Here is a 115,343-nt window from a genome sequence, read left to right on the forward strand (position 1 = left end):
GGAACCCTTGCGGCCTGAATGACCCAACTGGGCACCGATCTTGGCGGTGGAACGGCTGTGGACGAAGTCCACGATTTCCTTCCAGCTGTCACGCTGTTCGTCCGTGTACAAGCCGCTGCAGCCGGGGGTGATCCGGCCTGCTGCGGAGACGCAGACCATTTCGGTCATGACCAGGCCGGCACCGCCCAGAGCTTTGGAGCCGAGGTGGACCTTGTGGAAGTCGCCCGGGATGCCGTCCGTGGCTGAGTACATGTCCATGGGGGAGACCACAATGCGGTTCTTCAGCTCCAGCCCGCCCACACGGAACGGCTGGAACATAGCCGGAGCCACCTCTGTGAGTCCCTGGGATTCTGCGAAGTCGCGGTCCACGGCGTCAGCGAACTCCGGGTCACGCAGGCGCAGGTTTTCCTGCGTGATGCGGCGGCTGCGGGTCAGAAGGTTGAAGGCGAACTGGGTGGGGTCCTGGTCCTTGTACTGCCCGATGCGCTCGAACCATTCAAGGGATGCCTGCGCGGCACGCTGGGTGGATGCGACCACAGGCCGCCTTTCGGCTTCGTATGCCGCCAGTGCGGATTCAACATCCGGGTGCTCATGCAGGCAAGCGGCCAGCGCCAACGAGTCCTCCATGGCCAGCTTGGTGCCGGACCCGATGGAGAAGTGGGCAGTGTGGGCCGCGTCGCCCAGCAGCACCACGTTGTTGTGGCGCCAGTTCTCGTTGCGGACCGTGGTGAAGTTGATCCACTTGGAGTTATTGGTCAGGACCTCGTAGCCGTTGAGTTCCTCGGCAAAGATCTCGCGGATCTTGGCGATGGCCTTCTCATCCGAGACACCGGGAGGGAAGACCTCGTTGGCGGTCTCGTCGAAGCCCGCGGCGTGCCACACGTCCTGGTGCATTTCCACAATGAACGTGGAGCCCTCATCCGAGTAGGGGTAACCGTGGATCTGCATGACGCCCCACTCGGTTTTCTTCACGAAGAACTTGAAGGCCTCGAATACCTGGTCCGTACCAAGCCACATGAACTTGTTGGTCCGCATGTCCAGGTTTGGCTTGAACGAGTCAGCGTACTTGGCGCGAATCTGCGAGTTGATGCCGTCCGCGGCAAGAACAAGGTCATAGTTGGCTTCGAGTTCCTCAACAGCAGGAGCCAAGGTGCTGAAGCGCACGTCCACGTTCAGTTCGATGCAGCGGCGCTGCAGCAGTTCCAGCAATTCCTTGCGGCTCATGGCAGCGAAGCCCTGTCCGCCCACTGTGATCATCTGGTCACGGAAGTGGATGTCGATATCGGACCAGCGGGCGAAACGGCGGCTCATGTACTCGGCCACCACGGGATCGGCGTTGCCGATGCCGCCCAGGGTCTCATCGGAAAAGACGACGCCGAAGCCAAAGGTGTCGCTGGCAGCGTTGCGTTCCCAGAGAGTGATGTTGTGGGACGGATCCAGCTGCTTCATCAGTGCTGCGAAGTAGAGACCGCCGGGGCCGCCTCCGACAATTGCGATTTTCATGGTGTTGCTCCTTCTCAGGCCTGGCTCTGGCCAGCGGGGGTAAGTTGTTCGGTCTGGCTCGCGTTCGTGGTGGCATCCTCAGCGAGGACCTTGTCGCGGAGCTTGAAGTGCTGGAGCTTACCGCTGGGATTGCGCGGAAGTTCGGTGACGAAGCGGACGTCCCGTGGGTACTTGTACGGGGCGATGGTTTGCTTTACGAAGTCCTGGATTTCCTTGCGCTTCGCGGCGTCGCCGGTGACGCCTTCACGCAGGACAATGAACGCGCAGACGATGCTGCCGCGCTCCTCGTCCGGAACTCCGATCACGGCGTTTTCCACGACGTCAGGGTGCTGGTCAATGGCCGTTTCAACCTCTGGAGCGCCGATGTTGTAACCGGAGGAGACGATCATGTTGTCCGAGCGGGCCTGGTAGGTGAAGTAGCCGTCAGCGTCCATGGAGAACGTGTCTCCCGTGACGTTCCACCCGCGGACCACGTAATTCGCTTGGCGGGCGTCGTCCAGGTAGCGGCAGCCGGTAGGGCCAATCACGGCGAGGCGGCCGATGGTGTCCGGGCCGAGTTCGTTGCCGTCGTCGTCCAGGATGGTGGCCCGGTATCCCGGCACAGCGCGGCCCGTGGTTCCCGGACGGATGTCGTCGCCGGCAGCGGATATGAACACGTGCAGCATTTCCGTGGCACCGATCCCGTTGACCAACCGCAGCCCGGTGGCCTGGTGCACGGCCTCCCACGTTTCTTTTGAAAGGTGCTCTCCGGCGGAAACGGCCATGCGCAGGCCACGGAGGAGGTCACCGCGCTGCTCCTTCAGGATGGCGCGGTACGCAGTGGGGGCGGTGAACAAGATGGTGGCCCCGGCTTGCGAGGCGTGCTCCGCCAGTTCCACAGGTCCTGCCTTTTCGGTCAAGAGCGACGACGCCCCAAACCGGAGGGGGAAGACCACCAAACCGCCCAGCCCAAAGGTGAAGGCCAAGGGTGGCGAACCGGCGAAGACGTCCTCCGCGGTGGGCTGCAGGATGTAGCGGGCAAAGGTATCTGCGTTGGCCAGGATGTCCCGGTGGAAGTGCATGGTCACCTTGGGCACCCCGGTGGTGCCCGACGTCGGACCCAGCAAGGCAACGTCGTCGGAGGCTGTGTCCACTGCTGTGAACTTGCCGCTCTTGTGCTCGCAGCGGGAGGCGAGGTCGCCGTCGTCGTCGAATCCGTTACCGGCGCCGTACGTCAGGACGGTGAGGTCGTCCCCGGCAGCAATGGCGAGCTCGTCCACAAACCGGTGGTCCGAAATGGCGACCGTCGGCTTTGTAAGTTGGATGAGCGTGGCCACCTCGGTGGAGCGCAGCATGGGCATGGTGGTGACCACTACGCCGCCGGCCTTCAGAACGCCCAGCCAGGCAGCGACGATCCACGGATTGTTGGGGCCGCGCAGGAGCACGCGGTTTCCGGGAACAACACCGAGGTCCTCGGTGAGGACCTGGGCCACCTGGTTGGATCGCTTCTGGAGCTGACCGTAGGTCCAGACCGTGCCGTCGGGGGTCCACAGGGCCGGGCGGTCCGCGCCGTACTGGTCGACAGCGTCGTCGATCAGCACAGCGGCAGCGTTGAGCCGTTCCGGGTAGTGGAGTTCGGGGAGGGTGAATTCAAGCGCAGGCCAGGTATCGGCGGGCGGCAGGTGGTCGCGGGTGAACGTGTCCACGTGGGCCGATGGCAACATGCTCATGGCCGTTCCTTTCAGTGGTGCGTCGTTGAAGCTGATGGTTGGGGAGGTAGAAAACTCTTTAGGCGCCGGCGCGGATCATGCCCTCCTGGGCCACGGTGGCGAGGAGCCTTCCTTGCAGGTCGAAGAAGCGGCCCATGGCAAGGCCCCGGTTGCTCTGGCCGGAGATGGCTTCCTGGGCATATAAGACCCATTCGTCCGCACGCCCGTCCCGGTGGAACCACATGGAGTGGTCAAGGCTGGCGGTGGCGAGCCCGGGGCTGGACCAGTTCAGTCCGTTGACCCGGAGCAGCGGCTCCAAAATCGTGTAATCGCAGACGTAGGCGAGGGCCGCGCGGTGGAGGTCGGCGTCGTCGGGCAGGGCGTCAAAGGCTTTGACCCAGATGGCTTGCTGAGGCACCGCACCGCCTTCAAGCTCGATGTATACCGGGCCGGGAATATGCCGCATATCGAAGCTACGACCCGTGGACCAATAGTCTGCGGCCGCTCCCTCGGTCCCGTCCAGCGCTTCCGCTGCCGTCCGCAGCGATTCAGGCTCGACGGCGGCAGGCGCCTCAGGCTGGAAGTCCGGCCCGTCCTCGGGAACCTGGAAGGAACCCATCGCGGCATACACGGGCTTGCCGTTCTGGAAGCCGCGAACGGTGCGGGTGGAGTACCCGCGGCCGTCCCTCAGGCGCTCCACTTCGTACCGGACACTGGAACCGATATCCACCGGACGCATGAAGTAGCTGTGCATCGAATGCAGAGTCCTGTCAGCATCAACGGACCGCATCATTGCGGCCGCTGCCTGTGCCACCATGTCTCCACCGTAGGCTTTTGGCCACGGCACGTACTGGGTGGTTGCTTCATACGCTTCATCGAATACTTCGGCCGTTGCCGGCGTGAGCTCGATGGCCTTCAGGAAGGTCTCCGACGTTAGGGTTCCAGTGATCATGGCTTAGGCCCGGCGGTAGTCGGCGAGGGTTTCGTCGGCAACGTCTTCGAGGTTGACCACGAGGTTCTCCGGCGTACGCGCGGTGAGCCAGACCAGTTCTTCCGTGACGGACATGTTGGCTTCTACGTGGGGCATGAAGGGCGGCACGAACACCCAGTCGCCGGCCTTCATGTCGATGAACTCCGAGTAGTCCTCGCCGAAGTAGATGCGGCCGTGGCCCCGGAGTACGTAACCGCCGGTTTCGGCCTCACCGTGGTGGTGCGGCAGTGAGCGGTATCCGGGGGTGTTGGATACCTGGCCGAACCAGATCTTGGTTGCCGGAGTGTGCTGGATGCTCACACCGGAGACGCGGATGCAGTCACCGGACTGGGCGGTATTGGTGTCTTCGGCGCCGGCGCGGGTGACAACGGGGACAACCTTGCCGTCAGCCTGGGCATAGATGGAGTTGTCGCCTTCGAGGCGGTATTCGGTGGTGGTCTGGCTCATGGGTTTGTCTCCTTTGGTGTGGTGTGACGTTTCTTAGGCGGGGACTGCGACAGGCGCGTGGATCCGGAACGTGTTTTCCAGCCGGCCGATCCCGTCGATCTCGGTGGCGAGGACGTCTCCGTCCTTGAGGAAGCGGGGCGGGGTCATCCCCATACCCACTCCCCCGGGCGTGCCCGTGAGGACAAGGTCGCCAGGACGCAGGATGGTGAACTGCGAAATGTAGGACAAGAGCTGCGCCGGGCCGAACACCAAGGTGCTGGTGTTTCCGTGCTGGACGAGCTCTCCGTTGACGTACCCACGGACGTTGAAGCCCTCGACGTCATGGGGGCCGGATTCATCCGCAGTGACCATGACCGGCCCTACCGGAGTGGTGCCGTCCCAGGCTTTACCTTGGAACCACTGCAGCGTCCGGCTCTGCCAGTCGCGCATGGAGACATCGTTGGCCACGGTGTACCCGGCGATGGACTCACGGGCCCGGTCTTCATCGGCGCGGAACAGTTCAGAACCCACGACGACGGCGAGCTCGGCTTCCCAGTCGACGCGGCCGCTGCCGTGGACTTCCACAGCGTCGTTTGCGCCCACCAGGGTGTCCGCGTACTTGGCGAACAGCGTGGGGTACTCCGGAAGGTCGCGGCCCATTTCCTGGATGTGGTCCCCGTAGTTCAGGCCGCAGCAGATGACCTTGCCGGCCCGGGGAAGGAGTGGGGCGAGGTCCGCGTCAGCTGCTGCTATCACGGTCTGGTCCGTGGATGCTGCGGCCTCTTCCACCACAGCACGCCACTCCGGTTGGGCCAGGAGCGCCCCAACGTCTGTGGCGGGCAGCGCGAGGTAAGAGTCGGCTCCCGTGGCGAGTGCCGCCGTCGTACCTCCGTTGGCCGTGCGCAAGGTGGCGAGTTTCATTGCAGGTTCCCTTCGAGTTTTACGATGTGTCGACTTTTTTACGATCGTCACATATGCTCAACGTAGCACGGCGGAAATGATCTGCACAGAGGCTTTCCAAAAGTTTTTGCAGTTGCCACAACGAGGAGGAACAGCATGAGCCACCAGACGATCAACCCGGAATCGCTGCCCAAGCCATCAGGCTTCGCGCACGGCATTCTTGCCGGCAACACAGTTTTCCTGGGTGGACAGACGGCCCTGGACAAGAACATGAACATTGTTCCCGGCGGCATCGTGGAGCAGTTCACTCAGGCCTTCTCCAACGTGATCACCACGCTGCGTGAAGCCGGTGGAGAACCCGAGGATTTGGTCAACGTGACCATTTACCTCACGGACGTGGACGACTACATGGCCAACGGTCGCGAAATCGGACGCATCTGGCGCGAGATGGCGGGATCGCAGTATCCGGCAATGGCTGGCATCGGTGTCACACGGCTGTGGCAGAAGGAGGCCCTGATCGAAATCCAGGGCATCGCGGTCATTCCCGAGCGCTGAGCCTCTGGCCGTACCGGGCGCCTGTGGTGAACCATGTCCCTATGGGAACTGTCACCGAATACTTGGAGAACGTCAGCGAGGCCAACCGCGGGATCCTTGAGCGGATTGTGGGGATCGCCCGCGAGCTCGCACCGGAGGCCGAGGAAGGCGTCAGCTACGGGATGCCCGCGCTGCTGGTTGATGGCAAGGGCTTCCTGAGCGTGCAGGAAACCAAAAAGCACCTGGCACTGTATCCGTTCAGTGGGCAGATCCTGCCTGAGATGTCGGAAGAGCTGGGCGGCTACTCATGGTCGCCGGGGACGCTGCGGTTTTCGGCGGACAACCCCGTCCCGGACTCGCTGGTGCGGCGGATCCTGGAGACGCGGCTGGCTTCGATCCGGAAGTAGGTTGTGACGGCCTAGTGCTTCGCCGAGACGTCCTGCGAGATGGCGTTGGCCGTGGCCACCACTTCCTGCCGCACTGCATCGAGGTACTTCTCCGGATCCGGCTGGGCTGCTACCGCCTGGGCCTGAAGGGACACGTTGATCGCAGCCACATTATCGCCATTGTTGTGGTTCCACACCGGCGCGGCGATGGACATCAGCCCGATCTCCAGCTCCTGGTCCAGCAGGCACCAGCCTTGCGTACGGACGCGTTCGACGGCGGCCCTCAGGTCGGGGACGCTGGCGACGGTTCGCGGCGTGAGCGGGGTGAGTTCCGCCGTCGTGAGGTAAGCCTCCAGCTTGGCCTGCGGCAGGCCGGCGAGCAGCACCCGGCCCATGGAGGTGGCGTAAGCGGGGAAGCGGGTGCCGACCGTGATGCCGACATTCATAATCCTGCGGGTGGCGACACGGGCCACGTAGAAGATGTCCGGTCCGTCCAGGACCGCGGCGGACGTGGACTCCCCCAGTTTCAGGCTCAGTTGCTCCAAGTGCGGCTGGGCCAACTGCGGCAGGGACAGCGCCGACAGGTAGGAGTAGCCAAGCTGCAGCACCTTGGCCGTGAGGGCGAAGGTCTTGCCGTCGGTGCGGACGTAGCCGAGCTCCACCAGGGTGTGCAGGAACCTCCGGGCCGTGGCGCGCGTCAGGTCAGTACGGGCGGCGACTTCGCTGAGGGTCATCACCGGGTTGTTCGCATCGAACGCCCGGATCACTGCGAGACCCCGGGCCAACGACTGGACGTACTGGTCGCTGGCCTGCGGGGTAACTGCGGAGTCGGTCATGGTTACCAATCCTAGGGTGCGTTGCGGGCCTCGCAACGAGAGGGCCGAACTTGCGGGGCCTACTCTGCAGGGTTAGCACCCCGGAAACCCTGCACAGCGGGCCTCGCAACGAGGAGCCCGAATTTGCGGGGCCTGCTCTGCCTTTGTTAGGCCGACTTTTTCAACGGCAGCGGTACGAGCTCCTGAATTTCCTCGAACGTGCAGCCGAACGTCTCCCGGACGGTGACGCCGTCGGGGCCGGTGAGGAAGACGGCTTTGTCTGTGTACACGCGGGTCACGCAGCCGACGCCGGTCAGCGGGTAGGTGCACTGCTCCACGAGCTTGGATACGCCCTCGCGGGTCAACAAGGTCATCATCACGAAGACGTCCTTGGCGCCGGTGGCAAGGTCCATTGCGCCACCGACGGCGGGGATGGCGTCCGGGGCGCCGGTGTGCCAGTTGGCGAGGTCACCGGTGGCGGAGACCTGGAACGCGCCGAGGACACAGATGTCCAGGTGCCCGCCGCGCATGATCGCGAACGAGTCTGCGTGGTGGAAGTACGAGGCACCGGGCAGCTCGGTGACGGGGATCTTCCCGGCATTGATTAAGTCACCATCGACGTCACCGCCCTCAGCGGCCGGGCCCATGCCGAGCATCCCGTTCTCCGTGTGGAGCGTGATGTTTTGTTCCTCGGTGAGGTAGTTGGACACGAGCGTCGGCTGGCCGATGCCCAGGTTCACGAAGGAACCCGGGGCGATGTCGCGGGCCACCAGCTGGGCGAGCTCGTCGCGGCCCAGCGGCTTCTCGGACGTCTGGATGCTTGTCTGGGGGCTCATGCTCAGGCCACCTTTTCTTTTGTTCCGGCAGAATCGACGCGGACCACACTGTTGACGTAAATCCCCGGGGTCACCACGTTCTCCGGATCCAGGGAACCGGTGGGCACGATCTCCGAGACCTGCACAATCGTGTGCTTGGCCGCGGCAGCCATGATGGGCCCGAAGTTCCGGGCGGTCTTGCGGTACACGAGATTGCCCTTGCCGTCGGCCTTGAGTGCCTTGATGAGGGCGACGTCGGCGTGGATCGGTGTCTCGAACACCTGCCACTTCCCGTCCAGCAAACGGGTTTCCTTGCCCTCCGCCAGGGTGGTCCCGTACCCGGTGGGCGTGAAGAACCCGCCGATTCCGGCACCGGCTGCGCGGATGCGTTCGGCCAGGTTGCCCTGTGGGACCAGTTCCAGCTCGATCTCGCCGGCGTGGAACTTGGCGTCGAAGTGCCAGGAATCGGACTGCCGAGGGAAGGAACAGATCATCTTGCGGACCCGGCCTTCCTTGATCAGCAGCGCCAAGCCTTGGTCGCCCTGGCCGGCGTTGTTGTTGACCACGGTCAGGTCCTTGGCACCGCAATCCATCAGGGCGTCGATGAGTTCGAACGGCTGCCCGGCGTTGCCGAAGCCACCGATCATCACTGTGGATCCGTCCTTGATGCCGGCGACTGCCTCGCCAACAGTGTCAATAAAATTCAACATGACCAGCCCTTTCTATGCCGAAGCGCCGGCAGTGACGTTTTCGAGCACCACGGCCAGTCCTTGGCCCACGCCGATGCAGATCGCTGCAACGCCCCAGCGCTGCCCGGAAGCCTGCAAGGAACGGGCCAGCGTGCCAAGGATGCGGGTACCGGAGGCACCCAGCGGGTGGCCCATCGCGATCGCACCGCCGTGGCGGTTCACGATCCCGGGGTCGATCCCCCATGCGTCAACGCACGCCAGCGACTGCGCGGCGAACGCTTCATTAAGTTCGACGGCGCCAACCTGGTCCCAGCCGATGCCCGCCTTAGCGAGGGCCTTGTTCGCCGCTTCAACCGGGGCGAATCCGAAAAACTGGGGATCATTGCCATGCGCGCCGCGGCCGGCAATGCGGGCGAGGGGCTCCAGGCCCAGCATCCCAGCAGCCGCTTCCGAACCGATCCATGCCGCCGAAGCACCATCAGACAACGGCGAGGCATTCCCGGCGGTGACCGTACCGCCGTCGGGCCCCGACGACTCAGGCCGGAACACCGTCTTCAACCCGGCCAGCTTCTCCGCCGATGATCCGGCGCGGATTCCCTCATCACGGACCAGATCAGTGCCCGGAACCTGCGACACCAAAGAATCGTAGAAGCCTTCGTTCCACGCAGCGTCGGCCAGATTGTGCGAATCAGCCGCAAAAGCATCCTGCCGCTCCCGGGTGATCCCGTACTTCTCGCGCAGCCGCTCTGTGGCCTCACCCAGGGAGATGGTCCAGTCCTTGTTCATCGCAGGGTTCACCAAACGCCAACCCAGCGTGGTGGAAGCGAGGGTCATATCCCCGGCCGGGTAGGGCTTGGAGGTCTTTGGCAACACCCACGGCGCACGGCTCATGGATTCGGCACCGCCTACCAGCATGAGGTCGGCGTCGCCGGCGTTGATCTGCCGCGAAGCGATGATCGCCGCGTCCAGGGACGAGCCGCACAGCCGGTTGACCGTGGTGCCCGGGATGGAAACGGGCAAGCCAGCCAACAGGGTAGCCATGCGGGCGACGTTGCGGTTTTCCTCGCCGGCACCGTTGGCGTTGCCGAACACCACCTCGTCGATCCGCTCAACATCCAGCCCCGGCGCCCGGCGAACAGACTCACGGACCACGTGGGCGGCAAGGTCATCGGGACGGACAGCGGCAAGGCCGGAGCCGAACTTGCCAAAGGGCGTGCGCACGGCGTCGTACACAAAAGCCTGGTTCATGGGTTTCTCTTTCGTTCTTCCCACCTGGGTGGGGGACTTAGTTGGGTTCGTTGGCGTCCAGGTCAGCGAATACTTTCTGGGCCGTCTTGAAGGCCGAATTGGCCGACGGAACACTGCAATAAATGGCGGTCTGCAGCAGGATTTCCTTGATCTCGTCCCTGCTGAGGCCGTTGTTGAGGGCCGCCCGGACGTGCATGGCGAGCTCCTCCCAGTGACCGTGGGCCACCAGTGCTGTGAGGGTGACCGCGGATCGCATTTGCCGGCTGAGGCCGGGTCGCGTCCAGATGCCACCCCAGGCGATCCTGGTGATCATGTCCTGGTAGTCCTCGGTAAAGGAATCCTTGGTGGCGTTGGCCCGGTCCACGTGCGCATCGCCCAGCACCTCGCGGCGGACCACCATGCCGGCGTCGTAAATGTCCTGGGCGGTAGCGCCGGGCTGTACGGCGCCGTTGTGGTCGGAAGTAGTCACAGTCCGTTCTCCTTCATGAAGGTGCGCATCAATTCCGCCACGGCGGCGGGCGCCTCGGCGGGGGCGAGGTGGGCGACGCCGTCGAGCGCTACAGCCCGGGCGGTACCGCCGCCTGCGGTAATACCGGCGGCAACAGCTTCGGCGAACGACGGCGGAGCAACAGAATCTTCGACGCCGGCGATCGCCAGCGTGGGGACGGTGATGCTGCCGAGCTGCTCGCGGACGTCGAACGACGCCAGGGCTTCGCAGCAGAACGAGTAGCCGAAGCGGTCGGCGTCGCGCAGGGCGTGCAGGAGCCGGCTGCTGATGTCCGGCTGGCGGTCCATGAATCCGGGCGCAAACCAACGCTCCGCGGAGCCTTGGATCATCACGGGCGTGCCCAGTTTGCGGACGGTCTCCGCGCGTTCCAGCCAGCCTTCCGGGGTGCCGAGCTTGGCACCGGTGCACTGGACAGACAGGCTGCGGAGGCGGTCGCCGTGCTTGATCCCGAGCTGCAGGCCGGTGGCCCCGCCCAGGGAGACACCGGCGTAGTGGAACTTTCCGCCCGGCGAAACAGAGTCGACAAGATCGACGACGGCGTCGGCCAGTTCCGCAACTTCGAAACCTTCGGTGGTGGTCGGCGAGATGCCGTGGCCGGGGAGGTCCCAGCCGATGACGTCGTACTCGTCGCCCAGGAGGGCAGCGGTTTCCGTCCACAGCACAGTGGAGGTGCCCAGCGACGGGCCCACCACCAGGAGCGGCTTCGCTCCCAGTTCGCGCTGCGGGGAGAGCAGCACGGCCTTGACAGTTGGCTTAGCCACGAGTGGCTCCCTTCGATGAGGCTTCGATCCCTTTAGTGGGCGCTGCAAAGTGCGGGTACGCGGCGAGGATACGGCGGCTGATCTCACGCGCTTCGCCGACGTAGCTCGCCGGATCCAGCAGCGCCTCAAGTCCGGCGTCCGAGAGCTGGTCCGCCGGAACGGTTTCGCGCAGCAGTTTGGTGTAAATGCGGGTCTGTTCGGCGGCGGGCGCCTTCAAGGTTTCGTCGACGACGGCCTGCAGCTTCTGCTTTCCTTCCTCACCCAGGAGCGGTGCGACGGCGGCCACCACCCCTTCGCTGAGGAGCAGCGGTCCCGAGATGTCGAGGTTCCGGCGCATTGCGTCGGGGAAGACCCGGAGGCCTTCTGCGAGTTCGCGGAGGTGTCCCGCAGCGGCCATGGCCAGGGCGAGCAACTGGCGCAGGGCCGGCCATTCACTATGCCAGGCGCCGTCCGGCCGCTCGTCGTTGAAAGTTGCAGCCGCGATATGGAGTTGCGATGCCAGCCCGGGAGCCTGCAACGCCGCACTGCGGATCAGCACCGACAAGACAGGGTTCTGCTTCTGCGGCATGGCCGAGGAAACTCCGCGTCCGGCCGCCAACGGTTCGCCAAGTTCGCCGACTTCCGGGCGGCTCAGGAACAGCAGGTCGGCAGCAATCTTGCCGAAGGAATCGATCAGTGCAGCGAGCCCGTCGCCGAGGGCAGTGATCGCGAGGCGGTTGGTGTGCCACGGGGCGGGGGCGGGTGCGAGGCCCAGTGCGGCGGCCAGTGCATCGGCCAGTGTGAACGGCGTCGCGGCCGATCCGGCAGTCAGCTTGGTACCCGAGGCCAGCGTTCCACCAGCCCCACCAAACTGCACCGGCAACTCCAGGGATTCCAACCGCTCAGCAGCAGCGGCCACGCCCTGGAACCACTGGGCGGCCTTGAGCCCGAAGGTGTACGGAAGCGCATGCTGCGTCAGGCTCCTGCCCACGCACAGCGTGTCCGCATATTGCTCCGCCAAGGTAGCCAGCGCCGTCGTCGTGCCCTTGGCCTCTGCCAGCAACGCCGTAACGGTGCGGCTGGCGAGCAGCATGAGCGCGGAGTCGAGGACGTCCTGGCTGGTCAGCGAGGTGTGGACAGCGGAATTCGCGCCAACGCCGGCGGTATCCAACTCCCGGACCCGGGCCCGCAGATCACCGAGCAGGGGGATGACCGGGTTTCCGCCACCCTGGGCGCGTTCCGCTACCGAAAGAACGTCGTAAGAACCGGCATCGGCGGCTTCGGCCACCACGGCGGCGGATCCTGCGGGAGCCAGTCCCGCCTCCTCAAGGACGGCAGCCCAGGAGGCTTCGACGTCGAGGATTGCCGTGATCACGGCACGGTCGCCCGTCAGCGCCGCCACAGTGGGCGAGGCCGAGACGGGGCTGAGGAGGCCGAAGTCGCCGTTGGTCATGCCTGGTCCGTCGCCAGATCCAGCGAGCCGTCCTGCTGGAAATCCAGGAAGACGGTCTCGTCGCCACCCTGCAGGCGGATGTCCCAGGTGAGGCCACCGTCAGGATCGCGGCGGGCGATGAGCGTCTTGCGGCGCTCCGGGTCCAGGGAGCTCAGCAAAGGATCGTTGGCCAGGGCTTCCTCGTTCTCCGGCAGGTAGACGCGGGTGAAGAGGCGGTTCATTAGGCCACGGGCAAACACGGCCACGGAGATGAACGGTGCTGCGCCGGGTGCCGTAGGGCCGGGGTTGACGGTGGTGAACGTGTAGACGCCGGAGTTGCCCACGGAGCCACGGCCCCACCCGGTGAAGGTGTAGCCGTCGCGGACCAAGGAACCGGTGCGCTGGACGATGTTGCCGTCGGAATCCGGCTGCCAGATTTCCAGGATGGCGTCCGGAATGGCATCACCGGCGCCGTCGTACACGGTGCCTTGGAGGCGGATGCTGCCGGGGCTGCCGGGAGCCAGGAGTTCGTTGTCCTTGTTAAAGGGGAGGGCGTAGCCGTAGAAGGGTCCTACGGTCTGGCCCGGTGTGGGTGCCAGCTTGCTCATGCGCTTACTCCTCGTCCCCGGCGTCGCCGTATGCTTCGTTTTCGGTCCAGGTGCGCTTGGAACCGGTCAGGATGATGTCCCACTTGTAGCCGAGGGCCCACTCGGGGCTGGTGAGCTCGTGGTCGTACTGGGCCACCAGGCGGTCGCGGGCATCCTGGTCCACGATGGACTGGTAGATGGGATCCAGCGGGAAGAGCTGGTCGCCCGGGAAGTACATCTGGGTGACGATCCGCTGGGTGAACTCCGAGCCGAACATGGAGAAGTGGATGTGCGCCGGGCGCCAGGCGTTCAGGTGGTTCTTCCACGGGTAGGCGCCGGGCTTGATGGTGGTGAAGCTGTACGAGCCGTCGTCACCGGTGATGCACCGGCCGACGCCGGTGAAGTTCGGGTCCAGCGGTGCGGGGTGCTGGTCGCGCTTGTGGATGTAGCGGCCTGATGCGTTGGCCTGCCAGATCTCCACCAGCTGGCCCGCCACCGGACGGCCATCACCATCGAGTACGCGGCCGGATACGATGATGCGCTCACCCTGCGGTTCGCCGTTGTGCTGGATGGTCAGGTCGGATTCCAGGGCGTGCACGTCCTGGTGTCCGAATGCCGGCGAGTAAAGCTCAATGGTCTCCGGGTCCGCGTGGTGCAGGCTCTTGGTGGGATGGCGCAGGATGCTGCTGCGGTACGGCGCGTAGTCCAGCCGCGGCATGGTCTCCGGTCCCTTGCCGTTCTTCAACGCCTCGGCGTAGCGGTCCCCGATGCCCTTGATCTCAGCACTGAGATCCGCTTGGGTTTCCACCTTCTTGGCTGGATGGGCGGCATTTGCGGCGTGTGGCTCAGCGGGCGGCACGAGTTCCTCGGATTCGAGCGCCTGTGCTGTCTGTTCTTGCGGCACGGCCGGCTCCTTTCGGTTGGTGGGTTCTCTTGGGTTTGCGGGGTGGCGGCGGGTTTACACCCGGTGGAGCGAGTCGTATTGGACGGCGTGGCGCACCGGGGCGTTGGGCGCCCCGTAGCCGTCGTAATTGCCGCGGCGCTCCACCATTTCGAAGAACACACTGCCCACGGTGGCGGTGTAGAAGTGGAGGAATTCGCCGTTGGCGTCCCGGTCATACAGGAGGTTGAGCTCCTTGAGGGTGGCCAGGAAACCGGGTTCAAGATCGAACCGGGCGTCCAGGTCCTCGTAATAGTTGGCCGGAATTTGCAGGAACTCAAGGCCTCTTCCTTGGGCGGAGCGGGCAGCCGCCACGAGGTCGTCCACGGCGAAGGCGATGTGTTCCTGGTACGTTTTACGGGCTGTTTGGGCCTGCTGCGCGGGCGCCAGGTTCAGGACCAGCCTGATCGCACCGTTGCTGGTCTCCATGACCTGCGAGCGCACCAGGCCATTGGGGCTGGGAACCTCAGCGAACGGCTGTGGTTCCAAAGCCAACGCGCTGGTGTAGAAGAGCACAGCCTCGTCAAAGTGTTGCCACGGCTGGGCCAGGTTGACGTGGTCAATCACTGCGTTCTGTGCGCTGGAGGCGTGCTCCTGGCCTTCGCCGAACTCGTGCGTCCACGCCGCGGTCCCATCCGGGCTGCCCTGGCAGAGGAAGATCTCGGTGGAGTCCGGTGCGGAGATGCCTTGGAAGACCTCCTCGTCCGCCTGGACCTTGCGGGCCACCACGGGAGCCTTGAGCTGCTGGGCGCGAGCGGAGGCAATCACTGGAGAGTCGACGTCGAATCCCAAAGCGGCAATGGCAGGTTCAGCGTTTTGTGCCGCCTGTTCGTTGATGATCACGCGCGCCTGTCCCATGGTCCATAGTTGGACGTCCTTGGTGCGGTGGCGGCCTTCGAACCCGAAGCCGAGCTGGCCCAGGAGCTTCTCCAGCTGCGCGGTGTCGTCAGCCTTGACCTCGGCGAAGTTGAAGCCGGCGGGTTCGTTCACCTTGGGCAGCGTGGCAAGTTCCATGGGATAACGACGGCGGGACGCGCTTTCGTTGCCGGCGGCTTCGGTTCCCGCGGGGCTGCTTGCCAGCCACTGGGCGCTCTGCTCCTCCAGCCAGATCAACGAACGCATGGCGTCAACGGCGGTGCGATCCGTGTCGGACTGCCGGAAGACGTCATTAAAGACTTCCAAGGAGACCGGCCCCGTGTAGCCGGCCCGGACGACGTGGCCCATGAACTTTGCGAGCTCGAACTGCCCTTCGCCCGGGAACACGCGGTAGTGGCGGCTCCAGGAGAGGACGTCCATGGAGAGCTTGGGGGCATCGGCAACCTGGACGAAGAAGATCTTCTCCGCGTTGATGTCCTCGATGGGCGCGGTGTCCCAGTCACGGGAGAGGATGTGGAAGGAGTCCAGGCAGGTGCCCAGGTTGGGGTGGTTCACCATCTCCACCAGGCGGTAGGCGTGCTCGTAGTCGTTGACATACTTGCCCCAGGCCAGCGCTTCGTAAGCAACGTTGACGCCGTGGGCCCCCGCAAGTTCGGCGAGTTCGGCCAGCTGCCCGGCCCTCAGCGCGTCATCGTCGATGGTTGCCGTGGCGACGTTGGAGCAGACCAGGATGGTGTCCATGCCCAGGCGTTCCATCAGGTTGAACTTGGCCTCGGCGCGCTTAAGGTTGGCCTTCAGCAAGTCCGGAGTGACGCCGTCGAAATCCCTGAACGGCTGGTACAAATCCAAGCCCAACCCGAGATCCGCCGCCATTTTCCGGACTTCTTCCGGACTGTGCGGCGAGGTCACAAGGTCCTGCTCGAAGATCTCGATTCCGTCGAAGCCAGCAATGGCGCAGGCCTGCATCTTCTCTTTCAAAGTGCCGGACAGGCAGACGGTGGCGATTCCGGTGCGCATCAGCGGCCTGCCTTCGCGAGTGCCGGGGCTGCTGCATCCTCGGCGGCGATCAGCTCCAGGAAGTGTGCGCGCATGCGGTCGCGGTCGGCTTCCCGTCCGGTGATGAGTTTGAAGGCGTCGGCCGCCTGGCCCACCGCCATCCGGCCGCCGTCGAGGACGTCGCAGCCCTTGGCGCGCGCTTCGCGGACCAGCTGGGTTTCGATGGGGCGGTAGACGATGTCCGCCACCCAGTGGCGCGGTTCCAGGAGATCGATGTCCAGCGGCAGGCCGGGGTGGGCGGCCATTCCGACCGGCGTGCAGTGCACCAGGCCGTCGGCGAGGGGCATGATCCGCGGGAGTTCGTCGGTGCTCCGCGGCGTAACGGTGGCATCGGGGAAAAGCCCCCCGAGTTCAGCGGCGCGCTCAGCGGCCCGGGCCGGGTCCATGTCCACGAGGTCCAGCGTGCCAACGCCGGCTGTGAGGAGCGCGTAGGCCACGGCCGAGCCGGCGCCGCCTGCGCCCAGCTGGACCACGCGGTCCAGCGTCGCCCCGGGGAGCCCGTCGGCGAGCGCCGAGCCGAAGCCGGAGAAGTCGGTGTTGTGGCCAATAAGCCGACCGTCCTGAATCAAGACTGTATTGACGGCACCCAGGCGACGGGCGTCGTCGGAAATTTCATCAAGGTGCTCTAACACCAGCTGCTTGCACGGGTGCGTGATGTTGAGGCCGTTGAAGCCCATGCGCTGGGCGGCGGTCAGGAGATCCCCGACGGCGGTGGCTGGCAACTCGAGTTCCAGCAGGTCGATGGGGCGGTACAGCAAGCGAAGGCCCTGCACATCGGCTTCGCGTTCGTGCATTGGCGGCGTGAGCGAGGGCATGACGCCTTCGCCTATGAGGCCCACCAGAACGGACTCGGCTCGGTTGCTCATCCTAAAGCTCCTTTGACTTCAGCACCGCGGGATTCGGCGCCTTTTGGGGGCGCCGCCTGACCGGGTGTTCTTAGATTACTACAAGTGTTCATATTCCGCACGCATGTTCTTATCGCGAACATCTGCGAAGGGCACTCCCAACCAGGTAACAGATAACGCTCCACTGGGGGCTCATAGCGACAGTTGCTGTCACCTGGTCGGGATTAGCGCTGGGGCAGGCGGGCCGCGAGTTCAGCCGCAGCCTCCTGCAGGGTGGGCACGTGGGCGATCAGCTCCTCCATGGTCATGCGAAACACCGGCACGGCGACGGCCACCGAGGCGAAGGCGTGACCCTGCGAATTGAGGACGGGAACAGCAACGGCGCGCATGCCGATCTCATTCTCTTCGTCCATCACTGCGTAGCCCTGCCGGCGGACTTGCTCGATCTCCTCACGAAACGTGTCGCGATCGGTGATGGAATGCTGGGTGAGCGGATCCAGGGGGAGCTCCTCCAAGAGCCGCTTGCGCTCAATCTCATCCTCGAACGCCACGATCGCCTTGCCCACCGATGTTGTATGGAGCGCCCCGAGATGGCCGGGGTCGCTGGTGACGCGGAAGGTCTTGGGGCCGTCCACCTTGTTGACCGTCAGATGGTGGTTGCCATCGCGAACGGAGAGGATGGTGGCCTCATGCGTGCGATCGGTAACCCGCTGCAGGACGGGCAGCGCAGTTGCGGCGAACCCATGGTGGTTCGATACCCGCTGACCGAGCTGGAAGACGCGCAAGCCCAAGTGATACCGGCGCCCGTCGGGCTCGTAATCCACAAAGCCATCGCGCGTCAGCGAGCCCAGCAGGCGGTATGTGGTGCTGAACGGCAGCCCGGCACTCCTCGCAAGATCCGCCGCACTGGCGCCGCGCGGCTCATCGCCCAGTAGTACCAGCAAGCTCAGTGCCTTGCCGACCATGTCTGTCTTTGTGTCCTCTTTCACACTCATAGCTCGATGCTCTCACATAGTGAGAGCTATTTCTAGATGGTGGTGACTTCTCTTGACAAGTGACCCCACTCACAGCCACTATTGCTGTATTGCACAAGTAACTCTCACCATGTGGTTACTTGTCTGGGATTGACCGGCCGCACCTCGCTTGGGTCTCCCCACGAAAGCCAGATCCGCGACATCGTCGTCACAGAAGGAACCACCCATGAGCCAAACAATGCCGTCAGCGACGCCAGGCACTGAAACCGCCGCCGGAACCCCCAAGAAAGCCGCGCTTGCCAGCTTCCTGGGCAGCGCCGTCGAGTACTACGACTTCTTCATCTTCGGCTCGGCCGCGGCCCTGATCTTCCCCCACGTGTTCTTCCCGTCCGCCGATGCCAACGCGGCCATCATGTCCTTCGCGACGTTCGGCTTCGCTTATGTTGCCCGCCCCGTGGGCGCGGTGATCCTGGGCCACTTCGGTGACAGGATCGGCCGGCAGAAGGTGCTCATGTTCACCTTGGTCCTGATGGGTGCAGCTACCTTTGTGATCGGCTGTCTCCCCGACTTCAAGACCATCGGCTGGTGGGCGCCCGTCCTGCTGGTTCTGGCCCGTCTTTGCCAGGGCCTCTCGGCTGCCGGCGAGCAGGCTGGCGCCTCGTCCATGACGCTGGAGCACGCTCCGGACAACCGCCGCTCGTTCTTCACCTCGTGGACCCTCACCGGCACCCAAGGCGGCCAGATCCTGGCAGCGCTGGTCTTCATTCCTGTGGTGGCCCTGCCGGACGACATCAAGTACGGCATTGGCTGGCGTATTCCGTTCTGGTTGAGCGCTGTCGTGGTTCTGGTGGCGTTCTTTATCCGCCGCACGCTGCACGAGCCCCCGGCATTCGCAGAAGCCAAGAAGAACAACGAAATCTCCAAGCTCCCTGTTGCCGACCTGCTCCGCCTGCACTGGCGCGATGTCCTGCGCGTCGTCTGCTGCGCCTTCATCGCCGCAGTGAGCACCGTGTTCGGAACGCTCGCCATCAAGTACGCCCAGGACGTCGCCGGGGTCAACAGCACCATCACCCTGTGGCTCGTAGTTGTAGCCAACATCGTGGCCCTCGGAACACAGCCCCTGTTCGGCATGCTTTCGGACAGGATCGGCCGCAAGCCCGTCTTCATCTACGGCGCCCTTGCCAGCGCCGTCATGACCCCGGTCTTCCTGCTCACCCTGGAATCGGGCAATGTGCCGCTGATGTTCCTGGTGTCCGTGGTGTTCTTCTCCTTCGGGTACGCCGCTGCCAACGCAGTATGGCCGTCCTTCTACGGTGAAATGTTCAGCACCAAGGTCCGCTTCTCCGGCCTGGCTATCGGCACCCAGCTCGGCTTCCTCATGGCAGGGTTCGCCCCGGCAATCGTGACTGCACTGGGCGGAACCAAGCCCGGCGGGTGGGTGCAGATCTCCATCTTCACCGCCGTGATCTGCGTGATCGCAGCCGTCTCAGCCATGACGGCCCGCGAATCAGCCAAGACCCCAACTGCGGAGCTCGGCCTGCCCAAGCAAGCCCAGCACGCCTAAGCCCGACGCTTCTTCCCAGTGAGCTGGGACCAAGGCAGCGAAAACCCGGACTGTCACGAGACATTCCGGGTTTTTGCTTGCCCTAAACCTGAGGGCTTATGGCAACGGGGAAGGAGCCGCCAGACCTCGCCGATGCTACCGCGGGTCCACCGCCACCGGCTTGAACTTTCCCGTGCCCGTCCCGGAGTAAAGCAGCAGCGTTCCGTCGCCGGCTACACCAACCAGGGTCGGATCGCCTGTGCCCGTGAAAGCGTTGCCGAGGGCAGCGAAGGAGGTGAACATGTTCCATCCAGAGCCCAGGTACTGCCGTGCGAGGAACCCTCCGCTGCCGTTGCCCGGGTAAAGCCACAGCGCCCCGTCCGTCCCCCGGGCAAGGACATCTTCCCGACCGTCACCGTTGAAGTCGCTGCCCTGCATCACCGCATTGAAGATATTCCACCCGGTACCGACCTGCTTCCATGGCTGGAATCCCCCGGCCCCATTTCCGGGGTAAAGCCATAAGGTTCCATCCGCGGCGCGCGCCAGGATGTCAGCCTTTCCATCACCGGAGAAGTCGCCCGGCGCCAGCATCTGCGTGAAGCCCTGCCAGCCAGTGCCGATCTGTTTGCGGGCAAGGAACTGGCCCTTCCCGTCGGTCGGGTACAGCCACAGCGTCCCATCGGAGGCCCTGGCCACAAGATCCGGGTGCTTGTCACCATCAAAATCGCCCACACTCAAAACTGACGTGAAGACGTTCCAGCCCGTCCCCACCTGCACGCGCGGCAAGAAACCACCCGAACCGTTGCCAGGGTAGAGCCACAGGATGCCATTGGTGCCGCGGGCCAAAATGTCAGCGACAGCATCGCCGTCGAAATCCCCCGCCTCCCACACCTGGCTGAACTGGTTCCAACCGGTTCCAATCGCCAAGCGGTCCGCGAAGCCGGTCCCGTCACCGGGATAAAGGGTCATGCGTGAACCGACGCCGAGGACGTCGGCTTTGCCGTCTCCGGTAAATTCCTGCCCGCCGACGATGTCGCCCGCCAGGTTCCATCCAGTCCCGACGGCGGTACGCGGCAGGAGGCTGCCCTTGCCGTCGCCGGGGTAGACGTAGAGGGTGCCGTCCGACGAACGGGCCAGGAGTCCTGCTATACCGCCCCCGAACGTTCCCGCCGCCGAAAGACTGGTGAACGCATCCCAGCCCTGGCCGATCTGCCGCTGGGCCAGGAAGCCTCCGGAGCCGTTTCCGGGATAGAGCCACAGCCGGCCATCGGTTCCGCTTGCCACCAGGTCTGCCCGGCCATCGCCGTTGAAGTCACCAGGAGCCACCAACTGGGTGAAGCCCTGCCAGCCAATACCTACCTGCAGGCGTGGCAGGAACCCGCCCTTGCCGTTGCCCGGGTAGAGCCACAGAGCGCCGTCGCTGCTGCGCGCCAGAATGTCAGCGAAGCCGTCACCGTTGAAATCGGAGGTGCCCAGTACAGCGTTGAAAATATCCCAGCCACTGCCAATTCGCACGGGCTCTTCAAGACGGTTTCCGGGCAGCCCTGCATAGAGCAGAAGCGAACCGTCCGCTTCGCGGGAAAGGACGTCGGCAAGCTTGTCGCCGTCGAAATCGCCGGCGGAAAAGCTCATCCGCGTCTTCAGTTTGGTGTCAGCGTTGATGGTCACCGTGGCCGACGTGGCGCTGACCGAGTTGATGGTCACCCTGGTGCCCGTATAGGTGGTGAAAGTGCTGCCTGCCTGCCAGGCATGGTTCTGGCTGTACCAACCATTAAAAGGGGTGGTGTCCGGCATAAGAATCAGTGACGAGGCGATGGTGGCACCGCCGCGCTGGACGATTTTGACGCCCTTGTTGCCGCCAGAGAGGTAGCTGTCGTAAGCACCCACAGGCTGCCGGAGTTCCAGGTAGTAGACCTCCCGGCTGACAGGATCCGTGAACTTGATGGCGCGCTGGGCCTCTGTGCCGCCCCAGGGCTTCAGGGTGTAACTCTTGACTCCCGTGGCCACGCCGGTATCGCGGATTTCGTCGCCTCGACCGAGGCCTCCGTAGTCCCAAAACGTGGAGCTGATGACCGGCGAGTTCCACTGCGCAGCGCCCATGATGTCTGTGGTGTCGCCGTATTCGCGGATGTAGCAGGACGGGTCCGTGAACTGGCCATTGCTGTTGACGCCGACGTCGGATGCCCCGCTGCGGCACTGCAGGGCATCAGCGTGCATCATGCCAATGACGTGCCCGAACTCATGGCTCATCACGTTATTGGAGAAGTTGCTGATCTGCGGCATCAAGACGCGGCCACTGTAACTGCCGCTGCTGTAGCCGGCGCCGAGAGCGTTCCCGGACAGGGTGGTGGTGGGAATGTAGATCACAAGCGCCGTGTACGGGCTCGCGGACCAGTTCAGCTCGCTGGTGATGGTGGAGATGATGGAGCTGTAGCTGTCGGTCGACTTCGCCCTGGACTGGTGCCCGGCAACCTTGCTGTTCACCGTCATGGACAGTTTGTTGGCCGACATCGCCTGCCAGTACTTGCTGGCGGCCTCCACCGTCTTTTCGGCGTCGGCCATGGAGACAGTGTTGGCGTTGTCCGCCAGCTTTGCCGTCACCAGCCGGACACGGATGTCCCCGGCGGGGCCAATCGCTGCCGCACCGTCACGGAGGAGGGAGTCGACGTCGGACTGTCCCTTGGGTGCATCGTCAGCCGGCGGCGTCTCGAACGTGTGATCAGAATGCGGGGTGCCCTCGACGAACTGGACGTTCGGATTATCCGGACCCGGCACTGGAACGGCCGTGGCGGGGGCCTGAACAAAAAACAGGCCGGTGGCAAACACCACCAAGCCTGTGGACAACGCGATGGATCGCCGCAAAACACCCATTAAATCTCCCGGGGACGGAGCCTGTGGTTCCTGTGAGTCTCAAGAACCGAGATCAGGCTACAGCCGCACCCGCGATGCGCCGGGAAGGCGGGGCTGCGTCACCGGAAATGCAACCAACCCGGAATGCTAACCGGACCCTAACCACCCCGAAATACCGTGGCAACATTGCCACGCCACACTGGAAGGGCCGGCAAGTGCAGGCACCAGCTCCAGCCCAGGAGGCCACCATGTTGAAGGAAGTCACAACACACACAACACGAGTACGCGCGATCAGCCAGCTCCACCGTGGAGACGAGATCGAAGCCCGACTGTCCGTGGGACCCGCCTATGATGACGTGGTCATCCGCCGCGGACAGGTCCAGGAAACCGCGCCGGGTATCGGCGTTGTCTGGATCATGGATCACGCCTCCGGCATGAGGAAAGCCATCAATACCGACGAATGCAGTGTTTGGCGCGTCGCCTAAACCGGCCTGACCCCAAACCCCGCTCAGCCACCGGCCACGGACTGGACTATCAGGACCTCCTGGCCGGCTGCAACCTCCGTATCAAGACCCTTCAGACGCCGGACCTCATCACCGTTCACGTAAATATTCACGAAACGACGCAGCGCCCCGGTTTCATCACGCAAGCGCCTGGCCAGCACCGGGTAATCTCCGGTCACCGAATCAAGCAACTGTCCAACGGTCACAGCCCCGTCGGCGGACGCAGTCAGATAGGACTGTCCGCCGACGAGTGGCTGCAGGACACCAGGCAACAGGACCGTAAAGTCAGCCACAACGGGCCTAACCAGGTACCGGAGCGCTGGCTTGCCCTGCACGTGCGGCGCCCCTGGGGTTTCCCACCACGACGGCGGCCCTCACGCACAGGACGTCCGGCAAGTGCGAAGCCACTTCAGTAAAGGTCCCGCCCTCGTCGGCGCTGGCATATACGGCACCTCCACGCGTGCCGAAATACACGCCGACGGGCTCGGCGGTGTCCACGGACGCGGCGTCGCGCAGTACGGCGTTGTATTCGTGGTCCGGCAGGCCGGTATGAAGTTCTGTCCAGGTGTTGCCGGCGTCGTTGGTGCGGTGGACACTGAGCCTGCTGTCCGGCGGGATGCGTTCTCCATCGGCCTTCAGCGGAATCACCCACGCTGTTCCTTCACGCCGCGGGTGCGTCAGCATGACAAAGCCGAAGTCCGCAGGCAGCCCGTCCGCGATGGAATCCCAGTTCTCCCCGTTGTCATCCGTGCGGTACACGCCGTGATGGTTCTGCGCGTACAAACGGCCTTCGACGGCCGCGTCCGCTGCAATCTTGTGGACGCACTGACCGAACTCCGGGTTGGGATCGGGCATGAAGTAGGCCGAGATTCCTTTGTTTCGGGGCTCCCAGGAGGTCCCGCCGTCGAGCGATCTGTAAACGCCGCCCGTGCTCATGGCGATGTGGACCTTCTCGCCGGAAGGATCAACCACAATCGAGTGCGCCGCCGCGCCGCCATAGCCGGCACCCCACTCGCTGCGGTGCGGGTGGTCCCACAGTCCGCGGTTCAACTCGAAGTGTTCGCCCCCGTCGGTGGACTTCCATACTGAAATCGGCTCGCACCCGGCCCAGACAACGCCAGGGCGGGAGTCGGCGTCGGGGTAGATCTGCCAAACGCGTTCCAAGGCGGCATCAGTGCCGTCCGGGAATTTGATGGCACCTTGCTCGGGCTCTGTCCAGGTGTCACCAAGGTCATCAGAGTGGGCCACGGTGGGTCCCCAATGCTCTGATCTCACGCCCACCATAATCCGGGTTTTGCCGTCCCGCGTATCTATCCCGATGCTGGGAATCTCGCTCATCAGGAAGTGCGGGCCGGAAAGGGACCATTCTTTCCGGTCGGGGCTGGTTGCCAGCCACAGGCCTTTCTTGGTCCCGATCGCAATGACATAACTCTCTGCGGTATCTGCGGTTGCCATGCGTCCCATCGAACCACCAGGGCGGGTGGGTGGCAACGGTTTTTGGGCCTATGTGGATAGTCCCCTTTGCAGGGCAAGAACAACCCCTACGGTAACAGTGTGGTCAAACTCCAGATCGTGACGCAAAAATCGAGAAAACTTTTAGGGAGTTAAAGCGACCAACCTCCACCGGCACTGGGGAAAACGTGCTTGACTGTGGTTTTGCGGTCATGAGACCGAAACAACTTGATGGGGGATCAGATGTTTTGCGAGGTCAAAGAGCCATGAGGCCATCACGAGGGAACTCCGCGGTTGTAGCCCGGTAGCGGGGCCGCGTCGTGATAGCAGTTTCGCTGCAAGAGGGAACGATTGTTCTGGACCCCTTTTCCGTCAGGATGGTCCTCGGCTTGGTCATTCTGACCCTGATCGTCATTTCCTGTGTCTCGTCCCAGCGGAGACGCTCGCCCTACGCCGAGTGGTGGCGCGTAGCCCTATGCCTCTTTTTGGTGGGCAATGCCGCTTTCCTGCTGAACGGCACTGACTTCCAGCTGTGGGCCAACCCCGTGGGCAAGGTCCTGGTTGTTGCCGGAAGCTTCTGCATCTGGGCGGGAGCGCGCACACTGCGCGACCACCGAGTGCATCCCTGGTTCCTGGCGGCTGCGTCCATTCCCAGCGGTATCGCATCTGCACTGGATGACCCGGGGAACAGCGTATGGTCCGGCGGTTTGGTGTACCTGGGCCTGACAACGTTGGGTATCACGTTGGCGGGGCTGGAACTGTGGTTCGCCAAACCAGTCCGGTCCAGGATTACCAGGTTTCTGTCGATCATTGCCGGGCTGACAGCCTTGTATTACCTGTTCCGGACCGTCAGCTTTGTCCTGGACGGGCCCACCAGCCAGGTCTTCCGAACATTCTTTGGGTATGCGCCGGCCGCTCTGATGCATTTGATCCTGCTGGTGGCAGTGTCCTCCACCATGAACACACTCAGCAACAAGCAGTTGATCAAACGCCTCCGTGAACGTGCCGATCGTGACCACCTGACGGGCCTGCTTAACAGGGGTGCTTTCCTGGAGCTGGCCGCCCGGTCTCTTGCGGAGTCGTCCCCACGAGGTGCAGCGCTGATCCTTGCGGATTTGGACAACTTCAAAGCCGTCAACGATGAGCATGGTCACGCAGCCGGCGACTCCGCGCTCCGGGCTTTTGCTGCGGCCTGCACTTCTTCGGTCAGGTCGTCAGACCTCGTGGCGCGGTATGGCGGGGAAGAATTCGTCCTGCTGCTGCCGGGAGCGACACAACAGCGGGCTGAAGCCATCGCATCCGACATCAGTGGTCGGCTGGCGGCCATGAAGGGTCCGGATGGCCTGCCATTCCCGACAGTGAGCTACGGCGTGACGTCCACCGGCGCGGACGTCCAGGACCTGGCCTTCCTGATCAATGTGGCAGATGCCGCCCTCTACAGTGCCAAGGCCCAGGGACGGAACAGGGTTGTAGGTGCGGACCCCGCGGACGCGGAAGCCGCGGCTGAAGCCAGCCACCCGCCGTCGTAATTCAGGACTCCGCCTATCTGGCCATCGGTAAGCGCACCAACGCCAACGGCTCCGCGGCGGCGGCGCCAAACCTGGAGAAGGCCACGAGTCAAGGGTGGGTCGTTCACTGCCCGCGGGCGCTTGGTATCGCGTTGCGTGACGTTATGCCTAGGCTGTGGGAGGCAAGTGGGATTGGTCCCACCCGTGGAGCACGAAGAACAACAGTTACGGAGAGCGACGATGACTGAAGCAAACATCAATGCACGTGCACAACAGCTGAAAGCCCTGCACGAAGCCCCTGAAATCCTGAGTGTGGTCAATGTGTGGGACGCCATCAGTGCCCGCACGATTGCAGGACTTCCTGAAACGAAGGCCATCGCCACTGCGGGGCATTCCATTGCGGCAGCCTTCGGATATGCCGACGGAACCATGCCCCTGGACGTGGCGCTGGACGGTGTGAAGCGAATTGTCGACGCCGTGCATCACCCGGTCACCGCAGACCTGGACGATGGCTACGACAATCCTGCCGAAACCATCCGCCGGGCGATTGGAATTGGCGTGGTGGGCGCAAACGTTGAAGACCGCTTGCGGCCCTTCGACGAGGCCGTTGCCCGCGTACAGGCCATCATCTCGGCTGCTGCCGGGGAAGGCATCCCGTTCCAGCTGAATGCGCGCACCGACGCGATTGCCCGGGGTGGAGACCGGCCGATTGAGGAGAGCATCCAGGACGCCATCGCCCGGGGACGCGCCTTCCTGGACGCCGGAGCTTCGCTGGTCTTCGTGCCAGGTGCCATGACCCGTGAGGTCATCGAGCCCTTGGTGGAAGGCCTCGGGCACGGGAAGCTCTCCGTGATCGGCGCGCCGGGAGCGCTGCCGGCCGCAGAGCTTCAGGAACTTGGCGTGGCACGCGTGTCCTACGGTCCGTTCACCCAGCGGGTGGCCCTGCGTGCGCTTCAGGATCTGGCCTCGGATCTGTACGGCTCCGGTGTCATCCCTGCCGACACTCCGGCGCTGAACTAGCGCCGCCTGCGTGTGCCTGCCTGTACCTGTCCCGTCCTCGAAGGCGGGACAGGTCAGGAGGCCGATCGGGTGTCGAACGCCGCCGCAGATTCCCTCAGCAGCCGGGCCACCGTGTCCACAGGAAGACTCGCTGCCCGTCGCCGATCGAAGCGTCGCAGGGCGATATGGCGGGTGCCCAGCCCAGGAACGTCCAGGATGTCTACATGGTCGTGGACAACGCCGGTCAGCGCCAGGGTGGGCACAATGGCCACCCCCTCGCCGGCAGCGACGAGCGCCAGCGCGGTGAGGGTGTCGTGGTACTGATGGACAGTCTCAATCCGTGCTCCCGTCGAGTGGCGGAGGCGTCCGAGCACTGCAGTATTGGCTGCTGACGGCTCCACCCCCAGCCATGGCAAGTGCAAGCGGCTTAGGTCGATGTTGTCCGTGCCAAGCAGGCTTCCTGCGGGCACCACGAGCTTCCACGGCTCATCCAGCAGGGGCTCCTGGACCATTCCGGCCGCCATCGGATGCTGCTCTGCCGCCGTCGAATCCTGTTCGATGACCACAGCATCCAACTGTCGCTGGCGGAGCAGCCGCATCACCGCCGGGAAGCTGTCCTCAACGATCTGTATCTGCAGCTGAGGGTATTGGCTGCGCCACTCGGGAAGTCGCGGGATCACCACTGTGCGCATGAAACTGGTGAATCCGCCCACCCGCACGACTCCTGCGATGTTGACCTCGCTTTGCATCCGGGCGCGGGCGACGTTGAGTGCCCGTTCTATCTCTTCCCCTGCCTCTGCCATGGCCAAGCCGGCGGGTGTGAGCATTGATCCTTTGGGGGTGCGCAGGAGTAGCGCCTGACCTGCCTCAGTCTCGAGTTTGCTGAGCTGCTGCGACACCGCAGACGGCGTAATCCGCAGTTCGTCAGCCGCCGCCAGAACGCCTCCAGTGCGGGCGACAGCAAGGAGAACCAGCAGCCGGCGTGGGTCCACATCCATGTTAAGCACTCCTAAACACGGTCTTCAGAATATTGCAATTGATCTAAAGGTCATCGTCACTCAATATTGACTCAAAAGCACGATTCAGCAACGCAACACGTCTAGCGAATCAAGCCTCCACTCCGGACCACACGCCGCCCGCCGGCGTCACCGGGGTGCCTAAAATCTTGAAAGGACTCCCATGGAACTGCTGTTCGAAATCACCGGCTGGGCCGGCGCAGTGGCAATGCTCGGCGGCTACATGGCAGTGTCCATGGGCTGGTTGCAGGCGGGCACCACCTTCCAGACCGTGAACCTCTTTGGTTCGTGCGCCTTCATCGTCAACGGCACCCTTCATGGGGCCTGGCCCTCCGTGGTGACCAACGTGGCGTGGTTCCTGATCTCCGCTGTGGCGCTTCTCCGGATGCGGGCCAAGGAGGGCCCCGCGCAGCGTCCTGTGCAGCCCATGCAGGCTGAGCACGTGACGCCCCATGCTCACGAGATCCACTCTCTTGCCCCCGACACTGCCGCCCAGGTGATCGTCGCCGCCGCCCGCCCAGTCGCCACCTGCGCCTAGCCCGACCGCACGCCGCGCCTGGCCCCGCCGCCACGAGCAGTCCTTCCGCTGTGAACGGTCCGGGCATCACAAAAGGTAACGTCCCGCCGTCGACAGCGGGACCGGAGCCTATTCTGGGCAAGTAGCCGCCGCCCTACCGTGAAGGAAGCCCATGCCCACCCCCGAACATCCCCTGCGCAAGCTTGGTTTCCTCACTATTGGCCTGTTCGATCCCACGGATCCCGCTGCCGGGCACCAGTCCACGTTGGAGATCATCGAGCTCGGGGAGAGGCTTGGCTTCGACAGTGCGTGGCTCCGGCACCGCCACCTGCAGTTCGGGATCTCCTCGCCGGTAGCGGTCATGGCTGCGGCAAGCCAGCGCACCTCCAGGATTGAGCTGGGCACCGCGGTGACTCCGTTGGGCTGGGAAAACCCTTTGCGCCTTGCGGAAGACCTGGCCACCGTGGACCTCCTCTCCGGCGGTCGGATCAATCCGGGGCTGAGCGTCGGCGAACCCATGAATTACGACACCGTAAAACATGAGCTCTACCCGGACACTGCCGGCGTGGAGGACTTCAGCTACGCCCGCGTGAGCCGGCTTGCCCGCCTGATCGCCGGGGAGAAAGTGCGGGACTTCTCCGGTAAGCAGGGCGTGGTGGAAGAATTCTCCAACCGCGTGGAACCACACTCCGCCGGGCTGCGTTCGCGGCTTTGGTATGGGGCGGCGAGTATGAAATCGGCGGTGTGGGCAGGGGAAAACGGCTTCAATCTTCTCTCCAGCAGTGTGATCTTCCCGGACAAGGACCAAGAACCGGACTTCGCCGGGGTCCAGCAGTCAGAGATCCGCGCCTACCGTGAAGCCGCAGCCCAGTCGGGGAACACCGCCCGGGCCTCGCAAGGCCTGGTAGTGATTCCCACAGACTCGGCCTCAGCTGCCCAGCGGAAGAAGTACCAACGCTACGTCGACGAACGTACGCCACGCACCCGCGCGCCCCAAGGGCCGAAGGGCATGATGTTCGCACAGGACATCATCGGCACCAGCGACGACATCGCCGAGCAGCTCTACGCCCACCGAGGATTCCAGGAAGTGGACGAAGTGGCCTTCGCGCTGCCCTTCAGCTTTGACCATGAGGACTACGTACAAATCCTCACCGACATTGCAGTCAAACTGGGGCCGGCATTGGGCTGGAAGCCCGCCGGCTAAGCCGCCGTCAGTCAGGCCAGCCAGTCAGTCCCGTCAGTCCACGAACTCGGATTGTGTCTCGATGAAGTCCCAATCCGCATCTGTCAGCACGCCGCTGACCTTGTCCGGATGGGGCCCGCCGGCCTCAGCAATATGCTGCAGCACGGGTAGCGGAAGTTCGTCGGCGCGCAGGTTCTCACGCAGCCATTCCTTGCTGTCGAGGTGCAGATCAAGCCACCACATGAAAATTTCCATCGCGGACCGCCTTCCGTCAGATGAGCCATGGGTTCTGATGCGCCGTGGGCCCGGATTAACCGTAGGCCGGGTCAGGAGCGTCTACAAGGGTCCGGCTCTTGTGGCGGGCCGGGCTTAGGGCCAATCTATTCCTAAGGGTGCTCCCGGCCCACTCGATGGTCGGCCGGACTGCCCGTCACACAAGGGATCCGCGATGGACTGTGACATCGAGCTGGAGATTGATGCCGGCTCTGCACGCGGCGAATACACGGTGCGCGTGGTCCGTGCACCGGCGGGAGGCCATGCCTCGGGCATGTTCACCCTGGACGTGGAGGGCATCCTTGGACGGCTCCCCCAGCTTGAAGCCACCGTCCTGGCGTCCGCCGTGGCCGCCCGCAGGACCATGCCCGTGGCTGAGATGGCCGTCCGTGAAGTGGGCCAGCAGTTGTTCCAGGCCTTGTTCACCCGCGAGGTTTACGGCACCTACCGGGCGAGCCTCGGTGCGGCGCAGCATGCAGGCCAGCAGCTCAGGGTGGTCCTGAGGTTGTCCGCCCCTGAACTGGCAACCATGCCGTGGGAGACCCTGTTTGATCCCGAAACCGAAACCTACCTCTGCCAGACTGAGCCCCTCCTCCGCCATGTCCCCGCGCCTGACTACAACCTGAATCCCCTGGATGTGGCTCCTCCCCTGCGCATTCTGGGGATCGTCGCCTCGCCGCGGGACCTGCCCAGCTTGGACGTCACCGCCGAGAAGGACCATCTGAGCCGGGCCCTGGCCGGGCCGGTGTCCGAAGGCCGGGTGGAGCTGGTCTGGGCGAAAAGCGGAACCTGGGATGACGTGCAATCCATGCTGCTGGCCGGGCCTTGGCATGTGGTCCACTTTGTAGGCCACGGCGACTACGACTCCCGCACCGACGAAGGCAGGATCGCGCTGGTGGGACCTGACGGAAGGGCAGCCATGGTCCGGGCCGTCCGCCTCATGGCCCTGCTCAGCGTCGCTGCTCCCCGCCCACGGCTGGTGGTGCTGAACTCGTGTTCCTCCGGGGAAATGGGGCAGTCGGACCTCTTCTCCGGCACCGCGTCCGCTCTGGTCCGGAGTGGGATCGGCGCCGTGGCTGCCATGCAGTTCGCCATCAGCGACTCCGCCGCCATCGCCTTCGCCCACGGCTTCTACGCAGCAATCGCCAACGGTCGCACCGTGGACGAGGCAGCGCGGGTGGGCAGAATCTCTGTCATGGCCAGCCCGGACGGAACGCTCGAATGGGTCACCCCGGCCCTCTACGTCCGCGGCGGCACCACCCAGCTGTTCACACTCACAGGAACACCGCGCGCGCCGGCTTCGGTTGAAAGTTCGACGGCGGCAAGGGCCTCGGGCGGTCAGGCTTCGGAACCAGCCCACGCATCTGCGCCGGCCTCACCGCCCGGAACCGGTCAGGGCCAATCCACGCCGGCCGAGGCGGCGCCGGTGCCGGCCACAGAACCGCAGGCCAACGCCGGGCAGGCCATGAAACGGGCGCAGTTGCGGGCCCTGTATGTCCAGGCGTCCGCTGAGTTGCGGGCCCGGCGCTTGGAACAGGCAGTGGAACTGTTCGAAGACCTCCTCACGCTGGAGCCTGGATACCGGGACGCGACGGCGCTCAGAGACAGCGCCCGGCACCGGCTGGAGCTGGACCGCACCTACCGTGAAGCGCTCAAAGCAGAGGAAGCCGAAGACTGGCTGGCCGCGGCTGATGGCTTCGCCGCGGTGCAGGAGGACCCCGGGTTCCCTGACGCCGCCGCCCGACGCCAGGACTGCGAGCGCCGGCAACGGATATCGGACCTGCAAGGAGAGCTTCGATACCATTCCTCCCTGGGATCCTGGGAAGCAGTGCTGGACGTGTCGGCAGAGTTGGCCACCGTGGACCCCAATGCCGCAGATCCCGATGGGCTCGCAACCGCGGCCCGGACAGAGATCCAAAAGGCCAAGCCGAAAGAGCCACCTCCCGCTGAAGCGGCTGAGGTGCCTCCGACGCCTGGCGATCAGAGGCCCCACGGTTCGTACACGGCGGCGGATCTACCGGAGCGGCCAGCACGGACGAAAGACCCGACCCGCGCCAACCCCGGCCCATACACCGCCCCCGGCCCCGGCTCCCAACCGCGTTCAGTACTGAACCCAGCCCCTTCCGTCACCAAAGCCGAGGCACCCGCTGGGGTCCCGCCGTCGACCGCTGGCCTCCGGGGGCCAGCACCCGGCGTCCCAGCACCCGTCTCCGTTGGCGGGTTGGCTCCACCCCTGCGGACGCCCCTGCTGTGGGGCGGCGTCGCACTGATCGTGGCGGGCGGACTCGGGGCGTGCTTCGCGGTCTACTTCCTGTGGTTGGACGACAACTATTGGTACGAGAGCGGCGGCGACGGCTCCCTCCGCATCGTTTACGGCCTGGTGGCACCTCTTGGGTACCTGCTGTTGGCGGTCGCGGGCCTACCTGCCCGCACCACCATGGCCCGGGTGGTCATGACGGGGGTTGTTGTTTCGGGGGCTCTTTTTGGGCTCTCCGGGCTCACCGAAACGGTGGATCCAACTGCGGTGGTCGCCGGTTTTGTGCATGCGGGCTTCGGTTTGTGGGCGGGGATCCTTGCCCTGCGCTCCCGCACTTCCGAGCCGTACGGGTGGCTGCTGCTGTGGCCCACGGTGACGGTTCCGCTGGTCTGGGTCCAGGACAAGGGTGTCTTCCTTGAGTCCTGGTACCGGACTCACGCCTACTTTGTGCTGATTCAGCTGCTGGTTGTGTGCGCAGCCGGGATCGGTTTCGTGGTGGCGGCCCGCCGACTGCGGGCGTCGGAGAAGGGACAGGAACATGAGCAGGTTGGTTGAATTCACCACCGACGACGGCGGCACGGTTGTTGTGGAGGTCGCGAACGCAGCGGGGAGCCTGGTAACCCGGGGCGGTGATCACGCGGGGGACCATTCGGGGGTGTTCGCGCGGGCGCAGCAAACGTTCGAGCGGGCCCTTGCGCATGTGCGTCCAGCGGTGCAGGGGGTGATCGATGAGCTCCTGAGCCTGGAGAACCGGCCGGATGAGGTGAGCGTGGAGTTCGGCATTGACCTTCATGCCGAGGCGGGCGCTTTCATCGCGTCGGCAAGCACGGCGTCCAATTTCAAGGTGCGCCTCACGTGGAACAAGCCGGCGGAAACCTGACGCCGGCCCCTTCAACAGCCTGTTTTTTGGATCGCCCCGGCGCAACAATAAGGGTATGGCTGCGGAAAATTTCAGCGGACCGATTCCCTTGGTGGTGGGGGTTCTCCCGGACCAGCATGTTGAAGTACTCCAAACTGCCCGGACCTTGGCAGAGCGGCTCGGCGTCCCGCTGGTGTGCGCATATGTGGACGAGGCAAGTTACCTCGTCGAGTGGGACCCGGCCCGGGAGACACACCGGATGTCCCTCCACCCGGAGAAGGAAGATGCCGACGTCGAGGCCGTGCGCGGCGACCTCGGCAGGGTGATCGGGGAGGCGATGGACGGCGGCACGGCAGATTGGACCTTGCGCCTGCTGGCAGGTGACCCGGCGCGGGCCTTGGGCAGGCTCGCCGCGGACATCAACGCGTCCATGATCATTGTGGGAACGCCCGAGCCCGGTTTGGGGCACAGGATTTCCGAGGCACTCAACGGCTCAGTGGCCGCGTGGCTGAGCCATCACCAACGCCGGCCGGTGCTGATTGTCCCCCAGAAAAAACGGCCGGAAGCTGCCCATAGAAACTAAAGCGAAAGTACTTATTCGAGGTGGTGGCGAAGGGGTTGCGCGCAACGTAGAGTGATTACTGCAGGTCAGCGAAAGCGCCTGCTCAAAGACCGCTCCGGAGTGCGTATCCCCCAATAACGCACTCCGGAGCTCTTTTGTTTAACCCTGGAACGCTCTCCCACCCCCGCGCCCTTCGGCCCCACGACGGCGGCGCCCAGGTGAGTGCCGCCGTCGGACCTTAGGGGCAGCTTTCACTGTGTGGCTGGCTTCATGCCCCGTACCTTCACCACTCACTTTGAATCTCCGGGCAGTGCAACACGCCGCATTCACCGGCGTCTCCAGCCGTCAGCGGATTCAAAGTCGGTGGTTGCGGGACGGCCTACTTGTGAAAGCGGAGCTTCCACGGCGTAAGCGCCGACTCCAACTGCTCGCGGAGATTCATCTTCTAGGCACCTTCCACGCGTTCTTCAAAGTGGATGGGAATTTCGGCGATTGCCAATCCTCGCCTTGCCGCCCGGTAGTTCATCTCAACCTGGAATGAGTAGCCGTCACTTCGAACCGCCTGGACATCAATCTCGTTCAGTGCAGAGGCGGTCCAAGCCTTGAAACCCGCCGTTGCATCTTTGACTTTCAAGCCCAGGACCACACTCACATAGAAATTCGCCCAAGCGGAGAGGGCCCTGCGATGCCAAGGCCATTCAGCAGCCGTGGAACCCCCGGAGACATATCGTGAGCCGATAACCAGCGCCGCGCCGGAGGTTTGAATCCGATCAAGCATGGTGGGAATTGCCAGCACGGGATGGGACAGATCTGCGTCCATCTGGATGACGATCCCGGAGCCATCGGCCAGAGCGCGGGTCATTCCTGCCACGTACGCTCTGCCCAACCCATCTTTTTCTTTCCGATGGAGGACTGACACTGTTCCGCTGGATTCCGCTGCCAGTCGATCAGCCACAGCCCCGGTTCCATCGGGAGAGTTGTCATCGACAACCAGAACGTTGAGATTGGCAGCCAGTCTATTCAGTGGATCTTCATGACCTCCGCACGCCCTGCCTGCCCCGTGCCTTCGCCACCCACTTTGAATCTGAAACCACCCCGACACGCCACAAACGACGGCGTGTCGGACAGAGCCCACGCTCAAAGAAGGTCAGGAGGACACGCCCCGCCCCACCACGGATGCCGGAACGGCCGGGATGCGCTGCCGTTTGGCGTAGACCCTTGCCCGTTGGCTGGACAACGCCAGCAGGACCAGGATGTCCGAGGCAAGTCCGGAGAGACCCGCTTCGAGAGTGAGATTCGCGGTCCCGGTGGAGTAGTCGACGGCCTGCACCAGGATCGAGATGGAGCTCAGGGCCATTGCGATTACCCGGGCGCCGTTGCTGCCAAGGAAAATCCGCCATGCCAGGAACACCTCACCGAGCCCGAAGAGCAGGACGATGACCGCCATGGTGACAATCGCCGTCGTCGTGGTTTCCGGGTCCAGGGCGACGTCTTCGAGTCCGATGTCGCTACCGGAGCCCAGCAGTGTCATCGCCAAGGTAAAAGCGGCAATCGCCCGGATACCAACCAGGACAGCGCCGGTCACGATAGGTGCCGGGCGCCGGTCACGGCTGTCGGTCCGGCTGGGCGGCTGGTCGGCGGGGACCTGGACACGGCTGGCGTCGATGATGGGAAGGTCGCCGTCGGTGGAGATGGAGTCACCGCCGCCGTTGCGGGTGTGATATCCGGTGGAGAAGTCCTCGATCACCTGCACCGTGACGGCAGGCTCGGCGACGCAAACGGTGGAAACGATGTGGTCCCGCTCCACGTCCGTGTTCTGCTCGATTTTGTGCGTGATCTGCAGGGTGAAGAGCGAGAAGCCGACGCTGCGATCGTACGTGCCTGCCGCGAGCCAATCCACTTTGTGCCCACCGGGGAGGAGCCACCCCTCAGGGCAACGCCAGAAGCGGACGTGGTGGCGTTTTCCGGGGGTGTTGTTGACCTCTTGTTGGTAAGCGAAATCCTGTTGCCGGTCGAAGAGATACAAGGGGCTGACCGGCGCTTCGGTGTAGCTCTGCCGGAAAATGGTGGAGCTTATGATGCGGCGGCTGCTGGCGAAAGTGACGTCGTCGGCCATGGTCCATCCTGCGGACCTCATGATCGCATGGACCTGGGGCTCGGCTCCCAGTAACGCAACATTGACGGGATCGCCCAGAAGACAACGGAGAACCACAGCTGGCCCCACCCCAAGTGGAAGCTTTCCCCCACCAGCAGGAAGGCCAGCCACACCGCGGCAACTCCACCCAGGACGAAGAACCCGTGATCGAGCCGGCTGTCCGTGACGGCGTTGTTCGGCACTTTATCCATGAAACTCCCCCTGTGGCCCCTTAAGCTTCGGGCCTCGGGTGGGCAGTTGTCCAGGTTTATGTCAGCAGTTTCGGGACGTCGAGTTGTCCGTTGCCGATGAGCCACTGCACAGATTCCAGCACTGCCTGCTCGGGTTCGTAGCGCGGCGTATACCCGATCAGCGAGGTTGCCTTGTGGATACTCACGCAGTGATTGCGGGAGAGGTGGGCCCAGCTGATATCGGCAGATTCCTTGGTGGTGGTCCGCCGGAACTCCTCCCAGCCCACGGTTTCCATGCGGGGCACCTGCCCAAACCAGGAAGCAGCGACGCTCACGTAACCGCGCACCGTCAGTGCGCTCGGAGCAACAATATTGAAGTCCTCCCCGGCCGCAGCGTCCCGATTCAGGATGGCTTTCTCGAAGGCCTGCGCGACGTCGTCGGCATGCACATGATGCATCAGTTCATTACCGATTCCGGGAATCCGGAGTGGCTGCCCTGAGGCAATCGTCTGCCACACTCCAGGATCGAGGTTGCCCAAAGGCCCGATCGGCTGCCATCCAGGACCCACGATGTGCCCAGGATGAACCGATGTTGTGGCCAACCCTCCGGAAGCAGTCTCCTCCTTGAGCATGCGCACGATGTCACGCTTCTGGATCCCGTACTCATCCACCGGCTCTTCGGCGAAGTCCGCTCCTTCGGCAAGGGGCAACTTCAGGCTGACGCCGTATCGCCAGATGGAGCCACAGTGCAGCAGATGGCCTGTTTCGCCGCGCAAGCGATCCACCAGCGCAGTGGCCGACCCAACGGTGAAGCACATGAGGTCAACCACGACGTCGGCGCCCAGTTGAGCTATACGGTCACCAAAGATACCCTCGCGGTCCTCGAGCTCACGGTCCGCGGTGACCTGGCGGACCTGCTCCCACTCGGGGAAATCGGCATAGGGCAGGCGGCTTCCGCGGCTGATGTTGACGACCTCGTGTCCGGCGCGCACAAGCCTGGGGACAAGGAAGGACCCAATATGGCCGCTGCCACCGATCACTACGATTTTCATGGGTTCTCCGATCTCCACGAGTCACGGTACTGGCTTGTGGGAGTGATCGGTAGGTCCGCACGGGTTCCGGGGACCGCGGGCGGCTTCCACGTCTCCGGTCAAATCTCCTAAGCGTCGAAGTGGGTCCGGACCTTCGGGTCCTTGGTCAGGGAGGAGACTACCGAGGAGGCAAGGTCCCGGAGTTTGACGTTGCGTGTGCTGGAAGCGACCTGCAGGATCTTCATTGCCGCTTCCTGGCTGCAACGGTTTTGGGCCATGATGGCGCCGGTTGCCAGGTCAATGGTGGTCCGGGATTCCAAGGTGGCGAGGAGATGCTTCTTTGTTTCGGCCAACTGGCTGAGACGAACCGCCACGCGAAGTGCCTTGGACGCGTGATACGTGTACGCCTGGACCACATCAATGTCCACCTCGGTGAATCCGCGGGCCTTGGTGGAGTACAGATTCAGGCCGGCTTCGGCCTCCCCCTCAAGGGCCAGGGGAACGGACAGGCTGGATCCCACCCCCACCTGGACCGCGGCCGACGAGAAGGAGGGCCAGCGGTCATCGTTTGCCAAGTCAGGCACATGCACGACGACCTGTTCCCTGATCGCCGAAAGGCAAGGCCCAGCACCTATCGTGTATTGCGTTTGGTCGAGGCGCATTGCCCGTTCTTCACTACTTGCTACTGTCACGGGCTTCTTCCGACGCATGAGTGTGATGCTGCAGAAGGCGAGCGCAGGGTCGGTCAAAGTGACCGCTGAGAAATCGGCAAGTTCATCCAGCATTTCCTTCACATCCTGTGTCTTCAGGACAAGATCTTGCATGCGGTCAACGACGTAACTCGCGGGCAGAAGGGTTTGTTGCGCCACGATTGGCCTCGTTCCTGGATATTGGGGCGGTGTAAGAGTTTTGCTCAAGGAGTCCACAGGCCGGGCAGCTACCCGGGGGCAGTCACTGCTGCGGCTCTCTCTGGTGCGGTAAGCGCCAGGTGCCGCTGCCATGGGTGGGGATTCGTCGTGGAACTGGTGTTGCCCGGAACGTGCCATGCGCGGCTCTTTCCGCTCAAGTGACCTTGGTTCCGCCGTAGGGCAACGGCGGCTGGGCCTCCAGACCTTGCACAGGGGATCTGGAGGGGGCCGGAAGGGCGCTCTCGCGAATCCGGAAGGAAACATCATGGCCGGTTCCCCTGGGCTCTGGGGCCTCATACTGAACCGTCTACATCATCTGACTACATTGTAGACAGTACACGTAGACTACTGAATAGACAATGCATATTCACTACAATGTAGACTGTTTCTGTAGTGGCTGATAGCCGCTGCTTCCCTCCTCAAGGAGGTCCCGTCTCAAAGCATCCAACAGGAGGAAACCATGGCTCCGGCAACGAAACCCCTGGCCGAGGCGGTACCGGGCAGGAAGCAGGCGCTCAGCCGGGAGTTGGTTTTATCCACCGCACTGGCCTTGGTGGACGCTGAAGGACTCGACGCTCTCACCATGCGACGGCTCGGGCAGGAACTCGGCAGGGACCCCATGGGCCTGTACCGCTACGCCAAGAGCCGGACAGAACTGCTGGACGGAGTCACCGAACTGGTCTTGAACGAACGGACCATCTTTCCGGACGACCCGGACTGGCAGGGCCAACTCCGCCGGATCGCCCACGACCTGCGCCTGATAGCACTCCGACACCCCAATGTCGTCCCCCTCCTGGTCACGCGCCCCCTATCCACCCCCATGGGACTTCGCCCGGTCGGCACCCTGCGCCCCCTCGAACAGATCCTGGACTTACTCATTGAGGCCGGGTTCGCCCCTTCGGACGCCCTGCACGTCTATCGCGCCTACTACGGTTTCCTCTACGGCCACATCCTGAACGAACTGCAGGAATTCATCGTCGACCCTGACGAGGACGAAGCTCTCCTGCGCCTCGGCCTCCACCGCCTGCCCGCCAAGGAATTCCCGCGCCTCCGCGCGATCGCCCCGCTCCTGGCCGACTATGACGGTGAAGACGAGCTCGATGAAGGCATCACCATCCTCCTTGCCGGCCTCTCCGCTCGCCTCACGGAACCCACGCACCAAACCCAGGCGTGAGCCCTGTCCGGGAACCGGAACTCTATACGTCCGCGCCAGGGCGGCGCGTCAAACCGGCACCTCATCACGAGACTTACTTGTTCCAGGGTTAGACAAACGGCAGGCTCCCCCGACTAGCATGAATAGTCCGGGCAAGCCCGGGTACGTGACCTCTTGAACGACCCCCCTCGGACGGTCGGCGTTGACGCGGCGACCACGTAAGGAGACAACTGTGCGGGAGCCTGCAGTCAACACGAGCGTGTCAGAAATCAGCGAAACTCCAGAAGAAAATCCGGAGGAGACGCCACAGGAAACGCCCGATGAAATCGCAAGCGAACCGGCGGAAATCACCTTTGACGAGCAGTTCTACCCGGCCCGGCCCAAGGCGCTCCGGCCGATCGCCCGAAGGCGCCAGTTCTTTGCCGCCCGGCCCTCCTTGGAATTCGACGGCCTGAACTCAACCTATGTGGACTGGCTCAGGAACCAATCCATGCTGGGTGATGCCAACACCATGGCCCGCCAGTTGTCCGGGCAGGCCAGCATGTGGCAGAACTCGTACGCCAGGCCCAACCCGCGCGCAGCCGTTGAGCGTTCACCTGTCTGGTTCACCGCCTACCCGCTGTCCTTCATCACCAAGGATGGCCAGTCCTTCCTTTCGGCGCTGGGTGATCCCGAGCTCTGGGATGCGTTCAGCAAGATTGGCATCCGTGGGTTGCACACTGGCCCTGTGAAGCTGGCTGGCGGCATCCGTGGCTGGTCGCAGACACCCAGCGTGGACGGCCATTTTGACCGCATTTCCATGGCGATCGATCCGGCGTTCGGGACGGAAGAAGAGTTCCGTCAGATGTGCGAGGTCGCCAACGAGCACGGCGGCACCATCATTGACGACATCGTCCCCGGGCACACAGGCAAGGGCGCGGACTTCCGGCTGGCTGAGATGAACTTCCGGGACTACCCCGGCATCTATCACATGGTGGACATCCCCGGGGAGGACTGGCACCTTTTGCCGGACGTTCCCGAGGGCGAGGACTCGGTGAACATCAGCCCGGCCGCTGAGGAAGCCCTGCAAAAGGCGGGCTACATCATTGGGCGGCTGCAGCGGGTCATTTTCTACGAACCCGGTGTCAAGGAAACCAATTGGAGCGCCACCAAGCCCATTATCGACACCACGGGCAAGACCCGACGCTGGGTGTACCTCCACTACTTCAAGTCCGGCCAGCCGTCCATCAACTGGCTGGACCCAACGTTCGCCGGCATGCGCCTGGTGGTAGGTGACGCACTGCATTCACTGTTGGACCTCGGCACCGGTGCGCTGCGGCTTGATGCCAACGGCTTCCTGGGCGTCGAAAAGAGCGCGGAAGAGGAGCCGGGATGGTCGGAGGGCCACCCGTTGTCCGAGGCGGCAAACCAGCTGATCGGCTCCATGATCCGCAAGGTGGGCGGGTTCTCCTTCCAGGAACTCAACCTCACTATCGACGACATCAAGGCCCAGTCAGAATCGGGCCCCGACCTCTCATACGACTTCATTACCCGGCCCGCATACCACTACGCATTCGTCACAGGCGATACCGAATTCCTGCGCCTGACCCTGCGCCTCTCCATGGAGATCGGGGTGGACCAGGCCTCTTTGGTCCACGCCCTCCAGAACCACGACGAACTGACCTATGAGTTGCTGCACTTTGCCGCCGGGCACAGGGACGACGTTTTCGAGCTTGGCGGTGAAGAACTGACCGGAGCCGAAGTTGCGGAGAAGGTGCAGGAGACCCTGCGGGAACGTCTCACGGGCGAGAATGGGCCCTACAACGCACTGTTCACCACCAACGGCATCGCTTGCACCACGGTCAGCTTCATCATGGCCGCGCTGGGTATCAAGGACCAGGACGCCATCACCCCTGAGCAGGAAGCCCAGGTACTGGACGCCCACGTGCTGTTGTCCATGTACAACGCGCTGCAGCCGGGCGTCTTCGCACTCTCGGGCTGGGACCTCACCGGCATCACGGCCCTGGACCGCGAAACCGTCAAGGAACTCACGTCGCAGGGTGACACACGCTGGATCAACCGTGGAGCCCACGACCTCATGGGCACCAGCCCGGACGCGAAGACCTCGCTGGCCGGCATGGCCCGTGCCCGCAGCCTCTACGGTTCCCTGCCCGAGCAGCTCAAGGATTCACGCTCCTACGCTCGCCGCCTCCAGCAGATCCTCACAGTGCGGGAGGAGTCGGGCATTGCCACCAGCACCTTGCTGGACGTGCCGGACGTTTCCAACCGGGGACTGCTGGTGATGGTCAACCAGCTGGCCGACGGAGCTCTCCAGGTAACGGTCCTGAACTTCTCGGACCAGGACATTGCAGGCAGCATCCAGTCCTCACACCTCGTGCCCGGAGCTACCGTGCATGACTTGTTCAGCGGCGAGGACGTCGGCCAGGTGGACGACCTCCACAGCTTCTATCTCGAGCTGCCGGCCTTCCAGGGCACGGCCCTGCTGTTGAAGGACCCGGTTGTTGAGGAAGAGTCCGCCGAATAGGAAGCACGACGTCGGCGCTCACGGTGAGTGCCGACGTCGTGCTTGGCGTTGCTGCCGGCCAGAGATCAGGGCTGGAAGCCCCAACTTTGAACCAGGAAAGCCTCGCCAGGGCGGCCGCACTCCCCGAGGTCCACTTGGCCTGGGGTGAGTCCGCCGCCGAACGCAAGGTCGTCGCCGATATTGACGGGCGTTCCGTCGGGGAGAAGTACCCCCGACTCAGTAAGGGTCGTTCCGAAGGGGAACACCAATCCATCGGCGATGCCGTCCGCTCCGATGCGGGCGATACACCCGCCGCTGTTCAGACCCAGGGTTCCCGTGGCGAGCGCTTCCATGAAGACGTCCACGTCTTCATCCGTGGAAACAGCGGCCTTTTTGCCGTTGCCACCGGTAATGATCCTGGCGTTCCCCGTTGCATCTTTGAGCCCCGTAATCTCCGGCAGGGGCGAAAGCTCAGGCGGGTTCAACGCGTCATTTTGCGGTGCACTGCCACTCTGTGTGGCCGCCGGAGCCCCCTGCAGAACCACCTCGGTCGGCGCGGAGAATGTGACGAGGACGCCTACAACAACTGCAGCGGCCGCCGCCAACAACCCGAATCCGGCCATCACCCGCCGCCGGCTCCCGGTGGGCCGTTGATGGGAATCTCCGATGGACCCACCCACGGCAAGCTGCTCGGCGTCGGTAGCCATCACCGCCAAACTCATTTCCCGGCTGCGGGCCAGTTCATCTTCCGTCACCGCAAGGGCGGGATCGGCCGCGGTCAGGCGATCCAGGGTGGACATGTCGTTGTTACGCATTTCTGGGATCCTCCGTGATGTGGTCTGTACGAAGCAGGCTGCCGAGTTCCTTCCGTGCCCGGTGCAGACGCATCCTGACGGCCGTAGCGGTGACATCGAGCAGGTTTGAGACCTCGGCGGAACTGAATCCGTCCCAGTACGTCAGGAGAAGGACCTCGCGTTCCTCGGGCTTGAGACGGTCCAGCGCTTCCCTCACCAGTCCGTCGTCGGATCCCAACTCAGCCGTCCGCTGCCGCTCCAACTGCTGCGTGAGGTTCTGCGAGCGGACGGTCGAACGGTAATGATTCCGGAGGACGTTGCGGGCAATGCCAAACACCACAAGCACAGAGAGTTCCTGGTCCTGTCGGGACTTTTCCCACGCAATCCGGAACACGTCTGCGGTGAGGTCCTCGGCCGTGGACGCACCCTCCGTTCGGCGCCGGAAATAGCGGTATACCTTGTCATGGCACGCGGCGTGGGCCGCCAGAAAATGCTTCTGCCTGGCCAACTCCACGCGATCCCCCTGCTCCGTTTGCAAGCTCATACCCCGTTAATGTCCGGCAATCGAAAAAGTGTAACGAGCCCTGGGAAAAGACACGGAAAGCACGACGTCGGCACTCACGGTGAGTGCCGACGTCGTGGTTTGGCGTTGCTGCCGGCCAGAGATCAGGGCTGGAAGCCCCAACTTTGAACCAGCAAAGCCTCGCCAGGGCGGCCGCACTCCCCCAGCACCAGGTCCCCGGAATAGCCACCTCCAAACGCGAACTCCTCGCCAATGTTCAGGGGTGTGCCATCGGGAAAAACAACGCCGGTCTCGGTGACAGTTGTCCTCGCGGGGAAGGTGAGTCCACCCGGCCCGCCGTCCGCGTGACATCAGCAAAACACCCCCCGTTATTGAGGCCGAGTTTTCCCGTATTGAGTGCGTCCATATGTTGGTTTGAGTTTTTGTCTTTGGAGACAGCCGCCGGTGGCGACATCGGCCTCGAAGACCGGCCCCCGGACATCCGCCATGGTGGGCCCCGGCGGGACCTCAGACGAGCCCGTCTTGAGCGCGATATCAGGCTGCGTGGCCGCCGCGCGGTCCCCAAGACCCCCGTACACGAAATGGCACATCGACCCGAGGCCGACGTATCCGGCTTGTTCATTACTGCCGCTTCCACCGGTTAGAGACTCAGCCTCAGTTCCCGGCCGTATGGCGGTCTGAATCGCCAGACCATTAACGCCGTCGAATACAACGGGCAAGGAGGTGTCCGCCGATTCCCATCGTCCGCGGCAACAAAGACCGACTCGACCCCTTCACGTGGAGCCTCGTACTACATGACGCCGTAGGGAAGAGCTACGGTCGGTGGCTTCTACCAGCTCAAAGGAGCCGACCACGGCGGGCCGACAATTTGAAAGAAACATCATGGACATCGCCGATACGCTCTTCCGCGCCCACATATGAAGGAAGTAGTGTCGCCATGCCTGCCAGGAAGGACTCAGTGACGGTCCGAGGCCTTCCTGGCGACAGCAGGCTGGGGCCGTCCAGGTTCCAAGGAAGCGAACTGTGGGAGGTGATTCGCCCTCACGGTAACCGTGTAGGACCGTGGAAGGCCCGGCGCCAACACGATCACTATTTATGGCGAGGGTACGAACCAAGCGTCACTGGGTTCGTTCTGTAGAGTGATCGATTTGAGGTGGGTATACATGTTGAGCGTCTCGTGGCAGTACTCGCTCCCTATCCCGCTCTCTTTGAATCCGCCGAATGGTGACCCGGAGGCGAGGTTGAAGTACGAGTTGATCCAAACGGAACCAGCCTCCAGGCGGTCTGCCGTTGCCATCGCATTTTTAAGATTTGACGTGTAAACCCCGGCAGCGAGGCCATAACGGACATTGTTGGCTTCATGTATCATCTGGTCGAAGTCATTCCACCGGATCACGGTCAGAACGGGCCCGAAAATTTCCTCTTGGGCAATCACCATGTCGTTGGTTGCTTCGAAAATCGTGGGTTCGATGAAGTAGCCGTGTTCGTAGCCAGGTACGGCGACACGCTTGCCACCTGTGAGTAGTTTGGCTCCCTCGGCCAGGCCTTTTTCGATGTATCCAAGGACTCGGAGTCCTTGCTCTTCGGAAATGAGACCGGAGAGCGATGACGACGTGTCGTGGGCTGGTCCAACTTTGATGCGCTTGAAGGCGGCTACCATCTTGGCCATAAACTCATCGTAAATGTCGTCGTGCACGAAGAGTCGGGTCCCTGCCAGGCAGCTCTGACCGTTGCAGTAGAGCGCAGCGAACGATGCATTGTCAACGACCGAGTCAAGTTTGTCTGTGTCGGGAAAGACAATGTTGGGGCTCTTGCCGCCGAGTTCAAGTGACACTGGAACGAGGCGTTTGCCGCCGGCTACGGAGATCAAGCGCCCGACTTCGCTGCTGCCGGTGAATGCAAGTTTATCTACGCCGGGATGCGCGGTGAGCGCAGCTCCAGCTTCCTCACCCATTCCAGGGACGATGTTGATTACGCCGGGAGGGAAGATTTCGGCGATGAGTTTGCCAAGTTCAAGTGTGGACAGTGAGGCGTTCTCGTCGGGCTTGAGTACCACAGTGTTCCCGGCCGCGACTGCCGGGGCAATCTTGAAGGCGGCCATGATGGCCGGGACGTTCCAAGGGATGATCTGCCCGCAGACGCCGTAGGGCTCCCTCTTTGCAACTAGGTAGCCATTCGGAATGGGGCGACCCCAGCCCTCATGAGTGATCGTTGCAGCTGCGAAGTAGCGATATTGGTTGATGGCGAACTGGTGGTCCAGTGCGGTTTCGCCTACTTTCCTGCCGATATCCTGCGCGTCGATGAGAGCCAATCGAGGAAGGTTCGCTTCGACTGCGTCCGCTAGTTTCAGCAAGAGAGCCGCGCGTTCCTCGGCGGCTAAAGCTTTCCAAGCGGGGAAAGCAACCCGTGCAGCACGAACGGCTTCCTCGATCTCCGCCGATCCACAGCGAGCGATATCGGCCAGATGTGCCCCGGTTCCTGCGTCGAAGGCAGGAAATGAGGGCCCGTTTGCAGCGGTGAATTCGTTGTTGATGAACGCGCCATAAAAAGCGCTGATTCCGGTTGAAGCGGCCGCCGTGGCGTCCTGGGTATCAATACTCATAGGGGATTCCTTTTGAGAGTTGGTTTCAGTTTGGGCACTATAAGGGGTTCGGGACCTATCGGTTGGGTCAGAAGACCAGGACAGGTTTGACGGCTTTGAGGGCCTTGGCGTCATCGCAGGCAAGGTTAATGTCTTCGAAGGCGTAGCGGCTGATCAACTTGTCGAAGGGGAACCGGCCTTGCTTGTAAAGCTCGATGAGTTGAGGGATGAAGATTTCCGGGACGCTGTCGCCTTCACAAATGCCTCGAATCGTGCGGCCAAAGATGAGGTTGTTCATGTTGATTGCTGCTGTGGTGCCCATTGGAGAGGCGCCAATTGTTCCGCAAACGCCGGTCACCATAAGGATGTCGACCGCCTGCACAAGGACGTCGGGCCGCCCGGTAGATTCGATGGTGTACATGAACCCCTCGGGTGCAACCAGCCCGAGGTCAGCCATGAGGTCCGTTGAACGGGCGTCGATCACGTGAGTGGCGCCCAGTTCCTTGGCCAGCCGAAGCCGGGCGGGGTCCACATCCACCGCCGCGATGGTCGTTGCTCCGGCGACGACAGCGGCCATAACGGCGCTGAGCCCTACACCCCCGGCACCGAAGACTGCAATACTTGATCCTGCCTCGACCTTGAGTGAATTCAACACGGCTCCTGCACCCGTTTGGATACCGCATCCGAGCGGTCCAAGGATTGCCAAGTCCACCTCGGGGTCGACCAGGACAACATTGCGTTCAGCGCATAAGGCGTAGCGGGAGAATGAACTTTGCCCGAAGAAGTGCGCAGCCACGTCCTGGCCATTATCGGTTAGCGCGGTTGTGTCATCAAGAAGCCGACCCTTGAAGTTCCAGTCGTAGTAGTACAGGCAATACGAGGGAAGGCCTCGAAGGCAGTTGCGGCACTTCGCGCAGGACGCGAAACCAAGAACAACGTGATCTCCTACGCGCACTTTCGTAACGTCACTGCCGATTTGGCGCACTATGCCGGCCCCTTCGTGGCCAAAAACGGCGGGGAAAGATACGGGAAAGAATTGCTGTTGCATGATGATATCTGTGTGGCAGACGCCCACGGCGCTGACTTCCACGATGACTTCATTGGGCCTGGGCTCCCGCAGCTCCAAGTCACGAATTTCGAACGGCGCGTCCTTCTCCAAAACGACTGCGGACCGGGTAGTCAGCGGCATGGTGCCTCCTTGCGATAGGGAATACCACAACGGTGACACGCCTCACAGTCGAGTGCTATCCGCAATCCGACACGAAGGGCCGAAAAACGACTGAGACTAGTTCCGGGCGAGGGTGGCCGAGGGCGACTCCCCGAACCTCTGGCGGTAGTAGCGGGCAAACCTGCCAGGATGGTAAAAACCGTGAGCAGACGCGATGTCAGTTACGGAAGTACCTCGGTCAGCCTCTTCGAGCATTCGCCGAACGCGGTTGAGTCTTTTGCTCCTGAGGTACTGCGCGGGGCTGACATCAAATGCCTCCCGAAATGCTCGCTCTAGGCTGCGCGCGCTGACCTGCAGCCTGGCTGCTACGTCGGCAACGTGCAAGAGTTCGTATTCGGGGAGAGAATCGATGAGAGCGACTGCCTCGGCAGCGAGACCGGCCACAGGCCGGTCCCTGAAGCCGAGCAGGTGGGAATAATTATGCGGATGCCTATGCAGGAGCAGATCCATGGCTAGTTGCTGGAGATATCCCAGCCCGGAGGAGGATAGAGCCCTGCGATTTGAAGACATGGTCATGATTTGCGACCAAGACACTTCGAGGTCCGGAGAAAAGCTTTGCAGATCAAAGCGAACATTGGCATCCAAACTAGTTCCCAGCAGCTTCTCGCAGTGAGCTCGGACGTCTGCAGGGTCCAGTCGTAGAGACGTCTGCATGAAGATGGCATCAAAAGAGAACCGGGTTGGCTGATCGCCGGTGACGGCTACAGTTTGACCTGCTATCCATCGTCTTTCCCGGCCAGGTTGGCGCACCGAGGCTGTGCCCCTGACTGCGTGCATAACCAGAATGAGGTCCTTTAGATCACTTGCATCGACGTCAGCCGTTGCGCCGTATTCGAGGCCGACGTGAGCAAAACCATGGCTCACGTCGGCCCGAAGCCGAGTCGTTGCGGCAGCGGTACGTTTATCCAGGCGCAGCTGATGGGGGCAGTAAACCCGGCTTACTGCTGTAATAGCTTCGTCCCGATCACTTGTGCTGACTTGGATCACGATTACTTCTTCCTTCGGGCGCAACCAAATAGATGCGGCGGCCATTCGCCCACGCCCTTAGCGAAACTCCGCCGCTATGTACACCTTCGCTAGCTCCCTGCTACGGAGCAATGTCGTGCCGTCCGTGGTCGTATTGCTGTGCCTCCTCTCAGCAGCAACAGCAGTCGGAGCAGGTACGGTGTCAAGGCCAGTACGCCTGCCTGCTGGACGGTTATGTCTTTCGGGGTGTTTGGTGTGTGGGCGAAGAAGCATCTACGACGTGTGGCGGCAAACCTTGATACAGCGTCGTATCGAGGAGGAACGCAGGGTTTAGCGGGTGGTGCATTACCATCCCCATGATACGGGCATGGGGTAAGCACTGGCCGTTAATGCCCGGGGCTTTTGGATGCGCATGCCGTGCGGGCAACGACGGGCGCTGGATGGCATCCAGGGTCGCCACCTGCGTCAAGAAGTTGCCCCCGAGCGCCTGGTTGCGTCGTCAGAGATGTGACCAGTGCAGAAGGGGGATCTTTCTGAGCAAGGCTGGAGTCAACTTCGTCGAGAAGGGCGGTCACATGCAAGAAGTGGCTGCGAAGGTCACTGGGATGAGGCGGCCGCTCCACCAGGCCGTCACCGACAAGGCGGTCGACAAGCCGTCGTGCAACTCCCACGGTTATAGGGAGCAACCGGCAGCGTCCTGAACGCGTGCACCGCCCTGCAATTGGTCGACTACGCTCAAACTCTCCGACCTAAGCAGTGACGCGGTTCCACCCGATCCCTGCATTCGCTGCTCCACGCGTGACCAGGATCGCGTCGTTTTGGAAGTCGACTCAGCGAATATCGGAACCCATCTGGAAAAGGCGGCGCCTGGCGAGGGTTCTTTATCCTTGATCGGTCAAGGCAGGCTTTCGAGAGTTTTTCTTGTTCTCACCCCGAGAGGGTGAGTGAGGGAGCGTTCACGGGCATCAGAATAAGGTCATTACAGAACACAACAAAAACCCTGGAGCGAACAATACCGGACTCAGTCGGGCCGATAACTTGGCAGAAGAACGGGGATGGGAAGCCCGAGAGGCGGTCACGTCTCGCTGCCCACACGGCAGACGGGCCTCCCAACACGATTGGCTGGGAGTGTGCGAAAGACTGAGGCTAGCCGTGACCGTTTGTGTTCTTGGGCGGCTCTATGTAGTGCAGTGGCGCGTCAGGGTGGAGAGGAACGGTAGGTATGGCCGATTTGAGGAGAACAGACATCGAGCCGCTCTTGATTGACACAATGCCTCTCTGCAATGGCCTTCAGAAGGGAGGACGTCGTGGCTGAGCTTATCTGGGAGCTGGTCCCAGTCGTTTTTGGGATCGTTGCCAGTCCTCTGGCCATCATTGCTTTGGTAGCGGTCCTGCTGTCCAAGAGGCCCAAGTTGAATGGGACGATGTATCTTTTTGGGTGGATTCTCGGCGTGTCGATCGCGCTTAGTGCATCGTACGCTGTGTTTGGATACTTTGAATTGGAAGCACAGCGGGAACCGCCGCTGTGGGTACCTTTTGCTCGACTGGTACTCGCAACTGTCCTCGTCGCGGGAGCCGTTTGGACCTACCGGCGGGCCCATCGACGAACTCTGAAGATGGCTTCAGCGAGGTCACCAATGGAAATAGCTGAGGCAGCGCCTCAACTGCCCGGCTGGCTGCAGGCCGTGGAACATTTCTCTCCGGGCCGCTCGTTCCTCCTCGGGTCAGGCATCTTCTTGCTCAATCCTGTGAATATGTCCTGCGCCATCGTGGCTTCTCTCGATGTGAGGCTCGCGGAAGTAGGCAGTAGCGCGTCTATGTGGGTGTTGATCGTTTTCGCCGTTATCAGCATTTCGCCTATGGCAATTCCCGTAGTTTTGGTCGCTGTAAAGGGTCGAGACGCAGAACCTTTTCTTAACGGAGTGAGGGGCTGGATCGCTTCCCACAACACGACTCTCACTGTTGTTTTACTGGCAATGGTGGCCTTCATGCAGGTGCAAAAAGCCATTCCTTTCCTCTTTTGAGCAGGTCAGTGCGCCTGTCGAGAGCAGGATGACGGGACTCAAACGCTCCCCGAGGTGAGGTCAGCGGGCGGAAGGAGAATCCAGTTGTTTTTGCTATGGTTGCCGCCACTTCGAGTCCGACAGGCACTCGAGAAAGAGTTCAGAACCCCACCCCCAATATCGCACTAGTCAGTACATTCCAAGTACAGAACAGGAGTCACTATGAGCAAGGATCCAGGTTTAGAGAAGTCGCCGGTTGAACTGGCCACCGAGGCTTTCGTTTACGGTTTCCCGCTCGTTTTCAATCTGGAGCAGGTATGGCGGTACGTCCACACCGGTGTAGGTGCGAACCCGGCCGCACCATTTAACACCTTCAGCCATGCTGGGCAACTCGCCGGGCCAGAAGATCGGTTTGTCACCATTAACAACGACACTGTGTACTCGATGGCACAAATCGATCTGACGGCGGGCCCACTGGTTCTCGATGTGCCTGACACCGGGAATCGTTACTATGTCCTTCAATTTGTGAGCGCGTGGACGGAGAACTTCGCATACGTCGGTAAGCGGGCGACCGGAACAGCACCCGGCCGGTTCTTCCTTGTTCCTCCAGGATGGAACGGTACTGTGCCCCAGGACGCCACCGTCATCCGTTTCCCCACGGCTGTCGCATCAATCGTAGGACGGTGGGCGGTCAACGGCGACGCCGATCTGGCAGTCGTGCGGGAGCTCCAGGCTGCAACCCTCTTAGCTCCCTTGGACAGCTCCGATTCTCGGGCTGGGGCGGGATTGCCCATGGTCGATACAAGCTCCTTAGAAGAGGCCCTCGCGTTCTGGGAAAAATACCGCGTTTACTCGCAAACATTCGCTCCTCCAAGTCGGGACTTGCTACTGCACAATAGCTTCGCCCCCTTGGGCCTCACGGGGGATCGACCAATAACCAAGCTGCCCGACGACGACCAGGAGATCCTGCGGGCAGGCTATGACGCCGGGCTGGAATTACTGGAGGCGACCCTCCGGAACAGTTATGTGAAAGAAGTCAATGGGTGGCAGCTACCGATACATGTGTTCGACTACAACCTTGATTCCTTTGAAGTCGGCACCCTAAACACTGCGGAGTGGCGCTTGGAGGATCCGGACCGTCGTCTCATCACAAGAGCATCTGCCGCCCTTGGTGGGCTGTGGGGCAACCACGCATACGAAGCGGCGTATTTCCCGAGCTACGTCGATCAGCACGGTAAGCAACTATCGGGTGAGCATGACTACACGCTCACGCTGAACCCACCTCCACCCAACGCGGCATTCTGGTCCCTGACCATGTACGACGTTCCCAACTATTACCTCGTAGCTAATCCTGAGGAGCGTTACTCCGTCGGGGACCGCACGCCCGGTCTTCGGTGGACCGATGACGGAGGGCTCACCATATACATCAGCGCCACAGAACCGGTGGATCCCGTAAACCGGGCAAACTGGCTTCCCGCTCCCGCCGGCGCCTTCCGTCCGATGTTGCGAGTCTATATTCCGGGGAAGAGCGTTCTCACAGGTGCTTACGTCCTTCCACCCATCGTGAAGGTTCGCTAGCCGACGGCACAGCTGTCGATGCGCTGGTAAATCCAGCCCGGCGCAGACGGTAAAGAGCCCGGTGGCCGTGACGTTGGTCTATTCACGCATTCCTGATGCGGCCAGCGCCCGTGCCCGCAGCGCCGATCCCTCCAAGATCAAACGGAAGGTATGGGAAGCTGTTGCAGGCTTGGCAAGTGCCTGACGGCAAGGCGCCCGTGGCGGCACTTCATCTTGGCTGCAGGAAATGTGTCAACCAGGTGTCGATGGTCCTGTCGCGGTGGAATGGTCCGTCTTCGAGCTCAAGGCTTCCTGTCCGGCTCTGCCGGCGTTGTCAGGCCTGGGCTGGTTTGCTGCGGTTCTTTTGCCAGACGCCTGTCTAGAGCCGTCAACAGGGCTGTTATTCCCCCGATCCAGACAACTGCTAGCAGGAGGACCAGCCCCATCGACGCCATGAAGGCCATGTCGCTCAGGTAGCCCGGACGACGGGTTCGAAGACGTAGGTGCCATCAAGGACTGCGTCAACGGGCAGATAGATGCGGAACATGAGGTAGAAATTTTTTCCTGCAGGAGAGGGCAGCCAGTTGGCCGGTCGGTCGGGTTTTGTGGCGCTGATGGTTATGGTCAAGCTGCCGTCGGCGTCATAGATGAGGTTTTTGTCCCTATCGCCGATCTTGTAGATGTTGTGAGGGTTATCGAAGAAGTATCCATCCATGTCGTACAACGTCAAAGAGGTGAATCCCAGTGATCGTACCGGTCGGATGCCGGCCGGCATCCGCCAGGTGTAGGAATGATCCCCGTTCAAGGGACCGCCTTGAGGGTCCCTGTAGAGCGTGGGATACAGGGCCTCTTCTGGTGGGAGTGCCCCGTAATAGAGGTAATTGGTCCAAGCGCGCAAGAGGTATTGCTCGCCGTAGAAAAGCCTTCCAGTGTTTCCCTTGTCGCGTGCGGCCGCGGACCAGCCCCATCCGTTGGAATTGAAGAATGAAACTCCCATAGTTTCGGCCTGTGACTGGTCCGCTGCGAAGTCGGCCAGAAACTTCCAGGACGCGGCTGTTTCTGTCAGTAAGAGTTCCCGGTCTGCGGGGTCGCGGGGCATCGTGAAACCGGCTTGGGTCAGCCCGATAGGCTCAAAGGAAGCCAGCTGGTCTCGTTGGCTCTCGGGGACAGGGGCGCCGGCCAGTATCTCGCCGGCTCCTACCCAGAATCCCTCCATGTCATTGCGACTGTCGACGAAGTTGTATTGCGGCACGGGCTCCGGATGGGCGAAGTCCATCAGTGGGGTATGGACGCCCTGAAGCCAGTCCTCTAGTGGATCGACCACGAATTGGTCTTGAATAGCCCGCACAGCGGGCAGGTCGTCCTCGTCAGCGACCAGGATCCGTCCAAGCATTGAACCGATAAGCGACGGTGAGCGAAGTTCCGTCAATCCCTGAGGAATTTCACCGTCGTAGCCAGGAGGGGTAAGAAGGAGGTTCAGGGGCCCGTAAGTCTTTGTGCGCGTGCCATATGAAGCAAAGACGTTCGTGAACGCATCATAGAAGGGCAAGACGAAATACCGATTTTCGGGAATTCCCGGAGTTTGCACAACTAGAGGTCCAGCGCTCAGGTCATAAGCGAACACTGTGTAGACCGTGTCCGTGTTCGGGGAGGGCACTGCACGGAAGGTCGCGTCAGCGAGCCCACGGAACGCCATCAAACGGTTGGCTGGGCCTTGGTAAGCCTTCTGCAGCGAAAATTGCCGGTACACCTCTGCAAGCGGCTGCGCATAAATGAACGCCTCACGTACCAGGTCCTTACTAAAGTTCGTCACTCTGTAACCCCGTCTTCTGTAATTTGCGCTTCCCACACCGGCCTGGCCGTTCGACCGATGAATATTGATTTGCCATTGTTCTCATTAGGGCTTGTGTTCGGCGGCCTCCCCGGGGCCCTTTCAGAAGTTGGATATGCCCTTGCCGATGACGGCGGTCCCAATAACGACCAGCAAGACGGACATGATCGTGCTGTTGCTGTCCACGAGCCATGTGCGCATCTTTTCCAGCCCGTTCGCCATTCGGGAACCAGCGAGCAGATATGCAACGACAGGCGCCAGGACGGTAATGGCCCCGACCACGGTGAAGAACCCTATCGCGGTGATTGTTCCTCCTGTGTTCAGGCCTGCATTAGCAATAGTTGCCCCTGCCGGTATGGCGAGAAGGAGGTTCTTCGGGTTGGCCGCCGAAAGCAACAGTCCCAGGCCAACTGCCCTTCCGGCAGTCATCGACTCAATGGCGCTCATCCATTTCGGCAGCTCGGCCCGTTGGCCAGGAGCTGGCCGGCTTCGCCATTGTTTGACGGCCAGCAGAAGCAACAGGGCGCCCGAAAGGATCTTGATGATGCCAGCTATGGGCGCAGGGCCCGCGTCGGGCCCTGATTCGGGCAGCAACGCCGATAGAAACGTGAACACGGTGACAGGGACAATGATTCCCGTCAGCCACCCCAGAAGGAAGCCCACGCTTGTGCTGCGGGCCTTGGGTGAGAGCAGCATCAGGATCGCCCCGATGATCGGCACAGGGCTGACGGCGATTCCGACGGCCAGGGGTAACAGGTCACCTATGACGGGTCCCATGAGGGGTTGCTCCGTTCAGCTGTTCGGACTGATTAAATGAGTGCGGCAGGGGGTTTCTTCGGCCAGCGTTCGGGGCCGATCAATTGCATTTGATGTCGGCTGTTGCGGAGTCCTGAGCCTGCTGCAGCTTGGTCAGTTCCTGCTTTACCTCTGTGGCGGCAACGGTCAAAGAAGTTTCGTCGTTGAGGTTTTCGACCTTCTCATCGAAGGTCTTCCAGGCGTTCTCCATGTCTTTCTTGCGGTCGGCTTGAACATTTGACAGCGCGCGGTTGAGGTCTTCGTAGTTCTTCTTGATGTTTTCTCGAGCTGATTTGTACTCTGCCACCGTCGAGCTGCTCGTGAGGTTTGTTTGGGCATCCTTCACTGACTGGGTGAGGGCCGCCCGTGCGCTGCATGCTGCTTGGGCATTCTGGTCCGGTGAGGGTGAGGAGCATCCGGCCAGGGCAGCAGAGAGGCCGAGGGCGGCGGTTGCCAGCAGCCATCGGGGGGTTGATGTCGATGCCATTGTGTCCCTACTTTCTAGTTCGTGTCAGTTCGTTTCCGCTTTGCGGATGGTTCCTGGGGAGGGTGATTGGTTACTGGTATTCGGATGGTGGATTTGTGAGTAGCTCTCCGGTGTGTGGCGATTTTTCCCGTCGTTTGCCGCAGGTTGCTGCAGCACCGCCGGGTTTTCCACGTCCGGTTCGTTGGGGTCGGTGGTCCGGGAGCCATCTGAAACCAAGTTTGATGCCCGGCTTTGTAAAGTCACTCACCCTCCCGGGGTGAGAATCACCGGTCGAGCAGCATTGGCGAGCCGTTTGTAAAAGCGGATCTGTCACTGCCTACCCCCGGGTTCGCAGAGCGGGTCCCGGGTCGCAGCGGAAAACTCACGGGAAGGCGGCGGAGTGGGCGGGAGACTTTTGTTCACCTGCGGGGGGTGATGCCGTCAAGGTCGCCGCTGTCCATAGTCGGAGGTATCGGCTGCCGGCCAGGGACCGTGGGGCAGGGGAGAGGAAGGGGACGGGTGTGCGGTGGATTCAGAGGATGCTTCTGCAATGGCTGGTCCTGACAACAGTCCTGGTCCTTACGGCCCTCATCATCCCCAGCGTGAGCATCACTGGTGGACTCTTGGGGCTTGTCGCTGCGGCTGCGGTTTTTGGACTCACAAATGCGCTTATAGGACCGTTGTTGAGGTTGCTGACGCTGCCCTTGTCGGTGGCCACATTTGGTGTCTTCGCCCTTGTAGTGAATGGTCTTTTGTTGGGCCTGGCTGCCGGGCTGAGTCGTTTCCTTAGCGTTGGGGGGCCGGTTGCGACCATCGTGGCGGCACTGGTTGTGTCGGTTTTTAGTTCCCTCGGGTACTGGCTCATCGACAGAAACCTTGACCGCGGGGCCGCCGGACACCGGCACGGCGGAAGCTAGATCGCATGCCGTTGACCACGTCTGATCTTAATAAGCTGCTCACGTCCTCGGCGCTGAGCGGATGGGACATCCTTCTTGCCCTGGCCTCGGTGGTGGCAGGATTGGTCGCTTCTGTCTATGCCAGGCGGGCGGTCCACCATTTACTGGGCCAGCTTCAGGGGTTGTCACCAACAGCTAAAGCGCTGGGGAGCCGAGCTGTGCAATACTCCGTTCTGCTGGTTGGGATCGGGGTTGCCGCGACATTTCTCGGGGCATCTGTTCAACCGGTAATTGCCGTCACATTGACCGTCGTCACCGTTTTGGTGCTGGCGCTACGGGGCATTTCAGCGAACTTCGCCGCGGGGGTTGTCCTGCAGACGCGTCGGCCCTTGTCAGTTGGGGATGAAATTGAAGTTGGCGACTACATCGGCAGGGTTCTCGAGCTGAACGGTCGGTCGGTTGTCATCCTTACACGCGATGGCAGAACGATTCATGTGCCCAATGTGTTGTTACTGGAAGGCCCCCTGGTCAACCACTCCGAACACGGGTACCGCCGCACCGGGATACAGGTCCGCTGCACGGCCGGCGTGGAGGAGTTCGATCGCCTGCGCATCCTGATTGAAGAAGAAACGGCGGCCGTTCCAGGGGTGAGTGAGAAGCCCAAACCCAGCGTGCTCCTCGTGACCTCAGCACCCGGGGTCCTGACATTGACACTTCGATTTTGGCATGCACCGTTGGCCGCACCGATCCTGACCTCGCAAGTGGTTCATGCTGTCGGTGCTGGCCTGAACAATGCGCAGGTGGATGCCGTCGTGACGTCAAACATTCCTGACCCCCCGCTGACGCCTCCCCTTCAGTTCTGAACCTCAGGAGACGGCGGGACCAGGACGAAGCCTTCGTTCGTGAGCATTTCTTGGAGGTTTGGCCGGACTCCTTCGAGGCGCAGGCTGGCGCCGTGTTCTTCCAACCGGTCTCTGGCCGCCGCGAGGGCTTCCAGGCCAGTGGTGTCGATGTCGGTTAGGGTGCTGCAGTCGAAGAGGAACGACGATGTTTCCCCGTCCGGATCAGGGGACTCGGTGAGACGTTTGACGGAATCGGTGAACCTTGCAGCATTAGCGAAAAACAGTGGCCCGATGACCCTGCCGACTACGGCAGACCTGCCTTGTGAAGGGGGAACGGGGGAGGTTTGAGCCAGATTGTCCGGTTGAGGATCCCATGATCCCGTTGACGTGTTGAGGATCTCCACTGGTGTTGCGGCCGCGTTACGGGCAAGACCTAGCAGGGCGAGGAAAAGGGCCAAAAGAATACCTCGTATTGGGCCTATCAGGAGCACCCCCACGAAGCACACGATACCGACAGTGAAATCGTAGCGATGCCGGTGCCAGAGCATGCGGAAATCGGCAAACCCGACGAGCCGGATGACGGCCACTGCCACGATGGCCCCGACTGCAGGGGAGGGGATGTGTTCCAGCAGGCCTGTTCCGAAGATCATCAACAAAATGGTCAGAACCGCGGCGATGATGGCCGGGTATTGGGTGCGGGACCCGCCCTGTTCCATCGCGGCGCTGCGGGAGGCAGAGGATCCTATAGTGAAGCCGCCGGTGGTTCCGGAAGCCATGTTGGCAGCCCCGAGTGCGAAGAGGTCCTGGTTGGGGTTTGTAGTGTATCCGTAGCGGTCGGCGTAGCGTCGGGCCAGGAGCAGCGCTTCGGCCATCCCGACGATGGTCAGGGCGGCCGCGCTGGGAAACAGCCCCATCCATTCGGACCAGGAAAGGAGCGGCAGGTTGGGGACCGGTAGGCCGGCAGCTATTGGTCCCAGCACGCTGATTCCTGCACGCTGAAGCCCGAATACCGCAACGACCGCCGATGCCAGGACGAGGACAACCAGCGGCCAAGGAACTGCTCGGCTTATCCTTCCCCCTGCCAGCAGGACGAGCAGGCAACCTAGGGAAAGAAGCACCGCGGCGGGGTTCACGGTCCCAATGTGGGTTATGGCTTCGAAGAGTTTCCCCGCGAACTCGGGTTCCTCTACCCCCTTGAGTCCTAGCATCTTGACGACTTGGCTGAGCAGGACATTGAGGGCCAACCCGCCGACAAAGCCCGCCAGCATGGGTTCTGATAAGAACGAGACAATGGCCCCGAGCTTCAGTGCCCAACACAGCAGGAACAGCACCCCTCCGACGATGGCCTGGGCAGCGGCTACCTCAACGTAGTGCGGCGAGGTCAGTGTCGCGAAGCCGATGACCGAAGCTGCCACCAACGATGAAGCCGCCGCATCGGGTGAGACTACGAGTTGCCGGGTCGAGGCGAGAAGCGCGAAAACAATCGCAGGGAAAATCAGTGAATAAAGGCCGGCTGTTGGGGGCAACCCGGCGATCTGTGCGTACCCGATATTCAGGGGTACAGCGATTGCCGTCAGCGTAATTCCGGCTGTTATTTCTTGCCGCCAGCGGAACGTAGGAAGACGAACGAGCCCGGCACCGAGCTTCACCTGCCACGCCTGATTCTTCGGGTATCCCGCGGTGTCGACGGTCGACTGTTCCAAAGGTCGTGCCATCTCAGCTCAGCAACCGGGCCTTGGCTGCTGTGAACTCGGCCTCGCTCAACCCGCCGCTGCTGTGAAGGGTAGCCAATTGCTGTAAAGCGTTCAGCAGCTTGGTCTGCTTGTCGCCTGGAACCGGCCCTTCATCCGCTGCGTTGGGGTGGGACTGGGTCACATGGCGTGCTCCCTTGCGAAGCGGGGCACCAATCCTCTCATAGGGGTTTGTCACAGGCGCAAAGGACCCGAGAAGCCCTGGCCGGTCTGCACGATTGAAAGTCATTTTCAACTCCTGGGCGGGGGGACAGGCGGGACTAAAGCAGTTCATCTGTCAGCTGGCAGCTGTTTCATCGGCTTGAAAGGCCCTGACAGTTACGTCGTGGGGGATTCTGGCATGCAGCGGGGTGAACCCGTTAGCGTGCTCCACTTCCTGAAGTAGCATCCGCGCCCATCGATGCTCAATGACGGCGACCAGCGCGGTCTCCTCGGACCTGACGAATTGGACAACAAGGTTCAAGTCAGCCTCGCTGAGAAGGATCATGGGGCGGGGGTCGATGATCAGTTCGGACCATTCCGGTCCCAGCCCATCATCGAGGTCCGTGACCATTACAGAATCCGGATCTTTGCGGCTAACCAGAACGACGTCGATAAGCGCAACACCGCCGTATTGGACCGCGTCGCGGAGTGCTTCCACCACCCGTTGGCTTATTGCATGCTGCGGGAAGACGCAGACAATGACCTCCACGGGACCGACTTTCACCAAGGTCGCCTCCTCCGCTGCTCGGTGTTACCACTTGATCATCAGCCGTGAGCTCCGTCGGCATCCTCACCCAGGCAGGGTGATCTCTTTCAGTGATGCACCCCGAGACACTGAAGTGTGGAATCCGTACCTTCCAGGTCATCGACGCTCCCTCGGGCCGGCGCGATCCTCTTGTCCTTGGCCGGTGCCGTCATCGTACTGGGCGGCTTGAAAGCTGCCGCCGACATTGCAGCGCCGATGCTCCTGGCGCTGGTGATTTCTTTGGCGCTCGCTCCGCTGCGTGGCAGGCTCTTATCCCTCGGAGCGCCGGGTTGGCTGGCAACAACGGCTACCTTGTTCGTCCTGGTCCTCGTTTTCCTGGGGTTGGGATGGGCTTTTTTCCTTATGGCAACGCAATTGACAGAAATACTGCCCGGCTATGAGAAGCAGTTCAGTTCTCTCGTGGCGTCACTGACTGCGGCTTTGGAGAGCGCCGGCCTCACCGAAGGTGCCGTGGAAGCGCTCCGCGGATCGGTCCAGTTCGGTCACATCACAGCTTTTGTCCTGGAGATCCTGGGAGGAGCCGCGGCGATTCTCTCAAACCTGGTGTTCCTGATCTCACTTCTGCTGTTCATGAGCCTGGACACGCCAGGGTTCAGCAACGGATTCCGCCGTTTGGGTCCTCAGCACGCACGTATCGTGGAGCCGATGCGGACTTTTGCCCGGGGTACCCGCAAATACTTGGCAGTCTGCACTGGTTTCGGCGCCGTCGTAGCCTTACTGGACGTCGGATTGCTCTACCTGCTGGATATCCCACTGCCTTGGTTGTGGGGTCTCCTGGCATTCATCACCAACTTCATACCCAACGTAGGCTTCCTCATCGGCCTCATGCCCCCGGCACTCCTCGGGCTCCTGGAAGGAGGCCCCGCACGAATGATCATCCTCGTCGTGATCTACTGCGTGATCAATGTCCTGATCCAGACAATCATTCAACCCCAAGTCGTAAACAACGCTGTCGGATTGAACAACACCGCTTCCTTCCTATCCCTGGTCCTCTGGACATGGATCCTCGGTCCCATCGGAGCCATTCTCGCTGTCCCTATGACCTTGCTGTTCATCGCTGTCCTGGCAGGAAATGACCCCAGAAACAAATGGACAACCATCCTCTACGCCCCGGACACAGGACCAAAAAAACCATCCAGAACCAAACGCCCGAAGAACTCACCCACGAAGGGTGATACGCGTTCCCCGGCGAAAGGTCAGCGTTAGAGCTAGCTGACTGGTCAGCGCTGGTACTCATAAAGCGGGAATTCGTCTAGAAAGGAATGCCCATGGCAACTCTGTCAGTATGGAAGTTCGATGAAGTAGATGCCGCACAGCAGGCAGAACGGGTCCTGCTGGACCTGCAAACAAAGGGACTGATCCGTGTGCACGACGCAGCGGTGGTGTCCTGGCCGGAAAAGGCGAAAAAGCCAAAGACGAGCCAGTTGAACAACACGGTAGGCGCAGGGGCTCTCGGTGGTTCATTTTGGGGCTTCCTTTTCGGTTTGATGTTCTTTGTCCCTCTCCTCGGTGCGGCCGTTGGAGCGGCCACCGGGGCCTTCAGCGGGGCGCTCAGGGACGTCGGAATTGACGACACGTTCATCGACCGGGTTCGGGAAAAAATCAAGCCCGGCACATCAGCCCTCTTTGTCATGACCTCCCAAGCGGTCACAGACAAAGTCAGAGAAGCGTTCACCGGGACCAAGGGAGAGCTGTTGGAAAGCAACCTCAGCCACGTCGATGAAGAAGCCCTTAAGGTGATGTTCGATTCAGACGAAAACTAGCTAACTCTTCCGTCATCCACGCTGCTCCTGCAGGCAGGCGGGCTTTGGAGGTTGCTCCGCCTGACCTGCAGCACCGAAGGCAGAGCGCTGATCACCAATCCAAGAGACTGGTCCATAGAGGCGCCTGAGCCCGGACCGGTAGCCAAGGCGTAGCAACCTTGCGGATGTGGACGAGGCCCCAAGTCCGACACACTTGCTGGCCTCCCGGGCCTGGATAGGTCACACTGGGCTCACCAAAGAAAGCGGACTTTTCCCTCGGGATGAGTAGCCGTGGGAAATCTGAGGGGTATGGAATGCACATACACGATTTGACGGTTTTGAGAGACAAAGTGAGGCCGCCGAATGCGGCCGTTGACGAACTTCCACGCCCCCGCATCATTTCAACCCTTTCTCAGAAGCTGACAGCTGGCCGTGCTGTGGGGACCATCATCGGTCCCGAAGGGTACGGCAAAACCGTTACGGCCGCTCAATGGGTCCGGCACGCCGGCGCCCACACGGTGACGGCGTGGCTGTCCCTGGATCCGGGTGATGACGAGCCCGACCGCTTTTGGTCGCTTCTGACCAGCTCCTTTGGGTTTGCCCTCGGAGGCGCCGCCTTGCCGAGCCCGGATGTAAGGGATAACGCCTTCCTAGACACAGTGCTGATCCAGCTGTCCGATGTTCCGGGAACGGTGGTACTGGTGCTGGACGGGTGTCACCAACTACGCAATCCGAGCACCCTGCAGAATCTTGACTATTTGATTCATCACGCACCGGAGAATCTGAGGTTCCTCCTTGTTGGACGGGCGCTGCCACCGGTGCCCGAGCTATATAAACTTCACGCAGCAGAGAACGTTGTTGAAATCACCCGTGCTGACCTCAGTTTTCGCCGCAAAGAAGTAGCCTTGGCTACAAAAGCTACTCCGTTGAACATCGATGCCCTGCTGAAGAGCACTGAAGGTTGGCCGGCCGCTGTCATACTTGCTCTCCGCCACGCCGCTGTCGGCAATACCACCCCGGATGCAGCCGGCAACGATCCGCTGATGGAAAAACTCATCGAGCCACTCTTCACCTCCTATCCGAGGGATGTGCGGTGGTACATGACCGTCATGTCCGTGTTGGAAACGTTCACCGCGGAAGACCTCACCCACGCCTTCGTCGGGGCACATGGGGAAACACTTATTGAGACTGTCCGCACCCAGAGCGGCCTGTTGGGCTCAGAGACTGTCGCGGGTATCAAAACTTATCGCCTTCACCGACTCCTACAGCAATATTTGAGCACCAACGCCGACCCTGAGCTTTTGCCCGTTCGTGCACGGATGAGCCGGTGGTATCAGCAGACAGGTCGACATAAGGACGCCCTTCGCCACGCAGGTCGAAGCCAGGACCCAGCGTTGCTGCGTTCCTCGGTAAAGAACTCCGGACTCCCTCTGCTCTGGGCAGGCGAATTCACAACCCTTACAGCTTTGATCGATGAGATCGGACCTGCAACATCGGCGGAACTGACTCTGCTCAAAGCACAGGTGGCTTTCTTGACCGGCATCATGGAACCAGCCAAAGCGTGGCTCCAGAAATGCGCCGCAGCAGCGGACATCCCACAACTTGATCCGGTTTTCGAAGCACTGCACCACGTTTTGCGCGCCCAAATCTCACTGGCGGAAGGCAAGACTGAAGAGGCCCTCCGCACCCTCCAACAGCTACCCGATGCGCCCGATCCCGACATGGACCACTTCGTCACCCGGATCCGTGCCTCAGCTCTACTTGTCCTGAACCGTAACGAGGAAGCACGAGCAGAAGCCGAGTATGCAAAGGCCCTGGAAATCAGAAATCCCAACCCGGTCGTCGTGATTGACGCTCTTTCGCTCACAGCGGCAATCGACTGCACCCAAGAGCTCTTTCGTGGGGCGAAGGAAAACGCCGACCAAGCACTCCTCCAAGCGGAATCTGCAGGACTGCGTTACAACGCCCGAAGCAGACCAGCCCGGCTCGTGGCCGCGTGGTGCGCGTACCAGCAGCTATCCGATGCCGAAGCCGCCTACCACAACGCCTTCGTCGGGTTGGGGCCAACCGTGGCCCCCGCCATTGGACAGTCGTCGGCCAAGCTGGCTTTGATTCTTGACTGGCTCCAAGGGGATCAATCCAGCGATGAGACAGCATTGGAGTTACTCGACAGGGTACGGCATGACATGTCCCAAGAGGTGCCGCCCTGGGACGTTGCTATCAACGCGCTCCAGGTGTCAGAGATGTTGTTGACCCTAAAGAGGTACGATGCGTTGCATCAGTTGAACTTGGACTTGCGGAGGCATCAAGGCATCACCGGAGAACTGCACATCATCTCTGCGTGGAGACTCCTACGCACGAACCGCTTGGAGCAAGCCAGGAAACTGTTGGCTCCCGTCAACAAAGGCTTTGTTCAAAGCCAAAGCGCCCTCGGGCAGATCACCGGCCTGGCACTGGCCGCGCATATTGAACTTGAAGAGGAACGACCGTTCAAAGCAAGGGAATATCTTTTGGCTGCGTTGGAATTAGGAACGAGGCACGGTATTTCCCGGGGACTGCACTTCGCCGGGCCCCTCGTGCGGTCGGCCCTTTTCCGTGAGCGCCACCACTTCTTAGCTCACGAAGAACTGATCAGGACTCTGGAGCGGGCCACTACAGCCACCCCATCGGCAGGAACCACGCTGCTGACACAAAGGGAACGTCAGATGCTCGCGCTCCTCCCCACCTTCGCTACCACGCAGGAACTGGCCAATGACCTGCAAATATCCCCGAACACTGTAAAAACACACATCAAGGGCATCTACCGGAAGCTGGGCGTCACCAATCGACGCGAAGCAATCAAAGCAGCCGAACACTTAGGACTCCTTAGACGCCACAGAACGCCAGAACGACGATTGCTCTCCAAAGGGGCGAGTGAACACAGGTTCGGCGCACACGGCCCTTCCCAAAACGAACACCAAGTCGAGCTGTAAGACAGCCAATGGCCCACACCCGTTCCGGTTGCTGTGTGAGCCTGTTGATGCGTCTCCCCTACGGTGTAGGCCTCTGTTCGCCGACGCCGGCATCCGCCGTCAGGATCACTTTCACTCCTAAGTCCCAAGTGCGTTAGATCAGTGAAGGTGCGTCCGTTCCAGCCAGTGAGCAGTACCGAGACCTTGCCGCTGGGCCGGAGGTCCGCCGACGGTGAGCTCTGGAAAGCGGGCGAGGGGACCACCACCCTGGTGCGCGCATTAACTGTCGGGATCCGCAGGACATAGGTCCCTTGTGGATGGATACTCCGAAGAGCTGGCCTATCACCGGATCGGGATACCGGGAACTTCGACCATCACACCTCAGATCAGGGACTACCCCGAATCAACAGAAGCAGGGGCAGTCCCAGATGCAGGCGACTGGTTTACGGCCTGAAGCAGGCTAAGTAAGAGTTCTTCGGTCTTAATCGACTTCAAGCCGTGCGGAGCGCCGCATAAAGGACCCTGTCGGCCTTTTTTGATGCCACGGTGTGTCCTGCAGCTTCGAGGAGACAAAGCTACAGGGGCGTTGGTCTCCGGGCCGTTGATCGTAAAACGTCAGTGACCTGCAACATTCCCGAAGCAACGGCTTGGATACTCTCCCGGCCTTGAGGTTCGTGGAATGCACGCGTGCAAATCGCCAGTGAGTGGGCATCCGCTGCGTCGCGGCCCCGAACGATGAATGCGACATCGTGATAAATGCCCGTAACACTTCCGGACTTGCTGCCCCACCGTGCCCCGGGTTGCAGCTCAGCAACGACAGCGCCGATGACGCGATCGTCCTGCTGCTCCAGGAACTCAATCATTAGTCGGGTACTCTCCGGACCAGCTGCGCGCCCGCTAGTCACTGCATGCATGGTCCGTGCCAGGTCCAATGCTGTTGTGGTGATGGTCAAGCCCTCATTCAACGCGGCATAATCACCAAACAGCCGGCCCATGGAGGTGTTCCGGGTGCCACACGACGCGAAGGCTGCCGTGACGGTTTCAATCCCGATCAGTTGCGCCACCATATTCGTTGCCTCGTTCGAGGAGACCACGATCATGCGTTTAAGGACCTCCCGCAAGGGCATGGTCTCTCCCAACGGCGCCATCCCGGGATCTACTTCCTCAGGGTCAAAGGTATACGGACCCGCCCCCTCGATCCCGCTGACAAACGTCTGGGTGCTCACCATGGGCTGATCCAGGTTCAACTGGCCGGAGTCGACCAGTTGCATGGCAGCGATAAGCACACCCAGCTTAATGGTGCTGGCAGAGTAAAAGACCTTCTCCGCATCCCGTTCAGCGACGATCCTGCCGTGCGGGTCAATCAAACAGGAACTGACGGTAGGGATACCGTCGCTGTAATCGGAAATGATGCTATCCAATGACCAACCTCGTGTTTTCAGTAGCGTGTAGGGTCGCGGGAACGCCTAGCGGCAGGCTTGCGACGTCGCCGCCGTGCCCAAACCGCAGGCCCCAGGCCATGGGAATATTCAACGGAACCAAAACTTCCTCTATAAGTTCTTTAACCTCGCCCGGCTCACCGCACTGGTCCCACGTTCCCAGAGCGATGCCGTGTGCGCCCTCGAAGTAGCCAGACCGGATGAGCTTATGCAAGAGGCCATCGAGCCGGTATGGCTCTTCCGTAACATCCTCAAGCAGCACAATTTTCCCGGCGGCCCGGGCAGCGTCCGACGAACGGGATCCCGTCGTCATGGCCAACAAACTCAGATTTCCACCGGTGAGCGGCCCGTGGGCAATACCCGGCACCATCGCTTCTGCCTCCGGATGGGTGATCTCCATGCCTGCGATTCCTCGGAAAAGAGCCTTGTGGAGCGTCGAGGTGGAAGATGCGTCTTCCAATACGGCGTTCGTAGCTACCATGGGTGCAAACCACGTGGCCAGCCCAAGGTTCTGTTCCCAGAATTCGTGGAGACCGGTGACATCCGAGGAGCCAATAAGCGCCTTCGGTCGCGCAGACCGGAGGGCCTCAACGTCCAGCAGGTCCAATAATCGGACGCTTCCGTATCCACCGCGAATGCAGAAGACCGCGGTCAAGGAATCATCCAGCCAGGCATCCTGTAGATCTGCTGCCCGCTGCCCGTCGGTGCCGGCCAGGTAACGGGCCCGAGGGTGGCGTCCAAGGACATTCTTGCCGCGAACAGGTACGAGTCCCCAACTGCGTAACAACTCTTCGGCGCTGGATAGTTGTTCCTCGGTTGCCGGCCCCGATGGAGCCACCAGCCCCACGCGATCGCCCACTTTCAGAGGACCCAACTCCGGAAATTCCATCACGTCCGTAACCCTTTGGGAGAAGTTTTCGTTTGTTCGTCCTCATCACGATAAACAAGCATTGGTTGGTCGGCATCGATTTCGGTGTCCGCGGGATTCTCCGCGAGTACGTTGGTGGGAACAACGGACAACAGGCGCTTGGTGTATTCGTGCTTCGGAGACAACAGGACCTCTTCCACGGTGCCTTCCTCCACGATTCTTCCCTGGTACATGACGGCAACCCGGTCAGCAATGTTCCAGGCGAGGCCCAAGTCGTGGGTAATGACCAGGGCACCCAACCCCAACTCACATTTGAGTTTGAGCAACAACGCCAGAATCTCCGCACGGACGGATGCATCCAGGCTGGCTACGGGTTCGTCAGCGACAATGAAACTAGGGTCTAGGGCAAGTGCGCCGGCTATGACGACGCGCTGGCGCTGGCCCCCTGAGAGTTCCTGGGGAATGGCTGTCATGTACTTTTCCGCAGGAGAAAGTTCCGCTGCGCTCAGCGCGCGCGCAACAATCTCGGTTTCGTCCCCTGGCATCTTGTGCAGCCGCGGACCCTCTGCAACCGCTTCGTAGATTGAGTGCTTGGGGTTCAGCGCAGAGGTGGGATCCTGCAATACGAATTGAACTTGGCGACGATACTCCTTGAGTTTCTTTCGCTGCGTTGAGAGTGGCTTGCCCTCAAAGTGAATCGCACCGCTTGTGGGCTGCTGCAGGCCCAGGACTGTGCGGGCTAGCGTGGTTTTTCCGGATCCTGATTGACCAACCAAAGCCACAATTTCGCCGCGGCCGCAAACCAGATTGACTCCGTCGACGGCAACGTGGCCCTTGTTTGCTCCACCAAATACTACTGAGATGTTTTCCGCGACAAGCAGCGGTTCGATGGGTTGCTTCGGCTGGGGGGTGTCCCGGCGCTCGGCGGCGTCCAACGACGGCGCATTCAGGGCTGCGTACTTGGGCAGACGCAGTCGCGATGAGTAATCACCGATCGTCGGGAACGCGGCGGCCAGAGCTTGGGTGTGCGGGTGCTGCGGGTTGCCCATCACCTCAGCGGAAGGACCCTGCTCAACGATCCGGCCCTGCTGCATCACGACGATTCTTTCGCACGTTGCTGCCAGAACCGAAAGGTCATGGCTGATCATGATCAGCGACAGCCCCCGGTCCCGTACCAGCCCGGTGAGAACATCCAGGACCTGCGCCTGGACGATCACATCCAACGCTGTGGTTGGCTCATCGGCAATGATGATGTCCGGTTCGCAAGCCAGTGCCATGGCGATCATGATTCGCTGCTTCTGCCCGCCAGAAAGTTCATGGGGGTAGCTTTCGGCTTTGGACCGAGGAATGTCCACCAGGGCCAACAGATCGTGAACCCGCTTGAGGCGGGCTTGTTCTTGCTTGTATTTCGCTGAATCACCGGTGGCGTGAATCAGCAGGGCTTCGCCGATCTGATCCCGAATACGTTGGACAGGGTTCAACGAATGCATGGCTCCCTGGAACACGATGGCGGCCTCGGACCAACGGACAGCCCTCAGCCGGCCCCAGCTGAGCTCCGACACGTTTTCCTCACCGAGCAGAACCTGTCCGGTGACTTTGGCGTTGGCAGGAAGCAGTCGCAGCACGGACATGGCAAGTGTGGACTTGCCACACCCTGACTCACCCGCCAAACCGAGCGTCGAACCGGGTTCGACGACGAGGTCAACACCGTCGACTGCGTGGATTGTTCCCCGGCCTGAGGAGCCCTGGGTTGTGTAGGAAATACGAACATCTCTGAACTCAAGCCTGGGCATTACCGACCTCGCAACGTGGGGTTGATGACTGATTCAAGCGCACGGCCAACCAGCGTGAAAGACAAGACGACAATGACGATGGCGATACCCGGCGGGAGGACGAACCACCAGTAACCGCCTGTGGCGGCTCCTGTGTCCAGCGCCGACTTGAGCATGGTGCCCCAGGAAATCACGCTGGGATCGCCCAGTCCAAGGAATGCCAGGGTCGATTCAGAGATGATGGCCGAACCAACGGTGAGGGTGGTGTTCGCCAGGACCAACGGCATGACAGCCGGCAGCACGTGTTTGGTGATCACTTGTGCGTCGTTGGCACCCAAGGCCCAAGCCCGTTCAATATAGGGGCGTGATTCAATGGTCAGCGTCTGGGAGCGGACCAAGCGTGCGGTGGATGCCCATGAGGTAACGCCGATGGCCACGATGATGGTGATGACCCCTGGACCGATGACCGAGGAGAGGACGATCGCCAACACCAGGGACGGGACCACCAGGAAGAAGTCGATGACCCGCATCAGCACTGCCTGAGTTGCCCCGGTAAAGTGACCGGCCGCCATGCCGACGACGGTGCCGATGATCATCGAGACCATGGTCGCGGCGAATCCAACTATCAGGGAGACCCGGGCCCCCCACACCAACATGGCCAGGACCGAACGGCCCGAGGGATCGGTACCCAGCGGGTTCGCTGCTGATGGCGGCTGGTTTTGGGGATTGTCTATCTGGGTGACGTCGAGCATCGCTGCAGGAAAGATCAGGGGCGCCGTGACGGCCATAAGTATGACGGCGGTGAGGATAATGAGCCCGATCAGGCCCGAGGTGTTGCCCCGGAACTGATCCCACACCTGATTGGCCCGCTGGCGACGCCGCGCCGCTGCCACGTTTATTGTCTTGCCGGCTTTCGGCCTGGTTCGTGTAGTCACACTCATGATGTACGCAGCCTTGGGTCAAGAACTCGGTAGAGCAAGTCGGCAATGAAGTTCATCAGGATCACCATCGATGAGAAAATCACGAAGGTTCCCTGAAGCAAAGGAAAATCGGGCGCGCTCAGTGCCTGGAACGTGAGGTACCCCAGCCCGGGCCACGAGAAGACTGTCTCGACCGTCACGGCGCCCCCGATGAGTCCGCCCAGGGTCAGGAAGATCAACGTCACGGCTGGGAGGAGTGCATTGGGAACAGCATGTCGCCGGCGGACCAAGTCTTCCCTCAATCCCTTGGCACGGGCTGTGACTAGGTAGTCGCTGGTCATTTCCTCAAGGAGGGAAGCCCGCATGACCAAAAGGTACTGGGCATAAACAACGGCTGCCATGGTTACCACAGGAAGGACCAGGTGGTGAGCGACGTCCAGGACGTAGTCCACACCGGTGAGGTTCGACCCCGCCGTCACCATTCCGCCGGTCGGAAACCAGTGCAGGCCACCGGCAAAAACCAACAGGGCAAGCAGTCCGAGCCAAAACGTTGGGACAGACCAGAAAATAAGTGCCAGCCCGGTTTGGGTCCGGTCGAAGGTGCTGTTGAGCCGCCAGGCTGCTTTCTGCCCCAGCCAGAGTCCCAGGACTACGGAGATAGCAGCTGCAGAGCCCGTCAGCAGGACCGTCGGGCCCACGCGTTCAGCCACGAGGGACAAAACACTTTGGTTATAGGTGTAGGAGTAACCAAGATTGCCTTGAAACAAGTCCGTAAGGTAGCGCCAGAACTGCACCAGCAGTGGCTGGTCGAGTCCAAGCTGAACGCGCAGGATGTCCATCTGCTCGGCGCTGACCCGGCGCCCGTCCGCCATGGAGCGGACGGGATCGCCGGGCATAATCCGGAATGCGAAGAAGCCCAGGACCACGACCATCAATAACGAAACGAACGCCCCACCGGCCTTCATTCCTGCATAACGCAACCACGAGGTTCCGCGCGGTGGCTCATCCATTTCCACGGCCGTCAGGACCTGTGCTGTCGTCGCATCCGACATTGTTACTCCCGTTCGTCCGCGGTGGCGTTCTTACGGCGGATGACCACCGCAGCGATGGCAACGGCGACGACGAGTCCTCCGACGATCCACCACGTCGTGGTACCGGAGTCACTGGTCTGGGAAGCCTGGGAGGCTTCGACTACAGGCGTAGCCCCGTGGAGACCCCAAGGGCCGTTCTGACCCATGATGACGCCTCCGTTGGTCGGCTGCTTGACGAAACCTGTGAAGCGATCCGAACGGTAGGCCTCAAGTGCGTTTTCGTAGAACAGCACTTTGTTGGGAGCAGCTTCGTAGATCAGCTTCTGCGCTTCGGTGACGAGCTCCGAGCGCTTCTTCTGGTCCAGTGCAACGTGCTGAGCCTTGTAAAGGGAATCGAACTCCTCAGAGCACCAGTTCGATTCGCTGGTGGAGCCGGTTCCATCGGAGTTGGGACGTGAGGAACACTGGTTGATGGAGAGCTGGAAATCCGGATCCGGACCCAAGCCCCAGCCGGTGAAGTACAGATCGTAGTTGCCGAGCGTCGACTCGTCGTTGACCTGTGCCGAGGACTTCATCTCAACGGTTGCGTTGATTCCGATTTCCTTGAGCCAGGGCTTGATGAAGTCGGCCATCTGCTGGTGCGATGGATTGGTGCTGCGCCCCATCAGGCGAAGGTTGAGCGCCCGGCCTTCCTTGTCGACACGGATGCCGTCGGCTCCCTTGGCGTAGCCGGCGTCGTCGAGCATCTTATTGGCAGCCGCCGGGTCGTAGGAATTGGTCAGTTCCTCGGGCTTGGCCTCCCAGTGGTACAGGGGGTAGGTCTTCGGGACCTCGCCCGTGCCAAGGGTTCCCAGGCCCTGAATGACTTTTTCGAGCAAGACCTTGCTATCAATGGCACGCGCGATAGCTTGCCGGACGGTCTTGTCATGGAGTGCCGGGTGGCCATCACCCATGGGGTTGCCGGCGGCATCCTTGGCACCGGGGTTGATCCCTACAGCGGAATAGCGGCGACCCTCACCCGCATTGGTGGTGATCCCCTCTACGGATTGCAGGGCCTGGTACTGCGCTGGAGTAAGGCCGGACACCACGTCCACCTCGCCGGTCTTCAAGGCCTGGACGGCAGCGTCACTGTTCTTGTAAGGAACATAGGTGACGCCGGCGACCTTTGCTGCGCCGTTGCGGTAGTTCTCGTTGGTTTTGAGCTGAATGCCACTGTTCTTGTCGTACTTGGTGATGATGAACGGACCGGATCCAACGGTGTTTTCGGAATTTTCGAAGGCTGCCGGGTCCGGCAGCTCCTTCCAAACATGCGCCGGTACAATCGGCAGTTCGGTGCCCGGGTTCGGTGCCTGGGCTTGCTCAAGGTTGATCACGACGGTCGTTTCATTGGGCGCGTCCACCGAAACGACGTTGTCCAGCAGCGCGCCATTAGCCTGCTTCAGGGGATCCTGGGTCTTCACGGCGTCGTAGGTCCATTTGACGTCTTCAGAGGTGATAGCTTCGCCGTCGCTCCACTTTGCGTCCTCTGGCAGTGTGAAGGTCCAGGCTTTGCCGTCAGGAGAGGTGGTCCAGCTGTCCGCCATCCCGGGGACGGCTTCGTTGCTCTCGGCGCCGTACTGCACCAAGGGCTCGTACTGAAAAGTCAGAATGTTGCTGCTGGTGGCCAGGACCGAAAGGAACGGGTTCAGCGAATCGATGTCCCCTGTGAGCGCAACTTTGATGGTTGGTTTCTCTGCGGCTGCGCTCGGGGGCGCTGCGTGAGCGGCGGCGGGAACCATTGCCAGGGTGCCTATGCCCACGGCGGCTGCCACGCGGCGCCATCCCGGTTGTCGTTTCTCCCCGCTCGATGGAGCGTTGGCTACCCGCTCCGGGCTGACGTTGCGTTGAAAATTCATGGGCGCCTCTCCTCTTATGTTTCCCAAGATCACTTTCGGTCCTGGTCCCAACCTCCGTGATCCGGAGGGATCGCTCCCCGAACTTCCCTGTAAACATAAGGATTTGAAAGAATTTCGAGAGCAACTGAGTAAAACTTACAGAACCAACATATGTGACGCAAGACTCATATAGTGTTTGGGGTACAACGATTGTGACAAGGTGTCGCGATTTCCGTCCGTGTGATCCGGGCAAGTGAGAATAGGAAGCAACCAATGGGCATCATCGACGCTGCAGAGCTTTGCTCACAACTCATCCAGTTCGATACCACCAACTACGGGGAGGGAAAGAGTAACGGCGAAAGGGAATGCGCGGAATTCATCGCAGATCTCCTCACCCAGGCCGGTTACGAGCCGCTTGTCCTCGGGCCCACACCGGAGCGCGCTTCGGTCGTGCTCCGTATTCCGGGCCGTGATCGAACCCTTCCGGGGCTGCTGGTCCATGCCCACATCGATGTAGTCCCTGCCGAGCCTGAACAGTGGTCCTTCGACCCGTTCGCCGGCGAAATCCGCGACGGCTTCATTTGGGGGCGCGGAGCCAGCGACATGAAAGACATGGTCGCCATGAGCCTGGCCACCCTCCTGACCTGGGCACGCGACGGCATGACCCCCCGTAGGGACATTGTTGTTGCTTTCGTTGCTGACGAAGAAGACAAAGGCGACTATGGCGCCCTGTGGCTCGTTGCCAAGCACCCGGAACTTTTCGCGGGGCTCGAAGCCGGGATTGGTGAATCAGGAGGGACCGCCACTCCGCTCCAGGCACGTGATGGCTCGATGGTCCGCATCTATCCCGTAGCAACGGGTGAACGCGGGACCCTCCATATGAGGCTTCGTTCCACGGGGACCTCCGGGCACGGCTCCCGTCCTTCAAATGACAGTGCCATCACCCACCTGCTGGGGGCCGCCCACCGCATCAACTCATACCGGTGGCCCATGCATCTGACCGAGACGGTCAAGTCCTACATCCACGGTACGACGACCGCCCTTGGCTACACACCCGACCTGTCGACCGAGTCCGGCGTGGAACAGGCGATCGACGTCATGGGAACGGCAGGCGATGTTGCCCGGGCCACCATTCGATGCTCATCCACCACCACCGTGCTTCGGGCCGGCTACAAGGTCAATGTCATCCCGGGAGCAGCTGAGGCCGAGGTTGACGTGCGGTGCCTGCCTGGAACTGAGGACCTGGTTCTTTCCACCATCGACGAGTTGCTGGGCGATCGGGTTACCAGGGAGTTCCTGTCCTATCAGCCAGCCGTTCAGTCCCCCTTGGATTCACCCTGGTTTGCTCAAATCACGGCTGCGCTTAACCGTTACGATCCCGATGCCGTTGTGGTTCCCGTCTGCATGGGCGGTGGCACCGATGCCAAAGCCTTTTCCCTCTTGGGCATTCGCTGCTACGGCTTCGCACCGTTGGGCATTGACCCGGAGAACCGCACCCACTCAGGTGTCCACGGGATAGATGAGCGCATTCCCGTCGCTTCAGTGCGCTCGGGTCAGAAAATCCTGCAGGACTTCCTGACCAATGTCTAATCGCGTCACTGCTACTGCCCCCGCAGATTTTTTGGGGACCGTCCACGAAATTTTCATCCGTCGCCATGGCGCTCATTTGGCGCCGGCGTCAATGTTCATCGTCGATGACCCTGATTGCGGGCGAATTACCGCAGGCTTCGGGGATCTCGATGGCCGGGGAACAAGCCCCGGCCCGGACACTGCATTCCGCATCGCCTCCTGCACTAAGAGCTTCACGGCCGCCCTGATCTTGATACTTCGGGACGCGGGCCTCGTGGAACTGGATCGGCCAGCAGCCGACTACTTACCCGCCTTGAGGACGTGGGCCCTTCCCTGCAGTATCAGCACACACCCAACGGTCCGGATGTTCCTGACGATGTCATCCGGTTTGGGAACGGACAACGAATGGGCCGACCGACAAGAGTCCATGAGCGTGGAGGATTTCGAAGTCCTTCTCAGTGGCGGTGTCCAATTCGTCAGCGAACCAGGAACCGCCTATGAATACTCCAACCTCGGTTACGCAATCCTTGGGCGAATCGCTGAGCAGATAACCGGCTCATCCTATGTGGATTTAGTACGCAACAGGCTGCTGACTCCCCTCGGGATGGACCGCACCGACTTTGTGGTTCCTGTTCGTGCCACTGATTCTGCAACCGGGTTTGTTCGTCGCCCCGGAGGATGGACTGCCCTGGTCCAACCATCACCGGGGGCATTTTCGGCTATTGGCGGCTTGTATAGCACTGCGAGTGATCTCGCCCTGTGGGCGCATTGGCTGTGCTCCGCGTTTGACCCCGACAGGAACCATGGGGAGAAAATCCTCAGCAGTGCCTCTCGGCGGGAGATGCAGCAAATGCACCGTCATATCCCCATGACGGACGGTGCGCCTTGCACGTCTTTGGGCTACGGCTTCGGGTTGTACGTCAATCATGATCCGGAGCTGGGAATGCTCATCTCGCACTCTGGAGGATACCCCGGCTTCAGTTCCCATATGCGATGGCATCCCTCCAGCGGGGCGGTGGCCGTGGGCTTAGAAAACGCCACCTATGCCAAAGTTCAGGCGCCCACTGCCCAAGCCTTGGCGCTGGCAGCCAAACGCGCCACCACTGCCACTGCGGGGGAGACGATGCCATGGCCACGCACTCTGGCGGCCCGGTCGGCTGTGGATTCCCTCCTTCAGGCATGGGATGAACAGCTTGTGCAGGAATGGTTCGCCGACAATGTCGCCGCAGACATACCGTGGAACCAGCGACGCTCGGAGTTGGATACCCTCAAACAACGCCTGGGCACACTGAATTTCGACGACATACGGATCGACAGTGCCGCGACGCCGGCTCAACTGACATGGCTCATACCGGCCGATTCCGGTTTTTTGCGCTGTTCGATACTCATGCACCCGCTTGCCAGGCCGCTCATCCAGCGACTGGACCTTGAATTCGAAGCCGGCAGTCCTACAGGGTGTGCATGATGGCTGCCAGCAGCTGGGCACGTGGAGCAAGGGAGGGGATGTGAACCTGCTCATCGACTGCATGGGCACCACATCCGGAAGCCCCCAGGCCATCAAGGCTGGGTATCCCGGACCCGCCGGTGAGGTTGGTGTCAGCGGCGCCGGTGGCGGCGCGGCCTTCCAAGGTTTGCCCGACGGCTTTCGCCGCCTTGACCGCGTCAGCAAAGAGCGCGTCGTGGCTCTCCCCCGCGGCCCACGCAGGCCTGTTCGAGAGCAGTTCAACGGTGAGGACAGCCCCAGGGCGAATCGGTTCGGTGGCAAGCAGGCTGGCCAGGACCACCTTTTCCGTCGCCGCATCCTTGAAGCGCAAGCCGATTTCCGCGTAGGCGGTTCCGGCAACAACGTTGGTTCGTCCGCCACCGGAAACGGTTCCGAAATTGCACAGTACCGAAGGATAGCCGCGCATCAGGAGCCGGATGTTGAGCAACTGGTCCACCAGCTCATCGATGGCAGAAATTCCTGTCTCCGGAGCGAGGGCGGCGTGCGCTTCCTTGCCCACCACGCTCAGCCGCACACGGGTGCTCCCCCAGCGGGACGTTTTCAGTTCGCCGCCCGTGTGCGGTGGCTCCAGACCAATTGCACAGGACACATGGCCCACCTGCGCTTCGATGAGGGCCCGCGCCGTGGGAGAGCCGATCTCTTCGTCGGCCACCACGATCAGCCGGATGGGGCCTCGCTCCAGGTCATGCCGGCCAAGCAGTGTCAAGGCCTCGTGGAAGATGGCCAGCCCGGCTTTCATGTCATAGCTTCCGGGGCCGCGAAGGGTATCTCCCTCGAGGACCAACGGCATCCGTTCCAGCTGGCCTTTCGGCCACACTGTGTCGTGATGAGCCAGGAACAGCAGGGGTTTGTCGTCACGGCGGCGCCCGATTCCCGGGAAGTCGAGGACTAGGTGGTCGCCCGTGGGATGTTCATCAACGCTGGCAGTCGCCCCGAGTGCCTCGAAATCGCCTCGGATCACTGCCGCAAGATCTGCCAAGGCGTCAGGATCCCCGGTGGGGGTTTCAAAACCTACATATCGCTTCAGACGCTCCAGAATTGCTGTGGTTTGCTCTTGCGGGTTCCCCATCAGCTGAGTTAGATTCATAAATATGTAACCTATCCCGCATTCTAAAAACCTGCAATCCCCGGAATTTAGACATTTTAGAACGGAACTAACACATTATGCGTTACGTAAATCTGACGGCAGGCAGTTCAGGGTGAAGACGCATCATTTGGTCGCCACGGTTCAGGCACTAACCAGCGGCCAGCACCTGACCCAGGCTGCACTCCTGTACCGCACAGTGTTCGGCTACACGGACCCCGTAGACGGGATCTCCCCGCGTTTGCTGCGAAGTCTGGTGGACAACGGCGGGCTCGTCGTTGGGGCCTTGGATTCCAACAACGAAGTAGTGGGCTTCAGCTACGGTTTCCTTGGCACCGACGCGCAGGGAACCTTCCATTATTCGCAAGCGGCCGCCGTCTCCGCATCCTTCCAGGGCCAGCAATTGGGACGTCGCCTCAAGCAGGAACAAGCCCGGCTGGCGACCCTGCAAGGGCTCAGCCGTATGCAATGGGCCTACGACCCCGTCCAAGTCCGCAATGCACACTTCAACGTCAACATCCTTGGCGCCTACGGCATCAAATTTGTTCCGGATTACTACCAAAACGGTGGTTCCGACAGGGTCATCGTCCAATGGGATCTTTCCGCACCGGGCGCAACCAGCGCCGCATCCGCCAACAATCCTGGCGGTGAAACCTTCCGGGTGGAGGTGAGCCGGGCGTTGGCCGGGATCCGGGACAGTCAGCCCGAGATGGCCGAGCGAATGTCTTCGGTGATCCGCAAGGAACTCCAAAGTGGCTTCGAGCGCGGCCTCCTGCTCACTTCCTGTGAGCTGACGGACCACGTAACAGCAACCTACGTCTTTACCTCTGGCCCTCGAAACAACGCCGCGCACGGTGAAAGCCCTACGATGCCCGACAACAGCCGGAGGATGCCCGCGTGAATGCCTCGAAACTGAACAGTCCCCATGAACGCTACGACGCGCGACTCCAGCGGAGGTCCTCGGCGGTCCTCAAATCCCGGCTGCTGCAGGCTGAGACATCCACCCTCGAAACAGCCGTGGAGGCCTTGTCCACCGACGTGTCCATAGAGCGCGCCTCTGCCCATATCGTCAAGGCACGCCGCCGCTACATCTATGGGGCAGGAAAATCCTTCGGTTACGCATCGCTCATGGGCAGCGACCTGAGCGCGAGCCTGACCCACGTCTATCTCGTTGACGGCACGGTCATTCCGGTTCTGGACGTCCTAAGTGACGTTCGCAGCACAGATGTCCTGGTTGTTTTCTCGCTGCGGCGATACAGGCGGGAGGTGGTGGAAGCAGCCCAACGGTTCAAACAGGCCGGCGGAGTACTCATCGCGATCACAGATTCCCATGACGCTCCCCTGGCCTCGATTGCCGACGAGGTCGTCCTGGTGCAAACAAGCAGCGCGTCCTACACCGATTCATCCGTTGCAGTCGTGCTGGTGGTGCATCTGCTCTCGACACTCACCACGGCGAGTGCCAAGGGTGCCGGTCGGCGCCTGCTGGAACGGGACAGGCTCAGTACCCAACTTAATCTTTACGTCGGAGACTAAAGTGATCGTTAGCTACGCCCGTATTCAACGCGTCTCACTGCCGTTGGTTCGCGGATTCCAAACCAGTTCCCATAGCAAACGCCATTTGGAGCACCTGATCGTCTCCCTGCACGACGATGCAGGAAACGTCGGCTGGGGCGAAATCGCCTCAGCGTCACACCCGTATTTCAGCCCTGAGACCACTGATACGTGCTGGGAAATTGCCACCGCCGAGCTCATTCCTGCCTTGCTGGGGAAGGAATGGTCCACCCCGCAGGAGGCAATTAATGTCTGGGACAAGATCCGTGGGAACTACTTCGCGAAGTCCGGCGTCGAGATGGCAATCTGGGACTTGTATGCCCGCTCGAAGGGCGTCTCCCTGGCCGGTGCCCTCGGGGGTGTCCGCGAAGAGGTAGTCGCTGGAGTCTCGCTGGGGATCGAACCGACGGTGGAACAGCTGTTGCGGCAAGTGCAGACACAACTGGACTACGGCTACCGGAGAATCAAGCTGAAAATCGCACCGGGATGGGACATCGAACCGGTAGCGGCTGTCCGCGAACGGTTCGGAGACATTCTGCTCCATGTCGACGCAAACGGCGTCTACAGCGAATCCTCTGAAGATCTCGAGGCGCTCCACAGCTTGGACCGCCTTGCCCTGACCATGATCGAACAACCATTCGCGGCAGCCAACTTCCTGGCCCACGCTCGGCTCCAGGCAGCCATCAACACGCCGGTATGCCTTGACGAGTCAATCGAAACCATTTTTGACCTTGAAACGGCTATTGAGTTAGAGGCCCTCCAAGTCCTGAACATCAAAGTTTCCCGAATGGGGGGCCTGAGCGCCGCGATCTCTGCCCACGACCTGTGCATGGCCCACGGGATACCCGTATGGTGCGGTGGAATGCACGAATTTGGAGTCGGCCGGGCCGCCAATGTGGCACTCTCCTCACTTCCGGGGTTCGTCATGCCTTCGGACGTTTCGGCGTCGGAAAAGTACTACCACCAGGACATAGTGACTCAACCCATCACGGCGAGCGGCGGCCGTGTCCGCGTACCGACCGCTCCTGGCCTGGGATACGAAGTGGACGTCGCCTTCCTCGAGGCAAACACCTCCCAGAGCGAGACTTTTGCTGCCAGGGCCGCTGCAGGGCTTGTGCCGTGAGCGCCTATGATGTGGTGATCCGTAACGGCACCATCCTCGACGGTACGGGGGAAGCGCCCTTCCACGCCGACCTCGGGATCACCGGGCATCGAATTACAGCCCTTGGCACCGGGGCGATCTCCGGAAAAATGGAGATTGATGCCACGGATTTAGTGGTGTGCCCCGGTTTCATTGACCTCCATTCCCACGCCGATTACACGATCGAATCGGCGCCCGAGGCAACAACGCAGATCCACCAGGGGGTGACCACATTGGTCACCGGCAACTGCGGCTGGTCTCCGTTCCCCGTGCAGGACCTCCCTGAGCTTCAACGATGGAGTACCTTCCTGGGTCCGGACCTTTCGTGGTCCTGGACCGACCTGCAGGGCTTCGCCCAAGCCGTCGATCGCGCCCGGCCCACCATTAATATTGCGCCTCAGGTCGGTCATGTGACTGTCCGGTTGGCCGTTATGGGCAGCAGCGAGCGGGAACCGACGGACTCCGAACTGCGGGATATGGTGCACTTCGTCCATGAAGCAGCGGACCAGGGCGCCTGGGGGCTGAGCAGCGGTCTGATCTACGCCCCCGGAAGCTTCGCGCAGGAGCGGGAAATGCGCGCCCTCGTCGCAGCCGCAACAGCGGCGGACCTCCTCTACTCCACGCATATGCGTGATGAAACATCGTCCTTGCTCCATGCCGTGGATGAGGCCATTGCAGCCGTCGAAGATTGCGGCGGACGGCTGGAAATCTCACATCTGAAGGCTATGGGCCCGGCCAATCATGGGATGCTCCCCGCTGCATTGGCACGGATCGATGCTGCCCGCGCGCGGGGGGTCGATGTTGCCGCAGACGTCTACCCCTACACCGCTTCGGGAACGACGCTGGTCTCCCGAACTCCGACGTGGTCCCAAGATGGCGGCATTGACGCGCTCCTGGAACGGCTCGGGGACCCCCTGCTTCGCGCCAGGATTTCCGGGGAAATCCAAGCGCGGGTGGGTGTGGATATCGATTTGTCCGGCATCGTCATCAGCGAGTTGAGCCCCGGCCGGTTCAACGAGTTTGTGGGACGTTCGGTTGCCGACATAGCAGATGTCCACGAGCTGGACGGAGTAGAACTGATGCTGCAGATCCTGGAGGCACACAGCGGCGTCGTTCCCATCATCAATCACTCAATGAGCCCGGCGGATGTCGATGCTGCCCTTGGTCATCCGCACGTCTCCGTGGCCAGCGACGGTGCCGTCATGAGTGCACAAGGTCAAGGATCGACGCATCCTCGAAGCTTTGGCACGTTTCCCCGCGTGCTGGGGCGCAACGTACGGGAATCCAAGAGACTCCAACTGCCCGAGGCCATAAGGAAGATGACAAGCCTCCCGGCGGCGCGTTTGCACATGCGAGACCGGGGAGTCCTCGGAATCGGCAGAGTGGCCGATATCGCAGTGTTTGACGCGGGCACGATCCTCGACCATTCCACCTACGCGGATCCATGGCAGCTAAGTTCCGGCGTGCATCACGTGCTTGTATCCGGAGTGCCTGTCATGTTGGATCAGAAACCGACGCGGGCCCGTCCGGGCAGGGTTCTCCTCAAGCGACAGGGCACCCACTGAGAGTGGGCCTGTCCCTCAGGCCGGGCGAATCAGGCGCTCGACGGAGGGCGAGATCGTGCAGTCGGGCTTCCGCGCCCATGTGCGCCATCTCCAGAACTCTCATTGCCATCTGGGCTGCGTCAGCGCGTGCCCTGTCCGGGTTGCGGACGCGACCGACGCAAACTAGACGCTTTCCAGACCGCCGCCAAAAGCCAGAGCGGCGGGTTTCCCCCGAACCTGCCACCCCTTCGACTCTGAATGACATCATTCAAATATCAGCGTAAGACTAGAACGAGGCACATCAGACCATGACAATCGAACAACTGCGCTCCCAAGCTGCATCACCGTTGGCGCCAACGTGGCTGAGTGTCCCCACCGACTTGAACGAGCTCCCGGCTAAAATCTGGGCCGGTGAGGTTACCAGGGCAGCATCAGGGGAGGTGACGGTAGGGGGCGTCAGCGTCGCCGACATAGCCCTCGAATTCGGGACCCCCGCCTATGTGGTCTCAGAAGATGACTTCAGGCTGCGGGCGAGGACATTCTTGACCGCGTTTGACGAAGCCTTCCAGCCGCTGTGTGGGGGCGTCGATGTGTACTACGCCGGAAAATCATTCCTCTGCATCGAAGTAGCGAAATGGGCCATCGAAGAAGGCTTGTATCTGGACACGTGCTCCGGCGGTGAGCTTTCCCTTGCCGCCCGCGCCGGCATCGAAGGACGGAAACTCGGGCTGCACGGCAACAACAAATCCGATGCGGAGCTTGCCCGCGCCCTGGATATGGGAGTGGGCCGGATCATCGTTGACAGCCTCCAGGAACTCCACCGGGTCGGCGAAATGGCCAGGCAACGAGGAACTACCGCACCCGTCCTGCTGCGTCTGACCCCGGGAGTCCACGCAGAAACCCACGAATTCATCGCAACCGCACACGAGGACCAGAAGTTCGGATTGTCCATGGCCTCCGTGCACGGGCGAAACTCCGCTGCCGAAACGGCCATAGCGGCCGCCCTGAACGACAAGGGTATCCGGCTCCTGGGCGTCCACAGCCACATAGGCTCGCAAATTTTCTCGCCGGAAGGCTTTGCCCTCGCGGCTCAGCGTCTTCTAATCTTCATTGCCGCAATGCGCGAGATCCACGGGCTGGTCTTGGAAGAACTGGACCTCGGCGGCGGATACGGCATCGCATACACCGGGGCCGACCACCCACAAGATCCCAAGGACGTTGCACACGCAATGGCTCGTGTTGTGGGCGCATCATGTGAAAACCTGGGAATCAAGGTGCCCAGAATTTCGATAGAGCCGGGCCGGGCAATAGTAGGAACCTCCACGTTCACCCTCTACGAGGTCGGAACCCTCAAAACCAACTACGTCGAACACGGCACCAGCACCGTACCCCGGCGCTACGTCGCTGTAGATGGCGGAATGAGCGATAACCCCCGACCTGTCCTCTACGGCGCCGATTACTCTGCGACACTGGCCTCAAGAACATCCGATGCGGACCCAGTACTTTCCCGAGTTGTCGGCCGTCACTGTGAAAGCGGCGACATCGTGGTCCGCGACGTTTACCTCCCGGCAGATTTAGAGCCAGGAGACCTACTGGCGGTGCCAGCCACCGGGGCATACTGCTGGGTGCTTTCCAGCAACTACAACTACACGCCCCGGCCTCCCGTCGTAGCCATCTCTGGCGGCAAAGCACGGCTCATTGTGCGAGGCGAGACCGAAGAAGACCTTTTCCGTCGCGACGTCTGGGGCTAATGTGCCATCCTTCAATTCCCCTAAACGACAGTGACCCCCTGAAAGCGCGACAACAGCAGGCACCGGCCCGCGCGGACCCCAACCACTGCAGTAGTGCGTTTGTCGGCATCACGAAGCGCCGCCACACGCCGGCTGGGCGGGTCATCGACGAATTCAACTCCGGAAGGAAGTGGGACGGGGCCATAGGTGTTTTCGGTGACGCGGGCGTTCCCCTCCAGGGCGCTCGCTTACATGGCAAACCCTTCCACCCAGCAGAGCTGCGCGGATTGAGGGCACTGGGAGAGACAGCTGAGTTGGTCGCGTTGAGCGACAAACGTCGAAGCGGATAAGAGGGTCAGGATGCTTGCTTCCAGAGGTCCAGTTCCAACCAGTCCCCGGGGAATCCCATGCTCACATCGGGAGAAAGGAGCTCGGCCCCGTCGGGGGCCTGCAGCTTGACGTCGAGTTTCTTGATCTGTGTCTTAAACGTCAGATGCCAGTTGGAGCCGCTGCTGTGTGACCTGAGCATGAATGCCAGGATGGCGGCGTAGATGTAGAGCCGTTGACGTGGTTTGGGCGTGTTCGTGAAATCGGGTATCGACCACGTGAGTCAAGAGGTCGCCGTTGGTGTCGTGCTTCCCGAGCGCGATCTGTCGTTTGAACGCCCGGTTGAAAAGGCGTGATCCGTGGGCGCAGGCGTTGCGAAAGTCGACCATCATGCGGAGCATCGCCCCAAACCGGCTGGGGTGGGCGAACCCGAACATGCGCGCTACATCCCGGGCGTCCGGGGTCTGCATGAGTTCGAAGAGATAGCGAAGGTTTCCGAAGCTCAGAACCTCGGTCACGGCCCAAATGCGTACCTCCTGATTTGGGTACTTCAACAAGTGGTGCTTTATGAAGTCTTCATCCTCGGCGCCCGACTTTATGGCGGCCTTCCAAGTCGTGGTCCACGCATCAAACTTCGTATATATGCCACCGCTTTGGTCTCCGCTGGGCTAATCGCAGCTGCGCGTATTGAGAAACTGTTTGTCAGCGTGGGCAGCAACGTCCTTTGCCGCAAGCGTGTGGGCCAGGGCAGCCCTCAAGCGGACTTCGAAGTCCAGCAGGCCCTCTTGGCAACCCGAGCCAGTTTGAAGTCGAACGCTTCAAGCTTCATGATGTGTTCGATGCTTGCGCCGGCTAGATAGTCATCAGAACGATATTGGTGCAGGCGCGCATCCATCAGCTCAGGTGCAAGCAACTGCCGAAAGACGTATCGGTAAGCACCCGAGCGGAAATAGCCGACACGGGTCAGGAAATTAAGCGCTGCGGTTCGGTCAGGAATTTCCAGGCCACGCTCTTCAAGCTGGTCAAGCAGCTCGTCGCGCTCTTTGAATTCCTTCGTATACTCCACGCATCACCGGCAGTCGCTTAATGAAAATTGCCCCCTTGAGCCGAGGCTCAGAGGGGGGCAATGTCTGATGGCGTCATGTAACACATTTACCCGTGTAGCGGGTAAATGACCTGCTGGGCGTCCGAGCATCCGTTCGTGGCGGAGTCACCCAGTGCGTACCACTTCCAAGGAACCGGGACTCCCCGAATTCCCGACGGGCCTGATTTTCAGCCACGGGTATTTCGAGCAAGCGCCCACGTGGTTCTGACTGCCTGCACGGCGAGGGCGACGGTGAACGATAGCGTCATCAGGACTGCAGCTGAAAGGCGAGGACCACTACCCGATGATGTGAACCAGCAGGACGGCAGAGATCACAACAGCGTGTGTGTCGAAAAGTTCCATGGTTCATTTCTCGGGATGTAGGTTGAGCGAGGTTGCGGCTGGCTCCGTAAAAGGGGCTGGCAGAGCTGTTCGGGGCTGTAGCGGACCCGTTTGGGGGTACCTGTGAGAGCATCCTCGCCGCGTGGTGTTTGTTACGGGGCGCCGGACCCGGCCGGCGTGGCCGGTCCGGCGCCGACAGCTGCGTCCGGAGCCGGACCGGGATGCCCTTGTGGTGAACTCTTTGTCCACGGCTTCCTGCACGGTGGCGTGCTGGCCGTTCTGGACCGTGCCGTCTGGAACTTCCAGTTGTAGACGGCTGACCAGAGCTGTCCGTAGTCGTTCAGGTATCGACCGTTGTCCTGCAGCCTGGCCACGCCGTACCAGGCGTTGCGGCCGTGCAAGCTCTGGGCCTGGGGGCCTTCGCCGGAGATGTAGTAGGCGAGCCAGCCTTCGGCGCTGCCGAGGACGGTGTAGTACTGCTGGTATTCGGCGGGGTTTGAGGGCCGGGACCTGGTCTTGACGTTGGATGTCGATGTAGGTGGGTGTGCAGGCACCTGCAGCGGGGCCGGGAGGAGCTGCCGTGGTGGGCGGCACAGTGGTGGGGGCGGGAACCGGCGGTGCAATCGGCGCTGTTGTGGCCAGCCGGGATGGTGGGCGTCGGCGCTTGGGTAGCCTCCGCCGTCGGGGTTGCCGTCGGGGTTGGCGTTGGCGTTGGCGTTGGTGTTGGCGACTGCGATGCCGTGGCCGTCGTCGTCGGCGTCGGCGTCGGCGAAGCGCTGGCGGTGTTGGTAGTGGCCGGTGCCGGTGCCGATTGCGGGACCAGGTTCCCCGCTACGACGACTGCCCCGACGACGGCCGCGGGGGCGAGCACCGCACCTGCGGTGCTCGGCCACCCCGTCCGCCGACGTTTGTGCTCGGCGATTGAGGCGACGTTGGGGTCGTCGGAGAAGACATGCGACCGGCCCGTCAGGATACCCGGGGTGGTGCCAGGTTCGGGGATGCGGGGTTTTGGATTTTTTCATGAGTTGTTCGATGCGGTCCATGATTAGACTTCCCTTTCTGTCATGAGGCGTGAGGGTGCGGCTTTCGCGAAGGCTTTACGGGCCCTGTGGGGCCGGATCGCCGCTGTCGACGGCGAACATCCCAGGCTCTCGGCCAGTTTTGCGGTGGTGAGGTCGTCCCGGTAGGAGAGCATGAGGATTTCCCGGTCCTTGAGCCGGGAGAGAATGTCGGCGATCTCGGCCTGCTAGCCATCATCGCTGGCAGTGCCACTGGCGCGGGCCTCTTCAGCCATGCGGGCCATGAATTCTTCCCGCGGCGCCGGCCTTTGCATTCGTTGCCCAGCAGATTCCGGGCTGTAGCTATCATCCATCAAAGGCCAGGCGGCTCGGGGATTGCTTTCCCAGACGATCCGGAACCCGTCGTTGGCGAGTTCCTCGTCCCGTTCCCGGCCGTTGATCCGGTACGCGATGTACTGGTAGCTGCGGCTGAAGTGTTCAGCATGAAGAGCACTCAGTTCCTGCTCTCTGGTAGCCAACATCTTTCTTTGTATCCCCCGGGCTAGCGCTTGATGATCTAAACATTTAGTTTCCCGGAGACGGCTGTTTCTTACATAACTGCTGAAAACTTAAATAGAGATACCCGGCAGGCCTCCTAATGGGCTTGCCGGGTATCTGGCGGGCTTGGTGGTCAGACAGCGTAGCGGAGACTGGTCAGCAGTGCCCGAAGCTTGACGTATTGATCAGTTTTCATCCACGCTTCAGCGGTTTCAGGCGTCATGGACGCGTCGACCTGGGCTACAGCGGTTGCTGCCCCGTTCGGCATGATCATGAAGCTGTTCACCGAGGAGCTGTCAGGGCCTTCTGTCATGAAGTAATCAGCCACAACCCCCATGTAGTAGCGGACCGGAAATTCAGGAAAGCCGGCATAGTCATCCCTTACGAAGGCGAAGTGCGAGGCCCCGTCACGGCTATCGAACGTACTGAGTTCCTGTGAGTCGAGAATGGTGCGGTTGACCGGCCCGCCGACCAGACCACCGGTGCCTCCGCTGGTGATGTGGGCGACTTTGTCACCGCTATTGTCGAAGATATTGGCAGCGAGTGAGTTCTCTTTCCCGCCGGGATGATTTGCTTCTTCGTTGTACGGTGCCTGCTCCACCTGTACAGTCCAGCCGGCGGGCACATCGAAGGAGATGTGGCCGTCCGGAAAGGTAAACTTGCCGTTCCCGTAGTCGGGTGAGACGTGCGGGGTTGAGGGGACTGCGGGGGTAATCGGTGTCACCACGGCTGCCGACGGCGGAGTGGTCTGGCGGGCGGTGACTGTGGGTTCGGCAGGAACGGTTGGTGCTGCCGGCACGGAAACGGGTGCCTGCCTTGCAGGAGCGGCAAGGACCCGGGCCGTGACAGCGGGTGCAGGAACAGTGACCTCGGCCGGTTCACTGTCCTGGGCGGGAGCGCTGGCTTCAGGGGAGGGGAGCTTAGCCTCCACAAGCGCGGCAGGCGGCTGCGCGGGCATCGAGACTTCCGCTGATGCTGCGGGTGTGAACGAAGTACTCGCCCCGGGCGCTTCCGGTGCGCAGGCGACGAGAGTGAGTGCCAGCGCAATCGATGTCAGAGTCGCGTACTTGGCATAGTCGGATCGGCGGTACTTCATGGTTGGGTTCCTTCCCCATAGGACTGCAAAGCAGATCGCCTGCTCATACATGTTGTTTCCAGCAAGGGACGGATGATTACACCCGAAGCAAAAAATCTTTCCGCGGTCTTCTTCCCCCGGCGGGTCGCTGACCGGACAGCGGCCCCCCAAAGCCGAACGCATCGTCCATCGCGGGCTAGCTGATGAAGATGTTCCCTCTTGTTCCGCCGGAATCGGATAGGCCGGGAACGCCCCAGCAGTAATGGCCAGTTCTAAGAAACTGGGGCACTTTGTCTCGACTTATCAGGGGCACCTCCGATCTTGAGGCAATCTTGAGGTATCCCTGAGTGAATCTTGAGAGGTTTCGCCCATTTTTAGAGTGTCTGGGCGGAAGCATAGGCGTGCTGGGTGGCAGGTCTTGCAGTGGGCCGCCACCCAGATCCCAACAGCCGTTTGGTTATGCTGTCCCAGTGACGGGCATGAACGGGTGCCCGAGGCGTCAGGTCGATCTGAGCAATTGTGCACTCCGGCTGGATGCCGGCGGCATCCTGTAAGTTGGCCGCTATCCAAGAACGCAGCGAGAGGGAACCCTCCCAGCCCGAGCCCGGGGGTACGGAGGCAGCTGGGGTCGCCGCTTCCAGAAGCCAGGCGGGAACCAGTTCTTAGAGATTGCTAGATGTCCTTGCAAACTTATTGGCTTCTCAACCTCCGGTTGTCCCAGGAATCGAATCGCTGGAGCTACCTGTTCGAGGTGTCCTCGGCTTCAGCAGGGAGGCCTTCGCATGGGTACGTCTGTAAAGGTTGGTGTTTGCTTGGACACTGCGGCTGTGGAGGATTGGTCGGAGGATGTTGAGCAGCTGGCGGACTTGATCGTTGGCGCTGAGGACATTAGGGCCTTCCTTGACGGGATGGCCGGTCTCGGGGCGGCAGTGATGTCTAGGTCGGCCGGTGCCCGCATTGAGTGTGCTGTGACGTTGGGCGGCGGAAGCGTACTGCGACAATCGGCGGGAGCAGCGACCGAGCGATGTTGCTGGACCGGATCGAGTTGCACCGGCAGCCATGCTGTCGAGTTCGTCGCCTGATTCGACTAAGGCTGTGATCATCAATATCGGGGGTACCGTGGTTCCCCAGCTTGACCCGTCCGACGGACTACTCCCGGCCCACGAATACCCGTGCATTCCAGTTTATAGCCGTGGCCGAATGCGAACGACTGCCAACCAGAGGAGGAAACCATGGGAGTGGTCGACCAGACTGAAAACGCTGGCGAGACGGCCGCAAGGGCAAAGAAGCGGCAGGCTCGGCCACAGGCGACGACAGCCTGCGGACCGAAGGCCAGGCCGACCAAGCCAAGGGCGATCTGAAGCAGGCCCGCGAGAAGGTTAAGGACGCGTTCAAAGGGACTGGCCAGACCACGGCGAAGGACGCGCCCAGCGAACGGGGCGCGTCCTTTTGCTAGCCCGGGAGTGCAGCGATTTAAGCAATAGCTACGCGGTGTCGTCGTCCGATGCCCAGCCGCAGTGTCGGATGACGACGTGTTCCCTGCAGTCAAATACCCTTCGTCCTGAGCCCGAATCGGGGAGGACCCATAGGACGCCTATTTCGCTGGTGAGTACGACAGTTGCCTTGTAGGGGGGATTTCCGGACTCGGCTACAGTTACGCGGTCCCCGGCGTGGAAGTGCAACCAGTTCTGTCCAAGGCTGTGCTGGGCCAAGGGTCATCTTCCTTTCTCTTCTACAAGGGCTGCCTTGCGTCCACACGGTTTGGCCCGCCGGCCTCGTGGTGTTCGCCCGGCATGCCTGCGTAGTGCCATGCGTATTCGGAGTACGCTGCCGAAAACTTCCGGATGGCAGCCCGCAAATAGTTCAGGGCCAGCTCCCTTGGTGATTGTCGGATTGTGGGTCCTGCCTGCAGGGTTCGCATTGTCTATCCCGCTCCCGTGTTGTCCGTATCGCGGAAGAACGGCTCATGCTTCCCAGTCCTGATTTGAATGGTTTTGATCTCGGTGAACTCGTCAAAGCCTGCCTGGCCCATTTCCCTGCCATACCCGCTGTTTTTCACGCCTCCGCCGGGCAGTTGAGGGGCCCCGTCGATCGTCGTGTTGATCCATACCGTACCGCTGCGCAGGGCGCGTCCTACGGATAGAGCTGTGTCGATGTTCTTGGACCAAATGGTGTTGGCCAGCCCAAACTCGACAGCGTTGGCAAGGGAAATGGCTTCATCAGTGCTGGCGAACCGGGTCACGGTGAGCACGGGTCCAAAGATCTCTTCGAGGAAGGCGGGATTTGCCGCGTCCACCTGGTCGAGAATCGTTGGTGCGACGAAGTAGCCCTGCCGAAGTTCTGCCGTGTCGAGCTGCGTCCCGCCTGTGATGACTTTCGCTCCCCGTTCCTGAGCCACGCTGATATAGTCCAGAACGGTTTTCAGGTGGTCGGCGTGGATCAAAGCCCCAATGTCGGATTCCTCATCCAAGGGTTGTCCTACAGCGAGCCGCTGGGCGCGCTGTACGAGGGCAGCCAAGAATGTCTCTGCTATGTCCTCATGAATCAGGAGCCGGGCTCCGGAGACGCAGCACTCCCCCTGATTGAAGAAGACGCCGAACAGGACGCCTTCAACTGCTTCGTCGATGTTTGCATCGGGGAAGACGATTGTTGCGGCCTTGCCGCCCAGTTCCATGGAGAGCCGTTTGCTGTTTACCCCGGAGGCCTCAATGATCCGCCGGCCTACCGTGGTGCTGCCTGTGAACGACAAAACATCGATGTGTTCCGATTCCGCGAAGTGCTGGCCCACCACTGAACCGCGGCCGGTGACTACGTTGAATACGCCCGCGGGTACCCCTGCCTCTGTAGCCAGTTTCGCTATTTCCAGTGTTGTTCCGGAGGTGACCTCAGCGGGCTTCGCAACGGCTGTGCAGCCCGCGGCCAGCGCGAAGGGGAGTTTTTGCATCAGCAGCAACAACGGAAAATTCCAGGGCGTGATCATTCCTACGACACCGGCTGGTTCGCGCGTTACAAGTCCGGTGAACCCTGGACCAAGGTTGGTGTGGACGTCGCCGTGCATGGTCAGTGCCAAAGCGGCAGCGTATTCGGTCAAGCCGATGCTGCCCTGGACGTCTCCTCGTGCAAGGCGCAGCGGTTTGCCGGTTTCCTCTGCCTCGATGCGGGCCAGTTTTTCAAAATCGCGTTGCATCAACGATGCCAACCGATTCAGGATGCGGGAGCGGTCCTGCCCGGACAGATGAGGCCAGGTACCTTCGTCGAAGGCGTCGCGGGCTGCCTTGACTGCTTCTTCGGCTTCTTCTGCTGTACCGGAAGAATAGCGGGCAACCAGCTGGCCGGTTGCCGGAGAGTTGCGGTCCACTGTCTTGGAACCCTGGGCACGTACGCTGCCGCCGATGTAGTGGCCGTAGGTGCGGAACGGGGTTTCCGTGGTTGGTGTTTGGACGTTCAGATCGACGTTCACGTCAGTCTCCTATCGATGGTGAGCGGGGCTCGGGTGCGGCCGGTTCTTGGCGCTGAGTCGATACTTAGTCGGAACCGGAGGGGATTGGCGCGTCCGGTCTCAGCAGACCGTTGTCGCGCAGGTCCTGCCACAGTTGGTCAGGGATGCTGAGTTTCAGGAACTCAGCGCTGTTCTGTTGTTGCTCTGGGCTGCGCGAGCCGATGCAGATGCTGGTCACGGCAGGGTGGGAAGCAGCGAATTGAAGGGCGGCCGCGGGAAGCGGCACACCGTGGCTGTTGCAGATGACCTCAATGCGGCCCGCACGGTCCATGACGTCCTGAGGGGCGGGACCGTAGTTGAATTTTGCCCCCTCCTTTGGACCGGTTGCCAGTACTCCGCTGTTGTATACCCCGCCCAGCACGACCCCGATGCCTCTGATCTCACACAGGGGTAGCAGATCATCGAGCGGTTCCTGTTCCAGGAGCGTGTAACGGCCGGCCAGCAGTACGCAGTCCGCATCTGTTTCCTTGATGGCAGCAAGACAGACGTCGGCCTCGTTTACGCCGATACCAACGGCGGTGACGACACCCTCATCCCGGAGCTTGGCCAGGGCGGGAAAACCCTCATCGACTGCCTGGCGGAACATCTCAGGTTGATTGCCGCCGTGGGTATAGCGGTCGATGTCGTGCATGTAAACGATGTCGAGGTGATCCGCGAGCAGTCTTTTCAGGCTGTCCTCAACGGAGCGCATGATTCCGTCATAGGTGTAATCGAAGGCAGCCGCAAAGGGGGCAGGATCCTTCCATAATCCCGAGTCGATGGTCGACGGGTTTGCGGGAGTCAGAACTCTCCCGGCTTTGGTCGACAGGACGTAATCGGCCCGGGTGCGCCTTTGTAGGGCACGGCCCAGCCGCAGTTCGCTGAGCCCGTGCCCGTACAGCGGTGCCGTATCAAAAGTACGGATACCCAGGTCCCACGCCTGATCGACGAGTTCGGCCGCAGAGGCGTCGCTGATGGGTCGGATGAAATTACCGATGATCGTGGCGCCGAAGGACATGGCCGTAAGTTCAAGGTGGCTTCTGCCCAGGGGATGTTTACGCTGTGCACGCATTTCGGGTGTCCTAGGATCGCCGGCCTGCCGTTGCCGGCTGAGCACCGCTTGAATAGTGGGGTTGGACCGGCTTTCCGAGCTTGGCTGACTCGTAGATCGCGGCGATGATTTCCAGTGATTTCAGAGCCTCCTCACCGGTGACGGCTGGTTCGGTGTCATTGAGGACTGCTGATACAAAGTCCGCAACCTGCAGCCGGTGGAAGGGCATGAGTTCCGCGTTGATCTGGGCGATGGGGATGTTGGTACCGAGGCCCTTGTCGAAAAGGTCCACGTGGTCTTCCTCGCCCGGGATGGCCCAGAGATCGCAGACGCCGGCCGCTCCTTCGGGGAATTCGCTGACGCTGGCCGATGCTCCGTTGTGGCCGATGATGTGTACCCGCGCCCCGACGCTGGGGTTGGCTGCGGTGGTCGCGTGGACTGTGGCGACGGCGCCTGATGCGAAATTCAGGGTTGCCACGGCGACGTCTTCGACTTCGATTTCGCCGGTGAAGACCAGCGTGCGGATCTGTGCGCTGACTTCGACCACGTCGCCCATGTACCACTGAAGCAGGTCGATGTAGTGAATGCCCTGTGTCATGAGGACCCCGCCGCCGTCCGTTTCCCATGTCCCGCGCCACGCGGCAGAGGAATAGTATGCCGAATCCCTGTGCAGCAGAATTGAACAGCTTCCCAGGATGGGCTGGCCGATCCGGCCGTCATCGAGAGCTGCCCGAAGTGCCCGGGCAGCTGGCCAGAAGCGGCGCTGGAACAGGACACCCAGTTTCACTCCGGCTTCGTGCGCCGCCACCGTCATCCGCCTGGCGGACTCCGAGGATATTGCTATGGGCTTTTCGCACAGAATGTGGACCCCGCGACTGGCGGCTTCGACGACTACCTGCTCGTGGGTCGGATGGGGGGTGCAGACACTAATGATATCCACGTTCAGGTCCAGCAATTTAGCAATGCTGTCGACCGCATGTGGGATCTGCCGGTCGGATGCAAACTGTTCCGCTCGGCCCAGATCGACATCGCAGACACCAATGACTTCGGCGTCTTCCAGTGACTTGTAGGCCTGAAAATGGTTATCGGAGATGTTGCCGCAGCCGGCAATCCCGACTCGTAGCTTCTTGGTCATATCATCTGCTCCTTGGCGTCTTCGCCTTCTAGGTAATGGGGTGGTCGTGGTGGGTGAGAGTGCTCTTCCGGCGCTGCTCGGGCAGGAACCCTCATGCGGGTTCAGGCGACTGCGGTTCCGCGTCTGCGGTCGACTGTTGCGGCGATCGCCAGGATGACGATGAGGCCGTAGAGGATGGGCTGGTAGGCGGAATCTACGCCGACGAGGTCAAGTCCGACCCGTAAAAGGGCGATGACCAATGATCCGAGCAGAATCCTGCCGATTCCTCCGACTCCCCCTGATATCGCGCATCCTCCGACGATGACGGCGGCGATGCTTGGCAGCAGCAGCGAGTCGGATGTTGTCGCCCCGGCAGATTGGAGCTGAGCTACCTGGAAGACGGCGGCTAGGCCGGACATCGCACCGGACAGCGAGAAGATAAGGACCACTACTCTCGTGGTGCGGATGCCGCTGAAGGCTGCTGCGCGCTCGTTAAACCCGATGGCTCGGATCCGGCGGCCGAGGGGGAACACTTTCAGGACGGCCATCAGCGCTGCGGTGAGCAGCAGGACGATGAGGAAGGAGATAGGAACTCCGTACAGGCGGAAGGAGATCCATTCAACGTTGCCGTATCCGGTGGTCACGAGGATGGAATCTGCGCCGGAGAGCCAGAGAGCGAGGCCGGCGAAGACACCGAGGAACCCCAGGGTGACGATGAATGACGGGAGTTGGGTGCTGACATGGACGACGCCGATGAGGAGGCCGAGAAGCGTTGACACGATCAGGACTGCTGGCACGGCCCCGGGGCCCATGCTGTCCAGCATCTTGGCCAGCAGGACGCCGGTGAGGCTTGCCAACCCTGCGTTGGCCAGTGTGATGCGTCCGGTCAGGACGACCAGTCCCTGGGCGATTGCCAGCAGCACCAGGGGCGCGGATTGTTCCAGCAGGGACATCAGGCTGGGGAACCGAAGGAATGAGTTGTCGTAAGCGCTGACGATTATGACCAGGACGATCAGTACGAGCACCGGAGCTATGCCTAGAGTGTGGAGCTGCTTTAGTCTGCTGGTGGCCGGACCCGCGGATGCCGCTGGGGTCTTGTCTGCGGTCACGGAGTGCTGTCCAGTCATGGTCAGACCATCTTTTCGAGTACGTCGGTACGGTGAGGCCGGTTTCCGGGGCTGCTCGCCATTTCGCCGGTGATGCGTCCGTCTTTCATCGTCAGAACGCGGTGGCTCATGGAGATTCCCTCTTCGAGGGTGTCTGCGATGAGCAGGACAGCCAAGCCTTTAGCTGCCAGGTCCCTAATCAGGGCATAGACGTCTGCTTTTGCCCCCACGTCTAGGCCTCGGGTGGGAGTGTCCAGAATCAGGAGTTTGAGGTCAGGATCCAAAAGCCATTTGGCCAGGACTACTTTTTGCTGGTTGCCACCGGACAGGTTGCGGATGGAGGTGTCCGGGGAGGGCGTTTTGACGCGCAGGGTCTCTATCCAGCCACGGACTGTTTTCTTTTCCAGAGCGGGATTGAAGAATGGGCCGGAGCTGACGCGATCGGGGTGAGCCAGTGTCAGGTTCTCCGCTACGCTCATGGCAAGCACGGCGCCGTCCACCTTACGTTCGGAGGGGATGTAGCCGACTCCCTTGCGTACGGCGTCTGCCGGAACCCGGAGCGCCAGCGGCTCGCCGTCGAGCCGGATCGTGCCTCCTGTGGTTGGGATTGCCCCAAAAATAGCCCGGCCAATGTCTTCACGACCGCTTTCCTGCACGCCCATAAGGCTGACAACTTCACCTTGGGCAATAGTGAAGGAGACGTCGTGAAACGACCTGCTTGAGAGGTTCTTGACCTCCAGGCGTGCCGTCGACCGGGCTTCAAGCTGCTTGTTTTCGTGGTAGTAGCCGGCATGGTGTTCGTGTCCGACCATCATGGAGAACATTTGGTCCATCGTCACCTCGCCGGGGACGCATTCGCCGACTACTTCTCCGTCGCGCATGACATATACGCGATCGCAAATCTCCAGGACTTCTTCAAGCCTGTGGGACACAAAGACGACACTGGCTCGTTTGCGGAGTTCGCGCACGATCCGGAAAAGCGTTTGAATCTCCTCGTGTTCGAGCACGGAAGTGGGCTCGTCGAGAAGGATCACAGGATCATGGCTACTCCGCTGGCCCGATGCCAGGGCTTTGGCGACCTCGACCATCTGTCGTTTTGCGAATGACAGATGGTGCGTGGGTGTCTCGGCTTTCAGCCCTCCACCCACAATGTCCAGGTATTCCTGCGCACGTTGGTTGAGCTTTGACCATCGGTAAACGCCCTGTTTGACCGCATCGCCTTCGTTCCCGAGCAGAACGTTCTCCCCCACGGTGATATTTTCCAGCAGTGATTGTTCCTGGAAAACCATAGCGATGCCGCGCTTGTTGGCCTCGGTGACGCCCCGCAGGACCACTTCCGTGTCCTGGGCGAGCATTGTCCCGCTGTCCGGGCGCTGTATTCCGGTGAGGATCTTCAATAGTGTCGATTTTCCGGCGCCGTTTTCTCCGATCAGGCCGACAACTTCGTGAGGTCGGACTTCGAGAGATACGTCCTTCAGGGCGCGAACGCCGGGGAAGGACTTGGAGACTTGGCGCAGTTCCAAGGCAGGAGCACTGTTCATTTGACGACTCTCAATCTCTGTCGGGAACGCCAGAGGGCGATCGTGGCAGCGACGAGGACAACCACGCCTTGGACTGCCTGCTGGATATAGGAGCTGACGCCACCGAGAACCATGGCGTTGGCTATGGCCACAATGACGATGACCCCAACCACGGAGTGGATCACCCCTCCCCTGCCACCGGTCAGGAGAGTGCCGCCGATGACGATTCCAGCGATGGTGGTGAAGAGCAGACTGCCGCCGATGCCGACGTCCCCTACTCCCGTCCTGGTCGTGGCCATCACAGCGGCGAGTCCCGCGGCGGCACCTGCGATCACGAAGGACAACGTTCGGTACTTTTTGACGTGGATGCCTGAGAGCAGGGCTGTTTCTTCGCTGCCTCCGATGACGTAGGCATAGCGTCCGAATCGGGTCCGGGTTTGAAGGAACCATCCGATGGCCACTACCAGCACGGCAAGCCATACGACGCCCGCAACCCCTGCATAGGTTCCGTTGGCCAGATCGCGGACCCCGTCGTCAAGAACGCGTGGAGGCTTCCCGCCGAAGAGGAGCAGTCCGATCCCGAGTCCTATCTGCCAGGTGCCTATCGTGACGATGAATGAAGGCACCCTGAGGACGGAGACCGAAAGGCCGGCCAGAAGTCCCAGGGCCGCTCCGACTGCGCATCCTGCCGGGATGACCCATAGCCCGAGGCTGAGGGTATTGCGGTCATTGGCCAGAAGCAGGGCACTGCTCAGTGATGCCGCAGCCATGACCCCTGCCACGGATAGGTCGATTCCGCCCATCAGGATGACAAATGTCAGGCCGACAGCGACGACGACCGGGATTGCGCTTTGTTCTGCCACCGCCCGGATGTTGTTTCCGGACAGGAAGGCCGGATTCACGAACAGCATTACCAGCACGATCATGAGCAGGACGATCAGTGCGGCAAATGGCACCCTATCGAAATGGGCGGCGATCCATCCCTTAGGGCTTTTGGTCAGTTGCGGGTCCGGTTTTGCCGGTAGCTCTGTCGAAAGCTTCTCGGTCACTTGATCGGGTCACCCGTCTGGGACCAGATATCGGACAGGTTGAATTTCGAGATGTCAGCCGGATCAGGGACGCTGGAAGTGGTGGATGAGGTTATCGCGGGCAGTGCTTTGAGGTAGAAGGACCGGTGTTCCTTCGGTTCCTTGGCTGGGTCGAATTCCCCGGTGGCGGCCGCCAACCCGATGGCCAGGCCGTAGGAGGCCTGCGCGGCGGCCGTGGACTGTGTCGTGGCAACGTAGCCCGTCTGCGGGTTCTTGACATTCTTGACCGCCTCGGCCAAACCGTCGATACCGCTGACCTTGATGGCGCCCTGCTTGCCTGCGTTCTTCACGGCCTCAAGCGCACCGAGGGCCATGGCGTCATTAGCTGTCCAAACGCCGCCTATTTTATCCCCGTATTTGGTCAGGAAGGTCTGCGTCACGTTCTGACCCTTGGTACGGTCCCATTCTGCCGTCTGTTCCTCCAGCAGGGTGATACCCGGGTACTCCTGCAGTGCTTTCTGCAGGCCAGCAAAGCGCTCCTTGGCTGGCGGGTTGTCCAGGATGCCTTGAAGGGCGACGACCGAGCCTTTGCCGCCCATGCTCTCAAACAACGCCTTGGCGGTGTCGTAGCCCTGCGGGACGCCGTTCACGGACATGTGGGCCACCCAGTGAGCCGAGCTGCTCTCGGGGCTCAGGCCGTCAGGCTTGTTCCACTGGGTGACCAGCCAAGCGCCGGCCTTTTCGGCTTCCTTGACCACGGAGGGGACTACTGAGGACTCGTTGGCGTCAAGGTTGATCACAACGCAGTTGCCGCCTTTGGCCAGGATGGACTTGATCTGCCCCAGCTGCTTGGAGGAGTCGCCGTCGCTGGCAATCCACTGGTACTTGGACTCGAGGCCCTTGGATGCAGCGAATTTACGGGCGGCTGCATCGATGGAAACGTAGTACTCGTTTTCGAGGCCACGGCCCGACTGAACGAGAGTGACATCCTCCGGCTTGCAGCTACCGGCGGTCTTCTGCGTGTCCTGGCCTCCGGAGGTGACTGCACCGCCGCAGGCGCTGAGCGTCAGCATCGCCGCGATAGCCCCGGCGGTGCCGGCGACGCGAGAGAATCGGAAAATCTCCATTGGTTGTTCCTTCTCTAAAATTTGGGCTGTTCGGAGTTGAACAGGAAAACTGGTTCACGCTGCGGGAGTAAGACACACGACTGGGTTGTCCTTGGCTGCTTGCGGACGGCCTGGGCCGCTGCAGCTCCGGAGGGGTTCCTCGGTGTCTGAAGCCCCATCCTAGTAAGCGCTTACTCTGGGCCAGTTTCAATGATTGTTTATTGGGAGGGGGTTTTATTTAGCTTGAAAGTAAGCGCTTACTAAATTCAAGCACAGTGATCTTGCTAACACAATAGGGTGGGGATGTTTGTTTCTAATGCGCCGGGGGTGGCGCGGTGGAGTCCCTGATGACTACTTCTGCTTTTACCAGGGGTACCTCCGGTACCGCGTATCCGTTCAGCCTTGCCCGGAGGATTTTCCAGGCTTGTTTACCGAGCGCAGCGCGGGGGGTGACGGCCGTGGTCAGCGCAGGGTGCGTAAACTTGGCGAACACGATGTCATCGAATCCGGTGACCGACATGTCCTCGGGTACGCGTAGCCCGCGCTCCCGTAGACGTGCGAGTACACCGCTGGCAACCAGGTCATTGAAGGCGATGATGGCGGTCGGGCCCTCCGCCAGAACTGCGTCTGTTGCGTCATATCCGCCCTCGATGGTTGGTTCGGCTGACAGCGCCGTCGCTTCCAGGCCCATCATCCGGGCCTGTTCGATGGCGCGCCAGCGCTCCTGGTTCTGCCAGGAACTGGCTGGGCCGGCGAGATAGACAGCTTTTCGGTGGCCCAATGATGTGAGGTGATGGCAGATTTCAAGCATGGCGGAGAAATTGTCTACCCCGACCGTTGGAAGGTCCACCCCGTATTCGACCCGGTTAATCAGCACAACGGGGCTGTTGTGGGCGACAAGGGATTTCAGCCCTGTCACATCCATTCGGGAGGACTGAACGATGAGGCCTCCGGCCTGGGAAAGCAGATCTTCGCACATGCTCAGCTCCGTTGCAGGATCGCCACCAGAATCGGCGATGAGCATCCGGTAGCCATCTTTGGCGGCAGCGGCCTGGGCGGAACTGATGATGTCGTAGAAGTAGGGGTTTCCCAGGTCTGGGACGACGACGCCGATGCTGCGGTGGTGCCCTGAAGCCAAGTCCCGGGCTGCACCAAACGGACGGTACCCAAGTGTCGAAGCGACGCGTCTGACCTCGGCTGCCATGGTCGCGTTCACCGATCCGATCCCTGCCAGAACTCGGGATACTGTCGCTGTGGAGACGCCAGCTTCCTTCGCCACCTGGTCAATAGTGACCCGCTGTCCGTTCTGCTTCACATTCTCGTCACCTACCCTTTTCCTTCGGCCCTTGCGGGCAGGGGCACGTCTTGCCGCAGTGTCAGGATGACCAGCACCTTTGGGAGGTGCCGCCCCGGGTGCAGAAGGGGAAACTTCCCCGCCCGGGACGCTGTACGCCGAACCAGGGGTTGTCATACCCGTGGCCGAAAGGCTTTTCTTCACCGCGGTCACCTTACCAGTAATGGCAACCTCGGAACCTTCTTCGTTTGGGGCCCCCGGCACAGGTACCAGCTCCTAGTTCGATGCCCTGATCATATCGACCGCCTTCTCGGCGATCATGACCGTCGGTGCCTGCGTGTTGGAGCTGACGAGCTTGGGCATAATGGATGAGTCAACCACCCGCAGAGCCTCGATGCCGTGCACCTTCAGTTCTGGCGAGACGACAGAGTCGTCGCTGGTTCCCATGGCGCAGGTTCCCACCGGGTGGTAGGACGTCCGCCCGTGGGAACGGACGAACCGCACATACTCGTCCTGTGTGTTGACCTTTTCTCCGCCGGCAAGATGCTCGGCTTTGATGTGCGCCGCCATGGAAGGCTGTTCCATGATGGCCCTGCTCTGGCGCACCCCTTCGATGGCCATCTCGACATCGTAGTCGTCGGCAAGGAAGTTTGGGTCGATCAAAGGTGAAGCGGAGGGGTCAGCGGATGCCAGCCTGACAGTGCCGCGGCTGCGTGGACGAACGAAGTAGGAGTTCAAGGTGGCGCCGAAGCCTGGTTGGACTGACGCGATTCCAGCCTCCACCCCGGCTGCGGGAAGGAAGTGGAACTGCAGATCCGGGGTCTTCTCGCTCTTGTTTCCGTAGCTGAAGCCGCCGGCCTCGACGATGGTGGAGGCCAGGGGGCCGGACTTAAATGCCAGGTACTGGACTCCGGCAATGGCGGTCGCGGTCCTGATTCGATTGAGCCGGTCCATGCTGCCGTAGAGGTTCAGTTCATAGATGATGTCCAGGTCGCAGTGATCCTGGAGGTTTTTCCCGACGCCAGGCAGCGCGTGCACCGTGTCCACGCCGGCAGCTTTGAGGTCCGCCGGGTCTCCAATTCCGGAGAGTTGCAGGAGCTTGGGGGAACCAAAGGCACCCGATGAGACAATCACTTCGCGGCTCGCGGTGTACGTTCGTGCCGTCCCGTTTTCGATGACTTCAACCCCTGTGGCACGCAGGCCGGTCATCACGACGCGCTTGGCCGTGATCGACGTGCGGATCACGAGGTTTTTCCGGTTCCTGGCAGGACGAAGGTAGGCCGTAGCTGCGCTGCATCGCTGCGAGTTCCTGGTTGTTGTCTGATAGAAGCCGATGCCGTACTGGTCCGCTCCGTTGAAGTCGCCGTTGTAGGGCAGACCGAATTCCTGGCCCGCGCGCACGAACGCCCTGGACAGTTCGTGAGGGTGAGCCAGATCCGATACACCCAGCGGCCCCTCCGTTCCATGGAAGGGTGCTGAGAGCCGGGAATTCGACTCGGACCGGATGAAGTACTGGCGCACTTCCTCGGCTGACCATCCGGTGCAGTCGTAGTCCTTGGCCCAACTGTCATAATCCTCGGAAACCCCACGGGTGAAGACCTGGGCGTTGATGGAGCCGCCGCCCCCGAGTACTTTGCCCTGCGCCAGCGGTATCTCACGGCCGTTGCAGTGCTTTTGAGGGACACTGACATAGCCCCACTGGTAAGGGCCTGCGGTCAGCTTGGCGAAACCGGCAGGAACCTGGATGAATGGGTGGCGGTCGGATCGGCCTGCTTCGAGCAAAAGCACTCTCACGCTCGGATCCTCGCTCAGACGGCCGGCCAGGACGGAGCCAGCGGTGCCGCCTCCAGCGATCACATAGTCGAAATTCTCTTCATTTGCCACGGAATCTCCTTTGATTGAACGGGCGGGGGGGTCGTTAGTAAGCGCTTACTCAATGCTCTTTGGTGCAGCTCTCCTTGTCAAGGAGGGTTTTGTGGATTTCGGTCAATTCGAGAGTAAGCGCTATCTTGTCTAGGGACGGGCTGAACCTCATTGGCGACCCTGGACGGCCCAGAGCGGTGAGGCATTGGACCCTGACTCCAGGGTTTAGGAGCGTTGCAGGTTTTGTGCGAGCATCCGACCTGTGGTTTCCAGAAGGGCGGAGGCGTTTTCCAGACAGATCTGCAGGTCGGGTTCAAGGTCGCGGAGAGTGTAAGTCTTGGAAAACCCTGCGGCCTGGAGTTCCTGTCCAGTGAGGTTTGTACTACCGCATACGGCAATAACTGGGATGCCTCTTGCCATGGCAGCTTGCGCAGTGCCTACCGCGGCCTTGCCACCCAGGCTTTGGTGGTCCAGCCGGCCCTCCCCGCTGATGAGGAGGTCGGCGCCGGCCAGCCGGTCCTGGAAGTTCGTCAAATGATGGACAAGTTCCACTCCGGATTCGCGGTGTGCGGCCAGGGCAGCCATCAGGCCGAATCCCACTCCCCCAGCTGAGCCGGAACCCGCGGCCCTTATGGCTTGGGACGCGCTGGGCCCGATTGCCGTGCCCAACACGTGGGCAAAGTGAGCCAGGGCCCGATCCAGCTGTTGAACGTCCTGCTCGTTAGCCCCCTTCTGGGGTCCGAAAACGGATGCTGCGCCGCGCGGCCCCAGTAATGGGTTGTCCACGTCGCTGGCCAGGACGAACCGTGCCGACCGGACGTGCTTGTCCAAGCCGTCCAGCTTGACGCGGGCGATATGTGCAAGAGCCGCACCGCCCCTTGCGACGGGTTTGCCGTCAGCGTCCAGAAATTCTGCGCCGAGCGCGACGAGAAGGCCCGCTCCCCCATCGGTGCCGGCGCTTCCTCCGGCACCGATGATGACCCGGGTACAGCCGCGGGCCAGCGCTGCCCGGATCAGTTGCCCTGTTCCAAAGGTGGTCGATCCCAAAGGATCGAAGGTATTCCCGGGAAGCAGTGCCAAACCTGAGGCCTGGGCGAGTTCGATCACGGCCTCGTGGTCCCGAGTTGCATACGCAGCTCTCACAGGAAGGCCGGTCGGGCCGGAGACCATCTCGAAGTGTTTCGTGAAGCCGGCCGCAACGGTGGCATCCAGAGTTCCTTCCCCGCCATCGGCTATGGGGATTTCCTCGATGACAGTGTCCGGTAAGGCTGCCTTGATTCCGCGTCCGAGGCTTTGAACGGCCTCGGACGCGGAAAGGGAGCCCTTAAATTTGTCGGTTGCTATGACTATTCGCATGTGCTTCCTTCGCACCGTACAGCAGGTGCACGGAGTAGGGCGGGTAGGCGGGCTGAGGACCACTGACAGGCCCGTCCTCCTAGGCCCGGCCTGTCACAGGTTTTCACGCAGAGCGTGCTCTCCCTCTTTTTAGTAGACGGCCCTGCCTCCGGAGAGGTCGAAGACGAACCCGGTCGTATAGGACGCTTCAGGTGAGGCGATGTAATCCACCAAGGCCGCTGCCTCGGCCGGTGTCCCCAGGCGCCCCATAGGGATTCGCTGGAGGTCTTGAGGTGTTGGTGCCTTGCCGCTGATGAAAGGAGTATCGATCTTGCCAGGAGCGATCGCGTTGACCGTTACCCCTGTTGTTGCATACTCCTTGGCCAGGGCTTTCACCAGACCGATGATGCCCGCCTTGCTCGCAGAGTATCCGGCCATCGAGGGCACGCCTTCCTTGCCTGCCGTGGAGGAGAAGTGGATTAGCCGCCCGTAGCCGTTTCCGACCATGAGCGGCAGGACCGCCTTGGAAAGGGCGAAGGCGCCGGTCAGGTTGATCCGGACGAGCCTTTCGAACTCCTCAATCGTTTCCTCTGAAGAGGGCTGGACCTTGCCGAGGATTCCGGCCGTGTTGACAACAACGTCCAGGCCGCCGAGCAGGGACGCTGCCTGCTGGACTGCGGCATGCACGGATGGGCTCTCTGCGATGTCCACGGATAACTGGGGGTGCCGGCCTTCCTTCCCGGGCCACTGTGCAGAAGGAAGGTCAGCACGGATCACTGCGTTCCCGTTTCTGCTGAGTCGGTCAGCCGTGGCCTGGCCAATACCGGAGGCCGCCCCAACCACCAGACAACGCAGTTGCGCCGTCCGGTGGGTGTCGAAGGGAACGCTCTCCTGTTCCTGGCCGGCGAGGCCGATGGTGCTGCCGGCCGCCATGATCACAGCCCCTGTGCGCGGAAGTATGCCGAAGCCCGGGCAGCGGACGCTTCCGGGTCCGGGAACAGGCCGATGCTGTTCGCCGATTCAAACAAGTCAGCCAGATGGACCAATGAGCGGCCCGATTCGAAGCCGGCGAGCATGCGGAAGTGGCTTTGCCATCCGGTCAGGTAGCTAAGCCAGACGACGCCCACCTTGTAGTACTGCGTGGGGGCTTCGAAAATGAGGCGGCTCAGCGGAACTGTCGGTTCAAGGATCTGGCGGAACCCGGTGACGTCTCCGCAGTCAAGTTTAGCGAACGCCGCGGATGCGAAGCGGGGCACCGCAGCGAATGCGCCCAGAAGGGCGTCGCTGTGCCCGTGTTCATCCCCCACAACGAGGTCGGCGTAGTTAAAGTCATCGCCGGTAAAGAGGCTGACTCCTGCGGGGAGCCGGCGCCGGAAGCTGACCTCGTGGTCCTTGTCCAGCAGCGAGATCTTGATGCCCGCGACCTTGTCCTTTTTGGACTCGATGAGCCCAAGAACTGTGTCGGAGGCGTCCGGGATGGAGTTGTGGCCCCAGTATCCCTCGAGGGCGGGGTCAAACATCGAACCCAGCCAATGCAGGATGACTGGATGCTTTGCTGAGTCAAGCACCCTGCCATAAACCTCAAGGTAATCATCTGGACCCTTGGCGGAGAGGGCCAGGTGCCGGCTGGCCATCATGACAACGCGGCCTCCCGCGTCCTCAATCTCGGCCAGCTGCTCGATGTAGGCATCCGCGATGTCTCCCAGGGGATGGGGACCCGGGGCGAGCTGATCGGTTGCGATTCCCACAACGACCAGGCCGTCAACGGCACGTGCTTCGGCCAGCGTGCGCCGGGCGAGGGTGAGTGCTTCCTTGGACCCGAGGCCCATGCCCCGTTGAGCGGTATCCATGCTTTCGGCGATGCCCAGGCCGAGGCCCCAGAGTTCATGGCGGATCTTCAGTGTCGCGTCCCAGTCGATGGCTGAAGATGCGGCGCTTGCCAGCAGGGGGTCGGCCACGACGTGACCCGCGGCGTAAACGATGCGGGACGTCGGCGGTGTGCTGCTGGTTTCCAGGTCAGCTGGTACCGAGAGTTTTATTGTCCGGTGCTGCCCGTCAAGTGCGGGCAGGTCGATGTTGTTCATGTGAGTTTGCGCTCCAATTCGTTCACGGGTTCAGCAACGTAGCGGTCGAAGCCGGCTACAGTGCGTTCAATGATGGTTTCCAGCGGCAATTTCCAGATGTCGTCGTTGAAAATTTCAACCTCCACGGCTTTGGTGTAGCCGGCGCGGCGAACAGAGGCGGTCAAGGATGCCAGATCGATGCTGCCTTCTCCCGGAAACAGCCGACCGTTCATGTTTTCAGGAACCGGCAGGGGCAGCGCGAAGTCACTGACTTGGTACCCGGCGATTCTCGGACCGGCTTTCGCGACGTCGTCGTGGAAGTGGGAGTCCCAGTATGTGGCGTAAGCATCGATGAGTATTCCGACCGTGTCAGCTGGCAGATCCTCAATGACCCGCAGAGCCTGACCGATTGTGGTGACAATGCTCCGACTGTCCACAAACAAGGGGTGCAGCGGTTCCAAGGCCAACCGGACACCGGTGTCCCGGGCAAAAGGTTCGAGCTCCTCCAGCGTGGTGCGCAGCCGCTGCTCGGCGTGGGCGATGCTGCGGTCATTGGCCGGGAGACCGCCCGCGATCAGGGTCAGCATTGGGCTGCCGACCTCGTGGGACAGGTCAAGGGCCCTCTTGACACCGTCCACAGCCGCCCGCAGTTCTGCGCCTTCTTTGTCGGCCAGGAACCCGGCCCGGCACACCGAGCTGACCGACAAACCAGTGTCGGCGAGCAGCTGCTGAGTGCGGGCAATGCCGACCTCTTCGACCGGGTCGATCCAAAGGCCGATGTGGCGGATGCCGGCCCGCGCCGCTGCTTCAGCGGTCTCGATCAGCGGGTACGGGCGGGTGGTGGCCTGGTTGAGACTTAGCTCCATGATTCTCTCCTCGTGTGCTGCTCTGATGTGGACCGGCCTGCCCATGCGGGCAGACTGGGAGACGGCCGTGGCGATGTGACGGGTTTTACCCGGGAATGCTGACTCACGAACGGTCTCCGGTAAGGGCCGGTACGGGCTCTGGCGTTGTCGTGGAGATTGGTTTTCCGAGTTCGCCCAAGGGTGTCCTGAATGTCTCTTTTGCCGTAAGAGCGGTAAGGACCGCGAGTATGGAGATGATGGCGGAAATGACCGCAACGGGGAACCAGTCACCAGGCTTACCTGCAGTGAGTGCCGTATAAACGCTGGGGGCAAAGCCTGCGGCGATCAGGCCGAGCTGAAGACCCAGAGCCATACCTGTCTGACGGACCTTGAGGTTGAACATTTCCGCGAAGAACGACGGGTACGTGGCATTGATTGCTGCGTAAGCGAACGTTACCGAGAGGAATCCTGTGAGGAACAGCAACGGGACGTTTCCGCTTTGGATGGAGCCGAAGTAGGCGAAGATCATCAATGCACAGCCGACGTTGCCTGCAATGAAGACCGGTTTACGTCCGATCCGGTCCGACAGCATTGCCAACAAGGGCTGCGTCACGAGCGCACAGACATGGCTGACGATAAGAACCCAGAGCATGGTGCTGCGCGGAATTCCATAGACGCCGGTGGCCAGGGAGAGCGCGAAAACCTTGATGACGGTGTCAATGGCAAAGGCCAGTGAGCAGAATGTCACTCTGATGATGGAGCCCCAATGAGAGCGGAACACTTCAACAATCGGCACCTTCACCAGTGCGTGTTCCTTTTGGGCCTCAACGAAGGCTTCGGGCTCTTCCAGCTTGGCTCGGATGATAAATCCTCCCAAAGTGACTAAGGCACTCAGCAGGAATGGGATTCGCCATCCCCAGCTCAGCAGCTGGTCTTCCGGCAGCGCTGATATCGGCAGGAAGATGAGTGTGGCCAGAATAAAGCCGGCGACAATTCCATTGGGCGCGAAGCTTGTGAAGAAGGCGCGGCGCCCTTCAGGTGAAACCTCGATGGTGAGCACTGTTGCGGCCGCAGTCTCGCCGCCGACGGAAATGCCCTGCAGGATTCGCAGCGTGACTAGCAAGATGGGTGCCCAGATGCCGATCTGGGCATAGTTGGGCAGGCAGCCCACCAGGAAGGTGGCCGTTCCCATGAGAACGAGGATGAACACCAAGACTTTCTTCCTGCCAATCCGGTCCCCGAAGTGCCCGAGGAGGATCGCACCGATCGGCCGGGCAACGTAAGAGACTGCAAAGGTGGCCAGGGCGGCTATGGTCGCGACGCCGCCTGACTCGGGGAAGAAGATTTTCCCGAATACGAGAGCAGCGGCCAGGGCGTAGATGTAGTTGTCGTAGTACTCGAGCGTTCCGCCGGCCATGCTGGCAACGGCGGCGCGCACAGGACTGTTCTTCTTCGCGTCCGGAGGGTGGGAATTAGCGTGCTGCAGCGATTTGTTCACTGACGTCTCCTTCATTGCAGATTCAGTTGTAGGTGCCCCTGAGGGGGTGAACTAGGGGATGATGATTGTTTTCCCGCGCCCAAGATGTCCGGCGGCGTACGAGGTAATAGCTGCAGGTGCTTGCTCCAGACCATGGACGAGGTCGTTGGGCAAAGCAGCGAGGCCGTGAATGGCCAGAAGCTCGGCGGCCGTGCGGAGGTCTTCTGCCGTGTAGCAGAAGGTTCCCGTGAGGGTCAGTTCATGATGGACGAGGTCCTTCGCGGGCGGCACGGTTCCCCCTTCAGCAAGACCGGCCACGCAGATTGTGGAGCCCCGCTCCATCAGGCCCATAACGGCGCCGATGGTCGTGCCGTTCCCTACAGTGTCGATGGCGACATTCCAGCGTTCCGCCGGTGTTTCTCCCGGGGCGATGGCAGTGACACCGTACTCCTCGATCGTTGCCCTGCGGAGGGCATCTGGCTCTACGACGGTCACGCTGCCGGCACCAAGACTCCTTGCCTGCAGGGCACAAGCCATACCGATCGCTCCGCCTCCGATGATGCCCAGCCGCGCGCCGGAGGTGACTCCGGCACGCGAGCAGGCATGGACACCGACGGCCAGAGGCTCAACGAGGCCCAAGGACTTCGGGTCTGGGTTCCCGGGGACAGGGATGGTCTGAACTGCATCAACAGTAATTTGCGTTTGCAACCCACCGTCGAGGTCCAGGCCCATCAGGCGACGCTCGCTGCACAGTGCACGGGAGCCTGTAGCGCACTCAGGGCAGTTTCCACAGACTATGTTGGGGTCAACGGCTACTAACTGTCCGACGCTGCGGTCAGCGACAGTGGCACCGACTTCTACGATGGTGCCGCCGAACTCGTGTCCAAGAACGGTCCCGGCAGGCACGCCGGGATAGTCGCCCCTCCAGATGGTCACGTCAGTGCCACATACGCCAACGCTCTCGATGCGTACAACTACCTCGTTCGGTGCGACTGTCCGGGAGGACTTACGCCCCCTGAGATAGAGCTGTTCCGGTCCTGTCCAGCAAACTCCGCGGGTTTGTGTCAGGGCCGTCCTCATAGGGCCGGCACCAGGGCATCCTGATTACCGGAGCCCAAACCGCGCAAGGCAGCGTCTGCTGCTCGCCGGCCGAAGACGAGGCCGAAGATGATTCCACCCACGTAACGCCGGTCCTGGGCACCGCCGGCATCAGCTCCAGCAGCAAAGAGTCCGGGAACCGGCTGGTTGTCCCGGTTCAGGACCTGGCCGTCCCTGTTCACGCGGAGACCGCCGAAGGGGATGGTGATGCAGGGCTGAAGCTCGACGGCACGGAACGGACCCGTCTTGAGCGGGCTCGGACGTTCCGGCAGGGGTGCGTCCAGGCTTACGGATTCGCCCGCAGTAGCGCGCTTGTAGTTCTCAAGCGTGCTTGTGAGACCTGCACGGTCAACGCCCCAGCCTGCCACGACCTCGATCAGCTCTTCCAGAGTATCGGTTTCGGCGGTGCGGGCACCGAGCTTGGTTGCTTCAGCGTGACGGTTAAGAGCCATGCCGCTGGGGTACGGCACGGCCAGTGCGCGGTTCTGCTGGACTTCGTCATCCCAGATCAGGACTCCTCGCTGACCCGGCTCGCGAACGACAGCCTGGTTGGAGACCTCATCGCCGAGGGATTCATCCGTGAAACGCCGACCGAGGCGGTTCACCATAATCCCGTAGGCCGAGAAGTAGAGGGTCAGACGGAGGAACACTTCGGGGGAAACAGGCAGTGGGCTCGGCAGCGTGTGGCCATAGAACCCCGAGAGGTGCCGGCTGGCCGCGCCTCCTGCTGCAGCGCCAAGGCGGAAGCCGTCACCAACTGAATTTGGATTGCTACGGACAGCGATGTCGTCCGCTCCGTTACCGATGAATTTTTGCTTCAGCTCGGGGTCTCCCTGGAACCCTCCGGTGGCCAGGACCGTCGCTGTGCCGGACGCCTTCTTGGTTTCACCCTCGTGAAGGAAGGTCACACCGGACACGCGGCCCTCGTTGAGGATGAGGTCAACGTTACTGACTCCTGTCAGCATGGCACCGCCGGTGCTAGTTACCTTCGAGGACCACTTCGCAATGAGATCATGAATGTCAATTTTGCAGGCTCGTCCCCACTCCAAGTGATCGAGCCACTCGTCGGAAACCTTCACGTCAGCGTCGCGTACGTCCTGCACGGCCTGCTCGTATCCTTCGACAACAAGCGGCCCGAGGACAGGATCGCCATCGGGCTGGATACGACGAAGAACTTCCAAGTTTGGGGCCGTCCAGAGGATGCCGGCGGAAAGAGCGGCAGATCCCCCCGGAGCGTCACCCTTCTCCAGCAGCAGGACACGTCCGCCAAGGTTGGCGGCGCGATTCGCCGCCGCGAGTCCCGCTGCTCCGGCTCCAACCACGATCAAATCGAAGGGCTTTGAAAGGTCCGTCATGTCTCTCCTTTGAGCTAGTGTGGATAACGTTTGCCGCTGTTTCCGTTAGTTATCAACTGGCAATGGCAAAGGTTTACCACTAAGCTAATGTGAGACGGGCCACCCTGTCAACCAAACTCCCCGCAAGCCCTACCTGAAAAGATCCGGTTAGGCTGAACGAGAAAGCACCGAAGGAGCCGGATTATGGCGACACTGCGCGAAGTAGCCGAACTAGCTGCTGTCTCCGTTGCCACAGCTTCCCGTGTCCTCAACGGGTCAGCGCATCCGGTCTCCTCAGACATACGCGCAAGCGTGCGAACAGCCGCCCAAACGTTGGGGTACACGCCGAGCGCGGCCGCTCAGGCGCTGAAGCAACAACGCAGCAAGATCATCGGGGTCATCGCCAGCGACATCCTCGACCCTTACTTTGCAGAACTCACCCGCGGCATTGAGATCGAAGCCGCCAAATCGGGCTACGTCACAATCTTGGCCAACGCCAACCGGGACCCGGAGCAGGAACGAACAAAGTTCAAAGTTCTCCGGGAACATCAGGCATCCGGCATCGTGTTCTGCGGCAGTGACATCGAGGGTTCACCGGGTACGGCTGAACTGGCCCGTGAGGTAAACGTTGCCGTTCGAGCCGGAACCCGGGTTGTAGCACTGGCACCGCGAGGATTCGACTCAACCAAGATCATCATCGACAACGTCGAGGCGTCGTACGAGCTCACACGCTACATGCTGTCGCTTGGTCAACGAAGAATCACCTTTATCGGTGGCATGCCGGGTCTCACCGCGGTCGAACAAAGAACAGAAGGCTACCGGCGCGCGATGTTTGAAGCTCAAGCCCGTCCGCATGTCGTGGGTGGAACAGGGATGCGCCAGGAGTCAGGGCGGGCGGCCATAGAGCGGCTCGTCACAGAAGGGCAGCTTCCGGAAGCGATCGTGTGCGCTAACGATGAAATAGCAGTGGGTGTCCTCGCTTACCTGTGGACTTCCGGATACAAGACTCCTGATGATGTGTCTGTCGCCGGCATCGGCGGCACCCGAGGCGGCGCCGTCTTTGGTCTGACAACCATGACGCTCCCGTTGGTCGACCTTGGAGGCCTGGCTGCAAGCTACATAGCAGATGCCAGCTCCTCACCGCTCGTTCCCGCGGCTCCACGGTTCGAACTCAGCATCGGCTCGACAACCGCTAAAGCGACGTCTGTTCCGGCCCGCACTCAAGAGATGTGAGTCCGCAGTGCCGGTCTTGTGTTCCAACGAAACGCTCGGCATGTTTGAACTGGACGCCACGAAATCTTCGTCCGGCTCTCGCCCGCGCCGTCGAGTTGCGAGCGAGCAAGGCGCTAACTATTGCGGCTCACCTCCAACCTATGTTGCATATTGAGCGAGGCCTAATTGAAAATCGCGCCTCCTGTAGAGTGCGTGGTTTCGTAAGCTTGGTGACGGCAATCCAGTACCCGACGTAGGACTGCGAACTGGTCCGGTTGCACGGTGCCACCAAAGATCACGCCCAACTTCTGGCCACTAGCCCGCAGATTGAGAAAGTCATTGCCGACAGCAGAGTTTATGGCGTGTCCCTGACCGGTTCGGAACGGGCAGGAGCGGCAGTTGCCGAGGCTGCTGGTCGCAATCTAAAAGAGGTGGTCCTGGAACTTGGAGGTTCGGATCCCTTCATTGTCCTCGAGGACGTGGACCTGGAAACGGTCGTTCAGCGCGCCGTGGCCGGAAGAATGGTCAACGGCGGTCAAGCCTGCAACGCCGCGAAGAGGTTCGTGGTGATGGAGGCGGTCTACGAGGGCTTCGTCCGCGCCTTCTGCCAAGCCCTCGCCGCGATCGCTCCCGGGGATCCCACGGCACCTGGGACGTATCTTGGGCCTCTTTCCTGCCATGCCGCTGCCGACCAACTGCAAGCACAACTTGACGCCGCCGTTGCCGAGGGCGCGACCCTTCTACTTTCAGGCGGAAAAGTAGCGGCCGACTCAGCCTATTTCAGGCCCGCCGTTATAGGGAGGGTAACCCGTGACATGGACGCTTACGGGCAGGAGTTCTTCGGACCAGTCGCAATGGTCTTCAAAGCCGCCACAGAATCCGAGGCGGTAGCGATTGCCAATGACACAGCATTCGGGCCTGGCGCTTCGGTTCATTCGGGAAACACAGACAGGGCAGCTCGGATCGGAGAACGACTTACCGCCGGCATGGTGCGTATCAATGAGTGTGGTGGTACTGCGGCGGAGCTGCCGTTTGGCGGAGTGAAACGATCCGGTATTGGACGGGAACTCGGTCGTTACGGGATGGACGAGTTCGTGAATAAGAAACTCCTGACATTGAAGGACTAGCTCCACCCGCAGTCCCTTGAAAGTTCCATCTTTCTCATCTCGTCGCAATCGGAGTCCAGGAGGAAATCAAGAGGTTCGTGGCAGGCGTGCCTGCCGACGCGGGTTCTGGGTAGCCGCAGACGGGGTCAACACGCGGATGTATGTGGACTCCAGCGCGGCCGTCGACGTTTACCTCTGAGCCGGGTCTACTGGGGCCCGTTCGCTCCACGGATGTCGATGAAGATCCAGTTCTCTGTCAGATTGCCGTCTCCCACACGGCAGAAGTCGCCCACTCGCACATCGGCCGGATCGGGGCTGACGGTTAAGTCCAAGCGACCGCCGGATTCGGTTTTGCCCCAGAACACACATCCGAAGAACTTGACTTAGTTTCCTTCCGCGGGCGACAGGGCTGTTCCATTGAACCGTTGGCACGGCGCGACCGCGCTATGCCGGGGCACAAATTGCAGAAATGATTGACATTGGTGCTGCAACTGTGAGTAGGTATACGCATGCACAAGTCGTGAGAGGCTGATCTTGTGGCAGAGCCTGAAGACCCCAAAGATCTTTCGGTTTGATCGGAGCGTTGGCGCCGGCCTGACTCAGGGTGTCGGGATTCCGTGCGCTATTCAACCAAGAAAGATAGTTTTCGATGAAGAACTTCCAGGCTGAGAAGGCCGTGGTGCGCGCTCATCATGAAGCGCTTTTCAAAGCAGGGCCCGACTCTGTTGCCGATGCTCTTAGTGAACGCACGGCGCCCGACTGGCATTGGCGGGGGATGCACCCCTTCCATGAACAGTCCGGAGCGGAAGCGGTCGCAGCTGCGTTCTGGGGTCCTTTCCTCACCGCCATGACCGGGGCCCAACACCGCCCGGATATCTTTATGGCCGGTGAGAACCATATCGACGGAAACCAGTCCGTTTGGGTTACCTCCATGGGGCATTTCATGGGCCTGTTTGATCGTCCCTTCCTGGGCATCAGGCCGACGGGAAAGATCGTGATGCTGCGCTACGCGGAGTTCAATAAGGTCGAAGATGGCCGGATCACCGAGACCGCACTGTTCGTGGACATACCGCACCTGATGATGCAGGCCGGGCAGAACCCTTTCCCACCCCAAACGGGCGCTCACCTTGTCCAACCGGGCCCGGCGACCCATGAGGGACTCATGTACGGCGCCCAGGATCCGGCAACCGGCCAGGAGAGCCTCCGAGCCATCAACACGATGCTCACAGTGAGGTTTGACGACGACACCGACACTCCTTATCCCGAGAAGCTCGCCCGTACCTGGCATGACGACATGATCTGGTGGGGCCCGGCCGGGATCGGCGCGAGTTACACGATTCCTGGGTACATGCGCCAACATGCGACGCCCTTTGGCGAAGCACTAACCGAGGGCTATCAGTTCAACGGGCATCTTTGCCGGCTCGCTGAAGGCAACTTCGGCGGCTTCTTCGGTTGGCCCAATCTCACCTTGACCAATTCCGGGGGATTCATGGGCATGACAGCTAGTCCCCACCCGGCTGACATGCGGGTCGTGGACATCTACCGCGTCGAAGACGGCAAGCTGGCCGAGAACTGGATCTTCATCGACATCCTGCATTACCTGAACATGCAAGGACTCGACATCCTCGGCCGCATGGAATCGCTCTGCCACACAAACGACACATAAACGGGACTCCCTGGCAGGCCAGCGGCCACCCCCGTGCGTGGAAGCCCGCGCCGCGTTGGTTACCAGTGACTTGTCCGTCCGTTGCTGGACCGCATTTCCCCGCCTGAGATCCAAGCGGGAATGGCCCTTTAGGTCCGGCGCAATTCCCTGAGCACGGCTTGGGGTTCCCAAGCGTTGAGCCGAGCCACTAATCTCGGGCTATTGGTGAAGTCCGATTAGCAATGTCACTGGGCTTGATGGTTGACGGTCTGGGCTGGTTTGTCTTGGCAAGCGCATCGCCCAGCGTCAGGAGGCCTTAAGTGAATTGATGCGAGGCTTCGCGCTCCCTCAAGTTGGAACTCGATCCGCGGACTGAAGCGTAGGCCTCCCCGCTCGGCTTGTTTCTCTTTCTGGCCCGCCTTGCGAACAGTGCTTGACTGCGTTGCTGATGTAGCCGCAGGTCGGTAGGGGGCGCACAGCTTGGTGAACCGGGCGTCCTAGTGCGCTTTCCCTCAGATATCAGGCCATGAGGACGCGCTCGGAGCGGCAGTCAGTTCCTGGGCGGGGCGGCATCCCTGCCCCGCCGCGGGCTTATTAGGGCGGGGGTTCCACTGTCGAGCCCGCCTCCCGAAGTCGAGCTGGTATCGGGAAAGCGCGGCGCTTCCGGCGCCAGACACAAACCCCTTACCTTGACAAACAGATGATACATACGTATAAATGGCACGGACATTTCAGTTCGGAGCGGATGGACCTTTCCGGCGTCGTCGCGTACGAACTCTGAACTCACATCGTGCTGGCGCGCGGGCCCTCCCACGGCTCTCTAGACCGGGTCTTCCAACGCCACACCCTAAACCTCAGGATCTGAAGGAAACTCTATGACATCCACCCATCCTGGCCTTCGACCATACGGTTTTGAGGGCCCCGTCGACTACATCGAACGCATCACCTACCTTATCTGGAATAGGCCGAACCGAGATCTGGAGCTTATCCGCAGGCACTACTCCCCCAGCACGGCAATTCACCTTGACGCAGGTGACCTGGTTGGCGATGAGATCGTCATCGCCAACACCACCGCACGACTCCAGAGCTACCCGGATTTCCATGGTGTCATCGACGACACCATCTGGACCGGTTCCGAGGAGGAAGGTTATCGGACCTCGATGCGCTGGACTTGGACCGGGACCGACACGGGTGGAACCGTCTACGGCCCAGCTACAGGTCGACCGGTGACCTCCACGGCCATTGCCAATTGCGTCGTCAAAGGGGAGACTATCGTGGAGGAGTGGCTGGGCGTCAATCCACTGGCGTTGGCACGTCAGCTAGGCTACCCGCCTGCGGATGCCGTGCGCGCCACCGACTATCCCGCAACACCCCGGGTAGCGCGGCCGTCCTTCGAGTTCACCCGGACGGCCGAAGGAGATCTGGTTCAGCGAGCATTCGCCGCCGCTTTGGAAGGTCGGGCTGAGATGGGGCTCTTCGCCTCTGAATGCGCTACCGCATTCGCACCGGACATCCAGGTTGACGGGGTAGCTGCGCTGTTGGACTGGGCCGACGGTCTCCGCGCTGCTCTAGGACCCTTGGCTATAGAAGTCGACGACCAATACTCCATGCCCGCGTCCGAGGCGATGCCGGTCCGTGTCGCTACCCAATGGCGGATCACGGGGACCGGACCCCGAGGCCCGGTCGAGTTCAGCCTCCTCAGCCACCACCATCTAGGTGAAGGCCGCATCACGGCACAGTGGCTGGCCTACGACGAACTTGCTTTGGCCCACCATGGCATCGCTTCGCCCCATCATCCCAAGGCATGAACCCATCCTTTCTCTGATGAAAGATGCCGTAAATCCTTCGGCGTGGCCGGCTCAGTAAGGCCTCGCACCGGGCAGCCCCCATCGTGTTCATCATCGCAACGCCCGGATTCGGCCCACAGGTCGTTCTGGAACGATCTTAGGAGCTGCCCAGGCAAGGCCCCCGCTGCTGTGCCACTTCGGGGTGGCGGACTACTGCCTGATCATGTCGATACCCTCGACCGACGCGCGCCTTTGCCCAGAGCTATTGTGCCGGGATCTCTTGGCACGGAAGCCTGATAAGGGTGTGCGGAAGGATCCATGAGTTCGAAATGCATGTCTGCATCGTCAACGGTACCCGGGTCGCATGCGGCGACGAGGTAGCGGGTCACAATTCCATCCTCCCAGGCTGCGAGCTACACCGCGGAAGTTTCCCTCGCGAGTACCCTCTGTGCATACGAGTGCATTAGTTGCCAGGGCAAGGGCGAAATTATAGGGTGCGCTTTCGTGAAATTTCTTCAAGGCGTAGGAAATATGATTGACATCACGGTCGCTTTCGTGATGAAGTATACGCATGCACAACATGAAACAAGGAGGTTTCTGATGGTACATAAAAGCACGATCAAACTCGTGACCGCAGTCGGACTTTCGGCACTGCTCGCGCTCACTGGCTGCAGTGCCGGCAGCCGGTCCGGGTCGCAGTCAGTTGAAGCCGTAGCCTGCGACGTATCCGGGCAAGATGAAAAAATCACTGTCAACGTTCTTGCCTACAATTCTTCCGCCACGGACCCCTTCTCCAACATGATGGTGGCCAGTTGCACGAAGGACAACGTGACCGTGGCCCATGCTCCGATTGACTTCGGCGGCCAATATCAAAAGACCTCGACGACGTTGGCCGGGGATACCGCGTCGTACGACGTCATCGAGATGTACTCCGGTGCAGTCCCACGGTATGCGTCGACCGGTAAGCTCCTGCCCTTGAACGACTTGTTCGAGAAGTACAAGGACACCTACAAGCTGGGCGAGCTAAGCGAAGCGATGGTGAAGGGGCTTTCCTACGACGGAAAGCTGTACGCGCTTCCCACTCAGGCGAACGTCGGCACTCTGGTGTACCGCAAGGACATCTACGATGAACTCGGTTTGGATGCCCCTGAAACCTACGCTGACGTCCTCTCCGATGCGCAGAAGATTCAAGCCGCCGGTAAGATTAAGTACCCTGTGGCTCTACCGTTTGGCGACAGCACATCAACCCTCTACGAGGGAACATTGGCGTCTCAAGGAAAAACCTATGTAGATCCGAGCGCTAAAGAGCCGACGTTCCAGTCCTCCGAGGCCAAAAAGGGCTTGGAGTCACTCACGGCCCTGACCCCGTACATGGACCCTCAGGTTATCTCGTTTGACCAGCCACGAGTACAGCAGCAACTCTTCAACGGCACTGCGGCAATCGCCATCATGTACTCCGGCCGAATGGCTGACGTCGTCAACCCCAAATTCAGCCAGAACGCAGACGACTTCGCCTTCGCACCCGCCCCTTCCATTGCACCGGGCGGAAAAAGCAGCGCGATTCTCTCCGTAGATGGGTGGTCCATCCCCCACAACAGCACCGTTGACCCGGATCTTCTCTTCCGGATGATGGCAGCGTCCATTACGGAAGAAGCATCCAACCAGGCCCTGCCGTTCGCCTACCCAGCGCGAGACAAGGTTGTTACTGAAGAGAAGGTCCCTTACGCCGCCGCAGTCCAGGATGCCTTGGCTAACGGCGCGGGCACCCCGCCGCTTGAGACATGGCTGGGAACCATGCAAAGTGACACTGCCTCACTGCTGAAGCAGGCGCTCACCGGTCAGCAATCGGTGCAAGATGCTCTAGCGGCAGCACAGGAAGCCGCCGTCCGGGCCCTTGCAAAGAGTGGCTCAAAGTAGTTTTACGTAGGAGGCGCTATGAAGCGGCGAGAATTTCTGGTTGGGGTAGGTCCCAGCCTTGGCATCATGATCCTATTGCTGGGCGTGCCACTGATCTATTCGGTGGTGTGGAGCTACCAAAGTGTGGAATTTGGTAGGCCTGGCGAGTGGGTTGGATTCGACAACTACGCGAGGGTGCTTCAGGACCCCGTTTTCCATGCGGCGGTCCTGTTCACCGTGGGCTACGCCCTCACCAGCACCGCAGTGCTGCTGGTCCTTGGGTATGCCATGGCCCTGCTGCTACACCGGGCACGGCGGGGAAAGTCCTTGTTCCTCGGGATCCTCCTGGTGCCGTATGTCATTCCCGCCATCATAGCGGCCACCGCATTTTCCTGGCTGTTCGACAACAGTTTTGGCGGTCTGGTCAACTTCATTCTGGAGAAGACCACCGGGCAGGAAGTCGCCTGGTTTACGGAGACATGGGCCAACCGCGGGCTGGTACTGC

The 115,343-nt window shown here is 61.4% G+C and carries 101 protein-coding genes and 1 pseudogene (2 of these 102 only partly in view); 35 read left to right on the forward strand and 67 right to left on the reverse strand.

The genetic code is table 11. The features are described from left to right. The 5 genes in view from QEH68_RS20620 to QEH68_RS20640 are tightly spaced (at most 58 nt apart) and all read right to left on the reverse strand, a layout consistent with a single transcriptional unit that may run on beyond the window. On the reverse strand, positions 1–1,503 hold the 5' portion of the coding sequence (locus tag QEH68_RS20620; RefSeq protein WP_280624774.1) for a bifunctional salicylyl-CoA 5-hydroxylase/oxidoreductase. 888 nt of this gene lie to the left of the window's left edge; only the first 1,503 of its 2,391 coding nucleotides appear in the window; its start codon is at positions 1,501–1,503; the stop codon falls past the left edge of the window. A gap of 14 nt (positions 1,504–1,517) precedes the next feature. After that, positions 1,518–3,212, reverse strand: coding sequence for an AMP-binding protein (locus QEH68_RS20625; protein ID WP_280624776.1), 1,695 nt, complete (start codon positions 3,210–3,212; stop codon positions 1,518–1,520). Between the two features lie 58 nt (positions 3,213–3,270). Continuing rightward, positions 3,271–4,143, reverse strand: coding sequence for an acyl-CoA thioesterase domain-containing protein (locus tag QEH68_RS20630; RefSeq protein ID WP_280624778.1), 873 nt, complete (start codon positions 4,141–4,143; stop codon positions 3,271–3,273). 3 nt (positions 4,144–4,146) lie between these two features. Then, positions 4,147–4,629 carry a cupin domain-containing protein gene (locus QEH68_RS20635; RefSeq protein ID WP_207595462.1) on the reverse strand — a complete coding sequence of 161 codons (483 nt, stop codon included), beginning with the start codon at positions 4,627–4,629 and terminating at the stop codon, positions 4,147–4,149. Between the two features lie 33 nt (positions 4,630–4,662). Further along, positions 4,663–5,529 (reverse strand): fumarylacetoacetate hydrolase family protein, encoded by an 867-nt coding sequence (locus QEH68_RS20640; RefSeq protein ID WP_280624781.1) that lies wholly within the window; start codon positions 5,527–5,529, stop codon positions 4,663–4,665. A gap of 135 nt (positions 5,530–5,664) precedes the next feature. Between QEH68_RS20640 and QEH68_RS20645 the strand changes: the two genes are divergently transcribed. Together QEH68_RS20645 and QEH68_RS20650 are read left to right on the forward strand one after the other, a co-directional pair. Then, the gene (locus QEH68_RS20645; RefSeq protein ID WP_091463971.1) at positions 5,665–6,063 is read left to right on the forward strand and encodes a RidA family protein; all 399 of its coding nucleotides are present in this window, start codon (positions 5,665–5,667) and stop codon (positions 6,061–6,063) included. Positions 6,064–6,104: 41 nt separating this feature from the next. Continuing rightward, the gene (locus QEH68_RS20650; protein WP_280624783.1) at positions 6,105–6,449 is read left to right on the forward strand and encodes a DUF1801 domain-containing protein; all 345 of its coding nucleotides are present in this window, start codon (positions 6,105–6,107) and stop codon (positions 6,447–6,449) included. 11 nt (positions 6,450–6,460) lie between these two features. Here the strand turns inward: QEH68_RS20650 and QEH68_RS20655 are convergent, their stop codons facing one another. The 12 genes from QEH68_RS20655 to QEH68_RS20710 all read right to left on the reverse strand — a co-directional run bounded on the left by QEH68_RS20655 (position 6,461) and on the right by QEH68_RS20710 (position 17,974). Continuing rightward, positions 6,461–7,264, reverse strand: a complete 804-nt coding sequence (locus QEH68_RS20655; protein WP_207595466.1) for an IclR family transcriptional regulator C-terminal domain-containing protein — start codon at positions 7,262–7,264, stop codon at positions 6,461–6,463. A gap of 146 nt (positions 7,265–7,410) precedes the next feature. Further along, positions 7,411–8,079 carry a 3-oxoacid CoA-transferase subunit B gene (locus QEH68_RS20660; RefSeq protein WP_280624788.1) on the reverse strand — a complete coding sequence of 223 codons (669 nt, stop codon included), beginning with the start codon at positions 8,077–8,079 and terminating at the stop codon, positions 7,411–7,413. Positions 8,080–8,081: 2 nt separating this feature from the next. Further along, positions 8,082–8,768 (reverse strand): 3-oxoacid CoA-transferase subunit A, encoded by a 687-nt coding sequence (locus tag QEH68_RS20665; RefSeq protein ID WP_178993081.1) that lies wholly within the window; start codon positions 8,766–8,768, stop codon positions 8,082–8,084. Positions 8,769–8,780: 12 nt separating this feature from the next. Beyond that, positions 8,781–9,995 carry a thiolase family protein gene (locus QEH68_RS20670; RefSeq protein WP_280624793.1) on the reverse strand — a complete coding sequence of 405 codons (1,215 nt, stop codon included), beginning with the start codon at positions 9,993–9,995 and terminating at the stop codon, positions 8,781–8,783. Between the two features lie 37 nt (positions 9,996–10,032). After that, complete coding sequence (gene pcaC / locus QEH68_RS20675) at positions 10,033–10,464, reverse strand: 4-carboxymuconolactone decarboxylase (protein WP_280624795.1); 432 nt, start codon at positions 10,462–10,464, stop codon at positions 10,033–10,035. Further along, positions 10,461–11,264, reverse strand: a complete 804-nt coding sequence (locus QEH68_RS20680; protein ID WP_280624797.1) for an alpha/beta fold hydrolase — start codon at positions 11,262–11,264, stop codon at positions 10,461–10,463. The genes pcaC and QEH68_RS20680 overlap by 4 nt, the downstream gene beginning before the upstream one ends. Then, on the reverse strand, positions 11,257–12,696 hold the full coding sequence (locus tag QEH68_RS20685) for a lyase family protein (RefSeq protein WP_280624799.1): 1,440 nt from the start codon (positions 12,694–12,696) through the stop codon (positions 11,257–11,259). The genes QEH68_RS20680 and QEH68_RS20685 overlap by 8 nt, the downstream gene beginning before the upstream one ends. Then, on the reverse strand, positions 12,693–13,283 hold the full coding sequence (gene pcaG / locus QEH68_RS20690) for a protocatechuate 3,4-dioxygenase subunit alpha (RefSeq protein WP_207595473.1): 591 nt from the start codon (positions 13,281–13,283) through the stop codon (positions 12,693–12,695). Before pcaG ends, QEH68_RS20685 begins: the two co-directional genes overlap by 4 nt. 4 nt (positions 13,284–13,287) lie before the next feature. Continuing rightward, positions 13,288–14,166, reverse strand: coding sequence for a protocatechuate 3,4-dioxygenase subunit beta (gene pcaH / locus QEH68_RS20695; protein ID WP_207595474.1), 879 nt, complete (start codon positions 14,164–14,166; stop codon positions 13,288–13,290). A gap of 54 nt (positions 14,167–14,220) precedes the next feature. After that, entirely contained in the window at positions 14,221–16,095 is a 1,875-nt protein-coding gene (locus QEH68_RS20700; protein WP_280624801.1) for a sugar phosphate isomerase/epimerase and 4-hydroxyphenylpyruvate domain-containing protein, read from the reverse strand. Then, positions 16,095–17,000 carry a shikimate dehydrogenase gene (locus tag QEH68_RS20705; RefSeq protein ID WP_280624803.1) on the reverse strand — a complete coding sequence of 302 codons (906 nt, stop codon included), beginning with the start codon at positions 16,998–17,000 and terminating at the stop codon, positions 16,095–16,097. The genes QEH68_RS20700 and QEH68_RS20705 overlap by 1 nt, the downstream gene beginning before the upstream one ends. 203 nt (positions 17,001–17,203) lie before the next feature. Continuing rightward, on the reverse strand, positions 17,204–17,974 hold the full coding sequence (locus tag QEH68_RS20710; RefSeq protein ID WP_207595477.1) for an IclR family transcriptional regulator: 771 nt from the start codon (positions 17,972–17,974) through the stop codon (positions 17,204–17,206). Positions 17,975–18,179: 205 nt separating this feature from the next. Between QEH68_RS20710 and QEH68_RS20715 the strand changes: the two genes are divergently transcribed. Then, on the forward strand, positions 18,180–19,517 hold the full coding sequence (locus QEH68_RS20715; RefSeq protein WP_207595478.1) for an MFS transporter: 1,338 nt from the start codon (positions 18,180–18,182) through the stop codon (positions 19,515–19,517). Between the two features lie 135 nt (positions 19,518–19,652). Here the strand turns inward: QEH68_RS20715 and QEH68_RS20720 are convergent, their stop codons facing one another. Continuing rightward, a complete protein-coding gene (locus QEH68_RS20720; protein ID WP_280624805.1) occupies positions 19,653–22,367 on the reverse strand; it encodes an FG-GAP-like repeat-containing protein in 2,715 nt (904 codons plus the stop codon). Between the two features lie 227 nt (positions 22,368–22,594). On the opposite strand from QEH68_RS20720, the gene QEH68_RS20725 reads away from it, so the two are divergent. Beyond that, positions 22,595–22,831 carry a hypothetical protein gene (locus QEH68_RS20725; protein ID WP_280624807.1) on the forward strand — a complete coding sequence of 79 codons (237 nt, stop codon included), beginning with the start codon at positions 22,595–22,597 and terminating at the stop codon, positions 22,829–22,831. Between the two features lie 23 nt (positions 22,832–22,854). Here the strand turns inward: QEH68_RS20725 and QEH68_RS20730 are convergent, their stop codons facing one another. Together QEH68_RS20730 and QEH68_RS20735 are read right to left on the reverse strand one after the other, a co-directional pair. Beyond that, entirely contained in the window at positions 22,855–23,142 is a 288-nt protein-coding gene (locus QEH68_RS20730; RefSeq protein WP_159707990.1) for a MoaD/ThiS family protein, read from the reverse strand. 7 nt (positions 23,143–23,149) lie between these two features. Further along, on the reverse strand, positions 23,150–24,313 hold the full coding sequence (locus QEH68_RS20735) for an exo-alpha-sialidase (RefSeq protein ID WP_280624811.1): 1,164 nt from the start codon (positions 24,311–24,313) through the stop codon (positions 23,150–23,152). Positions 24,314–24,621: 308 nt separating this feature from the next. Between QEH68_RS20735 and QEH68_RS20740 the strand changes: the two genes are divergently transcribed. Both QEH68_RS20740 and QEH68_RS20745 read left to right on the forward strand, forming a co-directional pair. Beyond that, positions 24,622–25,830, forward strand: coding sequence for a GGDEF domain-containing protein (locus QEH68_RS20740; RefSeq protein WP_280624813.1), 1,209 nt, complete (start codon positions 24,622–24,624; stop codon positions 25,828–25,830). A gap of 219 nt (positions 25,831–26,049) precedes the next feature. Beyond that, positions 26,050–26,829, forward strand: a complete 780-nt coding sequence (locus QEH68_RS20745; RefSeq protein ID WP_280624814.1) for an isocitrate lyase/phosphoenolpyruvate mutase family protein — start codon at positions 26,050–26,052, stop codon at positions 26,827–26,829. A 53-nt stretch (positions 26,830–26,882) separates the two neighbouring features. On the opposite strand, the gene QEH68_RS20750 is transcribed toward QEH68_RS20745, so the two are convergent. Further along, complete coding sequence (locus QEH68_RS20750; protein WP_089596932.1) at positions 26,883–27,806, reverse strand: LysR family transcriptional regulator; 924 nt, start codon at positions 27,804–27,806, stop codon at positions 26,883–26,885. Positions 27,807–27,987: 181 nt separating this feature from the next. Between QEH68_RS20750 and QEH68_RS20755 the strand changes: the two genes are divergently transcribed. Together QEH68_RS20755 and QEH68_RS20760 are read left to right on the forward strand one after the other, a co-directional pair. Continuing rightward, complete coding sequence (locus QEH68_RS20755; protein WP_207595483.1) at positions 27,988–28,362, forward strand: YgjV family protein; 375 nt, start codon at positions 27,988–27,990, stop codon at positions 28,360–28,362. A 151-nt stretch (positions 28,363–28,513) separates the two neighbouring features. Continuing rightward, complete coding sequence (locus tag QEH68_RS20760; RefSeq protein WP_280624818.1) at positions 28,514–29,545, forward strand: LLM class flavin-dependent oxidoreductase; 1,032 nt, start codon at positions 28,514–28,516, stop codon at positions 29,543–29,545. 33 nt (positions 29,546–29,578) lie between these two features. Here the strand turns inward: QEH68_RS20760 and QEH68_RS20765 are convergent, their stop codons facing one another. Then, positions 29,579–29,779, reverse strand: a complete 201-nt coding sequence (locus QEH68_RS20765) for a hypothetical protein (RefSeq protein WP_207595485.1) — start codon at positions 29,777–29,779, stop codon at positions 29,579–29,581. A 193-nt stretch (positions 29,780–29,972) separates the two neighbouring features. Between QEH68_RS20765 and QEH68_RS20770 the strand changes: the two genes are divergently transcribed. Genes QEH68_RS20770 through QEH68_RS20780 form a run of 3 tightly spaced genes read left to right on the forward strand, consistent with a single transcriptional unit; the run spans position 29,973 to position 33,496 of the window. Then, complete coding sequence (locus tag QEH68_RS20770) at positions 29,973–32,609, forward strand: CHAT domain-containing protein (RefSeq protein WP_280624820.1); 2,637 nt, start codon at positions 29,973–29,975, stop codon at positions 32,607–32,609. Further along, entirely contained in the window at positions 32,593–32,934 is a 342-nt protein-coding gene (locus tag QEH68_RS20775; protein WP_207595488.1) for a CU044_2847 family protein, read from the forward strand. The genes QEH68_RS20770 and QEH68_RS20775 overlap by 17 nt, the downstream gene beginning before the upstream one ends. A 55-nt stretch (positions 32,935–32,989) precedes the next feature. Continuing rightward, complete coding sequence (locus tag QEH68_RS20780; protein ID WP_280624823.1) at positions 32,990–33,496, forward strand: universal stress protein; 507 nt, start codon at positions 32,990–32,992, stop codon at positions 33,494–33,496. A gap of 424 nt (positions 33,497–33,920) precedes the next feature. Here QEH68_RS20780 and QEH68_RS20785 read toward each other — a convergent pair whose 3' ends face one another. The 5 genes from QEH68_RS20785 to QEH68_RS20805 form a co-directional block, all read right to left on the reverse strand. Further along, positions 33,921–34,430 carry a glycosyltransferase gene (locus tag QEH68_RS20785; RefSeq protein WP_280624825.1) on the reverse strand — a complete coding sequence of 170 codons (510 nt, stop codon included), beginning with the start codon at positions 34,428–34,430 and terminating at the stop codon, positions 33,921–33,923. A 192-nt stretch (positions 34,431–34,622) separates the two neighbouring features. Continuing rightward, positions 34,623–35,612, reverse strand: a complete 990-nt coding sequence (locus QEH68_RS20790) for an LssY C-terminal domain-containing protein (RefSeq protein ID WP_280624828.1) — start codon at positions 35,610–35,612, stop codon at positions 34,623–34,625. Beyond that, positions 35,609–35,821 (reverse strand): hypothetical protein, encoded by a 213-nt coding sequence (locus tag QEH68_RS20795; protein WP_280624830.1) that lies wholly within the window; start codon positions 35,819–35,821, stop codon positions 35,609–35,611. Before QEH68_RS20795 ends, QEH68_RS20790 begins: the two co-directional genes overlap by 4 nt. Positions 35,822–35,877: 56 nt before the next feature. Then, complete coding sequence (locus QEH68_RS20800) at positions 35,878–36,852, reverse strand: NAD-dependent epimerase/dehydratase family protein (protein WP_280624832.1); 975 nt, start codon at positions 36,850–36,852, stop codon at positions 35,878–35,880. A 107-nt stretch (positions 36,853–36,959) separates the two neighbouring features. Further along, the gene (locus QEH68_RS20805) at positions 36,960–37,700 is read right to left on the reverse strand and encodes a GAF and ANTAR domain-containing protein (protein ID WP_242703446.1); all 741 of its coding nucleotides are present in this window, start codon (positions 37,698–37,700) and stop codon (positions 36,960–36,962) included. A gap of 499 nt (positions 37,701–38,199) precedes the next feature. On the opposite strand from QEH68_RS20805, the gene QEH68_RS20810 reads away from it, so the two are divergent. Together QEH68_RS20810 and treS are read left to right on the forward strand one after the other, a co-directional pair. Further along, the gene (locus tag QEH68_RS20810) at positions 38,200–38,913 is read left to right on the forward strand and encodes a TetR/AcrR family transcriptional regulator C-terminal domain-containing protein (protein ID WP_207595492.1); all 714 of its coding nucleotides are present in this window, start codon (positions 38,200–38,202) and stop codon (positions 38,911–38,913) included. 211 nt (positions 38,914–39,124) lie between these two features. Further along, entirely contained in the window at positions 39,125–41,416 is a 2,292-nt protein-coding gene (treS, locus tag QEH68_RS20815; RefSeq protein WP_280624835.1) for a maltose alpha-D-glucosyltransferase, read from the forward strand. A 65-nt stretch (positions 41,417–41,481) separates the two neighbouring features. Here the strand turns inward: treS and QEH68_RS20820 are convergent, their stop codons facing one another. Beyond that, positions 41,482–42,210 carry a hypothetical protein gene (locus QEH68_RS20820; protein ID WP_280624837.1) on the reverse strand — a complete coding sequence of 243 codons (729 nt, stop codon included), beginning with the start codon at positions 42,208–42,210 and terminating at the stop codon, positions 41,482–41,484. Continuing rightward, positions 42,203–42,733, reverse strand: coding sequence for an RNA polymerase sigma factor (locus tag QEH68_RS20825; protein WP_280624839.1), 531 nt, complete (start codon positions 42,731–42,733; stop codon positions 42,203–42,205). Before QEH68_RS20825 ends, QEH68_RS20820 begins: the two co-directional genes overlap by 8 nt. A gap of 401 nt (positions 42,734–43,134) precedes the next feature. On the opposite strand from QEH68_RS20825, the gene QEH68_RS20830 reads away from it, so the two are divergent. Then, positions 43,135–43,356, forward strand: coding sequence for a hypothetical protein (locus QEH68_RS20830; protein ID WP_280624841.1), 222 nt, complete (start codon positions 43,135–43,137; stop codon positions 43,354–43,356). Between the two features lie 449 nt (positions 43,357–43,805). Here the strand turns inward: QEH68_RS20830 and QEH68_RS20835 are convergent, their stop codons facing one another. From QEH68_RS20835 to QEH68_RS20845, 3 genes are all read right to left on the reverse strand, one after another. Then, on the reverse strand, positions 43,806–45,314 hold the full coding sequence (locus QEH68_RS20835) for an aldehyde dehydrogenase family protein (RefSeq protein WP_280624843.1): 1,509 nt from the start codon (positions 45,312–45,314) through the stop codon (positions 43,806–43,808). Between the two features lie 67 nt (positions 45,315–45,381). Continuing rightward, the gene (locus QEH68_RS20840) at positions 45,382–46,482 is read right to left on the reverse strand and encodes an NAD(P)-dependent alcohol dehydrogenase (protein ID WP_280624846.1); all 1,101 of its coding nucleotides are present in this window, start codon (positions 46,480–46,482) and stop codon (positions 45,382–45,384) included. A 96-nt stretch (positions 46,483–46,578) separates the two neighbouring features. After that, a complete protein-coding gene (locus QEH68_RS20845) occupies positions 46,579–47,553 on the reverse strand; it encodes an AraC family transcriptional regulator (RefSeq protein ID WP_280624849.1) in 975 nt (324 codons plus the stop codon). Positions 47,554–48,794: 1,241 nt separating this feature from the next. On the opposite strand from QEH68_RS20845, the gene QEH68_RS20850 reads away from it, so the two are divergent. Beyond that, a complete protein-coding gene (locus QEH68_RS20850) occupies positions 48,795–49,511 on the forward strand; it encodes a GAP family protein (protein ID WP_280624852.1) in 717 nt (238 codons plus the stop codon). 201 nt (positions 49,512–49,712) lie between these two features. Continuing rightward, positions 49,713–51,068, forward strand: a complete 1,356-nt coding sequence (locus tag QEH68_RS20855) for a DUF1254 domain-containing protein (protein WP_280624855.1) — start codon at positions 49,713–49,715, stop codon at positions 51,066–51,068. A 448-nt stretch (positions 51,069–51,516) separates the two neighbouring features. On the opposite strand, the gene QEH68_RS20860 is transcribed toward QEH68_RS20855, so the two are convergent. From QEH68_RS20860 to QEH68_RS20870, 3 genes are all read right to left on the reverse strand, one after another. Next, complete coding sequence (locus QEH68_RS20860) at positions 51,517–52,860, reverse strand: DUF1254 domain-containing protein (RefSeq protein ID WP_280624858.1); 1,344 nt, start codon at positions 52,858–52,860, stop codon at positions 51,517–51,519. A 120-nt stretch (positions 52,861–52,980) separates the two neighbouring features. Further along, a complete protein-coding gene (locus tag QEH68_RS20865; protein WP_280624861.1) occupies positions 52,981–53,655 on the reverse strand; it encodes a GAP family protein in 675 nt (224 codons plus the stop codon). Between the two features lie 79 nt (positions 53,656–53,734). Next, positions 53,735–54,160, reverse strand: a complete 426-nt coding sequence (locus tag QEH68_RS20870) for a hypothetical protein (protein WP_280624864.1) — start codon at positions 54,158–54,160, stop codon at positions 53,735–53,737. Positions 54,161–54,678: 518 nt separating this feature from the next. Between QEH68_RS20870 and QEH68_RS20875 the strand changes: the two genes are divergently transcribed. After that, positions 54,679–55,056, forward strand: coding sequence for a phage holin family protein (locus tag QEH68_RS20875; RefSeq protein WP_280624868.1), 378 nt, complete (start codon positions 54,679–54,681; stop codon positions 55,054–55,056). A 5-nt stretch (positions 55,057–55,061) separates the two neighbouring features. Next, positions 55,062–55,898: a mechanosensitive ion channel domain-containing protein gene (locus QEH68_RS20880; RefSeq protein WP_280624871.1), complete on the forward strand. Its 837-nt coding sequence runs from the start codon at positions 55,062–55,064 to the stop codon at positions 55,896–55,898. Here QEH68_RS20880 and QEH68_RS20885 read toward each other — a convergent pair. Genes QEH68_RS20885 through QEH68_RS20895 form a run of 3 tightly spaced genes read right to left on the reverse strand, consistent with a single transcriptional unit; the run spans position 55,889 to position 58,337 of the window. After that, positions 55,889–57,580 (reverse strand): SulP family inorganic anion transporter, encoded by a 1,692-nt coding sequence (locus QEH68_RS20885; RefSeq protein WP_280624875.1) that lies wholly within the window; start codon positions 57,578–57,580, stop codon positions 55,889–55,891. The two genes, QEH68_RS20880 and QEH68_RS20885, sit on opposite strands and share 10 nt — an antisense overlap. A gap of 13 nt (positions 57,581–57,593) precedes the next feature. After that, positions 57,594–57,857 carry an SHOCT domain-containing protein gene (locus QEH68_RS20890; RefSeq protein ID WP_280624879.1) on the reverse strand — a complete coding sequence of 88 codons (264 nt, stop codon included), beginning with the start codon at positions 57,855–57,857 and terminating at the stop codon, positions 57,594–57,596. Between the two features lie 48 nt (positions 57,858–57,905). Further along, positions 57,906–58,337: a hypothetical protein gene (locus QEH68_RS20895; protein ID WP_280624883.1), complete on the reverse strand. Its 432-nt coding sequence runs from the start codon at positions 58,335–58,337 to the stop codon at positions 57,906–57,908. A gap of 114 nt (positions 58,338–58,451) precedes the next feature. On the opposite strand from QEH68_RS20895, the gene QEH68_RS20900 reads away from it, so the two are divergent. The 3 genes from QEH68_RS20900 (at position 58,452) to QEH68_RS20910 (ending at position 63,090) form a co-directional block, all read left to right on the forward strand. Beyond that, complete coding sequence (locus QEH68_RS20900) at positions 58,452–59,582, forward strand: AI-2E family transporter (protein ID WP_280624886.1); 1,131 nt, start codon at positions 58,452–58,454, stop codon at positions 59,580–59,582. 62 nt (positions 59,583–59,644) lie between these two features. Further along, positions 59,645–60,139 carry a DUF1269 domain-containing protein gene (locus QEH68_RS20905; RefSeq protein ID WP_280624888.1) on the forward strand — a complete coding sequence of 165 codons (495 nt, stop codon included), beginning with the start codon at positions 59,645–59,647 and terminating at the stop codon, positions 60,137–60,139. A gap of 329 nt (positions 60,140–60,468) precedes the next feature. Further along, positions 60,469–63,090 carry a LuxR C-terminal-related transcriptional regulator gene (locus tag QEH68_RS20910; RefSeq protein ID WP_280624891.1) on the forward strand — a complete coding sequence of 874 codons (2,622 nt, stop codon included), beginning with the start codon at positions 60,469–60,471 and terminating at the stop codon, positions 63,088–63,090. Positions 63,091–63,644: 554 nt separating this feature from the next. On the opposite strand, the gene QEH68_RS20915 is transcribed toward QEH68_RS20910, so the two are convergent. Genes QEH68_RS20915 through QEH68_RS20940 form a run of 6 tightly spaced genes read right to left on the reverse strand, consistent with a single transcriptional unit; the run spans position 63,645 to position 70,994 of the window. After that, positions 63,645–64,490, reverse strand: coding sequence for a class A beta-lactamase-related serine hydrolase (locus tag QEH68_RS20915; RefSeq protein ID WP_280624893.1), 846 nt, complete (start codon positions 64,488–64,490; stop codon positions 63,645–63,647). Beyond that, positions 64,483–65,397, reverse strand: a complete 915-nt coding sequence (locus tag QEH68_RS20920; RefSeq protein ID WP_280628058.1) for an LD-carboxypeptidase — start codon at positions 65,395–65,397, stop codon at positions 64,483–64,485. The genes QEH68_RS20915 and QEH68_RS20920 overlap by 8 nt, the downstream gene beginning before the upstream one ends. Next, complete coding sequence (locus QEH68_RS20925) at positions 65,397–67,169, reverse strand: ABC transporter ATP-binding protein (RefSeq protein ID WP_280624895.1); 1,773 nt, start codon at positions 67,167–67,169, stop codon at positions 65,397–65,399. The genes QEH68_RS20920 and QEH68_RS20925 overlap by 1 nt, the downstream gene beginning before the upstream one ends. Beyond that, positions 67,169–68,089 (reverse strand): ABC transporter permease, encoded by a 921-nt coding sequence (locus QEH68_RS20930; RefSeq protein WP_280624897.1) that lies wholly within the window; start codon positions 68,087–68,089, stop codon positions 67,169–67,171. Before QEH68_RS20930 ends, QEH68_RS20925 begins: the two co-directional genes overlap by 1 nt. Further along, the gene (locus QEH68_RS20935) at positions 68,086–69,120 is read right to left on the reverse strand and encodes an ABC transporter permease (protein WP_280624899.1); all 1,035 of its coding nucleotides are present in this window, start codon (positions 69,118–69,120) and stop codon (positions 68,086–68,088) included. The genes QEH68_RS20930 and QEH68_RS20935 overlap by 4 nt, the downstream gene beginning before the upstream one ends. A 2-nt stretch (positions 69,121–69,122) precedes the next feature. Then, a complete protein-coding gene (locus tag QEH68_RS20940) occupies positions 69,123–70,994 on the reverse strand; it encodes an ABC transporter substrate-binding protein (protein WP_280624901.1) in 1,872 nt (623 codons plus the stop codon). Positions 70,995–71,246: 252 nt separating this feature from the next. On the opposite strand from QEH68_RS20940, the gene QEH68_RS20945 reads away from it, so the two are divergent. Beyond that, the gene (locus QEH68_RS20945; RefSeq protein ID WP_280624904.1) at positions 71,247–72,563 is read left to right on the forward strand and encodes a M20/M25/M40 family metallo-hydrolase; all 1,317 of its coding nucleotides are present in this window, start codon (positions 71,247–71,249) and stop codon (positions 72,561–72,563) included. Further along, on the forward strand, positions 72,556–74,007 hold the full coding sequence (locus QEH68_RS20950; protein WP_280624906.1) for a serine hydrolase domain-containing protein: 1,452 nt from the start codon (positions 72,556–72,558) through the stop codon (positions 74,005–74,007). Before QEH68_RS20945 ends, QEH68_RS20950 begins: the two co-directional genes overlap by 8 nt. On the opposite strand, the gene QEH68_RS20955 is transcribed toward QEH68_RS20950, so the two are convergent. Next, positions 73,991–75,115: a M20/M25/M40 family metallo-hydrolase gene (locus tag QEH68_RS20955; RefSeq protein ID WP_280624908.1), complete on the reverse strand. Its 1,125-nt coding sequence runs from the start codon at positions 75,113–75,115 to the stop codon at positions 73,991–73,993. The two genes, QEH68_RS20950 and QEH68_RS20955, sit on opposite strands and share 17 nt — an antisense overlap. A gap of 130 nt (positions 75,116–75,245) precedes the next feature. Between QEH68_RS20955 and QEH68_RS20960 the strand changes: the two genes are divergently transcribed. The 5 genes from QEH68_RS20960 (at position 75,246) to lysA (ending at position 81,117) form a co-directional block, all read left to right on the forward strand. Next, positions 75,246–76,031, forward strand: coding sequence for a GNAT family N-acetyltransferase (locus tag QEH68_RS20960; RefSeq protein WP_280624910.1), 786 nt, complete (start codon positions 75,246–75,248; stop codon positions 76,029–76,031). Further along, on the forward strand, positions 76,028–76,663 hold the full coding sequence (locus QEH68_RS20965) for an SIS domain-containing protein (protein ID WP_280624912.1): 636 nt from the start codon (positions 76,028–76,030) through the stop codon (positions 76,661–76,663). Before QEH68_RS20960 ends, QEH68_RS20965 begins: the two co-directional genes overlap by 4 nt. Position 76,664: 1 nt before the next feature. Then, positions 76,665–77,804, forward strand: a complete 1,140-nt coding sequence (gene menC, locus QEH68_RS20970; protein ID WP_280624914.1) for an o-succinylbenzoate synthase — start codon at positions 76,665–76,667, stop codon at positions 77,802–77,804. Continuing rightward, positions 77,801–79,387, forward strand: a complete 1,587-nt coding sequence (locus tag QEH68_RS20975; RefSeq protein WP_280624916.1) for a D-aminoacylase — start codon at positions 77,801–77,803, stop codon at positions 79,385–79,387. Before menC ends, QEH68_RS20975 begins: the two co-directional genes overlap by 4 nt. A gap of 287 nt (positions 79,388–79,674) precedes the next feature. Then, complete coding sequence (lysA, locus tag QEH68_RS20980; RefSeq protein WP_280624917.1) at positions 79,675–81,117, forward strand: diaminopimelate decarboxylase; 1,443 nt, start codon at positions 79,675–79,677, stop codon at positions 81,115–81,117. A 334-nt stretch (positions 81,118–81,451) separates the two neighbouring features. Here the strand turns inward: lysA and QEH68_RS20985 are convergent, their stop codons facing one another. From QEH68_RS20985 to QEH68_RS21010, 6 genes are all read right to left on the reverse strand, one after another. Continuing rightward, positions 81,452–81,625: a hypothetical protein gene (locus QEH68_RS20985; RefSeq protein WP_280624919.1), complete on the reverse strand. Its 174-nt coding sequence runs from the start codon at positions 81,623–81,625 to the stop codon at positions 81,452–81,454. A 552-nt stretch (positions 81,626–82,177) separates the two neighbouring features. Then, positions 82,178–82,489, reverse strand: coding sequence for an Abi family protein (locus QEH68_RS20990; protein WP_280624921.1), 312 nt, complete (start codon positions 82,487–82,489; stop codon positions 82,178–82,180). Positions 82,490–83,001: 512 nt separating this feature from the next. Beyond that, positions 83,002–83,892 carry a hypothetical protein gene (locus QEH68_RS20995; protein WP_280624923.1) on the reverse strand — a complete coding sequence of 297 codons (891 nt, stop codon included), beginning with the start codon at positions 83,890–83,892 and terminating at the stop codon, positions 83,002–83,004. A gap of 2 nt (positions 83,893–83,894) precedes the next feature. Next, on the reverse strand, positions 83,895–84,044 hold the full coding sequence (locus QEH68_RS21000; RefSeq protein WP_280624925.1) for a sigma factor-like helix-turn-helix DNA-binding protein: 150 nt from the start codon (positions 84,042–84,044) through the stop codon (positions 83,895–83,897). 51 nt (positions 84,045–84,095) lie between these two features. Continuing rightward, positions 84,096–84,389, reverse strand: a complete 294-nt coding sequence (locus QEH68_RS21005; RefSeq protein WP_280624927.1) for a hypothetical protein — start codon at positions 84,387–84,389, stop codon at positions 84,096–84,098. 149 nt (positions 84,390–84,538) lie between these two features. Then, complete coding sequence (locus QEH68_RS21010; protein ID WP_280624929.1) at positions 84,539–85,501, reverse strand: hypothetical protein; 963 nt, start codon at positions 85,499–85,501, stop codon at positions 84,539–84,541. 1,211 nt (positions 85,502–86,712) lie between these two features. Here QEH68_RS21010 and QEH68_RS21015 point away from each other — a divergent pair. Next, positions 86,713–86,876 (forward strand): annotated as a pseudogene (locus QEH68_RS21015) (CsbD family protein); the annotation flags it as partial. A gap of 528 nt (positions 86,877–87,404) precedes the next feature. Here the strand turns inward: QEH68_RS21015 and QEH68_RS21020 are convergent. The 16 genes from QEH68_RS21020 to QEH68_RS21095 all read right to left on the reverse strand — a co-directional run bounded on the left by QEH68_RS21020 (position 87,405) and on the right by QEH68_RS21095 (position 107,213). Continuing rightward, a complete protein-coding gene (locus QEH68_RS21020) occupies positions 87,405–88,940 on the reverse strand; it encodes an aldehyde dehydrogenase family protein (protein ID WP_280624931.1) in 1,536 nt (511 codons plus the stop codon). Positions 88,941–89,004: 64 nt separating this feature from the next. Beyond that, the gene (locus tag QEH68_RS21025) at positions 89,005–90,030 is read right to left on the reverse strand and encodes an aldo/keto reductase (protein WP_280624933.1); all 1,026 of its coding nucleotides are present in this window, start codon (positions 90,028–90,030) and stop codon (positions 89,005–89,007) included. Between the two features lie 10 nt (positions 90,031–90,040). Continuing rightward, positions 90,041–91,144, reverse strand: a complete 1,104-nt coding sequence (locus QEH68_RS21030; protein WP_280624935.1) for a Gfo/Idh/MocA family oxidoreductase — start codon at positions 91,142–91,144, stop codon at positions 90,041–90,043. A 101-nt stretch (positions 91,145–91,245) separates the two neighbouring features. Further along, positions 91,246–92,250, reverse strand: coding sequence for an ABC transporter permease (locus QEH68_RS21035; protein WP_280624937.1), 1,005 nt, complete (start codon positions 92,248–92,250; stop codon positions 91,246–91,248). A 2-nt stretch (positions 92,251–92,252) separates the two neighbouring features. After that, positions 92,253–93,770: a sugar ABC transporter ATP-binding protein gene (locus QEH68_RS21040; RefSeq protein WP_280624939.1), complete on the reverse strand. Its 1,518-nt coding sequence runs from the start codon at positions 93,768–93,770 to the stop codon at positions 92,253–92,255. Continuing rightward, complete coding sequence (locus QEH68_RS21045; RefSeq protein WP_280624941.1) at positions 93,767–94,705, reverse strand: ABC transporter permease; 939 nt, start codon at positions 94,703–94,705, stop codon at positions 93,767–93,769. The genes QEH68_RS21040 and QEH68_RS21045 overlap by 4 nt, the downstream gene beginning before the upstream one ends. An 89-nt stretch (positions 94,706–94,794) precedes the next feature. Beyond that, the gene (locus QEH68_RS21050) at positions 94,795–95,904 is read right to left on the reverse strand and encodes a sugar ABC transporter substrate-binding protein (protein ID WP_280624943.1); all 1,110 of its coding nucleotides are present in this window, start codon (positions 95,902–95,904) and stop codon (positions 94,795–94,797) included. A 292-nt stretch (positions 95,905–96,196) separates the two neighbouring features. Then, entirely contained in the window at positions 96,197–97,198 is a 1,002-nt protein-coding gene (locus QEH68_RS21055; protein WP_280624945.1) for a LacI family DNA-binding transcriptional regulator, read from the reverse strand. A gap of 255 nt (positions 97,199–97,453) precedes the next feature. After that, the gene (locus QEH68_RS21060; protein WP_280624947.1) at positions 97,454–99,061 is read right to left on the reverse strand and encodes a GMC family oxidoreductase N-terminal domain-containing protein; all 1,608 of its coding nucleotides are present in this window, start codon (positions 99,059–99,061) and stop codon (positions 97,454–97,456) included. 204 nt (positions 99,062–99,265) lie between these two features. Further along, positions 99,266–100,396 carry a glycerate kinase gene (locus QEH68_RS21065; protein ID WP_280624948.1) on the reverse strand — a complete coding sequence of 377 codons (1,131 nt, stop codon included), beginning with the start codon at positions 100,394–100,396 and terminating at the stop codon, positions 99,266–99,268. Between the two features lie 129 nt (positions 100,397–100,525). After that, positions 100,526–101,308 (reverse strand): SDR family oxidoreductase, encoded by a 783-nt coding sequence (locus tag QEH68_RS21070; RefSeq protein WP_280624950.1) that lies wholly within the window; start codon positions 101,306–101,308, stop codon positions 100,526–100,528. A gap of 2 nt (positions 101,309–101,310) precedes the next feature. Further along, entirely contained in the window at positions 101,311–102,459 is a 1,149-nt protein-coding gene (locus tag QEH68_RS21075) for a dihydrodipicolinate synthase family protein (protein ID WP_280624952.1), read from the reverse strand. Then, positions 102,456–103,304, reverse strand: coding sequence for a sugar phosphate isomerase/epimerase family protein (locus tag QEH68_RS21080; protein WP_280624954.1), 849 nt, complete (start codon positions 103,302–103,304; stop codon positions 102,456–102,458). Before QEH68_RS21080 ends, QEH68_RS21075 begins: the two co-directional genes overlap by 4 nt. Before the next feature lie 103 nt (positions 103,305–103,407). Further along, entirely contained in the window at positions 103,408–104,781 is a 1,374-nt protein-coding gene (locus tag QEH68_RS21085) for an MFS transporter (RefSeq protein WP_280624956.1), read from the reverse strand. 51 nt (positions 104,782–104,832) lie between these two features. Continuing rightward, a complete protein-coding gene (locus tag QEH68_RS21090; protein WP_280624958.1) occupies positions 104,833–105,696 on the reverse strand; it encodes an alcohol dehydrogenase catalytic domain-containing protein in 864 nt (287 codons plus the stop codon). Between the two features lie 140 nt (positions 105,697–105,836). Beyond that, positions 105,837–107,213, reverse strand: a complete 1,377-nt coding sequence (locus QEH68_RS21095) for an FAD-dependent oxidoreductase (RefSeq protein WP_280624960.1) — start codon at positions 107,211–107,213, stop codon at positions 105,837–105,839. Between the two features lie 183 nt (positions 107,214–107,396). On the opposite strand from QEH68_RS21095, the gene QEH68_RS21100 reads away from it, so the two are divergent. The 6 genes from QEH68_RS21100 to QEH68_RS21125 form a co-directional block, all read left to right on the forward strand. After that, entirely contained in the window at positions 107,397–108,425 is a 1,029-nt protein-coding gene (locus QEH68_RS21100) for a LacI family DNA-binding transcriptional regulator (protein WP_280624962.1), read from the forward strand. Positions 108,426–108,766: 341 nt separating this feature from the next. Next, on the forward strand, positions 108,767–109,531 hold the full coding sequence (locus tag QEH68_RS21105; protein WP_280624964.1) for an aldehyde dehydrogenase family protein: 765 nt from the start codon (positions 108,767–108,769) through the stop codon (positions 109,529–109,531). A gap of 628 nt (positions 109,532–110,159) precedes the next feature. Then, positions 110,160–111,176, forward strand: a complete 1,017-nt coding sequence (locus tag QEH68_RS21110) for a nuclear transport factor 2 family protein (protein ID WP_280624966.1) — start codon at positions 110,160–110,162, stop codon at positions 111,174–111,176. 854 nt (positions 111,177–112,030) lie between these two features. After that, entirely contained in the window at positions 112,031–112,963 is a 933-nt protein-coding gene (locus QEH68_RS21115) for an ester cyclase (RefSeq protein ID WP_280624968.1), read from the forward strand. A 579-nt stretch (positions 112,964–113,542) separates the two neighbouring features. Continuing rightward, on the forward strand, positions 113,543–114,859 hold the full coding sequence (locus QEH68_RS21120) for an extracellular solute-binding protein (RefSeq protein ID WP_280624970.1): 1,317 nt from the start codon (positions 113,543–113,545) through the stop codon (positions 114,857–114,859). A gap of 18 nt (positions 114,860–114,877) precedes the next feature. Beyond that, positions 114,878–115,343, forward strand: partial view of a sugar ABC transporter permease gene (locus QEH68_RS21125; protein WP_280624972.1) — the 5' portion only. The gene runs 410 nt beyond the window's last position; the window shows 466 of its 876 coding nt (coding positions 1–466); it begins with the start codon at positions 114,878–114,880; its stop codon lies off the right edge, out of view.

This window comes from Paenarthrobacter sp. OM7, from assembly GCF_029873575.1.
Taxonomy (GTDB): Bacteria; Actinomycetota; Actinomycetes; order Actinomycetales; family Micrococcaceae; genus Arthrobacter.

What these genes read in the sequence shown, in the direction of transcription:
- QEH68_RS20890 (WP_280624879.1), bottom strand. Translation starts at nt 57,857, where the DNA reads ATGACTTTCAATCGTGCAGACCGGCCAGGGCTTCTCGGGTCCTTTGCG.
- QEH68_RS20995 (WP_280624923.1), bottom strand. Translation starts at nt 83,892, where the DNA reads ATGGACCGCATCGAACAACTCATGAAAAAATCCAAAACCCCGCATCCC.
- QEH68_RS20835 (WP_280624843.1), bottom strand. Translation starts at nt 45,314, where the DNA reads ATGAGTATTGATACCCAGGACGCCACGGCGGCCGCTTCAACCGGAATC.
- QEH68_RS20940 (WP_280624901.1), bottom strand. Translation starts at nt 70,994, where the DNA reads ATGAATTTTCAACGCAACGTCAGCCCGGAGCGGGTAGCCAACGCTCCA.
- QEH68_RS21100 (WP_280624962.1), top strand. Translation starts at nt 107,397, where the DNA reads ATGGCGACACTGCGCGAAGTAGCCGAACTAGCTGCTGTCTCCGTTGCC.
- QEH68_RS21025 (WP_280624933.1), bottom strand. Translation starts at nt 90,030, where the DNA reads ATGCGTGCACAGCGTAAACATCCCCTGGGCAGAAGCCACCTTGAACTT.
- QEH68_RS20905 (WP_280624888.1), top strand. Translation starts at nt 59,645, where the DNA reads ATGGCAACTCTGTCAGTATGGAAGTTCGATGAAGTAGATGCCGCACAG.
- QEH68_RS20725 (WP_280624807.1), top strand. Translation starts at nt 22,595, where the DNA reads ATGTTGAAGGAAGTCACAACACACACAACACGAGTACGCGCGATCAGC.
- QEH68_RS21065 (WP_280624948.1), bottom strand. Translation starts at nt 100,396, where the DNA reads ATGCGAATAGTCATAGCAACCGACAAATTTAAGGGCTCCCTTTCCGCG.
- QEH68_RS21080 (WP_280624954.1), bottom strand. Translation starts at nt 103,304, where the DNA reads ATGGAGCTAAGTCTCAACCAGGCCACCACCCGCCCGTACCCGCTGATC.
- QEH68_RS20800 (WP_280624832.1), bottom strand. Translation starts at nt 36,852, where the DNA reads ATGAAAATCGTAGTGATCGGTGGCAGCGGCCATATTGGGTCCTTCCTT.
- QEH68_RS21110 (WP_280624966.1), top strand. Translation starts at nt 110,160, where the DNA reads ATGAAGAACTTCCAGGCTGAGAAGGCCGTGGTGCGCGCTCATCATGAA.
- QEH68_RS20670 (WP_280624793.1), bottom strand. Translation starts at nt 9,995, where the DNA reads ATGAACCAGGCTTTTGTGTACGACGCCGTGCGCACGCCCTTTGGCAAG.
- QEH68_RS21120 (WP_280624970.1), top strand. Translation starts at nt 113,543, where the DNA reads ATGGTACATAAAAGCACGATCAAACTCGTGACCGCAGTCGGACTTTCG.
- QEH68_RS20825 (WP_280624839.1), bottom strand. Translation starts at nt 42,733, where the DNA reads ATGAGCTTGCAAACGGAGCAGGGGGATCGCGTGGAGTTGGCCAGGCAG.
- QEH68_RS20870 (WP_280624864.1), bottom strand. Translation starts at nt 54,160, where the DNA reads ATGGCATCGACATCAACCCCCCGATGGCTGCTGGCAACCGCCGCCCTC.
- QEH68_RS20645 (WP_091463971.1), top strand. Translation starts at nt 5,665, where the DNA reads ATGAGCCACCAGACGATCAACCCGGAATCGCTGCCCAAGCCATCAGGC.
- QEH68_RS20855 (WP_280624855.1), top strand. Translation starts at nt 49,713, where the DNA reads ATGAGCAAGGATCCAGGTTTAGAGAAGTCGCCGGTTGAACTGGCCACC.
- QEH68_RS20700 (WP_280624801.1), bottom strand. Translation starts at nt 16,095, where the DNA reads ATGCGCACCGGAATCGCCACCGTCTGCCTGTCCGGCACTTTGAAAGAG.
- QEH68_RS20635 (WP_207595462.1), bottom strand. Translation starts at nt 4,629, where the DNA reads ATGAGCCAGACCACCACCGAATACCGCCTCGAAGGCGACAACTCCATC.
- QEH68_RS20925 (WP_280624895.1), bottom strand. Translation starts at nt 67,169, where the DNA reads ATGCCCAGGCTTGAGTTCAGAGATGTTCGTATTTCCTACACAACCCAG.
- QEH68_RS20930 (WP_280624897.1), bottom strand. Translation starts at nt 68,089, where the DNA reads ATGAGTGTGACTACACGAACCAGGCCGAAAGCCGGCAAGACAATAAAC.
- QEH68_RS20650 (WP_280624783.1), top strand. Translation starts at nt 6,105, where the DNA reads ATGGGAACTGTCACCGAATACTTGGAGAACGTCAGCGAGGCCAACCGC.
- QEH68_RS20765 (WP_207595485.1), bottom strand. Translation starts at nt 29,779, where the DNA reads ATGGAAATTTTCATGTGGTGGCTTGATCTGCACCTCGACAGCAAGGAA.
- QEH68_RS21040 (WP_280624939.1), bottom strand. Translation starts at nt 93,770, where the DNA reads ATGAACAGTGCTCCTGCCTTGGAACTGCGCCAAGTCTCCAAGTCCTTC.
- QEH68_RS20985 (WP_280624919.1), bottom strand. Translation starts at nt 81,625, where the DNA reads ATGCTCAGGTCACACAGCAGCGGCTCCAACTGGCATCTGACGTTTAAG.
- QEH68_RS20630 (WP_280624778.1), bottom strand. Translation starts at nt 4,143, where the DNA reads ATGATCACTGGAACCCTAACGTCGGAGACCTTCCTGAAGGCCATCGAG.
- QEH68_RS20735 (WP_280624811.1), bottom strand. Translation starts at nt 24,313, where the DNA reads ATGGGACGCATGGCAACCGCAGATACCGCAGAGAGTTATGTCATTGCG.
- QEH68_RS21000 (WP_280624925.1), bottom strand. Translation starts at nt 84,044, where the DNA reads ATGCTCTCCTACCGGGACGACCTCACCACCGCAAAACTGGCCGAGAGC.
- QEH68_RS20790 (WP_280624828.1), bottom strand. Translation starts at nt 35,612, where the DNA reads ATGAGGTCCGCAGGATGGACCATGGCCGACGACGTCACTTTCGCCAGC.
- QEH68_RS20625 (WP_280624776.1), bottom strand. Translation starts at nt 3,212, where the DNA reads ATGAGCATGTTGCCATCGGCCCACGTGGACACGTTCACCCGCGACCAC.
- QEH68_RS20935 (WP_280624899.1), bottom strand. Translation starts at nt 69,120, where the DNA reads ATGTCGGATGCGACGACAGCACAGGTCCTGACGGCCGTGGAAATGGAT.
- QEH68_RS20775 (WP_207595488.1), top strand. Translation starts at nt 32,593, where the DNA reads ATGAGCAGGTTGGTTGAATTCACCACCGACGACGGCGGCACGGTTGTT.
- QEH68_RS20875 (WP_280624868.1), top strand. Translation starts at nt 54,679, where the DNA reads ATGCTTCTGCAATGGCTGGTCCTGACAACAGTCCTGGTCCTTACGGCC.
- QEH68_RS20845 (WP_280624849.1), bottom strand. Translation starts at nt 47,553, where the DNA reads ATGGCCGCCGCATCTATTTGGTTGCGCCCGAAGGAAGAAGTAATCGTG.
- QEH68_RS20865 (WP_280624861.1), bottom strand. Translation starts at nt 53,655, where the DNA reads ATGGGACCCGTCATAGGTGACCTGTTACCCCTGGCCGTCGGAATCGCC.
- QEH68_RS20820 (WP_280624837.1), bottom strand. Translation starts at nt 42,210, where the DNA reads ATGCGTAACAACGACATGTCCACCCTGGATCGCCTGACCGCGGCCGAT.
- QEH68_RS21070 (WP_280624950.1), bottom strand. Translation starts at nt 101,308, where the DNA reads ATGGCGGCCGGCAGCACCATCGGCCTCGCCGGCCAGGAACAGGAGAGC.
- QEH68_RS20665 (WP_178993081.1), bottom strand. Translation starts at nt 8,768, where the DNA reads ATGTTGAATTTTATTGACACTGTTGGCGAGGCAGTCGCCGGCATCAAG.
- QEH68_RS20685 (WP_280624799.1), bottom strand. Translation starts at nt 12,696, where the DNA reads ATGACCAACGGCGACTTCGGCCTCCTCAGCCCCGTCTCGGCCTCGCCC.
- QEH68_RS20955 (WP_280624908.1), bottom strand. Translation starts at nt 75,115, where the DNA reads ATGGGGAACCCGCAAGAGCAAACCACAGCAATTCTGGAGCGTCTGAAG.
- QEH68_RS20950 (WP_280624906.1), top strand. Translation starts at nt 72,556, where the DNA reads ATGTCTAATCGCGTCACTGCTACTGCCCCCGCAGATTTTTTGGGGACC.
- QEH68_RS20655 (WP_207595466.1), bottom strand. Translation starts at nt 7,264, where the DNA reads ATGACCGACTCCGCAGTTACCCCGCAGGCCAGCGACCAGTACGTCCAG.
- QEH68_RS20705 (WP_280624803.1), bottom strand. Translation starts at nt 17,000, where the DNA reads ATGAGCAACCGAGCCGAGTCCGTTCTGGTGGGCCTCATAGGCGAAGGC.
- QEH68_RS21115 (WP_280624968.1), top strand. Translation starts at nt 112,031, where the DNA reads ATGACATCCACCCATCCTGGCCTTCGACCATACGGTTTTGAGGGCCCC.
- QEH68_RS20840 (WP_280624846.1), bottom strand. Translation starts at nt 46,482, where the DNA reads ATGCCGCTGACTACCCGGTCCGCAGTCGTTTTGGAGAAGGACGCGCCG.
- QEH68_RS20640 (WP_280624781.1), bottom strand. Translation starts at nt 5,529, where the DNA reads ATGAAACTCGCCACCTTGCGCACGGCCAACGGAGGTACGACGGCGGCA.
- QEH68_RS20755 (WP_207595483.1), top strand. Translation starts at nt 27,988, where the DNA reads ATGGAACTGCTGTTCGAAATCACCGGCTGGGCCGGCGCAGTGGCAATG.
- QEH68_RS20760 (WP_280624818.1), top strand. Translation starts at nt 28,514, where the DNA reads ATGCCCACCCCCGAACATCCCCTGCGCAAGCTTGGTTTCCTCACTATT.
- QEH68_RS20810 (WP_207595492.1), top strand. Translation starts at nt 38,200, where the DNA reads ATGGCTCCGGCAACGAAACCCCTGGCCGAGGCGGTACCGGGCAGGAAG.
- QEH68_RS20720 (WP_280624805.1), bottom strand. Translation starts at nt 22,367, where the DNA reads ATGGGTGTTTTGCGGCGATCCATCGCGTTGTCCACAGGCTTGGTGGTG.
- QEH68_RS21005 (WP_280624927.1), bottom strand. Translation starts at nt 84,389, where the DNA reads ATGTTGGCTACCAGAGAGCAGGAACTGAGTGCTCTTCATGCTGAACAC.
- QEH68_RS21035 (WP_280624937.1), bottom strand. Translation starts at nt 92,250, where the DNA reads ATGACTGGACAGCACTCCGTGACCGCAGACAAGACCCCAGCGGCATCC.
- QEH68_RS20715 (WP_207595478.1), top strand. Translation starts at nt 18,180, where the DNA reads ATGAGCCAAACAATGCCGTCAGCGACGCCAGGCACTGAAACCGCCGCC.
- QEH68_RS21010 (WP_280624929.1), bottom strand. Translation starts at nt 85,501, where the DNA reads ATGAAGTACCGCCGATCCGACTATGCCAAGTACGCGACTCTGACATCG.
- QEH68_RS20795 (WP_280624830.1), bottom strand. Translation starts at nt 35,821, where the DNA reads ATGGATAAAGTGCCGAACAACGCCGTCACGGACAGCCGGCTCGATCAC.
- QEH68_RS20750 (WP_089596932.1), bottom strand. Translation starts at nt 27,806, where the DNA reads ATGGATGTGGACCCACGCCGGCTGCTGGTTCTCCTTGCTGTCGCCCGC.
- QEH68_RS21095 (WP_280624960.1), bottom strand. Translation starts at nt 107,213, where the DNA reads ATGACGGACCTTTCAAAGCCCTTCGATTTGATCGTGGTTGGAGCCGGA.
- QEH68_RS21050 (WP_280624943.1), bottom strand. Translation starts at nt 95,904, where the DNA reads ATGGAGATTTTCCGATTCTCTCGCGTCGCCGGCACCGCCGGGGCTATC.
- QEH68_RS20745 (WP_280624814.1), top strand. Translation starts at nt 26,050, where the DNA reads ATGACTGAAGCAAACATCAATGCACGTGCACAACAGCTGAAAGCCCTG.
- QEH68_RS20710 (WP_207595477.1), bottom strand. Translation starts at nt 17,974, where the DNA reads ATGAGTGTGAAAGAGGACACAAAGACAGACATGGTCGGCAAGGCACTG.
- QEH68_RS20880 (WP_280624871.1), top strand. Translation starts at nt 55,062, where the DNA reads ATGCCGTTGACCACGTCTGATCTTAATAAGCTGCTCACGTCCTCGGCG.
- QEH68_RS21075 (WP_280624952.1), bottom strand. Translation starts at nt 102,459, where the DNA reads ATGAACAACATCGACCTGCCCGCACTTGACGGGCAGCACCGGACAATA.
- lysA (WP_280624917.1), top strand. Translation starts at nt 79,675, where the DNA reads ATGACAATCGAACAACTGCGCTCCCAAGCTGCATCACCGTTGGCGCCA.
- QEH68_RS20780 (WP_280624823.1), top strand. Translation starts at nt 32,990, where the DNA reads ATGGCTGCGGAAAATTTCAGCGGACCGATTCCCTTGGTGGTGGGGGTT.
- QEH68_RS20660 (WP_280624788.1), bottom strand. Translation starts at nt 8,079, where the DNA reads ATGAGCCCCCAGACAAGCATCCAGACGTCCGAGAAGCCGCTGGGCCGC.
- QEH68_RS20920 (WP_280628058.1), bottom strand. Translation starts at nt 65,397, where the DNA reads ATGGAATTTCCGGAGTTGGGTCCTCTGAAAGTGGGCGATCGCGTGGGG.
- QEH68_RS20945 (WP_280624904.1), top strand. Translation starts at nt 71,247, where the DNA reads ATGGGCATCATCGACGCTGCAGAGCTTTGCTCACAACTCATCCAGTTC.
- QEH68_RS21030 (WP_280624935.1), bottom strand. Translation starts at nt 91,144, where the DNA reads ATGACCAAGAAGCTACGAGTCGGGATTGCCGGCTGCGGCAACATCTCC.
- pcaG (WP_207595473.1), bottom strand. Translation starts at nt 13,283, where the DNA reads ATGAGCAAGCTGGCACCCACACCGGGCCAGACCGTAGGACCCTTCTAC.
- QEH68_RS20770 (WP_280624820.1), top strand. Translation starts at nt 29,973, where the DNA reads ATGGACTGTGACATCGAGCTGGAGATTGATGCCGGCTCTGCACGCGGC.